This is a genomic window from Nitrosomonas sp. (assembly GCF_022842015.1).
Lineage (GTDB): Bacteria > Pseudomonadota > Gammaproteobacteria > Burkholderiales > Nitrosomonadaceae > Nitrosomonas.
Window position 1 is genome coordinate 1 of record NZ_JALHQJ010000002.1, and the last position, 85,557, is coordinate 85,557.

An 85,557-nucleotide genomic window follows, 5' to 3' on the forward strand; every position below is an offset into this window, starting at 1 on the left:
ATGACCGATGCTGAACAATTGCTCTGGTCAAAATTGCGCCGCAAGCAAATTCTAGGCGTGCAGTTTTACCGCCAGAAGCCCTTGGCCAACTACATCGTCGATTTCTATTGCGCAGCAGCCAATCTCGTCATCGAACTGGACGGCTCGCAACATTTTGAACCGGATCACCAGGCCAGCGACGCGGAACGAGACCGGATATTGGAATCATTGGGTTTACGAGTGTTGCGCTTTGACAACCGGCAGGTTATGCAAGAACTGGATGCGGTGATGAGGGTGGTTTTTGCAGCGGTGGAGAAGGGAATCCTCTTAATCCCCCCTAGCCCCCCTTTTTCAAAGGGGGGTGAAGTATGAGCGCTGAAACTCCGGGAATTGATTCTGACAAAAATCGGGACACTAAAACATCCACATCAAAAACACCCCCCGCAACACCCACAATCACCATCCCCCCCTTTGAAAAAGGGGGGCCAGGGGGGATTATTCCAAAGGAGCTAGGGTGGATTCACCACCTCGACATCTGGACTGCCGCCGAAACAGAAAAGAAATCAGGCCGTGGCCGTAGTAGTGGCAATGGCGTCAGCGTGTACGGCATCCAAAAACTGCGCGAACTGATTCTTGAACTGGCGGTGCGCGGAAAATTAGTGCCGCAAGATCCGAACGATGAACCGGCTGGTGAGTTAATCAAGCGGATGCAGATAGAAAAAGCAAAGCTGATAGCGGAAGGCAAGATTAAGAAAGACAAACCATTGCCGCCAATTTCGGATGAGGAAAAATCGTTTGAATTGCCGCAGGGGTGGGAGTGCGCTCGACTAACTGATCTTGTAAATATCTTAAATGGACGTGCTTACAAAAAAGAAGAACTACTCGATACAGGAACACCAGTTCTGCGTGTTGGCAATTTGTTTACCTCAGAACACTGGTATTACTCTGATCTTACTTTAGAAGATGAAAAATATTGTAATAAGGGAGATCTATTGTTTGCATGGTCAGCATCTTTTGGGCCATTTATTTGGGAAGGTCCTAAGGTGATATTTCATTATCACATATGGAGGCTTGATCTATATGGTTGTGATTTTATTTACAAGAATTATCTTTATACTTTTCTTCTCGAACAGGCACAAAAAATAAAAGCTTCCGGTCACGGTGTAATGATGGTGCACATGACTAAGGAGAAAATGAAAAAGTTAATTATTTTTCTGCCCCCCCTTGAAGAACAACATCGCATCGTAACCAAAGTCGATGAACTTATGGCGCTGTGCAATCAACTGGAGTCGCAGCACATCTACGCCGCTGAAGCACACGAAAAACTGGTAAGCCACCTGCTCGGCACACTCACCCAATCGCAAAACGCGCATGACTTCAGCGCCAATTGGCAGCGCATTGCTGCGCATTTTGATACCTTGTTCACCACCGAAGCCAGCATCGACGCACTCAAGCAAACTCTGCTGCAACTGGCGGTGATGGGCAAACTCGTGCCGCAAGACCCAACCGATGAACCGGCCAGTGAATTGTTGAAACGCATACAGGCGGAAAAAGCCAGGTTGGTGGCTGAGGGGAAGATCAAGAAAGGAAAATCCCCCCTAACCCCCCTTTTACCAAGGGGGGGAACAGGTTCAGCTGCAGCAACATCAATCAATCCCACTACGATCACCCTTTCTACACCCCCTCTTTCTAATTCCACCCCTAACCCTAACTCTACCCCCCCCTTTGAAAAATGGGGGTCGGGGGGGATTCAACGGGGAATTTCAGAGGAGGAAAAGCCGTTTGGATTACCACAAGGGTGGATGTGGGTAGCACTCGATGAAATCTCACTGGTTGGAACAGGAGCAACACCATTGCGAACCAAACCTGAGTATTTTAATCCAGGGGTTATTAGCTGGGTAACAAGTGGAGAGACTTCGAAACCATATATTTTTGAAACTGTACAATGTGTGTCACCATTAGCACTTAAAGAAACAAACCTGAGTGTGTATCCAGAAGGCACTCTTATCGTTGCAATGTATGGACAAGGGAAAACACGAGGTCAAATTACAGAGCTAATGATAGAAGCTGCTACTAATCAAGCGTGTGCGGCTATCAGACTTATTGATCCTGATGAATGTCATAGACAATATGTGAAGCTATTTTTTGAGAAAATATACGATGAAATTCGTGAATTGGCTGCTGGCGGGGCGCAACCAAATTTAAATCTAAGCAAAGTTAAAGAAACTGTAATCTATCTTCCCCCCCTCCCAGAACAACACCGCATCGTCGCCAAAGTCGACGAACTCATGGTTCTCTGTGACCAACTCAAATCCACGATCACGCAAGCCAGCCAATTACAGAAAAAACTGGCGGATGTGGTGGTTGAGCAGGCGATAGCTTCCTGAAAGAAGGTATGAGCAACACTCAGCTTGTCCTATTCACCCTCGCCAGCGGCCGTTCCGGCACGAGTTATCTCGCTGATTTCTTTGCCAAGAACATCACACACTGCTACAGCACACACGAGCCTTATTTCACGCCAGGCAATCCCACGCTGTTCGGCAAGCCGATCGCCTGGAATACGCAGCATAACGACAGCGCCTTATTACCGGAATTGGAGCGCAAGTGCCGTTTTATTGCCAGCCGCAAGGAGCCAGTTTATTTTGAATCCAACCATGCTTTCCTCAAGGCCTTCAATCGCCATGCCGGGGCGCTGTTAAACAACCCCGGTTTTATCCATCTGGTGCGCCATCCATTGCGGGTGGCCAAAAGCGAATATATGCGCGAGCAGATGATGCGCAAGTGGCATTTTCCATTTGCCGATTACACCAGCGATACCGGCGAGCGCTATTTCCGTTGGGCATTGACCGGGCGGGAAGACGTATTCCGGCACTATCCGCCATCACTCAGCCGCTTTCAGTTTTATCTGCTGCAGTGGCTGGAGATTGAGTACCGCGCGATGCAATTGATTCGGGATAATCGCTGGCAGGAACGCGTATTTTTTATCGATGTCGATGTGGATCTGAAACAGGAAGCGGTGCTGAAGAACATGGTCAGATTTTTTGATTTGCCGCATCAGCCGGTCTTTAAAATGGATCTGCGCCGCAACCAAACTCCGTTTATCGGCCCGACCCTCGTGACGCAACAGGACAAACAGGAATTCCAGGCGATTGCGCACCATTTACCCGAACGTTATAAAGAGCTGCTACAAAATAGACTTTATCGTGATTGCAGCTGGTTCACCGAAGTGAACCAGCTAATGATTGATGGCAACTAAGTATGAATTTGCTTGGGTTCGTCTTATCCACGCCGCAGCGGTATCTCCTTCACTAAAGCATACACCGCCGGGAAAATGATCAATGTCAGGATCGTTGCGGAAACCATGCCGCCGACCATGGGAGCGGCGATGCGGCGCATCACTTCGGAGCCGGTGCCGGTGCTGAGCATGACTGGCAGCAGGCCGACCACGCTGCCGGCGATGGTCATCATCACCGGGCGGATACGGTAAACCGCGCCCTGCACCACGGCGTCATACAAATCGGTCAGGGTTACTTGCTCACCCATCGCTTTGCGTTGCCGGGCGATGGTGGCGAGTGATTGATCAATGAAGGTCAGCATCACCATACCGGATTCCGCGGCGATGCCGATCAGACCGATGAATCCGACCACCGCGGCAATGCTCAGGTTGTAGTCAAGCCAGTACATCAGCCAGATGCCGCCGACCACAGAAAACGGTATCGATAGCATGACAATCAGCGTTTCGGTCAGGCGGCCGAAATTCAGGTACACCAGCAGGAATACCAGCGATAGGGTCAGCGGTATCACCAGTTTCAATTTCTCGGTGGCGCGCTGCATGTATTCAAATTGCCCGCTCCAGGTGGCATAGTATCCTGGCGGAAATTGCACCTGTTCTTGCACGGCTTGCTGCGCGTCGGCAATGTAACCGCCGATATCGCGGTCGCGAATATCGATGAAAATATAGGCGGACAGCAGCGCGTTTTCGGTGCGGATACTCGGCGGCCCTTGCATCAGCTTGACCTGCGCTAATTGACCCAGTGGAATCATAGTGCCGCCCATCGCAGGCACCAGGACTTGCGTGGCGATGGCCTGCGGGTCGCTGCGTAGTTCGCGCGGATAGCGGATCGCGACATCAAAGCGCTCCCGCCCCTCCACCGTGGTAGTAATCACTTCTCCGCCCAATGCCACGGAAATGACTTCGAGCAAATCACCCACTGCCAGGCCGTAGCGTGCCAACGCCAGCCGATCCGGCTCTATATCCAGATAATAGCCGCCGGTGATGCGCTCGGCATAGGCGCTGGTGGTGCCGGGTACGGTTTTCACCACGGCTTCGATTTGCCGGGCGATGGTTTCGATTTCAGTCAAATCATTGCCGAACACCTTGATGCCAACCGGCGTGCGGATGCCGGTGGCAAGCATATCGATGCGATTCTTGATCGGCATGGTCCAGGCGTTGGCGACACCGGGGATTTGCAGTGCCTGATCGAGTTCGGCGATCAGCTGGTCGATGTCCATGCCGGGGCGCCATTCATGTTCCGGTTTCAGATTGATGATGGTCTCAGTCATTTCCAGCGGCGCCGGATCGGTCGCGGTATCGGCACGTCCCGCCTTGCCGAACACCGAAGCCACTTCCGGAAAACTCATGATGATTTTGTTTTGTGTCTGCATCGTTTCTGCCGCCTTGGTCACCGAAATGCCCGGCAACGTGACGGGCATGTACAGCAATGTGCCCTCGTTTAAGGTCGGCATGAATTCTGTGCCCAGCCGCATGGCCGGATAAACTGTCACAGCCAGTACGCCCAATGCAATCACCAGAATGGACTTTTTCCAGTGCATCACACCCGCGACTATAGGTTGATACCCGCGAATCATCAGGCGGCCCAGCAGATTGTCTTCTTCACGCGGAATGCGGCCGCGAATCAGCAGCAGTATCAGCACCGGCACCAGCGTAATCGACAGAACGGCAGCGCCGGCCATGGCAAAGGTTTTGGTATACGCGAGTGGCTGGAACATACGCCCTTCCTGCGCTTCCAGCGCGAACACCGGCAGAAACGATACCGTGATGATCAGCAGGCTGAAGAACAGCGACGGCCCGACTTCCTTACACGCGGCGATTACCGCGTCGGTGCGCGATTCCCCCGGTTTAAGCCGCGCCAGATGCTTGTGCGCATTTTCCACCATGACAATGGCGGCATCGGTCATTTCCGCAATCGCCAGTGCAATACCGGCCAGGCTCATGATGTTGGAGTTAATGCCAAGCTGCGCCATGGCAATAAACGCGATCAGTACGCCGATGGGCAGCATGATGATCGCCACCAGCGCACTGCGCACGTGCATCAGAAACACTGCGCAAACCAATGCCACGATGATGATTTGCTCGATGAACACGGTTCTCAGTGTCGCAATGGCGCGATGAATCAGTTCGGAACGGTTGTACACCGATTCGACCGATACATCCTGCGGCAGGCCGGATTTAATCTGGTCAATTTTTGCTTCGAGATTGTGAATGACCTCCAATGCATTCTCGCCATAGCGCGCCACCGCGATACCGGAAACCGCTTCCCCTTCGCCATTCAGCTCGGTGATGCCGCGGCGTTCACTGGGCACCAGTTCCACGCGGGCAATATCCCGCAACAGTACAGGCATGCCAATATGCGCCCGCACCACCAGGTTCTCCAGATCGCTGATGCTGCGCAGATAACCTCGGCCACGCACCATGTATTCAGTTTCTGCCAGCTCGATTACGCGCCCGCCGACATCGCGGTTGCTGGCGGCGATCACTTCCGTAATGCGTTTCAACGGAATGTCATAGGCTTGTAGACGGCGCGGGTCGACCGTGATCTGATAAGTTTTGACAAATCCGCCGACACTGGCAACTTCGGATATGCCGTGCGTGGTGGTTAATTGATAGCGTAGAAACCAATCCTGAATGGTGCGTAATTCGTCCAGCGAGCGGTCTTTCGCGGTTACGACATACTGATAAATCCAACCGACGCCGGTTGCATCCGGACCCAGCGCAGGCCGCACATCCTGAGGCAGTTGGTTCGCCGCAAAACTCAAATATTCCAGCACGCGCGACCGCGCCCAGTAAATATCGGTGCCGTCTTCAAAAATGACATAAATGAACGAAACTCCAAAAGCCGACTGACCACGCACGACCTTTGCGCGCGGCACCGCTAGCATGGCGGTGGTGAGCGGATAGGTGACCTGGTCCTCGACAACCTGCGGCGCCTGGCCGGGATATTCGGTATAAATGATGACTTGCACATCGGACAAATCGGGAATCGCGTCAATCGGCATTTTCCATAACGAGTAAACACCCCAACCGACGATCAATGCAGTGCCCAGCAATACCAGAAAAACATTGCGAATCGACCATTCAATCACGTATTTGAGCATGTCGATGCCCTCCTAGTGATCGTGAAAAGTATCGGCGGGTTGAATGCGCACAATGACGAATTCACCCGCCGATTCTTCGGCGATTTCAAAAATGACTTTCTGCCCCGGCTTGAAGGATTGCAATAACGCTGGTTCCAGGGTACGAAAATCCATCGTCATTGCGGGCCACTTGAGGCTTGCAATCGGACCGTGCGCAAGTGTAACCGTCGCATGCGCGAAATCGATCGCCTCAATGCTGCCTTCACCGCGATATTGCACTTGTGAAGCAGACAAAACTGCTGCGCTGGATGCGATTTCCTGCTCGCCGGACACCGGATAGTATGCAGTGTGGCCAAAACTGTTGAGCGCGCTTTTAAAGTTACTTTCCGCGTCTATCAGAAAATTCGCCTTGACCACCACGGCCTCGCCGACCCTAAGTCCACCCAGCACTTCGGCAAAGCCGTCGGCATGCATGCCCAGCTTTACCGTGCGCGGTTCATAGCGGCCAGTCCCCAAACTCACCAAGACCACGCGGCGGGTTCCAGTATCCAGCACAGCCGAATCCGGCACGGTCAGCACTTTATTTTTGCTATGAAACGATGCAAATTCGGCGCGTGCATACATGGCGGGCTTCAGTAGCCCATCAGGATTGGACAGCACGATGCGCACAATCGCGGTGCGCGTCTCCGGCGTCACTGCCGGATAAATAAACGCCACTTCACCGTTAAAAACCTTGTCGGGATACGCATCCACGCGAATGGTCACCAGTTGGCCGGGATGAATCATGCCCAAATCCTGCTCGAACACATCAGCCAGCATCCACACGCTCGACAAATCGGCGATTTGGTACAGCGTTTCTCCCGGCATGAAGCGTTGCCCTTCAATGGCTTTCTTTTCCAGCACCACGCCATCGGCTTGTGCGCGCAATGCCAAGTACTGGCGGACTTCGCTAGTCTGCTGCAGACGCCGTAATTCAGTTTCCGCGACATCCCAGTTGCGCAGTTTTTGTAATGCGCTGGTAACCAGTCGTTGCATCGCGGCGCGCACATCCGGATCGCCATCGGCGACGGATTGCAGGCCGCGTACGGCGATTAAATATTCCTGCTGCGCGGCAATCAGATCAGGACTGTAAACATCCATCAGTACATCACCCTTTCTGACCGCTTGCCCCGTGGTATTAACATACAGCCGTTGTATCCACCCTTCAAACTTGGTCACTACGGTGTATAGCTTGCGTTCATCGGTCTGCACTGTCGCCACCGCGTGCACAGTGCGTATCAGTTCACGCAACTCCGCCGTTTCGGTGCGCACACCGAGTTTTTGCACCTTTTCGGTGCTGAGAGTCACAATGTTTTGATCCGATGGCGCTTCTTCGCCGTCGAAAACCGGCAGATAATCCATACCCATCGGATCTTTTTTGGGCACTGGAGAAGTATCTGGCAAACCCATTGGGTTACGGTAATACAGAATCTTGCGTTCCCCGTTGGTCGTTATCGTTGCGGTCGTTGCCACGGCTGTTTGTGATTGTGTATAACCCCACCAATAGCCTACGCCCAGTAGGGCTAACAGCGCGATTGCGGATAAGACCTGTTTAATCATGAATGACATGGGAAGCTCCTGGATTGTTATCAGTGCGCATGTTTTTTACCCACCAGCCAATCAATCTCAGCCAGCGCTTTGTTGTAATTGGCCATCGCAGTGATGCGATTGGCCTCAAAATCAAATACTGTCATCTGATTATCCAGTAGTGTCAGAAAATCAACCCGGCCTACCTGATACGCAGTTAATGCGGATTCAACAGTCAACTGCGCCTGCGGCAGAATGGTGGTTTGATAGAGTTTGACTGATTTAAGGCTTTGTTCGGCCATCGCAATCTGCTGCCGCAATCTTGCTGCCACCTCGTTACTTTGAGCCTGATACAGACTAGCTATTTGGTCACGTAGCGCTTGCGCTTCCAGGATGCGTGGTTCGATTTTATTGCCGCGCCATACCGGCAGATTGATAGCCACCGTCATGCTGACCATATCGTCGCGTCGGCTGCCATCGAGCATGCTGTCGCGCTGGCCATAAGAGAACCGCACATCGAGATCCGGATAATATGCCCGGCGCGCCAAATCAACGGATTTTTCATTGCGTGCAATCAGGCTTTGCAATGCCAACAGTTGCGGACGTTGTGCCATGGCTTCCTGCTGTAGCGCCTCCAGAATCAGGGGCGTTTCCTGAACGTGCAGCAGCACTGGAACCAGAGTCCCGGTCTTGGTGTTGTGTCCCAGTGCGCGAATCAGTTCCGCCTCAAACACGGGCTGCTCACGCGACAGCTCCAGCAATCTGTCCAGCATTCTTGAGACTTGTGTCTGCGCCTTCAGCACATCCGCCTGGCTGCCTTGCCCTACCTGATAACGCTCTTCCGTGATGCGCAAAAAATGTTCCAGCGTCTGCCGGTTTTTTTCAACCAATTGAATCATCTCGAGCGTAAGGCCCAAATCAAAGTAAGCCGTCTTCAAATCGTGAATCACGCGATTAACTGTTTCCTGATAGCCATATTCAATGGCTTGCGCATCCTTGCTGGCAACTTCCTTGCGCAGACCACGTTTCCCCGGAAAGGGGAGACGCTGGGACAGGCCGATCATTTTCATCGTCATATCTTCACGGTTAAATGGCGACGACGCCAACGGCGCATTGATCACACCCGCTTCGAGCATGGGATCATCCAGCGCCTCAGCCGGTGCGATTCTTTGCTGCGCTGCTGTGCGTTCTTGATGTGCCGCTCGGATTTCTGGATTGTTTTCTAGTGCTTCCCTGATCAGACCGGGTAATAACGTGGTATTGCCCACAGGCGATACGGTTGCGAGTTTCTGTGGAATTGAGTGGGTGAACACCGTTGATCCGCTTTTGTTTACATCCCCATCTGCATATACAAAAGATGTCATCACAATCGCAGCCAGAGTAATGACAACCATGTAAGCGCGCTTCATCGCAGCCTCCGGATGAAATTTTGTTGCTGTTGATGCGTTTTAATAACGAATAAAATTAACATGCTAGCCTCCTGATAGGTAATCTCGCCTGTTCGATTAAGAATGAGCAGACACCGCGGATAGTTTGCGACATTGCACTTCATACGCAACACGTATTGAAGCGCAGCGTTTCTGCAAAAAATTCGCTTTTTTGCCTAAGCAACCGGCAAATTTATAGGAAGGCGGGTAATGGAGGGCGTTGCGGCTGTTCCGGAACAAATGAGGTGAATCCGGAATTTAATGATGGTACTACTGAAGTGATCTTGATTAGCATCGGTGCAGTGTAGCCGGAGAGAACGGGCGTGCTGCTATAAGCATTACAAGAAGCATCGTCGCAGGGCAGGCTGGTCAACAGATGATTGATTGTGCCATCAGGTGCTTGCTTATGACAGTCGTCATGATGATGGCTGTCGATGGTTGTCATTGATTTGTCAGCATGATTGCTGAGATTATTTTCTTGCGCACACACGGACAAAACGGCTGCTGCAGCGCCTTGCAGAGGCAGCCACAGCATAAAAAAAACCAATAACCATTTGTAATTGTATGCTTTCATGTTTTTTATTATAAACAATTTCCAGATTTGACAAAGAAAATCTTCAAATAATTTCTGCTTCTGATCAACGCAACTGATTGGACGTCATCAATTGCTGATACTGTTGCTCATAGTGGTCGGCCTTCAATTGATCTCCGGCAAGCTTGGCTGCCTCTGCTGCACGATAAAGGGCATTACGACGATTGGGAGTGCGCTTTAGTGAAGCTTCGAGTTCCTGCAGCGCTTCACTCGGCCGTTTCAGTTCAAGCTGCAGTTCTCCCAGCAATTCCCTGGCGGGAATGATTGCACCTGGCGTGACATTGTCCTTTTCGGTTGAATCTTCCAGCTCAGCCGAAGCACGCATAAGTTTCAACGCATCCTCTGTTTCGCTTTTCGCGTGCGCTACCCAGGCTGCAACTGCCAAACGCTGGATTTCGATTTGATCAGCGGTATAGTCTTTATTGGCAGCCCGGTCGGCATCACGCAACGTTTCCAGTCGTTGCAGGCTATTTTGGGCCACAGTTAATTTTCCAGCTCTTGCCGCTCCCAAACCACGGGCAAAGTGTGTGATGGCTTCGCACCAGCCGAATTGTTGCCACGGAAAATCGCTTGGATTGACGTTGAGTTCAGCGGCCTCGTGCCATTGGGCACGTTCTATCGCATAGCGTGCTGGAATTGCCGCGTACGAATAAGCGGTCGTGGTGTTTTCCGGCTGCACTTTTTTAATCGATTGCAGCTCTTGTAAGATTTTCCGAGCTTTTTCTGTCTCTCCGATCTGCAGATAAGCGTAGATCGTGTAATCCATGAAGTGAAATTGCTGATCCCAGGTTGCGGTCAATGCGTTTTCTCGTGCATATTCTTTTGCTGCATGATGGGCCGTCAGATTGGATTGTATCGCATCTTGCCAATGGCCTAATCGAATGAAGATGTGCGATGGCATGTGCAACGCATGCGGCACTGCCGGTGCAATGCGTGTATATGCCCGCGCTGCATCCAGTCCCAGCCCGGCTAGTTCGGGATAATCGCTACTGTGGATGATGTAATGGGTCACACCCGGGTGATCCGGTTCATGTTCCAGTACCTTTTGCAGAATACCCAATGCTTTTTTCTGGCTGGCAAAAGTCTTGTCGCTTGGAGAAGCCGTAGAAATCAAAGCCAGCGCATAAAACACGGCAGCTTCGTGATCATCAGGATTTTGCGTCATGATCCGCTCCATCGCGCTCTGGTACGCCAGCTTTCTTGCGCCGTAATCTGCTTTTTCGTCGACTTGATACAAGGATTCAATAGCTTCAAGATAGGCTGCTTCTCTTTTCGTTTTGATCGCTTGTTTGCTTACTTGTTGTAATGCCTCTCGCCCTTTTTGCAATTCTGTTGCAACCGGAGGCGTCGCCCATAACTGGTGATAAAGGCTCATCGCGACGCCCCAGTATCCCATACCGCAATCCGGATCAATCACAGTAACTTGGCGAAATGTCTTTTCCGCCTCTTCATACCAAAACGAATGCAGCATCGCCACTGCCTGATTAAATTGCGCTTGCGCCATCGGTGTGCAGGAAACTGGAAAGTTTACCTTACCTAATTTCTCCTGGTCGAAAGCGCCTGAATGATGATGACCCTCGTCCGCTTGTAATGTACCAGCAAACAAAGTGACTGTGATGGTAATCATGGTTATGAATGTTTTCATGTAACACCTCAAAATAAAATATTGTGATATCTCGATACGATTAGGTAGGCCTTATTTCTTCACGGGAGGTTTTGAGCGAATGCGCGGATGGCTGGCGCCATGAAGCTCGAGAAATTTTTTTGCGTCATCATCTTCCCCAGCCAAAGTATCCAGAATCGGACAATCCTGACGCTCATCACCATGACACTGCGCAATTAATTGCGATAAGGCCTGAGCAATCAATTCCAACTCGGATATACGCGCTTTTAACTCGGTTAAATGCCCAGCTGCCAGTTGTTTCACTTCGCGGGCAGGCCGCTGCCGATCCTGCCATAATGAGAGCAGTTTTTTAATTTGCGCCGTGCTAAAACCGGCCACACGCGCCCGGCGAATGAAACGCAATGTGTGTATATCGCGTTCAAGAAAATGACGGTAACCTGAATAAGCGCGTGCCGCCTTGGGAATAAGACCCGTTGCCTCATAATGACGAATCATTTTTGCGGAAACACCAGAAGCTTGCGCTGCCTGTCCAATATTCATTTCAACACCTCAATGATGCGCGTGGACTAATGCATGACCGCGGCCTCGCGCAATAAGCCAGCGGTTAACTGGAAAAGCAGCCATGCCTGCAATGATCAATGCAACTGCAAGACTGCCCCAAAACAACATCGAATCGAGCGCTGCATCCATCGCTCCCGGAATTATCAACATCACCAGATTATCAGCGATTTCCATGATCGTAATCGAAACCGTATCGGCCGCGAAGGCAATACGCATCGCAGCTTTATAGTTGTACCCCGCACGCAGAAAGGGTAGCATGGTCAACAGATAACCGGAAAGGAATGCGAGTCCTATTGCAAGCGCAATTGTGGCCACATTGCTCCATCCCATTGTTGTTCCAATCACCATTCCGGCAATCTCGCCGATCGCGCAGCCCGATAAGCAATGCACGGTGGCCCTCAATGTAACACTGTGCAACGACTGTTCTGTCAATGAAGAATGATTGTGATGCAAATGATCTTTCATGTTCAACTCCTGTAAATTTGTATAAGGAGTATTAATGCTGAAGCTTCCCATCGTTGGAAAGTCAAGCGTCAGTTTGAGTGTATTGCAATAATTTAATCAAATATTGGGGAACATCATTAATTCTGTGTCTGACCAGCCTGTGATTTTTGCTATAGTTTTTAAGTAATAGAACACAATTCGCAACACAGGAAATAAGAAAAATAATTCAAAAGCTGACAGAGTTCGGTCTGGAATTAGGTAATCAGTTTAATGAAGCTAACTTGGCTAGCCAACATCAGGCGGCAAATCACGATGAATTGTTGCGCTCTATACTTGAATCCGCAGTACAAAAAACAACATCCTCAGAGTTTTGCTGTAATCTATAGTCTTGGAATTCAGCTCGATATAGGATTTTCGTTTGAAAACTTTCCAGTGTCATTGTGGAAATAATCTGCATTTTGAGAATAGTCAGTGTTTCTCCTGCAGTCGGATGGTGGGTTATTTACCGGATGAAAGCCAGCTAAGCGCTTTGGAGCCATCTGCTGATGGTAATTGGTTGGCTTTACTTAATAAACAAACCTACCGCTTGTGTAAGAATAATGTGGATTATAATGTTTGTAATTGGATGGTGTCAGTTGATGATCAACATCGTCTATGCGTTTCATGTCGTCTTAACCATATTATTCCAAATCTCAGTACGGCGCAAAATCTGACCTTATGGTATCGCGTTGAACTTGCGAAACGGCGCTTACTGTATACCTTGTATAGCCTGAGATTGCCGGTAGTCAGTCGAGAGCAAGATCCGTCTAAAGGAATGGGTTTTGAATTCTTGCAGGATGAAGCTGTAGGAGGAGAATTCAGTAATGAATTGACTGTCGGTCATAGTATTGCAACAGGCCATAATTTGGGCATGATCACTATTAACCTGCTTGAAGCAGAACACGGCTCTCGCATAGAGATGCGGGACAAAATGAATGAGCGCTATCGTACTTTGCTGGGCCATTTCAGGCATGAATCCGGGCACTACTATTGGGATTTCTTGATAAAAGGAACAGACAGGATTGACAGTTTTCGTGAATTGTTTGGTGATGAACGCTTAGATTATCAACAATCGCTAAAATCCTACTATGATCAAGGCCCGCCAACATTTTGGCGGGATATTTGGATTAGTGCCTATGCCAGCACGCATGCTTGGGAAGACTGGGCGGAGACATGGGCGCATTATTTGCATATGGTGGATACGGTCGAAACCGCACATGATTTTGGATTTAGAATCCATGGACATGATGTTTCTCCACCTGTAATAATCGATAACACTCAAATGAGCAGCGGTTATTGTACCCCTGCTTCGTTTGATGAGTTGTTCGATGATTGGTGTCGTTTATCGGTTGCATTGAATGCACTTAACCGCAGTATGGGTATGGACGATGCCTATCCCTTCGTGATTTCCAATACTTCGTTGAATAAACTTCGATACATTCACCAAATCGTAACCGAAATCAGTCATTAATCACTCTTTACTTGTGCGTTTTCCCACTCAAAGCGGGGCAGGCGGGCGCAAGCTCTGCGCATTCCCTCATTCCATTGTTTCTGCATTGACTTGTACATTGGGGAGTTGAGTGTTAGCTTTAAATGATAGGGTTCTTGAATAGTATCACTGGTGTGCATTGCCAGTTCGATGGGTGGACCTACAGAGATATTGCTGCGGATAGTGGATTCCACAGATACCAACGCACAACGTGCAGCGTCTTCGATTGAAGTGGTGGTCGTAATGATGCGATCCAGAATCGGTTTGCCATATTTATTCTCACCGATTTGCAGATAAGGTGTTTCCGGTGAGGCACTGATATAATTCCCCTGCGGATAAATCAAGAAAATCTCTGAGGGTTGCCCGGCAATTTGCCCACCTAAAATAAAACTGGCTTCAGCACCGCCATTAGCGCTTTTTTTCATTGCATCAGCATGCTGGCGTTGCTCTTCTTGGCTGAGCTGGCCAATATAGTGCGCCACCTCATATAAATGAAGGCCCTTACGTAAATTCATTTTGGCATTTGGTTTTTCCAAATCAGTTCGAATGTTGTTGAGAACTGCTTGTGAGGTAGCTAGATTGCCAGCCGTCAACACAACACAGATGCGCTCATCAGGCCAGACAAACGTACTCATTTTGCTATAAGTCGTTACATAATCAACGCCAGCGTTGGTTCTTGAGTCAGAGGCAAACACCAGTCCTTTGTTAACACTGATGGCGAGGCAATAAGTCATATGTTTTATATAAAAATAAATCAGAGTGGTTATGTCACAATTTTTTTATCTGAAACCGGACACTATTCATGTAATGCGTTTGTTACGGGTGCAGTAGGGAAAACAATTTAATTCCTTAGAGTTCTATTATTTTTACTTCCGTTTCCAATCTTGAACTTACACCGCCCCGATAGGAACCATACACGGGTAAAGTTTTCTTTGGATCTTTACTAGCGGCAACTGGTATATACGCTTCATTGGTAAAAATACCAGCGCTTGGATCTACGCCGACCCATCCTGCTCCTGGTGCTATGAATTCCACCCAGGCATGTAGTTCATGCCCTTCTCCTAATTCCGGATTGAAGGCGTATCCGCTAACAAAGCGCGCGGGTATCCCCAGAGATCTAAGCATGGTGATCATCATCCATGATAAGTCACGACACGATCCATTTTTTCTCTGAAAGCAATCGGAGGGTTCGTGTATGTCTTCAGCATATCTTACCGTATGATCCCAATGTTGATTGATTAATTGCAAAATTTCATTTACCGGTGTCAGTAATTCGTTAGGTGGCAGCGACCTATAGGGCAACAATAGGGCTTGCATTTCAGGTGAAATAGACTGATTGATGCTCAAATATCCAAAGTGTTCTTGACGGTTCATTTCCAGGGCATTCATATCTATGAAGAAACCAAAAGGGTTAAATTGAGTAGAGTGCACCTTAATGGATGCATTAATCTCAAGATGCTTCACAGTTTTATTAAACCAACATTGATATTGTAATGAATTCTCAATATTCAATAAGGGGAAGAGCCCGTCTGAGATGGGATCTACTTTGAGATCGAAGGCTTCAACTTGCAAGTAAGATCGATGTTGAGGGTAAAAATTAAGATAATGAGGTTCAAGAAAAACCGAATCATCATAGTAGTATCGAGTGATATGGTGTATATGTAACCGCATAAAGTAACCTTTAACCCAGAGTTATGGAAATTGCGAAAGCTTTGTTCAAGACTTCGTGGGTATAACATTTGATCTGTTGGTGTTGGAAGCTGCCGATTAATCCATGACCTTTAGTCATTGACTAAAATCTTTCGTCTTGTTGTTACATGTTTTTGCAACAAATGATGCATTGCCTAAAAATCTATTTTTTTCAGCATCCTAAATTAATTAGTGTATTTCCGTATTGACGTGTGTGCCTGATAGTTTACATCGTTAGCAAGAATCGTGTGGCACCAAAAGGAGAGCTGGTCATATGAACAAACTTAAATGAAGGTGGGCTTAATAGTCAACCGCAGCCATTGATAGTGGTTAAGGTGTTGGAGAAAACCGAAAGGTTATACAGGTAATTGAATGTTGAAGAAGTAAGAAACTATAATTTTCACTAAAATAGATGCTCTGAATGAATCGGGTTTGATAAACCGTTAGCCTTGTCGAACGTCGGAAAATGTATAATTATTAAAGAGTTGCAATCTATTCTGAATGCCAAGATATATGGAAGAATGAAAAATAGATAACACGCACATTTGTATTTTGCTTTAGATGCATGTTACTTTGAAATTATCTATACGATACATGATGAGAACATAATGACCATTCGTTGGGGAAGTTACAAGGTAAAAAATCTGTATGACGAAATGCTGCGGGCTAGTGGGAGACCGCGCCCTGCTGCGCAGACTTTATGTAGTTATTTGCGTGCCTTGAAAGACGAAGATATTGAAGAGTATAAGTTGGCAGCAGAATCCGCTATCCATGTCATGGGCGTCACATTCACGGTTTATACGGAAGAAGAAGGTTCTATAGATCGTGCTTGGCCGTTTGATATCATTCCACGCATTATTGATAAAAAAGAATGGCAACAAGTGGAAGCTGGCCTTAAACAACGTGTGCAGGCTTTGAATCTTTTTATTGATGATTTGTACCATAAGCAACACATTGTTAAGGATAATATTTTTCCTGCTGAATTGCTTAAAGACTCTAAAAACTTTCGCCCGGAATGTGTGGGCGTAAATCCACCATTGAATATCTGGGCGCATATTTGTGGTTCAGATTTGGTGCGTGACAAAGATGGCACATTTTATGTGCTGGAGGATAATCTGCGTGTTCCATCAGGCGTTTCGTACATGTTGGAAAATCGCCTGGTAATGAAGCGATTGTTTCCTGAAATGTTTGACCAATGCAATATCCTGCCCGTCGACGATTATCCCTCGCAGTTATATGACACATTAGCCGCTTTATCACCACGGCCCGGAGATCAGCCTGAAATTGCTGTGCTGACACCAGGTATTTTCAACTCTGCTTATTTTGAACATGCCTATTTAGCGCAGCAAATGGGGGCAGAATTGGTTGAGGGCAGTGATCTGATTGTGGACAAGAATGACGTTGTGTACATGCGTACCATCGAAGGACTTACGCGGGTCGATGTGATCTATCGTCGCATTGATGACTTGTTCCTTGATCCGGAAGCGTTTCAATCCGATTCCTTGCTGGGCGTGCCCGGAATCATGCGCGCTTGGAAAGCGGGTAAAGTTGCATTAGCCAATGCACCCGGAGCCGGGGTGGCTGACGATAAGGTGGTATACGCTTTTGTGCCGGATATGATTAAATATTATCTGGATCAAGACGCTATTTTGCCGAATGTGCCAACCTATAAATGTATCGATAAACAGGAGCGCGAACATGTTGTTGAGCATATTCATGAAATGGTTGTTAAGCCAGCCAATGAATCAGGTGGTTATGGCATGCTCATCGGGCCACAAGCGAGCAAGGAAGAGCGTGAAAAATTTGTAAATCTGATCCGTCGAGACCCGCGCAATTATGTTGCACAACCGATGCTAACACTTTCTACCGCACCCACCTTGATAGGCAATCGCGTGGAGCCACGCCACTTGGATTTGCGTCCTTTTGTTTTGAGTGGAAAGCAAACCATAGTTACAACCGGCGGCCTGACACGTGTGGCACTACGCAAAGGTTCAACAGTTGTTAATTCCTCGCAAGGGGGCGGTAGTAAGGATACCTGGGTCGTTGATATGGAGACAGTTTAACCATGCTTTCACGTGTTGCCAACAAAATCTACTGGATGGCACGATACTTGGAGCGTGCCGAAAACACTGCGCGGTTGATCAATGTCAATACACACCTATTGCTTGATTTTCCAAAACGGGTGAAATTGGGATGGGAGCCCATCATCGATATCACAAGCCGTAAAGACAATTTTTATAGCTTATATGAAGAGGCGGATGAGCGCAGCGTGATACGATTTATGGTCACCGATCTTCGTAATCCTGGCTCAATCCTCTGTGCGCTTAACATGGCGCGCGAGAATACTCGTAACATTCGTGACATTATTCCACGAGAGGTTTGGGAACAAGTGAATGCGCTTCATTTGACCGCAAAAACAAATGCGAGGAGCGTGCAAACACAGCGGCACCGCTATGATTACTTGCGTTCTATCATACTGGGTGTACAAACCATTAGCGGAATGCTAGCCGGTACTATGACGCACGATGCAGGGTATGATTTTTTGCGCATGGGGCGTAACCTGGAACGTGCTGATATGACAACACGTATTGTTGATGTTCGCTCCGCTACACTACTGCCGGACATGTCGGAAGCCTTATCTCCATTTGAGAATTTGCAATGGGTCAGTGTGCTCAAATCACTCAGCGCTTATCAGATGTACCGCCGTGAAATGCGTTTGCGCATAAGCCGTTCGGATGTTCTGAAATTCTTATTGCAGGAGGAGCGCTTTCCACGTGCTTTTTATCATGCCATATGTCAAGTGCATAATTGTTTGGAGAGTTTGCCGAGCAACGAGAAAACGCTACTGTTAATCACCAAGTTGCAACAAAAAGTGCAGAATTCCAAACTGGGAGCATTTGATCAGGAAAAACTACATGAATTTATTGATGAGCTCCAACTTGGAGTGATTAAGATACATGATAGTATTAATAAAACCTATTTCTGATAGATTAGAAGTATCGTCCAATTGATGATAGGCCCAAAGTAAGTATCCGCTTAACTTAGTTATTTCGGCAAATACGCATCCAGAAAATACTGCCATGCTGTTCGATTGCCCCTGGAGGCCAATTTGACCAAAGGGGCTTGAGAATGTCTGATAACTCAGGATCCACAGAAGCAAAAACGCTTGGTAGAATGACCTCCAGCCAAGAACAATCTCCCAGCAGATAACAAGCAAGCAAATATTGCTCTGACCAAAACCAGTCCACAGTACTTTCCGGGTAGTCAAAAGGCAAGCAGATATCATGAATGCCTACCCACACGTCGTGTGGCAGCTGCGGTAATATGTCGAGAAAAAATACAGTCGTGTCGGTATGCATAAAACAACGATGTGAGCCATCCATAAAGATGATGTCACCCGCTTTGATCTGATCAAATAGGGATAGATCCACTTCCTCCAATGGTTTGCGGTGTATTTCATTACATAGGTTGTCGCACATGGCTCGTGGAGCTGGATCGATTGAAATCAATCTTGTTGCTGGGCTATGTTCCCGCATGGCTTTCGCGATGAAGCGCGTAGAATTGCCTGATCCAATTTCCAGAAATGTCTTTGGTTTAAGGTTCGCAGTCATGCTATAAAGGGTTGCCCCGTCCATACCTGGGATGAAGCCGTTGACCCAATAAGGGTTTATCCCTTCAGGGTCATCATTGCATGCGATCGTTTTTAAATCATCGACATATTCCAGACATATCTGGAGTGTGGCTTTGTAGGTATGGCGATTTTTATTTAGCTTGGTTGCCAATAAGGGGTGAGGCTTGTCCAGCAGCGGATATCTTGGAGGCCTTCCTACCGGATAATCAATTGTCAATTTGTTGGTAAGCATAGCTCATCTGATTCAACGATATAAGCACTGATGGAGTCAGCACTAGTGTGGAACGGCATTTTACCGTTTACAAAACCAAACAACAAGGCAAATCATAACATCCTTACGGCCACCCCAAAACTCAACCCAAGGCACGGCTTGATCCAGTACAGTAATTATTCATCTAATACATTTGGACTATTTGTTGTGTTATACCTTAAACCAGTCGGCAGCATGACATTGGATCTGGTTCGAGGGTCGGAGATGTGTACAATAGCGCAAAAAAGCTAACCAAGAACCATCGTGCCTTCGTGTTTACCGATCAATAATCGATATACTTTCCGTAGACTGATGCACTTAGTCATTGAATTCAGACTACAGATCTCCAGAAAATTTTAGAAAAGCGTTTTGCGCGCCGCTTATTGTTAATATAACAGATGCAATTATGTGACAAGATATGGAAACTCAAGGAAACCATCTATGAGCGATAGCAACCATAACAGCAATAACAGTAGCGGACGCTCCACATCTGAATTGCTGGAAAACGTGGTCGTTGTGTATCGCAGCGACACTCTGAAAGTGGGGGAGATCAAGAACACCTTGCATGAACGCGGTTTTGGCGTTCTGCTGGCTATTGCCGCACTACCACTTTGTCTTCCCGTACCCGTGCCACCTGGGTACACAACATTCTTTTCCATTCCGCTATTCATATTTTCGGTACAAATGATACTTGGTATGCGGGCGCCTTGGCTGCCGGTCTGGATCGAAAATAAAGAAATCAAACGCTCCAGTATAGAAAAATTGATCGTCAAGGCTAACCCTTGGCTCAAGAAAATTGAAAAACGCTTGCAACCTCGGTTGACGTATATCAGCGTACACACTTGGGAAAGAATTATTGGCATTTTTACATTCGTTTTTGCTTTATCCATAGCGCTCCCTATTCCTCTGACCAATTTCCCGCCTGGCTGGGGAATTCTGATTATGTCATTGGGTTTGCTTAGTAAGGATGGCATCACCATACTCATTGGCATGATCGTCGGTACGATAGGGGTTGGTATTACCATGATTATCCTCGCGCTGCTCTGGATGGGTATGGCTCTGCCAACATTTTATTAAGTAAGACTGAATGGATGAGCATGTTTCTTGCAGTGTACAAATCCAGACAAGCAGCAAAGCAACGTATGTATCACCCCATTGCTTTTTCCAGGATTCGAACTTAAAATGCCATCTGTTACGTGCTTTTTGTATGCCAATCAAACAATGCAGCAATTGTTGGCATAGCCGCTAAGAAAGCTGTACATCAATGGGAAACTAGGGTTCCGGCCAATGTAAGTGAGGTGACTGGTCCAAGAGTTTCCGGTCTCATGATAATGAGGCTCCACGGAGGGATAAAAGCCCGGGAGATCTGGTCGTGTATCGCTGATACACGGATCTTTCGGTATTATTTCTCAATCAAGGAGACTTGTTATGTTCAAAACTTCGAAACCAGCTGGTGAGTTAGCGACGTCGGCGGTACATTCGATGCGTCCCAGCATGAACATCTGGCACAGCTTTACGCTGGGCTTTGCGGTGGTGTCCCCAATCGTGGGGCTCTATGCCATCATCGGTGTGCAGACTACTGTGACGGGTGGTGGGTGGTTTGCTGCACTGGTGATTTGTTTGTTGATGCAATTGCTGGTTGCAACCGTTTATGCGGAATTGTCGTCGCAATATCCGATTGCCGGTGGTGCGTACAAATGGGCAAGGCAGCTTTATGGCACCACTGCCGGTCATTATGCCGGGGTCATTTATGTCAGTTCCACCATTGCTATGCTGACCACGACAGCATATGCAGGCGGCATTTGGTTTGCCGGTTTTTTTGGATCGGAGGGCGAAAGTGGTGGTGAGAAAGTTTTATGGGCAATAATTTTTCTGGCTTTGTGCACTCTGTTGAATCTGGTGCATGTCAATGTTTTCAAGCTCATTATCAAGCTCGGAGTGTATGCTGAAGTAGTCGGATCACTGGGTATTGCGGTGCTGTTATTCTTGTTTTTCCGCCAGCACTCTTTCATGGAATTGTTTCAGCATTTAGGTACCGGTACTGCACCCAGTAGTATCGCTGCTTTTCTCGCGGCACTTGCTATCGCCGGTTGGGCATTCATTGGTTTTGATGCTTGCTCGACTACCGCAGAAGAAACGCATCAACCAGAGCGCGCGGTACCACGGGCGATATTTTTTTCGCTATGCGCAGTCGGTACGGTGGTGATTTTCAATTCAGCCTCACTGGTATTAGCTTTTGATCATGATATTTTGATTAACAGCAGCGTGACTGCCGATCCGATTACGCCGTTAATTGCCAGCCATTTCGGAACATGGATTGAAAAACCGTTTCTGGCGATTGTCATGATTGCATTTCTTGCTTGCGGGGCATCGGTAGTCAAATACACTTCACGCATTGTTTTCTCAATGGCACGTGAAGGCAATTTACCCAGCATGCTCAATCGAGTCACACCCGCCGATACACCGCGTAATGCCATTCTCTTCACTGTCCTGATGGCAAGTTGCGGGTTAATTTTTGGACTTAACGACGATGCGGTAGCTACCATTATCGCATTTGGTACCGGCGGTCTTTACGCCATGTTCGCATTCACCACCGGAATCGCGTTGTTTGCCAGATTAACCGGCCGCTGGAATCCGGATTTGGGGCAACTAAAGCTGGGAAAATGGGGATTAGTCATTAATAGTCTGGCATTTTCCTGGGCATTGTTCGAGCTCATCAATATTGCCTGGCCACGCCCTTATGCCATAGCAGCCGATGCGCCATGGTGGCAGCTATGGGCTACGCCACTGGTGCTGGGCAGCATTCTGAGCGTTACGACAATTTATCTGTTTTTTAGTAAATTATTGAGGAGTCGACCATGAATCAGCCAATAATCATCTGGAAACCAACCATCCCGGGCGGGTGCCACTGGTCGGGTATTATCCGTCGCGGAACTACACTGCGTTTAATCGATGTCGATGGAGGCGCGAATGCAGCGGTATTGTTTTTTAATCAGGAAGAAAAGCTTGAGCGCTACAACATGGCAGACACCCTGAAATCGCAGCACACTTTTCACTTAACCAAGGGCCATGCCTGTCACTCAGACATGGGACGCATTTTCTGTTGCATCACGGCGGACACCTGCGGCTGGCACGATACTGTGTGCGGCTTAAGTGATACCAGTCTGATCCAACAAAAATATGGTACCGCGCGTTTTCAGGAACATCGCAATCAAATGTTTCGCAGTGGTCTGGATGGTCTATTGATCGAACTGGGCAAGTGGGATTTGGGTATGCGCGACATCGTAGCCAACATCAATTTTTTCAGTAAAGTCACAGCCGATACTTCGGGTGAATTGGCTTATCAGTTTGATCATAGTAAGGCGGGTGATTATGTCGATTTGAGTTTTGTAATGAATACGCTTGTTGTACTATCCACGGCACCGCACCCGCTGGATCCCAAGAAGCCGTATCAACCAGGCGCAGTCAATTTGGAGCTGTTTAATACACCGCCGCAGGTCATCAAAGAATGCCTGCATATCAGTGAAAATATCCGTGCGTTACAGAACGTGCAAAACTTTTATTGTGAAGGTGCGAAATGAATACTTCTTATCTGCATACCAGCCTACTCGATCCCAAACATGCCGTGATCGATGAAATTTGTGCCGCCGGAGAATCTTGGGTAAAACAGGTCAAACAGGGGCAAACCTTTCGCATTGTCGATCTGGAAGGCAACCAAGCGGTCGATACTCTGTTCTATAACGCTCATAACGCACAAGAACGTTATAGCGCAACCGACACCATTAGCCGGCAAAATAAAGTGTATTTGTCGACTGGCAGCAAACTTTATTCCAATCTTGGTCATGTCATGCTCAGCGTCATCGCGGATACTTGTGGGCAGCATGATACGTTGGGCGGTGCCTGCTCGGCGGAGAGTAATACCGTGCGTTATGGGTTGGAGAAACTTCCTATGCACAGTTGCCGCGACAATTTTCTGCACGCATTGGCGCACGATCCGTTGTGCCAGCAACTGGGCATGAGCAAGCGAGATTTGCCCAGCAACATCAATTTCTTCATGAACGTCCCTGTCACGGAAGCCGGTGGCTTGGAATTTGCCGATGGCGTATCTGCACCAGGCAAATATGTCGAAATGCGTGCGGAAATGGATGTCGTCGTACTGATTTCCAACTGCCCTCAGCTCAACAATCCGTGTAACGCGTATAACCCGACGCCGATCCAGTTGTTGATTTGGGATTGATTGCATGTTTAGCAAAGTACTCATCGCCAACCGTGGTGCCATTGCGTGCCGTATTATCCGCACCCTACGCCGCATGCAAATAACCAGCGTAGCTGTTTATACCGAAGCCGATGCGTTATCGCGTCATGTTAGCGAAGCAGATGAAGCGTACTGTATTGGAGAAGGAGTTGCAGCGGAAAGCTACTTGCGCCAGGATAAAATTCTTACAGTTGCGAAACAATCCGGCGCTCAGGCAATTCATCCAGGCTACGGATTCTTAAGCGAAAATTCTGATTTTGCGGCGCAATGTGCAGCGCAGGACATTTGTTTTATTGGCCCCACGCCACAGCAAATGCGTGCTTTTGGTCTGAAGCACACGGCACGGGCTTTGGCGATGGAAAATCAGGTACCGTTGCTACCCGGAACCGGCTTGCTGGAAAATCTGGAAGTCGCTTGCCATCAGGCCAAGCATATTGGTTATCCCGTTATGCTGAAAAGTACTGCCGGAGGTGGCGGTATCGGCATGCGCTTGTGTTGGAATCAGGATGAATTGATTGGCGCCTACGAATCCGTTAAATCCCTTGCACAAAACAATTTCAAGGATGCCGGTTTATTTTTGGAAAAATATGTCGACCAAGCACGCCATATTGAAGTGCAAATTTTTGGTGATGGTAAGGGTCAGGTTGTCGCATTGGGTGAGCGCGATTGTTCGATGCAACGGCGCAACCAAAAAGTCATCGAGGAAACGCCCGCTCCCAACCTTGCACCCAATCTGCGGCAGGCATTGCTGGATACGGCAGTACGTCTCGGAAAAGCCGTTAATTATCAATCTGCCGGCACAGTTGAATATATTTTTGATGCTGCCAATAGTCAGTTTTATTTTCTCGAAGTCAATACGCGCCTGCAAGTTGAGCATGGCATCACTGAAGAAGCTACCGGCTTTGATCTGGTGGAATGGATGGTGCGGCAGGCAGCTGGAGACTTGCCTTCACTCGATTCTTTCACGATCAGTCCTAGCGGTGCTTCCATTCAGGTACGGGTGTATGCCGAAAATCCGTCAAAAGACTTCCAACCTTCCAGCGGCACACTGACTGGAGTGGAATTTTCTGCTGCTGCGCGTGTTGAAACCTGGATCGAACGCGGCATTGAAGTATCGGCGTTTTATGACCCGATGCTGGCGAAAATTATCGTCCATGCGCCGGAGCGGCAAGCCGCCATTGCCAAGCTGCTGACTGCATTGGAGAACACATCGTTGCAAGGGATTGAAACCAATCTCGCTTATCTCGAGCAAATACTGCATAGCACGGTGTTCCGTAACGGACAATCAAACACACAGTTTCTCAACGGATTCCATTTTCAGCCACACAGCATCGACGTTCTGAATCCCGGTGTGCAGACTATGATTCAAGATTATCCGGGACGTATCGGTTACTGGAATGTTGGTGTTCCGCCTTCCGGGCCGATGGATAGTCTGGCTTTTCGTATTGCCAACCGGCTGGTTAATAATTCCGATGATAGCGCCGGGCTGGAAATTACAATTGCGGGTCCGATACTGCGCTTTAATTGCGATAGCATCATCGCAATTTGCGGCGCACCGATTGATGTGCTGCTGGATAGCGAGCCGCTGTCGCAATGGCAATCGCATTTTGTCAAAGCAGGTTCACTGTTGCAATTTGGCAAAATCAAACAGGGCGGCAGCCGGGCTTATCTCGCCGTGCATGGCGGCTTTCAGGTGCCGGATTACCTGGGCAGTAAATCCACTTTCACGCTTGGACAGTTTGGCGGACACGCCGGACGTGTATTGCGTGCCGGCGATGTGTTGCATATTCCTCTGCTTCCATCTCCTCACCCTTCCGTTTCACAGCGCTTGCCACACGAATTGATTCCACAATATTCCAACCGCTGGGAAATTGCAGTGTTGTATGGTCCGCATGGCACGCCTGATTTTTTCACTCCAGCAGATATCGATCATTTTTTTGCTGCGGAATGGAAGGTACACCACAACTCCAGCCGCACCGGCGTACGTCTGATCGGCCCTAAACCACAATGGGCGCGTAGCGACGGCGGGGAGGCTGGTCTGCATCCTTCCAATATTCACGATAATGCTTACGCTATTGGCGCCGTGGATTTTACCGGAGATATGCCGATCATATTGGGTCCTGATGGCCCCAGCCTAGGCGGCTTCGTTTGCCCAGTCACCATTATTCAAGCAGAACTATGGAAAACCGGGCAACTCAAACCCGGCGACAGTATCCGCTTCTACCCCGTATCAATAGAACAGGCGATTGCACTGGAACAACAGCAAAATCGATTAATTCAGGATTTTCAGGTAGATAACCAACAACCGGTTCATTCCATTGCCGGGAAACTGGAAAGCCCGATTTTACATTGTATCCCCGAAAGTAAAGAACAGATACAAGTGGTTTATCGCCAATCCGGTGACAAATATCTGTTGATCGAATACGGTCCGCCAGTACTTGATCTGAATTTGCGCTTTCGTGCTCATGCCTTAATGACTTGGTTACAGCAGCGTATCGACGACGGGCTTCGCGGCATACTGGATTTGACCCCTGGTATCCGCTCCTTGCAAATCCATTTTGAATCCCGGCAGTTGCCGCGCGAGGCATTATTGGAATTGCTGATTAAGGCCGAAAAGCAACTACCTGCGATTGATGACATGGAAGTGCCGTCCCGCATCGTTCATCTTCCTTTATCCTGGGATGATGCCGCGACACAACTGGCTATTGAGAAATACATGCAGTCGGTACGCAGTGACGCACCTTGGTGTCCGAGCAACATTGAATTTATCCGCCGTATTAACGGATTGGACAGCATTGAGGATGTTCAACATATCGTTTTCTCAGCCTGTTATTTGGTAATGGGATTGGGAGATGTTTATTTGGGCGCGCCTGTGGCTACCCCACTAGATCCTCGCCATCGTTTAGTAACTACCAAATACAATCCGGCCCGTACTTGGACGCCTGAAAATGCGGTTGGTATAGGCGGCGCTTATTTGTGCGTGTATGGCATGGAAGGTCCCGGTGGCTATCAATTCGTCGGACGTACGATACCGATGTGGAATCGCTACCGTCAAACAGAGGATTTCACAGATGGCAAACCCTGGCTACTACGTTTTTTTGATCAGATCCAATTCTATCCGGTCAGTGCAAATGAATTGCTCAAGTTACGTAAGGATTTTATTAGTGGACAGCTGAAACTACGCACTGAAGCAACAGTTTTGAACCTGAAACAATACAATACCTTCCTGCGCCAGCAGGCTGCCAGCATTAATACCTTTAAGACTATGCAACAAGCGGCATTTGAAGCCGAGCGGCGAGACTGGGAAGCGAGCAATCTGTCCCACTACGCCAACGAAGATATGTTGGATGAAGCGGACGCACAAGGTGAACTGGATTTGCCGGAGGATGCGCAAGCGATCAGTGCGCAAGTAACGGGCACAATATGGAAACTATTGGTTAAAGAGGGTGAGCGTATTGAGGCAGGCAAGCCCGCAATCATAATTGAGTCGATGAAAATGGAATTTGCAGTAGATTCACCGGTTACCGGCACGATACGGCAGTTGTTTTGCAAACAAGGAGGATACGTATCAGCCGGACAGGTGCTGTTCGTCATTCAGGAAGAAAAGTGATGACAAAAAAACTTCTCCCGCTTGGCGACATCGCATCTTTGCTGCAGTGTTATGCGAACGGCAGACTATCACCGACTCAGTTGGTAGAAGCAATTCACATCGAGATTCAGAGTGATCCCGATCACGCTTGGATTTCCACGCTCTCACTGGAATCATTGCGAGGCTATGCCCGCACAGTGGAGACTAAAGGTATGGCGGCGCTCCCACTATATGGCATACCTTTCGCCATCAAAGATAATATAGATTTGGCGGAGTTATCAACCACGGCAGCTTGTCCGGCCTTTGCCTACACACCTTCGCATAGCGCAACTGTGGTGCAAAGATTGATAAATGCAGGTGCAATTCCCATCGGCAAAACCAATCTCGACCAATTCGCTACTGGACTCAATGGTACACGATCTCCCTATGGCGCTTGCCGCAATGCATTCAATCCCACTTATATTTCTGGCGGCTCAAGTTCAGGTTCAGCTGTCGCCGTAGCCAAGGGGCAGGTATGTTTCAGCCTCGGCACCGATACTGCAGGCTCAGGCAGAGTTCCTGCCGCTTTTAATAACCTGGTCGGATATAAACCCACTCGAGGCTGGATTTCGACACATGGCGTAGTCCCCGCCTGCCGTTCTCTTGATACAGTGTCCATCTTCGCCTTCACTGCTGCTGATGTAGCGCGCATCCTGGCAATATCAGCCGGCTATGACGCAGCAGATATCTATTCTAGAGAAAGAAAAAAGCATGGTTTCAATTTTGGTGCTGCTCCCCATTTTCGCTTTGGCTTTCCGCGCAAACAACAATTGAAATTTTTCGATAATCATCATAACGAACAGTTGTTTAATAAAATAATCACTCGCATGCAAGCGCTAGGTGGAGAAGCTGCCGAGATTGATTTTGAACCCTTTCTTGAGGCCGCTAAGCTTCTTTACGAAGGTCCTTGGGTAGCTGAACGTTATGCAGCGATTCAGTCATTCTTCGAGTCGCATGGGGATCAAATTATTGCACCGGTGCGTGAAATCATCGCAAGCGCTAAACAACGCTCGGCTGCCGATGCCTTCAATGGGATTTATCAATTACGCCACTTTAAACAACATGCAGATCAGATTTGGGCCAGCGTTGATTGTCTGTTAACCCCCACTGCTGGAACGATCTACCCCATTCAAGCCATACTGCAAGATCCAATCCGTCTTAATGCCAATCTGGGTTATTATACCAATTTCATGAATTTGCTCGACTATGCAGCAGTCGCTGTTCCTGCTGGCTTTCAAACTAATGGACTGCCCTTTGGCATCACGCTGGCAGCTCCGGCCCACCAAGATGAGCCATTGCTGCATCTTGCCAACCGATTGCAGCAAGTTCAATCACTACCTCTGGGCGCAACCGGTATTACATTACTTCAGGACACGTATTTTCCTGCTACATCTCAATCGGGACAAGTGCGGATAGTTGTTTGTGGCGCACATTTATCCGGCTTGCCTTTGAATGAGCAATTAACCAGCCGTCGAGGCCGGTTAGTGACAAGCACCACTACTTCATCCGACTACAGACTCTACGCATTACCAGGCAATCCTCCACAACGTCCTGGCTTGGTTCGGGTTAACAAAAATGAACAGGGCGTTGCGATTGAAGTGGAAGTTTGGGAGCTACCAGTACGTGAATTAGGAGATTTTGTAGCCAATATTCCAGCGCCGCTAGGAATCGGCACAATTATGTTGGCAAATGGTGAGGCGCTGCTAGGCTTTATTTGCGAGCGTTACGCCGTCGAGAATACAATAGATATCAGTCAATTTGGGGGATGGCGTAACTACCTGCAACAACTAAATATCACCATAATAAAACCCTAAATTAACTTGATCGATTTAAGAATTGCGCAGATTTTAGAGCGCATTGGATCACTTTTTCCCTGCTGAATCCAGCTTTTCTCAATCAAGTGGTAGGTAACAGATGCGAGTATCACGGTACATGCTAAGGTTGCGAGAAGAAAGACCAAGCCGGCATTGATATTTAAATTCTTTAGACTCAAGATGATGGGCAGGTGCCATAGATAAATGCCATAACTAATTTTTCCCAAATAATCGATAATTCCGGAAAACCACCCAAGCGCCGTATTCGGCAGTGCAATCAGGAAGATTATTATCGCTGCGGCGCTTAAGCCAGTCAGAACTCTGAAAAAGCCCACATAATACACAGAGCCCCAGTAGTTAGGCGTCACCCACAAAAGCTTGATCATGATAAAGCCTGCGCTGATAGCAATCAGCGCTTTGATTCCTAAGTGAGCCAAATCATTGCGATTGCCTTTAACCAGAACCCATTTGCATGCGGCAATGCCAAATCCGAATACATCCAGTGAGCCGGGTAATTGAGCAGTTGCAAACCATAGCTTATGCGCACCTGCTGAGTGCAGCACGTAAAATGCCGCTATCTTCCACATGCAGGCGATTGCGCTAAACACCAACAGAATTTTCAGTGGCGAAGCACGTTTGATCCATTCCCAGAAAATAAGAATGAGGAGATAAAACTGCATTTCCACAGCGATGGTCCAATTTACGCCATTGATTGCGCCTTGAGTACTAGGAAAAAAATTATGAAAGAATAAAAGGTGTGAAATGAATTGAAAGAAAATGTTAGATAGAGGCGTAAATAGGATTTGTGGCTGAATGAGGAAAACAAAAATAATGCAGGTAAAGAAATATAGGGGGGCGATTCTAAAAAAGCGATGGGAGGCATAGACCGATTTCCATGCAGATCCATAAGATTTCTCCAGTGAGAATGCACTAAAATAAATGACAAATCCACTGATCACAAAAAATAAATCAACACCTAACCACCCGGTTCGCCACCATAAGTTGAGTCCTGTCACGGGAAAAGACGACCAGCTCGTATGTTCAATTACGTGATAAACGACAACACTGATCGCTGCAAATGCGCGCAACTTATCCAGATTTGAAAAACGAATATTAGAGTCCACACGCAAGTTGCTCATAAAATCATCTTTTTATGTGCTCGGGAATTCTCGGTTTATGTTTGCCGGTTGACTAACATACCGGAAACAAGTCTAAAATCAGAAACAATGATCAATTTTTTCCACTTTATATAAGCGCTGGGATAGTGACGCATTTTGATGTGGAGTATATGCAGTCGGTGGATAATCACTCAGTAGATCTTGATTGCTATGGATTTCGATTTCGGATTGGGTGTGCTGCGGATTGCTGACATCTTTGATGGTCATGATCCAGTTTCCATTGCCATGGGTAATCGTTTCGTTGATTCTCCCAGAATACCTTGGGTCGTGAATTTCTGTGATGTAATATGTTTTCGCAGCTTCGTCGTGCATTTGCGGGTATCCGTGGACTTGCAGCGATTCATGATAGATGAAATATGTCGTGATATCACGCCAGGTATGACGATGCCATTTCGGCAAATGAAAGCCATCATCGCTTTTTAAGCATTCCGCAATTTCTATATAATTTTTACCGCTGCTGTGGCTATAAATAACCTTCTGGCTTAGTAATGCTTCTCGTGCAGGTGCTGTCATGCAAGCGGGCAACAGGAGCCCGCATAGCCCGCATAGCAGAAATGTGATCAGTCTATTCTGGGAGGAGTGCATATCAAATTGAAAGTATTTTTATCCGGTTCCGCAGTTGTCGAGTTGCTGAGGATTCGCACTTGATGGAAAAGTCGAATGGTATCAGATACTCTTTTCTTTTGTATTGTACACTTGGGCGAGGGCCGAAATTTATCAAAGGCCGGTTAGGCAATGCAGGAAGAGACTCGATATGCTCTGCAGGTAATAACACAATTTTTCAGATTGTTATGAAAAATTCTTGGGCTGTCCATACGGATAATTTTTTGAGCATACCTTGGTTTATAGTAAACTCTCGTTTTACTAGTTACAATTAATATTTTTCAGAAATTAATCAGACTCTATTATTTACTTAGGATTGTTCATGAATACCGAAGATTTTCGTCCCGAAAAAGAAATTAAAGTTTTTTATCCACCGCAACGGGTTTTGATGGGGCCCGGACCATCGGATACGCATCCGCGTGTATTGAATGCTATGGCTCGCCCAACCCTGGGGCACTTGGATCCCGTTTTTACCGAGATGATGGAAGAAATCAAAGGCCTGATGCGCTATGCCTTCCAAACCAAAAATCGCATGACTTTCCCGGTTTCTGGGCCTGGGTCGGTGGGTATGGAGATGTGTTTTGTCAATATGATCGAGCCGGGTGACAAGGTGATTGTTTGCAGTAATGGGGTGTTTGGCGGTCGTATGATCGAGAACGTCGAACGACATGGTGGTGTTGCGGTCGCGGTGATGGATAAGTGGGGAGAGCCGGTCGATCCACAGAAAGTTGAAGATGCGCTGAAAAAAAATCCCGATACCAAGATTATCGCGTTTGTGCATGCTGAAACCTCAACCGGCGCTTCATCAGATGCCAAAACGCTGTGCGAGCTTGCACATAAGTATGATTGCATGACCATTGTTGACACGGTTACATCGCTTGGCGGGACACCCATCAAGGTTGACGAATGGGGAATTGATGCGATCTATTCCGGCAGTCAGAAATGTTTGTCCTGCCCTCCAGGCCTATCGCCGGTGAGTTTCTCCGATCGTGTGACGGAACTGGTTAAAAATCGCAAAACCAAAGTGCATAGCTGGTTCATGGATATCAGTCTGTTGTTGAATTACTGGGGATCGGCTGCGCGTACTTATCACCATACTGCGCCGACCAATGCGCTGTATGCATTGCATGAATCTTTGCTGATGCTGGCGGAAGAAGGTTTGGAGCATTCCTGGGCGCGTCATCGCAATAATTACGAGGCACTCAAAGACGGTTTTGCGGCATTAGGAATGGATTATGTGGTTGCTGAGCAATATCGTCTGCCGCAATTGAACTCCGTTTTTGTGCCGGCTGGTGTTGATGAAAAAGAGGTACGCCGCCGTCTGTTAGCTGAATATAGCCTTGAAATAGGTGCTGGATTAGGTGATTTCGCCGGGAAAGTATGGCGTTTCGGATTGATGGGCACATCTAGCAGGATAGATAAGGTGATTTTCTGCCTGAATGCGCTGGAAACGATCTTGTCCGATATGGGAGTGAAAGTAGAGCGCGGTGCTGCTGCGGCTGCGGCGCATAAGTGCTATGCTGCAAATCCTATGCTCTAAGACCATATTCAGTTAGTTGCAATAGGACAATTTGAACCACTTTCTTATCGGATGCGATGGGGAAGTGGTTAATTTTTTGTAATCCAGCATGGATAATCCGGTCATTATGGTTTTGGGTTTTCCTGTATCGATAGCTGTGGCAGCACCACTGTTGTCATTTTTGTTATCATTCTTCTTCATTTTATGGTTGATTAAAGTAAGAACGGACTGGGTTCTGGATCGACCCAATGAACGTTCGCTTCATTCTGTGCCCGTTTCGCGTATCGGTGGTTTAGGCCTGCTTCTTGGAGTAGTTGCAGTTTGGTTGTGTTTCTCGATTACGATTCCTAATACAGTATTAATTGGTGCCGGGTTGTTGATGGTAATATCATTGGCTGATGATGTTTGGCGAATTCCGGTTTGGTGTCGGCTGATGGTTCACACGGTAGTTGCCATTGGATTTTCCATCGTATTTTTATTGGATGCCTATGGCTGGGGGCTTGTGATTTTCACGGTTGTAGTAGTTATCTGGATGTCGAATCTTTACAATTTCATGGATGGTTCTGATGGTCTGGCGGGTGGAATGACGGTGATTGGATTCGGAGTCTACGGATGGCTTGCCTACGTGGCAGGCAATAACAATTTTGCTGTGATAAATTTTTCGATAGCTGCGGCGGCAACGGCTTTTTTAATTCATAATTTTTATCCGGCACGTATTTTTATGGGTGATGTGGGATCGATCCCTCTGGGATATCTGGCGGCTGTCATAGGCTTGCTGGGGTGGCTTGATCGACTTTGGTCAATATGGGTACCCGTACTTATTTTCTCACCTTTTATCGCAGATGCAACGGTAACACTGATAAAACGATTATTTCAAGGAAAAAGAATCTGGCAAGCGCATTGTGAACACTATTACCAACGCATGGTTCAAAGCAGTTTAGGTCATCGGAATACAGCGTTAGTGGCTTATGGGTTGATGCTGACAACCGGAGCAAGTGCGGTATGGGCTAATGCGCAAGATGTGGCGTTACAAATCCGGATGGCGATGATTTGGGGGAGTGTGTATTTGGTATTAATGGTTGTTTCTGATTGGCATCACAAAACTCACTCCGATCAAGGATAAGATAAATGTTTTCCAACCGATACGGAATCCGTACTTTTATTGCTTTTACCCATGACTTTATCGCAGTTGCTGCGGCTTGGTGGGTGGCTTATTTGTGCCGTTTTAATTTTGAAATACCACCTTCATCAGTAATATTTTTACTGCAAACCATGCCTTGGATTGTATTGATCCAAGGCAGTTTCTTTTTGTGGTTGGGGCTTTATCGAGGGTTATGGCGTTATGCCAGTTTGCCTGATTTAAAAAGAATTGTTGTGGCTGTGGCTGTCGGCTCAGTAGCGGTCACGTTAATGTTGTGGTTATTTAACTTGTTGGGCAATGTTCCCGGTGCAGTAATGATGCTGGCTCCATTGTTATTGCTGCTAATTATGGGCGGTAGCCGCTTGATATACCGGGCGTGGAAAGAACGTCGTCTGTACAGCCTGGAAAGTTATGAAGCGAAGCTGGTATTGATTTTGGGTGCTGGCAGAACGGCCGTAAATCTGATGAAAGCTTTAACAGGAAGTCGTGAGTGGCATGTGGTGGGTATACTGGATGATGACCCCAGAAAATTAGGTACGCGCTTACAGGGCGTGCGTGTGCGTGGGACGATCAGCGAATTGCCGCAATGGGTGCAGAAACTGAATGTTGGGCATGTGATTATCGCTATACCATCCGTTTCTCGCCGGATACACCGACAAGCTTTGGAGATGTGTTCGGAAATCGGCGTGAAAGCGATGACAGTGCCTTCCTATGCGGATTTGATCAACGGTAAGACGACGGTGTCACAGATTCGTGAAATCCAACTGGATGATTTGTTAGGTAGAGCCCCCGTGGTTTTGGATGACGAGGGCTTACATGATTTGTTGACAGGAAAGGTGATTCTGGTGACAGGAGCTGGCGGTTCGATTGGCGCGGAGTTGTGTCGCCAACTTGTTGCATTTGAACCAAAATATATTGTTTTTGTTGAGCTAAGCGAGTTCTCGCTCTACACTGTTCAAGAAGAATTCTTGACTCGTTATCCGGCAATGAATATGTCATTTGTAATTGGTGACATCAAAGATCATGCGCGGATGACACAATTATTCACGCAATTTCATCCTACAGTAGTTTTTCATGCTGCTGCGTATAAGCATGTACCACTGATGGAGCAAGAGAATGCGTGTCAGGCTATTTTGAATAATGTGCTGGGTACTCATGTGCTGGCCCAGGTGGCGATTGATTTTGCGGTGGAAAAATTTGTGTTGATTTCCACCGACAAGGCGGTCAACCCTGTGAGCGTCATGGGCGCCAGCAAGCGCCTGGCAGAAATGGTATGCCAAGCTTTGCAGCAATCTATCTCAAAGCATGTAAATTTTGATCAGGATCATCCATCGCACCAGACCTGTTTTGTTATGGTGCGGTTCGGCAATGTACTGGGTAGTGCCGGCAGTGTCATTCCAAAATTCCGTGAGCAGATTGCAAAAGGCGGTCCGATTACCATCACCCATCCAGAAATGACACGTTATTTCATGTCTATTCCGGAAGCTGCGCAACTGGTATTGCAAGCCGGGTTGATGGGCGGTACGCAAAGTGGTGGTGAAATATTTGTGCTGGATATGGGGGATCCGGTGAAAATTGTTGATCTGGCCAATGATTTGATCCATTTGTCCGGTTTGGCGGAAGGTGATATTCGTGTTGAATTTACGGGATTGCGTCCAGGTGAGAAGCTACATGAGGAGTTATTGTCGACAAGCGAAAGCACACTCCCGACACCGCATCAAAAATTACGTATTGCGCAGGCATGCCAGATGGATGAACAGTGGCTGTCGGAGTTAACGACTTGGCTGGATAAAGTGACCGTATTAAGCGATCAGGAAGTTCGTGAGCAGCTGACTAAATGGGTGCCCGAGTATACCCCTAAAGGAGTGGAGCATTGAGCTGTCAAAAATATTCTGTTTTCTATTCACGGTGAGATTTCTGAAAATTGGATGCTAATGCTTGGTAAGCCGGCTATCTTGCATTAATTGAGAATGTCCGGAGGTTTTCAAGTTTTCTGTGATACATCCATTTTCCAGAACTACAATTCGATCAATCTTTTTTAATTGTGGAACCTGCTGATTGAAAATCAACGTGGTGCGTTTTTGCATTAGTGTTTCTAAAACAAAGAGCAGGTTTGCGGAATCAGGTTCTTGTGTTGTAAATACTTCATCCAGAATCAATATGGGGGCACTTTTTAGAAATGCTCGTGCGATTGCCAGTTGAATTAATTGTTTACTGCTGATTTCATTGTCATTCTTGTTGATTTGAGTTTGTAAGCCTTCAGGCATGTTCCGGATAAATTCCATAGCATGGGAAGCATGTGCGGCAGAGGTGATTTTTGCTTCATTGGCGCATCGCATTGCGCCGTAGGCGATGTTGCCGGCAATTCTGTCATCAAGCAGGAAAGGGTCGGCGGATACCAGAGCAATATTGGTATGTATATGATTTATCTTGATTTCGTTAAGTGGATATTCATCCAGCAATATTTTTCCGCTAGAGGGTTGTCGCAGACGGAGTATTAAATCAATGAGTGCAGTTTTTTCTGCTTCAGTATATCCAGTAAAAACAATGACATCAGATGGTCTGATTGTTAAGTTTATATGATTCAGAATGGATTTTATTGGAATTTGGCCATTGAGGCGTACTTGTTCAAATTTCAGTTTGCCGCGGAGCTGTTGGATACTGAAAGTGCCTGTATCCTGTTCGGGAGCCAGATCAAGAAACGAAAAAACGGTTTCTATCATTTCCTGGTCATGTTCAAGTTGCCTGGGAATGCCAGCGATACGGCGAAGCGGAAAAATAAGCAGTAATGCAACGGTTATCAATGCGCCTGCTTCGGATAGGCTTAGTGCATCATTCGTAGCCTGTAATGCCATAAGGTAAGTAACAGCGATTAGCATTAATGCAGTCATAAACTGACTTGAGGGAATAGCCATGGCCCTGATCTTTGCGGGTTGCATTTCGGTATGAAACAGCCTCTCGGAAATGCTTCCAAGGCGTTGGCTTTCGTCAGCTTGCCCGCCATCCAGTCTGATTTTTCGGTAATGTTTGACAGACTGTGTCAGGTGTTTGGTCAGCTCTTCTAAAGTCAATGAGTTATTTTGATTATTTCTGTTGAAATGGCTGCGGATCATCTCGTGCATTAATACGATGAATGTTGTTACCAACAGCAGCAGTAGCGAGAATTCCTGATTGAGATATAGCGTGCAAATTAATAATCCAATGATAGAAAGACAATCTTGGACCAGCAGGGCAATGTAACGAACTGTGGTCTGAGTGATTCGATTGATGTGAGATATCAATGTGTCGATTTGATTATTCTGATTAAGATAAGCGTAGTAATCCACCGGTAGCGACAAAAGCTTATCAAAAAAATCCATGCGCAGATCAGCACCCAGCTTCCCACTGACTCTGCTGACAAAATAGAGACTTATGTAACCAAAAATCCAACGTACGGCAAATAATGCAATGATGGCCATTGATGTCGTTTGTATCAACAATAAATCTTTCAGAAGGAACATGCTTGCAAGCATTTGTTCAATCAGTATGGGTAGGTAAGCCATGCTTGTTGCCAGGATTAACATGGCAATTAATACGCATACGAGTAATTTCCCATAAGGCGCAAGTTTTTTGAGCAAGCGGAGGTGGAATTGCGGAAAGATCATAATGTGTAATTCTACATCAACATACTGTAATTATTGCATCGTGTAATTTGCTGGAATATGAACCAGATATAGTACAATCGCCGTTCTTTCTAGTAAACGAGTCCGGATGGAAACGAGCTTTAACCAGTTTGTGAACATCACGATGTAATGAATGCCAATATTATATACTTCTGATAAAACACGAGATTTTCCAGGAGCAGTTGCTCCTCGACGTAAGGGCATTGTTCTTGCGGGCGGTTCCGGGACACGGCTTTATCCAGTCACACAAACAGTATCTAAGCAATTGTTGCCAGTATTCGATAAGCCAATGATTTATTATCCGCTTAGTACGCTGATGTTAGCGGGTATTCGAGAGATTCTAGTTATTTCGACTCCGCGTGACGTAGCCAATTATCAACAATTATTGCGAGATGGAAATCAATGGGGATTGAGTATTACCTACGCTGAACAATCTTCGCCCGACGGCCTGGCGCAAGCCTTCCTGATTGGCAAGTCGTTCATCGGCAATGATTGTTCAGCACTGGTATTGGGCGATAACATTTTTTATGGGCATGATTTTCATCATTTGTTGTTAAACGCAATGCAGCGTATCAATGGAGCCAGTGTTTTTGCCTATCACGTGCACGATCCGGAACGATATGGCGTGGTCGAGTTTGATGCTACGGGCAAGGTGGTGAATCTGGAAGAAAAGCCCCAACATCCCAAGTCCAATTATGCGGTAACGGGACTCTATTTTTATGATCAGCACGTAGTTGATTATGCCGAAAGCTTGAAGCCTTCTCATCGCAACGAGCTGGAAATTACTGATTTGAACCGCATTTATCTTGAAAATTCCGCGCTCAGTGTTGAAATCATGCGGCGTGGTTATGCCTGGCTGGATACGGGTACTCATGAGTCCTTGCTCGATGCAAGTCAATTTGTTGCGACGATCGAACGTCGGCAGGGATTGAAAATTGCTTGTCCGGAAGAAATCGCATTCCTGCGTGGCTGGATTAGTGCCTCTCAGCTGGAGGCGCTGGCGATGCCATTGGCGAAGAATGGCTATGGTCAGTACCTGTTGCATGTATTAAAACGTGAATTTTGACTAAGGTACATACGGATGAAGTCGACACCACTTGCAGTTCCAGATGTTCTGCTGATCGAACCTAGAGTTTTCGGCGATGAACGTGGATTTTTCTATGAGAGCTTCAATCAACGCAGTTTTGAGTCGGTTATTGGAGAGTCAGTGCAGTTTGTGCAAAGTAACCATTCGCGCTCTGCGCGCAATGTTTTGCGTGGTTTGCATTATCAAATCAAACAAGCGCAGGGGAAACTCGCGCGCGTGGTAGTGGGAGAAGTATTCGACGTGGCTGTGGATATTCGCCGATCTTCACCAACTTTTGGAAAATGGGTGGGTGGAGTATTGAGCGCCGAGAACAAGAATCAATTATGGATTCCACCCGGTTTCGCGCATGGCTTTGTTGTATTGTCCGATTACGCCGAGTTTTTGTATAACACCACTGATTACTGGGCGCCCGAGCACGAACGCTGTATTGTTTGGGATGATCCGGTTTTGGCCATTAACTGGCCGATTACCGGGGCACCAGTATTGTCCGACAAAGATGCATGTGGCGTAACGTTCGATAATGCTGAGGTATATGATTAATTGATAATTTTAGTGCAGAAATTGCAAGCCTAATCGAATTTATTTGAATAATGGCCAAACAAAAAACCATTTATTCTTGCACCGAGTGTGGTGGGCAAACTCTGAAATGGCAAGGTCAATGTCCGCATTGCCAGGAATGGAATACTCTGGTGGAAACACTCGCAGAGAAGAATGTATCGCGTTTTAGTCCAGTGTCGGAAATTGGTCAGGTGCAGAACTTAAGCGCTATTGAGACACGAGAAGAGTCGCGTTACCCGACCGGTATCGAAGAGCTGGATCGTGTTCTGGGCGGTGGATTAGTGCGTGGCGGTGTGCTGCTGCTGGGCGGAGATCCAGGAATCGGTAAATCAACTTTGTTGTTACAAGCGCTATCTTTTATGTCAGTGCAGCATTCAGTATTGTATGTCAGCGGTGAGGAATCTGCGCAACAGGTGGCGCTGCGTGCTAAACGACTGGCATTGAATGTACAGTCAGTCGATTTGTATGCAGAAATTCAATTGGAGAAAATTCAGGCTGTGCTGGCTGAACGTAAACCGTCGGTGGCGGTGATCGATTCGATTCAAACTATCTATTCCGAGATGTTGCAATCCGCGCCGGGTTCGGTTGCACAAGTACGTGAATGCGCAGCGCAACTGACGCGCTTGGCCAAATCGAGCGGCACCTGTATTATTTTGGTTGGCCATGTCACCAAAGAAGGGGCGCTGGCGGGGCCGCGCGTGTTGGAACATATGGTCGACACCGTGTTGTATTTCGAAGGTGATATGCATTCTAGTTTTCGCATGATTCGCACATTCAAAAATCGTTTTGGTGCGGTTAACGAATTAGGTGTTTTTGCGATGAGCGAGAAGGGATTGCGCGAAGTGAGGAATCCATCGGCATTGTTTCTTTCACATCATGATAAGCAAGTGCCGGGATCATGCATTATGGTAACGCAAGAAGGTACGCGCCCGCTATTGGTAGAAATTCAAGCTTTAGTCGATGAAGCACGCTCACCAAATCCGCGACGACTTTGTGTTGGATTAGAGCAAAACAGGCTGGCTATGTTATTGGCGGTATTACATCGCCATGCAGGTATTCCCTGCTTTGATCAGGATGTTTTTGTCAATGCCGTAGGGGGTGTAAAAATTACTGAACCAGGTGCGGATCTTGCAGTTATGCTGGCAGTGGTTTCGTCTCTAAAAAATAGACCCATGGCGGAAAAAATGATCGTGATCGGCGAGATTGGTTTGGCTGGAGAAATACGTCCCGTGCAACGTGGACAGGAGCGACTCAAGGAAGCCGCAAAACTTGGCTTTAAGCAGGCCATTATTCCATTAGCCAATAAACCTAAGCAGGTCATTCCAGGCATCGACATCATCGCCGTTGGTCGCATCGGAGAAGCTGTTGCGCAGATGTATTGAAATAATACTCAACTGATGATCAGGGGGTAACATTGAGATGTGCAATTATTATAGAATCCAGCATGCATAAAAATCGTGTGATGCAGCCAATATTCTAGGGAGATACTCATGCGTATTTGGAAAATCGAGCTTATTAGTTAATAATTGCATTATCTCATGTGATTATCCGTCTTTTCTTCATGAAAAGATTGGTAATGGTCAGTGGACATCCACACACGATAGCTGTGATTAATAAATTGATGGATAGCATGGATCCGGTGCGGATAATTTCATTCTGGTTTAATGGGTAATTTAAAGTGTTATCGGATGAGTTTGCAGCGACAACTTTGGACAATGGGTGGACTGTCAGTTGCGGTCATTATAGCAGCTATGTTGCTGCCGCCCACTCCACAATCCGGCGAATATCACTACTTCGCCGATCAGCGTAGTTTCATTGGCATTCCCAATTTCAACGATGTAATATCCAATTTGGCTTTTTTGCTTAGTGGTGGCGTGGGTTTGGTGTTCTTGTGGCGAGTTCAGGGAATGACAACGCAAACCACATTTCATAACCGTAAAGAAAGCTTGCCATACTGGGTGTTGTTTTTCAGCGTAGTTGCTGTCGCATTTGGTTCTATCTATTATCACTGGACGCCAAACATTGATCGTTTGTTGTGGGATCGAATACCTATTGTCATGGCTATAGCCGCGTTGCTGTCGGCGACGCTGATCGAACGCGTAAGTTTAACTATAGGTTTAAGAGCGCTACCTTTATTGGTAATTTTTGCGGTGCTGAGCGTGTTATATTGGTATTGGGCCGAACAGCAAGGCGCGGGGAACCTGAATTTTTATATCGTAATGCAGTTTTATTTGATTCTGTTGATTGTCTGGATCAGCTTTTGCTTTCCATCGCGCTACAGTCATGGTAACGATGTTTATCAGATTATTGCGTTGTACGCATTTGCGAAGTTTGTGGAACTATTGGATGGATCAATTTTTGTTTGGACGGATGGTTGGATTAGCGGACATACGTTAAAACACCTGATTGCTGCGTATGCTGCCTATCGAATTGTGCTGATATTACGGAAAAGGGTATTGTTGGTAGGGTAATGTGCCAAACAAATAGTTTATATATCAGTCGCTGACTCAGATGAAGTAAAAGTAAAAGAATATTAATACTAATATTTATAGTCAATTCTGAAAAACATCTGAGCTTAGCTTTTTGTGCAGCTTCGAAATTCTACTTTGGTATGCATCGAATAAAGGAAGGCTTGATTCAAGTAAAAGGAAGGAGAAATAGAATTATCGATCAAAGGGAGCAGATGCAGAATGTGATTTGCCCAGAACTCTCATGGCGCAATTTGCGCAAATGTTGTTTTGATACAACACCGATCTAATATTGCCTTGACAGGAAAAAGCACCTTATATAAGCTGCTGAGTGGTCAAATATGACACACTTATATTTGTTAAGCAATGTCAGCGGTAAGCGTTTGAATGAAAATTTTCCAGCCAGCAAAAATGCATTATTTAAAATTGAATATAAAAATTGGCACGCTCAACCAGAATTTCTTGCAAAGAATGAGCAAGATGACAAGTACAATTACTTCGAGGGGAAGATCTTGAGTTCGACAATAATCAAGTTGAACGCTCCGCTAACGCAAGCGTTTGATTTTCAGCCTTCAAGCGAATTGCATCTAACACCGACACCGACACTCAATACGCTAGTTCAGCAGTTAGCTGGTTTTGACACACTAACAAGTGCTTTAGAATATGCAGCAAAGGGTGTAACGGGGTATAACTTTTATGACGCGAAAGGAAATATTCGTTCTGTTCTGCCATACAAAACACTTAGGCAGAATGCTCGTACTTTAGCTCAGCGTTTGTCTGGCTTTGATTTGCCCCGTGGTAGCCGGGTGGCGATCATCGCTGATACCTCCCCGGAATTTGTTGAGTTGTTTTTTGCGTGCCGCTATGCTGGGTTAGTTCCATTTGCAATGCCGGTTCCAGTTAATCTTGGAAGCCATGCGATATATGTTCAGCAATTGAGGGGGATGCTCGAAAGTAGTCAGGCTAGTATTGCACTAGCTAATATTGATTATATTAATTTTCTTGAAGAAGCTGTAATAGGTGTTGCCAGCATACGCTGGGCAGGGACACCAGGAAAATTAAATGAGTTTCCTGTCAATGACGCAGAATTGCAGTTTAATCATCCCGATGAAACTGCGTATTTGCAATTCACGTCGGGTAGTACACGTACTCCGCGAGGTGTAGTTATAACCGAACGGGCCCTGATGTGTAATTTGCAAGGTATCGTACGTAACGGTTTGGAAATAAAACCTGATGATCGTTCCGCATCGTGGTTGCCTTTTTACCATGATATGGGATTGGTTGGACTCGTTCTGGCTCCAATGGTTACGCAGATTTCAGTCGATTATTTAGCAACTAGGGATTTTGCAATTCGTCCGATGCAGTGGTTGCGCCTAATTAGCCGAAATCGCTGTACGGTTGCATTCAGCCAACCATTTGGCCTTAAACTATGCACTCTTCGTGTGCGGGAATCTGATCTTAAAGAATTGGATTTAAGTTGCTGGAGAGCAGCTGGTATAGGTGCAGAAATGATTCGCCCCGATACTTTAAGAAACTTCGCTGAAAAATTTTCATCAGCTGGTTTCGATGCGAATGCTTTTTTGCCATGCTATGGTCTTGCAGAATCAACACTTGCTGTTACATTTTCAAAAATTAATACAGGATGCAATAGTCTGCAAGTAGATAGTAAGACGCTGATTGATAAAAAAATGGCTGCGAGACTGCAGGCTGATGGCCGAAAACAAAATGAATTTGTAAACTGTGGACGTCCATTGCCCGGACATATCGTTAAGATAGTTGATGAAGATGGACATCAATTATCTGAGATGATGGTTGGTAGTGTGCTGGTGCAAGGTGATAGCGTAATGACTGGCTATTATAATAACCCAGAAGAGACGAGCAAGGCACTTAAGCCTGGAAACTGGTTGGATACTGGCGATATTGGTTTTCTGTTTGAAGGTGATTTGTTTATAACGGGACGTCGCACCGATGTGATTATCGTTAATGGCCGCAATATTCGAGCGCAAGATATCGAAGAGTTGGCTGAGCAGCAACCAGAAGTTAGATCACGAGAGGCGTCTGCATTTGGAATTAATGGTGAAGATGGTACAACGACTATTGTGCTGGTAATTGAATGCCGGCTAACCTCTCCAACAGAGCGTCAATCGCTGACAACTAGATTGCAGCAACTTGTTTATATGGCATTTGGAGTCAATTGTGTTGTTGAACTTGTTCCACCACATACTTTGCCTAGGACTTCATCTGGTAAGCTTTCACGTTTTGCGGCCAGGCAAGGATATATTCAAAGAACCAAATTAGTTGATCAATTATCTTTTGTAGAGTCAGGCGACAGATAAAAGGTATGCAAAAATTAGTAGCTGTAACAGGTGCTACTGGTTTTATTGGCAGCGTACTAATTCAAAGACTAGTTCAAGATGGATGGATAGTTCGTGCACTTGCTCGGGCTATCCGCTTCTCAGATACTGAATCGGTACAGTGGATCCAAGGTAACTTAGAGGATTTTAATGCGTTGCATCGTCTGGTAGATGGTGTGGCGTGTGTGATTCATTGTGCTGCAACGGTAAGAGGAAGTTCTTTTCAAGAATTTGAACGCACCAATATTACCGGCACAGAAAATGTCTTGCGTGCCCTCGCTAAACAAAAACAATTTCCCCGTTTTTTACTTATTTCTTCTTTAGCTGCACGTCAACCAGAGTTATCCTGGTATGCTCAAAGCAAGTATTTATCAGAGCAAAAGCTTATTGAATACTCAAACCAACTGCAATGGATAATCTTTCGCCCTACAGCTGTTTATGGTCCGGGCGATAAAGAAATGAAACCGCTTTTTCAATCTATGCATCGTGGTTTTTTCCCCGTTGTTGGAAAAATGCAAAATCGATTTGGACTAATACATGTATATGATTTGGTTGCAGCTATATGTGTCTGGCTTAATTCTGAAAAACCAATCACTGGAATTTTTGAACTCGACGATGGCACACCTGATGGATATAGTTATCAAAGCCTTAAAGTCATAGCTCAGCAAATATGGAAGCGCCCGGTACATTGTATTGCGATTCCAGATCTGCTTATCCGATGTATTGCATTAACCAATCTTTGGTTTTCCCGCTTGTTTCAGTACTCCCCCATGCTGACTCCAGGAAAGGTCAATGAATTACAGCATGAAGACTGGGTATGCAATAATACTCCCTTGATTAACGTACTGCCTGGTTGGCATCCGAGAATTCGTTTACAAGATGTATTATCTGAAGTAATCTAACTTCAAAATTAACTACACTGAAATAACCTATGACTGAAAGTAATTATGATGAGATCATGAAGCTGCTTTGTGATCGTCTAAGCGACTTGGCCAATGCTGATGTCTTGATTACCCCTGAAACGAACTTGATCAACCAATTGTCCATTGATTCCATCAAACTGCTCAATCTGATTATGGAAGTTGAAGATGCTTTTGATATTTCTATTCCTATCAATGTATTAACAGATGTTCAAACAGTTCGTGAGTTAGCTGATTTGGTACATAAAATTAAAATAACATCATCATAATGAATTTACTTGAAAAGCTAGATGCTGCCGCTGCAGCAAGAAAGGCACTATTACCTAATGGAGTGGGAGCTTTTGGTATACCAATCGAAGAGATTTTTTCGGCTACTGAGGCCCGAATTGGGGACCGTCGAGTACTTTTAATGGGTACAAATAATTACCTGGGCTTAACTTTCGCTCCTGAATGCATTCGTGCGGCACATGAGGCGATTGATAAAGAAGGAACAGGCACCACCGGCTCACGGATGGCAAATGGCAGCTATTTTGGCCATCGAGCATTAGAGAGAGAATTTGCCGATTTTTATCAATGTAGCTCAAGTATTGTTTTTACAACCGGTTATCAAGCGAACTTAGGTACCATCTCTGGTCTGGTTGGTCCAGGCGATACGGTTCTGATTGATGGCGATTCTCATGCAAGTATTTTTGATGGTTGTATTCTTAGTGGTGCGAATATTATTCGCTTCAAACATAATGATATGGCCGACATGGAAAAACGATTGCGTCGCTTGGGGGATAATATTGAAACCACGCTCATTATCGCTGAAGGTATATATAGTATGCTTGGAGATCAGGCGCCTTTAGCCGATATTGTGCAATTGAAAAATAAATATGGTGGTATATTGCTCCTTGATGAAGCTCATTCACTCGGCGTTTTAGGTAAATCAGGTCAAGGTCTTGTTGAAACAACAGGTTTGTTAAATGAAGTTGATTTTATAACAGGAACTTTTAGCAAAAGCTTATGCAGTATTGGCGGGTTTTGCGTGAGTAATCACCCTCAACTGGAACAATTGCGGTATGTCAGTCATCCCTATATTTTTACTGCATCGCCATCACCGGCAACAATTGCCTCAACACGTGCAGCCTTAGAGTTGCTTCGGAAAGGCAGTCATTTGCGTGACAAATTATGGAGCAACTGTCGACAACTCTATGCGCAGCTTAAAGAAGTAGGCTATCAGCTAGGCCCGGATCCTGGTCCAGTCATTGCTGCTGTTGTTGCAACGCCACAACAAGCACTGCTACTCTGGCAACAATTACTCGAACATAATATTTATGTAAATCTAATTTTGCCGCCAGCAGCACCCGAAGGTAAATCACTCGTTCGGTGCAGCGTAAATGCTGCTCACACAACGGAAGAAATTAGATATGTAGGTGATACTTTTGCAAAACTGTACGGTGCGATAAATATGCAGACATAAAGTACTTTCTGGTTTGATGTATTATATTTAGCACGTTTGCCAATCTTCAATTGTTAAAGAAGAAGCGGGGAGCAGAACTTGGTTCTTGAATCGCGTACATTGGGTTAGACATACTTAATTCATACTTGAGGTACTACGATGCAAATAATGCGGGGATTGGTTTTAATATTATTTTCTTTTCTATTGCAAAGTCATGCCCTGGGATTAAGTATTGTGTACGATGGGTTTAGCTGTCTGAGTGCAGTTGATTCCAATGATCCGACCCCCACTATCACACCGATACAAAGTAAGTTTGAGGTCATTGAAGATGCCGGAGAAGGCATATATCGTTTAAGCCTAACAGGTGGTATCCCGCGTTTTGTCAATAATAATCAGAATGTGTGTATTGATAGTACAACGGCAATTGGATACTCGGGAATTCCTGCGATTGACGGTTTGCCACGCCAACTGGAATTCATTGATGCCACAGCCTATTTTAACGGTAAAGAATTAATGATTGTTATCAGTTCAATGTATACTGACTTGAGCGCGAGAAGCAATCCATTTTTGCCTTTTACTACGAGTTCTGTGTTTGCACTTACAAACACGCTCATCATGGAATTTAATCCTAATTTGTCTTCGTTTAGTTTAAAGAAAGTATTGCGCAATCGAGGATTTACGCAGACTAATGAATCCACAAATTTAATAGCGCCATTCCAAGAAACTGTTTTGCCATCATTTAATGAGACAGCACGAGACAGACCCAAGATACTTACTCCAGTATCCAATATAGACTTTTTTTTGCAGTAAATGGCCGTGCAATTTTTCGATCGCAAAGGTGCTGCATCCTGTCCCAGCTAACGTTGAATTGATAATAAAGTCTCATTATCGAGTGCGGATCAGCGCCCATGCTTTTACAGGTTACGATATCAATAACTTTTAGTCTTACAGCAGCTGATTAGCCAAATTCGCAAGGTTTGATCGTTCGCCTTTTTCCAGTCGCACATGCGCATAAATTTCGTGATGCCTGATTTTGTCGATTAGATAGGACAATCCGTTACTCTGGGAATCTAGATAAGGAGTATCGATTTGATAAATATCGCCGGTAAAGACAATTTTTGTATTTTCACCTGCGCGCGTGATGATGGTTTTTACCTCATGCGGCGTGAGATTTTGTGCTTCATCCACAATAAAAAACACATTTGAAATACTGCGCCCGCGGATATAAGCGAGCGGAGTAATTTTCAGTTTCTCTTGATCAACGGCATCTGTAATCTGTTTATATTCTTTATCTTTCTCGGTAAACAAACTCTTAATGAATTTTAGATTATCCCACAGCGGTTCCATATAGGGATTAAGTTTTGAGATAATATCGCCTGGCAAGAAGCCAATATCTTTATTGCTTAAGGGCACAATTGGGCGTGCTAAATATATTTGTTTGAAATGCCTTTTCTGGTCGAGTGCACCGGCGAGTGCAAGCAATGTTTTTCCTGTCCCTGCAACACCTTGCAAGGTAACGAGTTTGATATTTGGGTTTGTAATCGCATGCAAAGCGAATACTTGTTCGGCATTTCTGGGGGTAATCCGGAAGGCGGATTCTTTTTCAATACGTTCAATTCGGTGTGTTACAGGATTATAAAACACCAGAACAGAAGCCCGGTTGTTTTTTAGAATAAAATAATGGTTAGGTATGGGGTTTTGTATGCCTATGTCGGCGGACATACAAAAATTCTGGGTATAAACGCTATCGATAATCTCTTTCGATAACCCCTCGATCACGGTTTTACCCGTATACAAAGATTCGAGATCTTTGATTTTTCCGGTTTCAAAATCTTCCGCGGGAATATTCAGGGATTTTGCTTTGAGTCTTAGGTTGATATCCTTGGATACCAAGACTACTTTTCTTTCCGGATATTCCTGGCCCAGCGAAATTACTACATTTAGAATGCGGTGATCGGCGGTGTTTTCTCTGAATATCTCGGTAGCGTCCAGCCCGATGGTCTTTTCCTGCATGCATACCTTGAACTGGCCATGATTCGGATAATCAATGGGAATCCAGTTTTGCAGCGAATGGCTTGCCGACAATTTGTCCATAATCCGTATGAATTCTCTTGCCCCAAAGTTCTTGATGTCATTGCCCTTTTTGAAATGATCAAGTTCTTCCAGCACGGTAATCGGAATGGCTACATCATTATCTTCAAAGCTGTAAATTGCGTTGTGGTTATATAAGATAACTGAAGTATCGAGAACAAATATTTTCTTTTTTTGCTTTCTTGGCATAGGAAATCAAATTAGTAAAAACTATATTGGCAAATATTAGATACTGCTACAAGACGAATTTTGAGACTCGCAAAAGTAATGTACCCTGTTTTCTAGAAAGGTGCTACTTTGGTGTAATAGGGAGAGAATAGATATGAACTACTAGAAGTATTCAAGAAAATTTCAGTAGGCTCTTGAATAGTATCTGCTTTTTTTATTCGTTTCAGGCGGATGCAGCTCTAATATCATTCTTTGATGTTGAAATACTACGAATTCAGAATGATTTTGAGCATGTGCAAGTTATTAGTTCATTTGGAAAGGGATCTCATATGATTTCATTGACTCGGCTATGGTAATTGCACAGTGGATCCGAGACACGGGGTCGATCCATATTTGATTTTGATTTACACTCATAGCCCTATATTTTCTATTTAATGTGACTACAAGTTTCTCTATGGGGCTTGGGCTTGTGTATGTGGAAGTCAGCCTGTTCCTGAACCAGAAACTTACGCCATGCTGCTGGTCGGGCCTAATCTGATCTGATCTGATTTGGCGAGGACGTTCATGTAGGTCTGTTAAACGTTGGGTATCTAGGAACTGATAAGTGAAGTAAAATCCGATATGCTCGGATTCGGAAAAGAATTCACCGTCTTTTATTTATTTAATGAGAACTTTGCGCGGCTAGAGTAGTTTTTAGGTGTGGGCGACGATACAATAATTTTTTGAATCATATCGTTGAGTTAATTGATATGAGTTTTTCAGAGTTTGATGTCATCCGTAGTACTCGCAAAGGAAACTTTCTCAATCAAATCGATTACCTGATTGATTGGACACCAATAGAAAAAGCAATCGCTGAACATTATGCCCTCACAACTCATGCCGCCCTGCCTATCCCGGTCTGCTGCTGTTCAAAATGTTGCTGGTAGGAATCTGGCACGGTGGACTCAGTGATGAATCAGTTGAAGGCATGGCTAATGCGAATCTGAACGTGATGCGGTTTTGGGGCCTGAGTTTGGAAGGCGATGTTCCGGATCATTCGGTACTGTCTCGTTTCAGGACACGATTAGCACAAGCACATGCCTGGCATACAACCTGAAAAGGTTGTAGTTAATAGGCAGGTACAATTGCTATCATAGGACAAATGCGCTTTCTGTGCCGATAATGATCAATGAAAGTGATTGTTCGCGTGATTTCAGCAAGGAAATGACTAAAAATATCGCGATTCTCACAAAAAAATCAGAAATTGTAACGAATTTGATAATTTGTTGAATTTTGCAAAAGCCTCCTAATATAATTTATTGTGATTGGCAACATTCTGCGAAGCAAAAAGAAAACCGATGAAAACAAAATTATTTACTTTAGAACCAAAAAATTTCTTCTTTCGAGAGAACGGCCTGAAACTAAATTCGCGTGTTCACCTTCCCATTATTTTTCCGATGCACATCATATTAATATCAATCGCATTCTTAGTAAGTTTCGATAATTAGAGAAACAGCGATATGCATTATCAGAACCTGCTTTGTATTGGCGATAGCCAAACTTTTGGCGCGCGGACTTATGGTTGTTATCCGTTATATCTGGCCCAAACGCTCACTCAACAAACACCTTATCAATGGCGTACGATTAATCGAAGCGTTAATGGCTATACAGCTCGGGAATTATGGTTTCTGCTCAATAATGAGATCGAAGTCATCAGCGATACTTATCAAGTATGTGTGCTCATAGGTACAAACGACGTGGGAAATGAAACGCCCCTAGATCTTTTTGAAGAATATTACCGGCAGATTGTTCGAGCATTTCTGATCAAAAAATACAAGGCTATATTTTGTGCTGAAATTCCCCCTATTTTTCCCGATGGCCATATTTTCTTCCGCAAAGAAACAGTAGATCGTCGAAATCAATATAATGACGCGATCAGGAAAATTTCAGCCGAAAATAAAAAAATTCATTACGTGCCGATTAACGGATTAAGTCGTGATTGCTATGTGGATTCTGTTCACTTCAACGAGCAAGGAAATCGAGTTGTCGCTGAGACATTTGCTAAGGCTATTCTAGAACGGTGAAAGTCGGGATTGTAATTGGCACTCGTCCCGAGGTCATGAAAAATTACGCCATTGTTAAGGCTCTGCGCGAAGCGAATTTGGATTTTGTCGTTCTGCATACTAATCAGCACCAGGATCCATTGCTCCGAGAGGTGGTATTTGCCGAAATGGGCTATGTGCCAAATTTTATTTATCCTCGATCTTATAGTATTGGCGCGGCGATTGATTGGGTATGCGACATCATTCGCACGCAGCAGATTGATCTGATCTTGGTGAATGGCGACACTGCGGCGTCAATTGTAGGCGCCGTTGCTGCTGTCTATTCTGATGTTGGATTAGCTCATGTCGAGGCAGGTCTGCGTGCTTATGATAATCGCATGTATGAGGAACGCAACCGTATCATGGTCGATAGTGCGGCGCATTATTTGTTTACGTATACGCAGTATCATGCGGAATATTTGAAAAATATTCCGGATTTGCGTGGCCGAATTTTCAATGTTGGCAATACTACTGTAGATTTAATTCATGACTTCTCTGCTGAATTGGTTAAACCGCGTTTGGATACTTACGCATATATTACCCTGCATCGAAAGGAATTTACCGATAGTCGCACAAGAATGATTGACGTTTTTACAACGCTCAATTCGCTGGCAGATGAATTTGATGCTATGATTTTCCCCATACATCCGCGGACGCGGGATGCTATGCAAAATTATAGCCTTAGCTTTGATCTCTTGTCACAGATAACGGTTATTGATCCGGTCGATCCATTTACATCGCTTTCTTACGAGAAATTTGCGGCGCTAATCATTACCGACAGTGGCTGCATTCAGGAAGAGGCTTATATTTTTGGTGTCCCATGCGTGACCGTGCGAAATAACACCGAGCGACCGGAGACCATAAAAGTGGGAGCCAATGTGCTAACTGGTTTCTCCCCTGGAGTGATCCAGGATAAAATATGTTCGCAGAAAAGCCTTGGCCATCAGCAGTTCCCGCCCGTCTATGGTGACATCGGAGTGGGTGAGCGTATTGTCCAAGCTTTACGAAAGCATTTTATAAATTGGCGTAATTATTAATTGTGTACGTCGATTTCTTTGATCTATACACAGGGCATCATTACAATCTGAGCTGAGCTTTTTATTAAGTTTTTTGACCTGATTGAGTTTCTACACATTTGTCTCGTAGCATGTTGACTAAGTTGTCATCGATGGAAAATTCAGTTTGATTTTCTTCGCTTGGGGTAATAAGAGTCAGAAATTCATGGGGCAAGCAAGTACGGGTTTCTGTCCTTAGGGTGTTAAGGGGTTCCTTTGCACCATATTTTCTGGAAATCCAGCCCAATGGCAACTGCTCATTCCCACGATATAAGCAGGATTTGCCACCTTGTATGCTAACAAACCATGACTTACCTGCGCAATCTATGACAATTTCATCACTCATCATTTCGGCATGTGCATCAACATGCCAGTGCATTGCCAGGGCGTGTTCGCCCGTGCCATCCACGCGATCCCAAATCATCCACCTTCCGAACCGATGGTCATAGACAAGCGCTCGCCAGTGCATTACTCCACTATCAGCATAGCCATTATGATTGGCCAGGATTACAGTCTTGCCATTAAGATTTTCACTGTGCCATATTAGTTTTGCAGTGTATGCGCGTGACCAGCCAAATGCGGATTCCTTATTCTGCAATGCTTGATCAGTATCATCCACCACAATTGTGTTATGGGCCGATGTGCCGCGAAAGTAATGCCTGAAATGCGGATTCCCGTCATAAAGATATGTGCCTGGGTCGACTAATAATGGTTTTCCGTCAAGATCCCAACAAATAGATAAAGCATCGGCGTGCCCATGCCCGAACGCACTTGCTAATCCAAGTTTGCCATGACTGAATCGCATATCGCCATGATTTGCCGCTCCTAGAATTCTCGAGTACCCGGATGCTGCAAAAATTTGCAGCGACTGTACTGGTAATTCGGATTCACAAAGGCTATTTTTCCATGATAATTGGAGATATGGCGACAATGCATAGCCATCGTCGCTATCCCCTACCGCAGGTAAGTTATCAGGCGATGAAGCAAATGCTTGTAAAAAATTTCTACCACGAAGCCAGGCTTGTTCGATATCGCTGGGAGCGGATCTACCATGATGTTTGAGCAGGCAGGTGACCAGTCCGCACAGATCAACCATCATCGCTAGATATCGGAACGATTGTTCGCGATTTCCTCCATCCGGAAGAATTTGAGCATTTGCTTCCTGCGCCATGATTTTTAAGCCAACAGCCAGCCATTCTTCCGAGTCGGGTAGTTCGGGAAAGAGTATGCCGGCGTAAATAAGCCCAGCACATTCTCCGAGGGTATGATTCCCGGCGTAAGCAAAAAGACAAAGTCTTCGCCGGATGAAGTAGGCGTGGTTGTGTACAAGATACACAAGTGCCTGCCAAGTTTGCTGACTAATATTCTCATTTCTTACACTATCAAATGCATGGCAGATACTTATCAGCCTGAGCGCACATTCCATAGTAGAAATATAATTTACGCCCTTCAGCCACGGATTCGCACTGATCCACGACAGCATTAGTTTTTCCATTCGCCGAATAACTTGGCGTTTGATGCAAGGATCATCTGTTAGATTGCCAACCAAACTGATGGTGACCAAATTTTGTAACCGGGAACGAGCCCAAACAAATTGAATATCTCCAATCGGATTGCCCGGTGCAAAAGGGATTTGCGCAAAGAATTTTAGGGGCCAATAGTGTCCGGTGTCTGGCGCTTTGTGCCAACACAGATCGTTTGCGGAGGTTGCATGATTTGCTGAATTGGGAATGGCGCAAACTTGCTGGTCACTTTTAGTGACGAGATTCTGTAGCTCTAAGTCCTCAAAATCCCAATGAAGCTGAGGAAGGCAAGACAGTTCACTGCGGCAGAACGTATGGTTCTCCGGATTGATAGTCTTGTTGAAAGGCAAGCCATAACCTGCGCGCAACTTGATCCACATGCCGACAAGCGATACCCGTCTCCGGATGCGATATAGAGATTCGCCCAGACTCATATGCGACTCAGTTCATCTTTTTAGGCAACTCACCCGGTTTGCGTATTTTTGCTGCATTCATGATCCACGCCGGGTTAGACACTTTTTTCCCAGGTATGGGGATTACGTCCGCTTCCCCATAGATGTCGTGATAATGCCGATAAAGATAGTCACATACATTCTCATAAGCACATTTTTTGCAATTTTTGGTTTTAATTCTATCTTTGAATACATAGAAGCGGCTGAGTCCTGCTGTACATACTGCTCTGAAGCCATATTTGGCAACAAAAGTAAGATACGGTGTTTTAAGAATGCCGAGTATCAGGCAGAGCCAGGTAACGAAACTACCTTTTCTGATCAGGAAACTTGTGAAATTGTCCCATTCGTCCGGATCAAAGGTCATTTGATCCATGTTTGTCACATATTGCTCGTAACCGGGAAGGAAGCAAAAGGGCATGTATCTTACATTGAAATGAGGGAGTTCAGCTTCGCACGACTTGATTGCTTTAATAATCTCTCGGCCTGCATCTGCGTAATTGACATACACTTCTTTAACGATATCAATATTCTTTGCTTGTAGCACCGGATTGAACATCACGAAATTGATGTTATCGACCTTCTTTTTAATGAGCAACTGCATAATTTCAGTCAGGTACATGAAATTTGTTTTGCAGACAACTGTGTTGGTTCGCACCCTTAAACCAAATTCACTTGCGTGGTCAATAGCTTCCAGAATGTGATCAAAACTGCGCGGAACTTTTGTCAGATCATCATGAGTTGGCGCATCATGGCCATGGATACTGAACAATATATCATCGACACCTGCAGCGACGAGACTGGCGACGTAATCCCGCTTAGATAACCTGATGCCGTTTGTAATCAAACAGACAATGGAAAAGCCAAGTTCTTTTTTAGCATACGTGATCAATTCGGGTAGATCTTTACGTAGCGTCACTTCTCCTCCGGTAAACTCGATTTCTTGTATCCCAAGCATTTTGGCTTGCTTGAGCTGTTTTCTCGCTTGCTCTGTAGTCAGCGTGTTTTCATTGGATTTCGTGATGACGGAATCATAGTAATAGCAAAAAGGGCATTTAGCATTGCACGCATAGCCTAAATTAATCTCTACTTTTTTGGTATGGTAAAGCACAGCTAAAGATTCCTTTGTTTTAGAATTGAAAGTAGTGGGTCGAAGTGAACTGTGCAGCAACGCAATCTAAATCTCAGAGGCCCTTTATGCTAGATATTAAGTTATGTATCAAGGCTCAGGTTTATGCTGTAACAGGATAGTATTTGTTTGAATGTTGAGATTATATTCAATTCTCAGCAATGAAAACCATTTAAGTTGAGAATTCATGCTAATTAAGAAGATCCTACTTTATCTGAATGATATTGCGATAAAATTATCAGCAGAGATGGATGAAGAAGCATCCGAGATTCACTCGTTGGATGAGTTTGATATGCTTGAATGATTCTATGAACTGATAAAAATACAAACAATTTAAGCTCATTAGCTAAAGGAGTTTTTTCTATGGTTGCATTGGTCCGGTGGGGTATATTAAGCGCGGGACTAATGGCCGATCGCTTTGTTTCTGATCTTAGAAAGACCCCCGGCGCTGAAGTTGTCGCCGTGGCAGCACAATCAATCCAGCGAGCGGAGGCATTCGCAGCAAAGCATCGCATTTCTCGCGCGTATGACTCATATGAGGTACTAGCCAAAGATCCGGGTATTGACGTTATCTATGTAGCTACAACCCATAATTTCCACAAGAGTCATACGCTTCTGTGTCTGGAAAATGGAAAGCATGTGTTATGTGAGAAACCATTTGCGCTGAATGCGATAGAAGCATGCCAAATGATTGCTTGTGCAGGTGAAAAGCGGCTTTTTCTTATGGAAGCCATGTGGTCGAGGTTTAATCCTGTGTATAAGCGTGCGATGCAGTGGGTTAAGGACGGGTTGATCGGGGAAGTTCGGATGCTCAAAGCCGATCTCGGATTCAGGGCATCGTGGGAACCTCAACATAGATTGCTTAATCCTGCTCTTGCCGGTGGGTCAATTCTGGATGTCGGTATTTATCCTCTTGCTTTGGCATCTCATCTCTTTGGCCCGAAACCTTCAGAAATTCAAGCGCTGGCATTTCTGGGTGCAACCGGTGTCGACGAGCAAGCTGGTATCATGCTGCAATATCCACAGGGGCAGCTTGCTTTACTATCAAGCTCCATTCGAACGCGCACTCCGCATAATGCTTTTATTATGGGTACCAAAGGAATGATTTGGATTCCCATGTTTTGGCGTGCCCGCTTGGCTGTTCTTTGGCGTTCAAGAAAATTGCCTCGAATCACATGGGGGAGCGCGGGATACGAGCATGAAGCTGCAGAAGTTAATCAATGCATTCGAGAAGGAAAATTAGAAAGTGCAAGCGTTACTCTTGCTGAATCCTTAGCTTTGATGGAAACGATGGATCAGATTAGGAAAAAAATCGGCTTGAAATATCCTGGGGATGTGTCGGCTTAATCGCTGGATGACAACAGTCAATTATTTGGATGGTCACTCTAGATTTTAGTGGCAATGCTCATTATAAAACATTTAGATGACTGTGATGTTACATCCTGGTTTCCTCGATTTAACTCGCAATTCCCAGAGGTCTTGCCACGGGGATAGGTGCAGGGCGTGCGGAGCAAATTTATTGCTGATTAGAATTGTTACTATTTCAAAAAGATTTGATCGAATGTTCCGCCATCGGAGAAGTGAGTGTTGTGTGTGGTTTTCCAGTCGCCAAAGGCGTCATTAATATTGAATAATTCTATTTTGGGAAACTGCGCTGTGTATTTTTCAGCGACTTTAGCACTGGTGGGTCTGAAAAAATGCTTGGCTGCGATTTCTTGCCCTTCTTCTGAATAGAGATATTGGAGATAGGCTTCGGCAGCTTTCCGCGTACCTTTCTTATCGACAATTTTGTCAATTAATGCGACGGCTGGTTCAGCCAGGATGCTTAGAGAAGGAATGACGATTTCAAATTTCCTTGTGCCATATTCTTTAAGTATCTGGAACGCCTCGTTTTCCCATGATATTAAAACATCTCCGGTTTCACGCTCTACGAACGAGGCAGTGGAGCCACGTGCGCTGGAATCTAGTACCGGAACATTCTGATAAATCTTGCGGACGAAATCTTTCGCTTTATCTTCGCCATAGTGCCGTTTGCCATATTCCCAAGCTGCCAGGTAGTTCCATTGCGCTCCACCGGATGTTTTTGGGTTTGGTGTAATGACCGATACATCAGGATGTGCCAGGTCTACCCAATCCTTAATTCCCTTGGGATTTCCTTTGCGTACCAGAAAAATGATGGTCGATGTATAGGGTGTGCTGTTATGACTTAGGCGTTTTTGCCAATCTTCCGGTAGTAATTGGGTTTTTTCTGCGATTGCATTGATATCATTGGCTAAAGCCAATGATACGATATCGGCCTCCAATCCTTCAATAACGGAACGTGCTTGCTTGCCGGAACCGCCGTGAGATTGCTTAATTGTGATTGTTTCATCAGTTTTTGCTAGCCAGTGTCGTGCGAATGCCTGATTAAATTCTTGATATAACTCCCGTGTTGGATCGTAAGAAACGTTGAGTAAGGTTTTCTCCGCCAATACGATATTGCTGATCAAGAAACCTACTGCCAAGAAGCTTATGGTTAGCCATGTTTTAATGCTCATAATGGTTCCTCACATACAAATTACAAACAATTTATAAGAGATTGATTCGAGATGATTGGATGATAGTGCTGCTGATATCGGTTTAAAGTTGACTAGACGGAATGAATGCATAGCATACATAGCCATAATACTACGCAGCTGTGGATAAGTCGATCAGACTGGCATGGGTTTCCTCTCTATGGGGTGCTTTAAACGGCGTCATGTCATTGATAGTAGATAGTAGTGTGAGGTTAGAAATAGCGAGCTTGCAAGGCAGATAATATGCTGTTGTCGAGAAATAAAGGGAGGTTTTTGCATGCTATATTCCCCAGCATATTTTGCTTATGAGAGTGTTTGCTGCCCAATTTTATTGGCGCAAATTCTCGCTTTTTGGTTCATTGACTACTTTATAGATGGTTGGTCAGGATGCGTCAATTTATGGTGTCTGTGCCACGATAGTTTATTTCCTGGTTTCATGCACAGTTCTTGCCAGCTCTGTTATTGATCGGGTGGTGTTAAATGCGTCTTTTTGCGTGTACTCAGCCGATCTCCTTTAACTTGACGAAAACGACGCTAGAGAAATCACAACATTCATCTTTGGATAGGGGGCCTGGTGAAATTCCAGGACCCCATAGTTTTCAAGATATCGTTCTTTAACGATTTTCTAGTCAGAAAATAAAACTTAACAGATTGTTATCACGCTAGTTCTCCTGCTATTACATCAATTTTTACGAGATTTTTCGTAAATCTCTAAAAGTCTATAGTAGCGATTTACTGAGAATCTCCTTGTTTATTGCCATCATAGAGGCTTGGTGGATATTGGCCTGGTTTTGGATCACTACAGCCAACTAAAAAGAATGCGAAAATAGCTGCAATTAATAGAGAATATTTCATGTCCGTTATCTCCTATAAAATTATAGTTCTATGATATATGAGTTAAGTGAAACAGCTCTTCGGCCATTCAAAAAAGCGAGAAAGACCGACTTCTTAATACCAGAATATGGCAGCCCTGTCCAGAGAAATTCGGAAAATTTTATAAAGATGAACGCATATTTCTGGAGATTATTCAATTAATCTCCAGAAATAAATTACAAGAGCCTGATACAGAATCGCGCTTGAGATAATAGCTTGCTTTCCAACAGTTAGTTCCCAACTAAATGAGAGTTAGCCGCTCCAACTTAGTCACAGAAGTATTTCGTTCAGCAGAACCATAAAGATCCCAATTGACCTCTACTTTATTTTGATCATTCTTTTGTACATTAACCAATGCAAAATTATTGGTTCTACAAGGCTCCATGAGTAATCGGAATGCTACATTGGGTTCGTTACCATCCTGATCTCTCTGCAAAAAACCGTGATCCTTGATCGCCCAAGCTAGCGCAGATGCTTGCGCCCAAGGTAGATCATACGTGATAGCGCTCGATGTCAGCTGATAAACATGGGTACCCGGATATTTTTTGTGGCTCATGCGAAACGCTGCCCCAATGTGCACATCGCCACTCAGTAAATAGAGTGATTTTCCATTCGTATTGGCTGCTTTGAAAATTGCGCCCAATAGTTCATCGCGCTCTACCCAGTTTGTTTCATGCTCCCACTGGTCACGCATATCATCCTTTAAAGCGAGAATATCAAGATAGTTGACTACAAAGCTCTTTACGTGCACGACGGGCACGGGTGAAACTACAAAAACGGAAGTAGCACGCTTAAATGTGTCAGATTCAAGCCAATCCTTAAAGCGTTGCATTTGAGCTTGACCAAGAATGCGGTCATCGGTCGTGCGTGTATAATCACGTTGTCCGCGCATGTCGAGCACATAGAAAGCTGCTTCGCCCCAACTAAATGCATAATCAAATTGATTGTCAGGAGTGGTAGGATTATGAACATGCTCGTATTCGTAATAAGTCAGCTTTGCAGCCTCATACATTTGATAAAAAAGAGAAAGCTTCTCTTCATCGCTATCCCAATCCCACCATGAGTCCAGCAAATTCTGTCTTTCCTTGGCATCATAAGAGCCCCACCCATCGAGGATTTCATGATCATCCCATATCATATAAGTGGGGAAACGCGACAATACACACCGCAGTTGGCGATGGCCCCAATAGCCCCGATAGATATCGCGATACCATGAACGCATGACTTCTACACGATCCTCTTGCTTTACTTCCTGCACAAATTCCTTACGGTTCTTTCTCAGCCACTCCCAAATGCTGACTTTGGAATTGCCATCGACGTAGACCTGATCCCCAACACCTAGAATAAAGTCACCATTACGTTGATCAAGTTCGTCACCAAAACGATCCCACATATGAATATTTACAAGATCAAACGAATTTTTCTTATACGGCATGTGGCAACTGAAAAGACCGAATGTCATGGATTCTTGTACTTCATTCAGAGTTTTGAAACGATTGAATTGATTATTGGGAATAATCTCCCATGGCGTTTTTCTTATTGTCCGATTAAGTGCGAAAGCTGCATAAAAATAGCGTTGACCTGGCTTTAGCCCGGTGACTTCCCACACCTCCGTAATATCATGGGCATATTTTAGATCTGAGGATGCAGTAAGGAGTGCATTCGGTATTTCGCGAATGCTGTCCTGATTCGAGACACTCCTCAGAAAAAAAACTTCCTTACCATTTACCGTCCTCGTTTCAGGCGTCCAATCGGTAGCCGCCTCATTGTCAGCTAATATCGGCTCAGGACAAATAACCATACGGTATGTATTTTCCTGATACGCTCGCATCCACAACTTAGTGCTAGTAGCTGTTGTATGCCCAACGATGACAGCATTAGTGAGCAGTGGATTAATCCAGGGGCGATTGGAGCCACGGTCATAGAAGTCGAATGTTTTCATGATTGGTTACCAAGAATTTTGAATGAAAGCTATTGTAACTGCATATTAAAACTATCAGGAAATTGTGAATAAGCCAGATTTTCTTATACAAGCAAATCCGCCCTTAAATACCGGCCCGATCACTCACATTAGCATACTGAGCGGGTTGTAGCTGTAAGATTTCAGTTACTCACGCGGCAACTGGTCACGCTGCAACAAAAAAACAAATTCATCTCCAGCGCTGGTTTCCAGCCAGGTAAACGGCAATCCCGGATAGGCTAGTTCCAATGCTGCGCGATTATGCCCGATTTCAACGACCAGGATTCCGTCGCCAGTTAAATGCTTGGCGGCCTGTTGTAGAATTTGGCGCGTTGCATCCAGTCCATCCGCACCGCTTGCCAGCGCATTTTCTGGCTCATGCCGGTACTCCTGAGGTAATTGCGCCATCGATTCGGCGTTGACATAGGGCGGATTACTGATAATTAGATCGTAGCGCTTCTTCTGTAACGCTGAGAATAGATTGGATTCCATCAGACCAACTCGTACTTCCAGTCCGTAATTCTGTATATTTTTGTGTGCTACAGCAAGCGCCTGAGCGGAAATGTCGGCGGCATCAATCGTGGCGTTGGGGAAGCTATGCGCCATCAAAATGGCGAGACAACCGGAGCCGGTGCAGAGATCGAGTGCGGTGGTTATGACATCCGGATCAATGATCCATGGGGATAGCTGTGTTTGCAGTAATTCGGCAATGAAAGAGCGTGGAATGATTACGCGCTCATCGACATAAAAGCTGTATTCACCGAGCCAAGCTTCATGCGTCAGATAAGCCGCAGGAATTCTGTCTTTAATGCGGCGCTCAATTATTTTTAGTACGTGATTGCTTTCGTCCGTTGTGATACGCGCGTCCAGAAACGATTCTAGTTGATCCAGTGGTAAATATAAGCTTTTCAGAATAAGATACGCCGCTTCATCATATGCATTCGCCGATCCATGGCCAAAATACAAACCGGCTTTGTTGAATTGGCTGACCGCGAAACGTAGCAAATCGCGGATGGTATGCAGTTGCGATTGAACTTGAGTGATCATGGGCATTAAATTAACCGAGAAGCTGAAATGTTCATGTAGAAGCAGTGGAAATAACTGGCTATATTGATGAAACTGCAATGTAGCATAAAAACTGAGATGTGAAAGAAGCTCACATGCTAATTATTCTGGATACATCATATTGAATATCGATACAGATAATTATTTCATGCAGGTTGCTTTGGAATTGGCGCAGCAAGCACAAGCGTGCGGTGAAGTTCCAGTCGGCGCTGTAGTAGTGCGGCATGGCGTCATAGTCGGGCGTGGTTTTAATCGTCCGATTTCTGTTGCCGACCCAACTGCACATGCTGAAATCATTGCAATGCGCGATGCCGCCAATCATATGGCTAATTACCGTTTGCCGGACTGTATGCTATATGTCACATTGGAGCCGTGCGTAATGTGCATCGGCGCGATTTTTCACGCTCGTATCCAACGCCTGGTCTATGCTGCAACGGATCCCAAAACCGGTGCCTGCGGCAGCGTTATGGATTTACCTGCGGAAACGCGATTGAATCATCACTTATTAGTTGATGCAGGAATCATGGCACCTGAGGCTGGCGCATTGTTAAAGCAGTTTTTTGCACAAAGGCGCAATGCAACGAAACGGAGTAAACATGAAAATTGATATCTATATCGCTACCCAGCAAATGGATGTAATGGATGAACAGGGGCAAATCGTCCGGCAATATCTCATTTCTTCGGCAAAGAACGGTACAGGGCAGGAAAATGGTAGCTTCTGTACACCGCTGGGGAAACACATCATTCGCGTTAAAATTGGCACTGGCCAACCTGTCAATACGGTTTTTATTAAGCGACGTCCTACCGGTGAGATTTATTCACCGAGACTGGCTGCACAATTTCCTAAACGTGATTGGATTCTGACGCGTATTTTATGGCTATCCGGCTGTGAACGGGGTTTTAATCGACTGGGTTTGGTGGACACCATGCGTCGCTATATCTACATACATGGCACGCCGGATAGTGTGACGATGGGCAAGCCCGGATCTATCGGATGCATTCGCATGCGCAATAGCGATTTGGTGGAATTGTTTGATCTGGTGGGCATAGGAACACAGGTAGAGATAATTGCATAGAAAATAAATTGATTTTCCCTTAACATTCAGAATAAGCTATTGCAATTGGGAGGGAAAATGGAATCTCTATTAATCCTTAAAAGATTCAGATTTGCTCGCTGCATGTTTTTATTAGTCAGTTTGCTTTTATTTTCCACTCGGGTGGTCGCGGATGAATGGATTTATACCGTGAACGCAGGAGATAATCTCTGGAATATTTCCGAGCAGCACTTGATCAGTACGCAGTATGCAGCTCGTTTGCAGCAACTCAATAAAATATCTGATGCCTATACAATTCCTCTCGGCACCAAAATCAGAATGCCCGTTGCGTGGTCAAAAATACAAACTAGCGGAATTTATGCCCAAGTGATTCATGTGCATGGTAGCGTTCATGTAAAACGCAAGAATGCGACGGAAGTTCCCGCCGAAACAGGAATGAAGTTAAATACAGGCGATGAAGTGCGCAGCGAAAATGACTCCTTTGTCACCCTCAAGTTCTTCGATAACTCGCAACTCCGATTACAAGAAAATAGCCAGATTCGTATCAGCGAAATGAATGTGCTGGGTGACAACGGGTCGGTGGATACGCTCATCGAATTGCAGCAGGGTCGGACCGAGAGTGACGTGCCACAAAAACCAGGGATCGGTACCCGCTTTAGAATTAGAACACCATCTGCCGTCAGTTCCGTGAGAGGTACTGATTTTCGGGTTGGAACAGCAACCAAGGATGAGCATACGAGCAGTGAGGTGTTATCCGGTTTAGTGCAAGTCGAGGGTGAGAAAAAGGAAATTGCAGTTTCGGCGGGTTTTGGAACGATCACAGTACCCGGTGCGCCACCCGGTTCACCGGTTAAATTGTTGTCTGCGCCGGATTTGAGCAATACCCCTGTGCTCTATGAACGCTTACCTTTGGTGATTTCATTGAATCCGCTTGCGGGTGCTGTGACATATCGTGCCCAAATTGCTAATGATCAAAATTTCCAGAATTTATGGACTGAGTTTACTACAGACAAATTACCTTTCCGTGATGGTGATATTCCAGATGGCGACTACTGGCTGCGAGTTCGAGGCATTGATGCTGCCGGTATTGAAGGGCATGACGCCACGATAACTTTCACACTGAATGCTCGTCCGGAACCTCCTTTTATTATTGCGCCATTACCTGAAGGCATGGTTGACCCGGTCAAGCGCGAATTCCAATGGTCGATTCAGCCGGAAGCGGCGCATTACCGCGTTATGATTAGTCAGGACCCCGGATTCGCAACAACTGCGATGGATAACGTCGAAGTTACGAACAATACCTTCCGGTTGGCCGATCCTTTGCCGCCGGGCCATTATTTTTGGCGTATTGCATCGGTTTCCACGACTGAAGGTGTAGGGCCGTTTACAGATGCCATGTCATTCCGGATGCCCTTCCCAGGGCCAACTATGGAAGCAACAAAGTTCGATAAAACACAAATGACATTTGCATGGCGAGCCGGTGGCGAAGATCAAAGTTTTCATTTCCAGTTAGCACGCGACGAGACATTTAATCAAATTTTATACGATGAGAAAACCCCAGCAACCCAATTGACAGTTGCACGACCTGACGGAGGTCAATATTTCTTGCGTACGAAAACGATCGAAGCCGATGGTTATGAAGGGCCTTGGGGACCATCACAAAAAATCGATATCCCTTACGCTAATCCCTATTGGTTGTTGTTGCCATTCGCACCGCTGATTGATCTACTTTTATGATCCGGTGGGTAGATCGCGCATTTCGCAACACATTTGTTTTGCGTGCGATCCTGCTGATAACAAGTGTGGGATTGTTGTCCTTTTTTGCAGTATTAGAACGTATTGACGCAGTTATTTACGATCAAGTTTCCACTATACAATATTATCCACCGGATGATGATATTGTTATCGTTGCAATTGATGAGGAAAGCATAAAGACGCTAGGGCGTTGGCCTTGGTCAAGAAGTGTACATGCCGAATTAATCAAGCGATTAGAGAGTATTGGTAACCACTCAGTTGCGTTTGATCTGATATTCTCAGAACCACAAACCAACGACCCTGAGGCGGATCATTCCCTGGCAGCGGCTATCGCGTCTCATGGCATGATCATTCTCCCCGTTGCTCCAGTTGCTGATAAAAATAGAGAGTATGTTTATCTTGTTGAACCACTTCCTATCTATCGTCAGCATGCAAAGCTAGGTCACGTTGATATTGAACTGGATAGCGATGGTATAGCCCGACGGGTTTTTCTAACGGCCGGCATCGAAGAACCCAAGTGGCCAGCATTTGCGCTAACACTAGCTGCATCAGCTAACCAAAACATAGCAAACTGGATTAAAAGTTTTCCTGATGAAAATATTAACCCCTGGGGGCGCTGGGTGCGTTCACACGAAGTATTGATACCCTATGCCGGAAAATCCCGAAGTTTTCTACAAGTATCATATGCTCAGGTATTGTCGGATGATCAGATTTTAGCTAGCCTAAGAAACAAGATTATCATTGTTGGAATGACCGCGACCGGAATCGGAACCCGATTTGCCACACCTGTTTCTCCGATTAACCGTCGACCGATGAGTGGAGTAGAGTGGCATGCCAATGTTCTTTCCATGTTAATCCATGACCGCATGATTCTTCCGCTAGCTAACTATTCAGTTAGCTTAATTTCTGTAGCCTGGGTATTCGCCATATTATTCACACTCGGTACTTTTCAGCGAAACATCACGATACCATTGCTCCTTGCGCTAATTGGCTTTGGTTTGTGTGTTGTTTGGGGCGTTTTGCGATTTCTCCATATCTGGTTTCCTCCTGGTGCTGCATTGGTTGGAACGATAGCGATTTACCCTCTATTGAGTTGGCAACGCATTAACGAATTCATGCAATCACTCTTTTTTGCCAAAGCAGGTTCAAGCGCAGCTTTGGAATCTGTGGGGGATGGCGTTATAACGACCGATACGCGCAATCATATTATTTATATGAACAAAGGCGCTGAGCGGATCCTTGGCGTAACGCTCAATCAAACTCAAGGAGCATCGTTACTCAAACTGATGCATCTTAGTAAAATTCAGGATAGGACTGCTTTTACTGGGTTAATAGATTCAGAAATACCGATACCTGCATCCAGTATCGGTACTATCCAGTGCTATCTAAAAACTTCTGGTGGCGAGAAGCGCGCTGTGCGGATTACGCGCCATATGCTGCGTGATGAACATAAAGCGTTGATGGGGTTTTTATTTGCGCTTGCTGACATCACCGATACCATTGAATTGACAAGGCAAGTTGAATATCAAGCAAGTTACGATACATTGACCAACTTACCAAACCGGGCATTGCTGCTAAAGCGATTTGAAGCAATGACATCATCACCGCAAAAATACGGAAAAATTATTGCTGTATTTTTTGTTAGTTTAGACAATTTTAAAAAAATTAACGATGCATTAGGTCACCGCGCAGGCGACGAGCTGCTGAAAATGGTATCACAGCGACTCAGTAACATCATTTCAAATGCTGATTTTTTAGCACGCTGGGGAGGTGATGAATTTGTTCTTCTATTTAATGATGTGCATGAAAAAGATATTGCTGCGCAAAGAGCTCAAGAAGCTTTAGATTTAATCGAGCATCAATTTTTTCTGCATGACCAGGAAGTTTTTGTGACAGTCAGCATTGGTATTAGTTTTTTCTCTGAAGACGGGAAAGGCAATGAGATTGTTTTAGAACAAGCAAGTACTGCTATGCGTCGCATAAAAAATGAAGGTGGCAATAGTTTCGGATTTTATTCAACTGAGTCCTCTGTCGCTTGGACGCGCGATAGGCTTAAATTTGAGAAAGAATTACGCATTGCTTTAAATGAGGGTCATTTACAAGTGCTATACCAACCTATTGTTGATGTTCATCAACAAAGCATCGTGCGCATGGAAGCGTTGGTTCGTTGGCCTCATCCGACACGAGGATACCTATCACCGAGCGAATTTATTCCATTAGCAGAAAGCGTTGGATTAATGGAACAACTAGGGAGAGAAGTGTTAAAAACCGCATGCGTTGCAGCGTATAGACTTATTCAGAGCAGTAAGCCTATTCATGTATCAGTCAATGTGCATCCGCGTCAATTGCTGAATGAAAATTTCTTACCCACACTTTCTCGGGTTTTAACTGAAACCAAGCTACCAGCGACCTCACTAACACTCGAAATTACCGAGAGTGCTGTCGTTAGCGATATGGCACGTGCCGCGGTGATATTGCAGCAAATTAAAGGACTTGGTGTCCTCATTGCGCTTGATGATTTTGGTACCGGCTACTCTTCACTTACATTATTGCGTGAATTACCGATCGATATTCTGAAGATCGATAAGTCTTTTATCCGCGCACTAGATCAAAATATCAATGATTTAACTATTACGCAAGCGATTATCGGATTGGGAGCTAATTTAGGACTTACGATCATCGCCGAAGGCGTTGAGTCCGAGCGGCAAGCTCGGACTCTTCTGGAAAATCACTGTCACTTACAGCAGGGGTACTTTTTCAGCCGTCCAATACCTTATGAATCAATTCTACAGTTAGTAAATGAAGCAGATTTCTCAAGCTTGGTCTCGATTAAGCAATTATGTGCTATTGTGGGTTTGAAGTAATATTATTCACAGCACTGAAAGAATAATTTCCAAGGGTTGCCTCATAAATGTGTAGGATTTATTCGAATGTATTAATCGATTCATCGGCAACTGAGAACAATCCGCTAGTGCAAACCGATCAGAAATATTCTTAAGCAATGATGGCGATATTGCTTGCGAAGTTCCTCAGTGCAAGTGCAGTAACTTCGTTTTTAATACTACGCCACCAATCAACAAAATTTACGTCATCCGCGATCGTGCTAAAATCTCCTTCTAGCTCCGGATTACAATAGCGCTCGAATTTATCCACTTCTCGTTATGAAAAACAATTACCTTGAAAGAATACTGACCGCGCAGGTTTATGATGTGGCGATTGAGAGTCCGTTGGAGCTTGTCGCCAATTTATCTGCGCGGATCCATAATCAGGTGTTGTTGAAACGGGAGGATTTACAGCAGGTTTTCTCTTTTAAGTTGCGCGGCGCCTATAACAAGATGATCAAGCTGCCGCCTGCAGTGCGCAATCGCGGTGTGATTGCCGCTTCCGCGGGTAATCATGCGCAAGGGGTAGCATTGGCTGCCAAGAAACTCAATTGTTCCGCAACCATCGTGATGCCAGAAACGTCGCCACAGATCAAGGTGCATGCGGTCATGGCGCTGGGTGCCACGGTGACATTGAAAGGCGATTCATATAACGATGCATATGAGCACGCGGTACAACTAGCGAAGGAAGAACAAGCTACATTTGTGCATCCTTATGATGACCCGGATGTCATTGCCGGACAGGGAACGATCGGCATGGAAATTCTACGCCAGCATACCGGTACGATTCATGCTATTTTTGTGCCGATTGGTGGTGGCGGTTTGATCGCTGGGATTGCCGCGTATGTGAAACGGTTGTATCCGAAAATCAAGATTATCGGCGTTGAACCGGTGGATGCCGATGCCATGTACCGCTCGTTGCAGAGTGGCCGTCGTGTCAAACTGGCACAAGTGGGATTGTTTGCGGATGGTGTGGCGGTGCGGCATGTGGGCAAGGAAACCTTTCGTTTATGCCGCGAATTGGTCGACGAAGTGATTCTGGTTGATACTGATTCCATCTGCGCGGCGATCAAAGATGTATTTGAAGATACGCGCACGATTATGGAGCCATCCGGCGCGCTTTCAATTGCCGGTATCAAGGCGTATGTTGCACGTGAGAAAATCATGCATAAAACGCTGGTTGCAATCGCGTCCGGTGCCAATATGAATTTTGACCGTCTGCGGCATATTTCCGAACGAGCGGAAATTGGTGAGCAACGTGAAGCCGTGATATCAGTGACGATTCCGGAACAACCTGGCAGTTTCAAAAAATTCTGTAATTTGCTTGGCGCCAAAAGCATTACTGAATTTAATTACCGCTATGCTGATTCGAAAGTGGCGCATATTTTTGTTGGCGTATCGGTACGCAATCAGGAGGAAACTCAAAAGCTGATCAGCGAATTGAAGCAAAGCGGTCTGGCGACCGAAGACCTGAGCAGTAATGAAATGGCCAAATTGCATATCCGACATTTGGTTGGCGGGCGGGCTCGCGAAGTCAAAAACGAGATTTTGTATCGTTTTGAATTTCCCGATCGTCCTGGCGCATTGATGAATTTCCTGAACAGCATGAGCCATAACTGGAACATCAGTTTATTCCACTATCGTAATCATGGCGCCGACTATGGCCGCGTGTTGATCGGCATCCAAGTGCCTCCCGCAGAAAAATCTGACTTCAACGCTTTCCTGGATCAATTGGGCTATCGCTATTGGGACGAAACCAAGAATCCGGCGTATAGATTATTCCTCGCATAATCGATCCACAATCCCACATCTAAAAGACCTTGTTTTCCAGGTCTTATTCTGTTTTTGATCACATACTCCTGCGGTTAAGCTAGCAGCTGACATCGGTTATGCCGGATGATTTTGCCGTCAATGCGCTTGAATATTCAGGCAAGCTGAACTTAAAGCAGGAGAAAACAATGGAAAATAATTTTTCTAAATTTGGATTAACAACCAGTCTGGTTGCGATAGGAAAGAAGCTGCCGGTTATCGTGCTGCCAGCGAAAAAAAATGTTTCGAAAAAAAACACCTTGCTCAACCATAGCTGGATACTGGGCGGCATCGTGATGTTTTTCACAGCGCTGCTACTGAGTACACTGATTTTCAGTGTACAGCAAGCCAGAAACAATATGCTACAACCAGAACTTGTTTCACAGTTACAGTTGCAGCATTTACGTGTATCCAATGCCGCCCAGCAAATAATCACCGGCAATGTATCAGCTTTTACACCATTGCAAGATGGCCAGAATCAACTGAATCGATATATTATGCTGTTATTGCAAGGTGGTTTGTATCATGGCAAGACCATCTCTGCCGTTGCAGACGCATCGTCGCAGAGTTTGGATGCCTATCTTAAAAACTGGCAAATTGAGGAAGGAAATATCCATCTGATTTTGAGTCAGCAAGAATCGCTGTTGCAACTCATTAGCAGTATCAAAGCGATCCATATTGCGCATAGTCAACTGAACAGGCGTAGTGAAGAATTGATCAGCCGTATGGTGCAAATTGGCAATCTGTCGAATGAAGTACGTACGGTGGAAGTCATAAGAATGCATGCACGCAACGTCGCGAGAAATGTGAAAACGTTACTGCCAATCGAATTTCCACTGGCAGAAGTTACTGCGCAATTGACACAGGATCATGCACATATTTCGGCGATTACGCACGCGTTAAGCCAAGGCGAGAACGGTTTGGGCGTAGCTTCAAGTCGGGATGAAATGATTCAGGACCTGATTTCGCATGTTTATGCATTGGTGAGAAGGCTCGATGATCACCTGCATGTGATACAGAAAGAGATTTCTACAGCAGCAACGGTACAGTTGGCTATTGATGAGATGGTAAGCAAGAGTGATGTAATGCTGGATATCTCGCGCGAATTGGGCGATCAGATTCAGGAGCAAATCTCGCACAAGATATCGCGTCTAAATAGACTGATGGTGATGCTCGGTACTTGTGTGTTGCTTGCGTTGATCTTTTTTATCCGGACAGTGCGTCAGAATGCGCGCTATCAAGATTTAGCCAGCCGCAACGAAGTGGCCAAAACACAAAAAGCCATTGTGAATTTGCTGGATAACATGAAAAGAATTGCTGACGGCGATTTAACGGTTCGCACCGATATCACTAACCGCACAACCGGTGCCATTGCCGATGCCATCAATTGTACGATTGAGGAGTTGCATACCCTGGTGGAGCAGGTTAATCAAGCCAGTGCATTAGTGGTGAGAGCATCCAATCAGGCACAACAAGTTTCATCCGGGTTATTAGCTGCTGCACAACATCAAACGGAAAAAATCGAACAGACAACGATTGCGGTTTTAGGCATGACCGAATCGATCAGCGAAATATCGGATATGGCGATGGAATCCGCAAGAGTGGCGAAACAATCGTTGGCAACGGCGGAAAAAGGCACATCGGCAGTGCGTGAATCGATTGCCGGAATGAATGAGATTCGTACCTATATTCAGGATACCTCAAAGCGGATTAAGCGCCTGGGTGAAAGTTCACAGGAAATTGGCGAGATTGTCGCATTGATTACTGATATCACCGACCAAACCAATGTGCTGGCTTTGAATGCGGCGCTGCAAGCTACTGCCGCCGGTGAGGCGGGACATGGTTTTACTGTGATCGCGCAGGAGGTTCAACGCCTTGCTGAACGGTCAACGGAAGCCAGCAAGCAAATCAGCGAATTGATCGTTACGATTCAAGGTGACACCCAGGACGCTATCGCTGCGATGGAGCGCAGTACACTGGGTGTGGCAAAAGGCGCAAAGCGCTCCGATGCGGCCGGAAGGTCCTTGGAGGAGATCGAACAAGTATCCAAGCAGCTCGCTCATTTAGTATCGAATATTTTTGATGTGACTAATGCGCAAACACGAGCAGCACACAAGGTGGTTGCCAATATGGAAGAAATTCTTCATATTACCCGACAGAATACCCAAGGAACCCTGAAAACTACCGGATCGATTAAACAGATTACTGGATTTGCATCAGAGCTGAAAGCATCGGTGTCTAATTTCAAGGTATGAGGGTATTTTCGGTCTCACTATGAATTGATGGGTACGGAAAAATGAGCGCTCAACCTAAACTTAACATTTCGGCAATTATTGGCATTAAGGATGGAATTTATCAGGTATTTGCATTGATAGATCAGAATCTGGAGATGTATAGCCAGCATCCCGATAATGACAAGCTGATCAAAGACTGCCGAAATTATATCCATCAGCTGGATGGCTTGTTGGAGATGCTAGATCTGACAAGCGTCACCATCGTCACGGAAAAAATGGAGCAAGTAGTTGATGCGCTGATTTATAAGAAAATTGAACTGATCCCGTCGGTTATTGTTGCGCTGAAACAATCCACCAAAGCTTTATTGTTCTATCTCAACGAACTCATCGATGGTGCCGAAGAAAATGCGTTGCGATTGTTCCCAGTTTATCGCTCGTTAATGCAAGTGTATGGTTTCGAGAATGCACCCGAAAGTGATTTGTTTTTCCCGCGATTAATCGTGGATCCAGTGCTAAAAGACCCAGCTGCGCATATTGATGTCATATCCGCCAAAACCTTGGGCAAGCAGTTGGGCGCCGAATATCAGGCAGGTTTGCTGAAGTGGTTGCGTGATCCTTCGAATCAACAGGGTTTGCAACAAATGGCAGCAGCCGTGAATCAGATCGAGGCATTTGCTGGAACGGCAGAGCAACGTATTTTTTGGTGGGTGACGGCTGGTTTCTTGGAAGATTTGCTGTTTTTGGATGGCAGTCAAATTGACCTCATGACCCGGAGGTTGTGCGGGAAGATTGAGCAAGCGATTCGTCACTTGGCTGCTGGAACATTGGGTAACACGGCGGTGTTAATGCGGGAATTGTTGTATCACCTTATTCATAGCGAATCGACCGGACAGCGTATTGATGATATCAAGCGCAGCTTTGCTTGGCCAAGCCTCTCAGCCACCGATGCGCTGACATTTGAGCAGTCGGAGTTTCTAAATCCATTATTGGAAAGATTGCGCGGTACATTGATGCAAGCCAATGATATTTGGCGAGAGTTTTGTGCGGGGCATCAAGAGAGCTTGGTTGCTCTGTCAGAGTATCTTGATTGGCTCTTGCACCAAGCGCGGCAAACGGAGTGTGCACCGTTAATCAAGCTGATCGAAGCAATGAGTGATACCGCCGCGTATTTGCATGCACAGCCGCAAGATATGGACGAGGAATTGGCCATGGAAATGGCTACTGCTTTATTGATGATTGAGAGCATCCTCGATGATTTTTACAAATTGTCGCCAGGACTGCCACGCCAGATTGATATTCTGGTTTCTCGTTTGCATAGTGTTACTGCCGGTGATGTCAACATTAACGAATTGCCAGTGGTTCCTTTCTTTGACGCGTTAGAAAGTAGCACGCAGGACAAAGAGTTACTGGCGCAAGTTGCCCAAGAAATGCTGACCAATCTTGCGCAAATCGAGAGTATTCTGGATAAATTCTTTTTTGAGCCAAGCGAACGATCCGGACTAGCTTTGCTTTCAGGCTTATTCAAGCAAGTTTCAGGTGCTTTGGTTATGCTGGAATTGGATCGTGCCCAAACGTTATTGAAGCTTTGTCAGAATCTGATTGAGAAACTGTTGCAGCCAGATTATGTAATCATTGAATCAGAACAGATTTTGCTTGTGGATGGATTAAGTAGCCTAGGTTTCTTTATTGAAGCACTGAGAAGTGGGCAGCCCGATAGTATCCAGATTGTCGAGGAAGCGCTTGCATTATTCCAAATGGCGGCAATGCGCCGCACTAGAGCATCGCAATCGACACCAGCAATACAAATTCCGCCTGTCAACGAAGCACAATTGGAAACAGTGTGCAGTGAAGTGGCAAGCGAAGATGTTGACTCGGAGTTGCTCGAAATTTTCCTTGAAGAAGCGGATCAGGTGTTGGCGGAACTCAGTAATGATCTGCAGAGGTGTCGCATTGGTGCCTATGATCATGACGCGCTCACCAGTTTGCAACGTGGATTTCATACACTTAAAGGCAGTGGCCGCATGGTCAAGCTGGAGGAAATGAGTGATGTCGCGTGGAATCTGGAGCAAGTGCTGAATCATTGGTTGAATGAGCAAATACCGGTTAGCGATCAATTAGTAGACTTGATTACCCGTGCACGCCAAGCATATACCGGATGGTGCGGAGATTTGCGCGAACAGGGCACTACCCATGTTGATGCCAAAGAATTGTTACTGACAGTAAAAGAATTGCTGGCTCAACAAGCTGAAGCTGAGGTCATTGGCTTTGCTGTCAATGCCGATGGACCTGCAGTGAAATTCGAAGAAGTGGTGGCATTGCCGGAGTCATCATTGCTCTCCACGTCAGTCGAATCTGTGCCGCTTTTCGATGTCGTCGATCAGATCAACCCGGAACTGCTGCAAGCATTCCTTGAGGAAACTTATGACATCATTCCGCAAGTTGGCAGCAAATTACGGGCTTGGCGCATGTTGCCGGGGGATGACGATATTCACCGTGCGATGTTACGGTTATTGCATACCCTGAAGGGCAGTGCCCGCATGACGGGAGCTGTAGTGCTGGGCGACTTGATTCATGCTATGGAAAGCCATGTCGAAACGGCTTTCCATGAGCATAATATGTCGGATTCTGCGCTGGATCAGCTAGAAAATGAATTTGACATCATCAGTAGCCAGATTGAACAGCTGCAAAATATGGGAACTCCAGTGGTCTTGGAGCAAGTTGATATCAATAGTGCAGCGGATACATCAGCACAAAATCAGGTCCCGCCTGAGAAAACTGAGCTACTTCAATCCAAGGCTATTTTACGCATCAATTCTGAGCTTATTGATCGACTGATGAATGATTCCGGTGAAGCCAGTATTCTGCGATCTAAAGTTGAGGCGCAATTAAACAATTTCAAACAGTCTTTGCAGGATCTTGCCGAGAGCACACATCGTTTACATGATCAGTTGCGCGAAGTGGAAATTCAGGCGGAAACTCAAATGCAATCGCACCTCGCGCAACAACTTGAAAACGAACACACGTTTGATCCGCTCGAATTCGATCGCTTCTCCCGCTTGCAGGAATTGACGCGACTGATGGCGGAGAGTGTTGATGACATAATCACCGTACAAAAAAGCTTACGTACGACACATCATGCCGCTGAAGAATCCGTTGCGCAGCAATCTGTTATCAACCACCAGTTGCAACAATCCTTGCTGCAGATTCGTACCATACCGTTTAGCAATTATGCCGAGCGTTATTACCGCATCGCCAGGCAAGTGGCCGAGGATATGGGGAAAGTAGTTCTTCTGGAAATTCTCGGCGCGGAAGTTGAGGTTGACCGCAATGTGCTAGAGAAAATTAACCCCCCGCTCGAACACCTGCTACGTAATGCCATTGCGCATGGCATCGAAGAATCGGAGCAGAGACAGCAAGCAGGCAAGCCAGATAGCGGGAAAATAACCCTGCAATTGCGTCAGGAAGGCAATGAAGTGATCATTACACTCAGTGACGATGGCCGTGGCCTGAACCTTCCACGCATCCGGGAGGAAGCGCAGCGGCTTGGATTGGTTCAGGAAAAGGAAGCTCTTGACGACGATACCACCATGTCATTGATTTTCGCGCAAGGTTTGTCAACCATCGATTCCATCACCGAAATTGCCGGCCGCGGCATTGGGCTGGATATCGTCCAGAATGAAATTTTGATGCTGAACGGCCGTATCAGCGTCGATTCCGTTCTTCATCAAGGCACAAGCTTCACGATCTATCTACCACTTACGCTGTCTGTGGCACAGACATTCATGATCCGTTCCGGAAAACAAACCTATGCGATTCCGGCTTTCATTGTGGAGCATCATCGGGAATTTGATCACGATGCATTAAAGAAAATCTATCAGGAACGCTGCGTTGAATTTAACGGAAAGAAATATCCATTTTCCCATCTATCGCAGCTATTGGGCGAATCCGATCATGGCCCGGAGATTGCGCAACACAATCCAGTGTTATTTCTGCATAGCGGTACCCAATATTTGGCAATTCAAGCTGACGAATTTCTAGGCGATACCGAAGTAGTCATCAAAACTACCGGTTCGCAGCTTGCTCAAGCGCCAGGTATCGAAGGCGCCACCATTACCGGCGATGGTGAAATTATTCTGATCCTGAATCCCGTCAAATTGATGCAACGCAGCGATGTGCAAAAGGCACTCAGCACACCGGCACCCGAATTGACTCCCGCCACACACAAAAAATCAGTTAAATCACCTACTATCATGGTAGTGGACGATTCACTGACCGTGCGCAAAGTAACCTGTCGTCTTTTGGAACGTGAAGGCTGCGACGTGGTAATTGCGAAGAATGGTATCGAAGCGATCGAAAGTCTTCAGGAAATCATCCCTGACGTCATGCTGCTTGATTTGGAAATGCCTAAAATGAATGGTTTTGAATTGATCGAAAAGGTGCGTGCGAATCCGGAAACAGCCCATATTCCGATGATCATCATCTCCTCACGAACCGCTGAGAAACATCGTAAGATTGCCAAGGATTTAGGCGTACATATATTTCTTGGCAAGCCTTACAAAGAAGAAGAATTGTTAAATCATTTATCGGAATTTCTAAAAAAATAACCTAAGATTTATTCGTGGAGCCGCCGATTAATCTGGCGGCACTTGGTTGACTCTATTGTTTAGGTGTCACAGGCTCTGTTTTCGGCGTTGATTGCACTTCTGTCACAAAAATTTCAACGCGACGATTTTCCGCTCTGTTTTCTGGTGTGTTATTTTCAACCATGGGTTCGCGAGAGCCGTGACCATCAATTTGAATGCGGTTGATGGATACGCCTCGGCTTACCAGGTAATCGCGCGTGCTGGCGGCCCGGTTAACCGATAACGGATTATTGATTGTATCGCTGCCGGTGTTGTCAGTGTGCCCAATGATCTTGACAGTCGTATCTTTATTACTGATGAGGGTTGTTGCGAAATTATCGAGAATGGGTCTGAAACCTGGTTTGATGTCAGCCCGACCGGTATCAAATGATATATCGCTGGGAATATTCAGCTTGAGACGATTGTCTTCGGTTTGCGTGACTTGTACGCCAGTGCCTGCGGTGGCTGTCTCCATTTCCCTTTTTTGCTCTTCCATGCGTTGTGACCACATATAACCGGCACCCGCGCCAAGCAGAGCTCCTGAGCTTGCTCCAATGGCAGCGCCTTTTCCACCACCAATAAGCGCCCCAATCGCAGCCCCTGTACCTGCACCAATCACGGTTCCCTGTGCTGTGCCACGTTGCGTATCCGTCATGGTTGCGCAACCGGTCAACGCCAGGATTATGGTTGTAACGATAAGAGTTGTAAGAGTTTTCATTTGTATCTCCTTTTTATGTTATTTCGCTGTGCTATAGCAAAAGCAAATTTCAGATGACTATGACTACAGGATCTGGCGGATAAAACCATCTATCCTGATATTGCCATAGGCAAAGTGAATAGCGTATTAGTAAATACGATGAGATTGTACATGGAAATCCAAATAAGCTCTTAAATCGGACCATTGCTGCCACATTTCTGACTGAGTCGCATCCGCTTTTATGCTAAATGCTGTGCTTGCGGAATTTTGATTTCTTCTAAACAGGAATTTGTTCCGAGCGAGGTTGCGGCAAATGTGATATTGATTTTATCAGGCTCTGATATGCGCGATAGTTGATGAATAAAAGCGATATATTCCGCATGGGATTGGAAATTCTTGCTGGCATCAGTAGTAGCAAATTGAATACGCCAGCATAGTTGATATTGATCCGATACCGATAATGCCCAGCCTGCGAAAACTTGACGTACGCCGGGAATTGAACTTAATGTTTCTCGGCCCTGTTCGATTAAGGCATAAATTTGTTGCAAGTAGCGCTTCTGGACATTGTAAACAATAGTTTGTTCTACAGGTTGCCAAGCGCGACATTGGATTAGTACTTCTGCGGCACGGCCAGCCGAACCCCAGCGATGCATGTATAGGCTGATTTGTTCAAGGAGGTTATTCTTAACATCTTGCATCGCTTCGATATAACCTTTTTTAGTGCGTGATTGAACGTTGGAGCGAATGGTGGCAGCAGCAATATCGGAAAGCTCTGTGTAGCAGTTGATTTTAGCAATACCATTTAAAATTACCTTATGGTATTGATCCTCGATTAATCCGCTACCGCCATGCAACACCAACGGAATCCCAAGTTCATCATTAATCCGTTTTAAGCGTTTGAAGTCCAGTTTGGTTCGACTGTTCTGACGACCATGGACAGTGCCAATGGAAACAGCTAAAGAATCAACGTGAGTACGATCAATATACACTTTGGCTTCTTCAGCCGAAGTATAAATAACCTCACCTAAGTGGTTGATGGCATTTTCACCTTCCGTGCCGCCGACAAAACCAAGCATTCCTTCAATCGCGGCGCCACATGCGTGAGCCGTTTCTGCCGCATGGCTGGTTTGGGCTATATTCACAGTAAATGCTTGCGAAGATACATCCAGCATGACGCTATTGCAGCCCAAATTAATTGCCTCTACGATGGATTCGTGCTGTTTTGCGTGATCAAAGTGGATTGCAACCGGAACTTTAGCCTGATGTGCTGCGCGTTCAATTGCCGGTAGGATTAATCTGAAGTCATGCTGGCCGAAAAGCGGCTCGGAAAGATTGAGGATGACAGGTGAACGGCAGAATTCCGCCGCTGTGATAATCGCTTCCAGAAAATCCAGACTTACCAATCCAAAACCACCAATTGCGTAGTTATTCTGATAAGCATGATGCAACATATCGCGCATATCTACGAGTGGCATTTATATCCTCTGTTTAAGGGGTGTACATTTATCTTAAATCAATCGTGAGTGTTTCGAGCGCTGCGTTCAAATCATCCAGAGCAGATCCCATTATAAGACCGGCACAACTATGATATAGCCATAACTCACAGGCAATGGGCCGGTGTAGATTATTACGTCCATGAATCTTGAAATCACGCCATGCCAGAACAGGCTGATCCTCTGCATTACTGTCGACACATAACCACTCGGTACTATCCAAAATGACTTCTAATCCACGATGCTGCTGCAATGTGACGCGCAGCGGATGTCCTAACCGAAGTAGCGCAAGACGCCCGCGGTTATAACAAGCCGCATCTATTTTTTTTGGAAAAATGCGCCAGGGTCGAGTTAGCGTTTCCATCTTTGTCAAGATTTTGTTCCAAATTTTTATCAGTCTGTTTTCTTGGTCTTGGGCTTATTATCAGGCGACCCTTCAAGAAAAACGCGACTGGCAAGTATATCTTCCGCTTCAAGTGTAATAAGATCATTTTTGGACAATGATTTCTTGGTTCCTGAAAATAAACGGTTTGCCTGACGCAATCGAGCACGATCAAGAGCATTACGAACCGAGCGAGCATTGGCAAAATGCCCCGATTTCATCCGCAAGCGAATATATTTTCCAAAAGCCTCTTCACCGGCTTTGCTGAAACAGTAATTCTGGCTTTCTAACATCAATTTCGCGATCGAAACCAGTTCATCTGCACCGTAATCAGGAAAGTCAATGTGGTGCGCGACACGCGAGCGCATGCCGGGGTTGCTATGGAAGAATTTATCCATGCGATCCTTATAACCTGCCAAGATGACGACCAAGTCGTCGCGGTTATTTTCCATCGTTTGCAGCAGAATTTCTATGGATTCTGCGCCGTAATCGCGTTCGTTCTCTGGTTTATAAAGATAATAAGCCTCATCGATGAAAAGTACACCCCCCATCGCTTTTTTTATCACTTCTTTTGTTTTGGGGGCGGTATGCCCGATATATTGACCGACTAGATCATCTCGAGTCACTGAGACTAAGTGTCCCTCACGCACATAGCCCAAGCGGTGCAAGATTTCCGCCATGCGAAGAGCTACTGTCGTTTTCCCAGTACCAGGATTTCCAGTAAAACACATATGTAAACTAGGGGCGCCCGCAGATAATCCCAGTTGTTTGCGAACACGATCGACCAGCAGCAATGATGCAGTCTCACGAATACGAGTCTTCACAGGGATTAAGCCAATCAACTCACGATCCAGTTTGTCCAGCACTTCCTGGATATTCGTATTGCGGAACTCTGCATCCAAATCAATTGATGGGTCTTTAGATGAAGTTAAGTTTTTAGATTGCTTAGGCATGTTTGATCACTCATTGAGGTCTCATGGGATTAATACTGTGATATATACATCAATATTAATTAATTCTTTAAGATGACTTCGATTTAATGCTATCACATTTGCTTTGTTAACTAATTTCTCTCTCTCCTGACGAAGAGAGAGAAATTTTATTTTTACTGCTAGTAGCGCTCGGCTTCCGGTTTATCGGTCGCATAGGAATGAATGGTATAACTAACACTCCGTCCAGCACCTTCTTGACGTACTAAACTAAACCCTGGCTCTTTCTTGGGTCTGTTGACAATATAAGACATGGTTGGGCTCTCTACTCCGCGTGTCGAGTTAAATGCAGTCACGCGAATATAGTGGTTTGGAAAAGTTTTACGGCAACTATTAATTTCCAGCAAAATTCCTGCTGGATCCTTCAAATCAAACATTGGATTGCCAAACATTTCCCAATAAGTATTGCGTGGATGAGGATCGTCAGTATATTCAATCCCGATGGCCCAGCCATTTTTCAGTGCGTACTTGAGCTGTGCCGAGATTTGCTTGTCGGTCAGCGGGGGCAGGAAAGAGAATTGCCCCTGTGTAACTATATTACCTTGATTGGTCATCATAATTGCTTCTCCTGAAAAGATTAAACGTTTGCAGTTGTGGAAGGCACAAAGTCAGCGGTATCTGTGGAGTCGTAGTTAAAGGTGATATCTTTCCACGTATCCAATGCTTGTTTGAGCGGCGTGCACCATTTCGCAGCATCTGCAAGAATTTGTGGGCCTTCTTTTACGTAGTCCCGACCTTCATTGCGTGCCATAACCATAGCTTCGAGTGCTACACGGTTTGCTACTGCACCAGCCTGAATGCCTTGAGGGTGTCCAATCGTACCGCCACCGAACTGCAGTATCACATCTTCGCCGAGATAATCGAGCAACTGATGCATCTGGCCTGCATGGATACCACCTGAAGCAACTGGCATACATTTATTCAATGATGCCCAGTCTTGATCAAAGAATAATCCATGTTCCAGACTTTTTTCAGTATTTGTTTCACGTAAGGTATCGTAGAAACCCTTGATCATAAGTGGATCGCCCTCAAGCTTACCAACAACTGTGCCTGCGTGGATATGATCGACACCTGCCATACGCATCCACTTACAGATTACACGGAAATTCATGCCATGATTTTTTTGACGTGAATAAGTTGAATTACCCGCGCGATGCAAATGCAATATCATGTCGTTTCTGCGTGCCCATTTTGCCATTGATTGAATCGCGGTATAACCGATCACCAAATCGATCATGATAATGACTGAGCCTAGAGATTTTGCAAATTCAGCTCTTTCATACATGTCTTCCATGGTGCCGGCGGTAACATTCAAATAATGTCCTTTGACTTCTCCGGTGGCAGCAGATGCTTTATTCACTGCTTCCATGCAATACAGAAAACGATCGCGCCAATGCATAAAAGGTTGTGAATTAATATTCTCATCATCTTTCATGAAATCCAGGCCGCCTTTGAGTCCTTCGTAAACCACGCGGCCATAGTTCCTGCCTGAGAGACCTAGCTTCGGTTTAGTGGTGGCGCCAAGTAATGGACGACCGAATTTATCCAAGCGTTCACGCTCAACCACAATGCCTGTTGCAGGACCTTGGAAAGTTTTCAGGTAAGCCACAGGAATGCGCATATCTTCAAGACGCAGTGCTTTGACTGCTTTGAAACCAAATACGTTACCAATAATGGAGGCGGTTAAGTTTGCGATCGAACCTTCTTCGAATAAATCAATATCATAGGCGATATAAGCAAAGTATTGTGCTTCGTTATCAGTACCCGGACCTGTATTTGGAACCAGCTCAGACTTATATGCTTTAGCACGATAAAGCTCACAAGCGGTTAGTCGGTCTGTCCATACTACGGTCCAGGTCGCGGTGGAAGATTCGCCAGCAACTGCAGCTGCAGCTTCTTCATGATCCACACCGGGTTGTGGTGTAATACGAAACATGGCGATAATATCCGTGTCTTTGGGTACATAAGCAGGTTCCCAATAACCCATTTTTTTATACGGAATAACCCCTGATTGGTAACGCTCTTTACCTTCTTTCATCGTTTGTGAAGCCATAATATTCTCCAAGTAATTTATAAAAAACCGCGCTATATACTTCTAGTTAGGAGGTGTGCTAACAGCGGGTCAGATATAGTGTAGAATCGCTAAATGATAAATAACAATCAATTGTTTCGATAGTTATAATAGACTTTTATCTATACATTACATAGAAATACGGGAGGCTTCATGCGTCATAGCACGTTACGACAACTTGAGGTTTTTGAGGCAATTGCTCGATTGAAGAGTTTTACCCGAGCGGCTGAGGAATTATTTCTGACACAACCGACAGTATCGATGCAAATCAAGAAATTGACCGAAGATATTGGTTTGCCTTTGTTTGAGCAAGTCGGCAAAAAAATCTATCTGACCGATGCGGGAGAAGAGTTATATCAAACCTGTCTGGGTATTTTTGACCATCTCTCCCGTTTCGAGATGATTGCTTCCGACATGAAAGGGCTGAAATCAGGGAAACTTCGGCTCGCGGTTGTGACCACTGCAAAATACTTCGTGCCGCGATTATTGGGCATGTTTTGCCAGAAATACCCTGGCATTGACGTTGCACTGAAAGTGACGAATCGCGAGCATATCCTAGAGCGATTAACAGGTAATCAAGATGATCTCTATATCCTGGGCCAAATTCCAGATGCCGTTGATGCGGTGGCGGAAATTTTTTTGGATAATCCATTGGTCGTTTTGGCGTCTGCAGACCATCCATTGGCAACTAAAAAAAAGATCCCTATCAAGCGCATTTGTGATGAACCCTTTATTATGCGAGAGCCAGGTTCCGGAACAAGAATTGCGACCGAGCTTTTTTTCTCCAAGTATAATAAAAAACTGAAGGTGCGCATGGAGTTAGGTAGCAACGAAGCGATTAAGCAAACCGTCGCAGGCCGACTGGGTATTGCCGTATTGTCGCAACATACGCTGGCGCTTGATGCGCAGATAGGGCAACTAGCAATATTGGATGTTGAAGGGTTTCCGATTGAACGTCATTGGTACTTTGCTTATTCCTCCGGCAAGCAGTTGTCGATTGTGGCACAGACATTCTTGAGCTATTTACGGCAGGCTGACAATTTGCTCGATAATTTGACATGTCGCCACGTGACTTCTGGACATTGCCCGTTACTAAAAAATGAGACAAACGTAGGGTCCGGTGGATCGCGTCAGCGTAATTGAAAGATTACTCATTCATATTCATATATTTGTTGATAGGAGCTTCACAATGACACAATATATTGCCTGGTTTGATCAATTGACGATAAAAGATGTAGGCTTGGTGGGCGGTAAGAATGCCTCTCTGGGAGAAATGATCAGTCATCTTGCACAAGCAGGTGTTAATGTGCCGACAGGCTTTGCTACTACGACCGAAGCGTACCGTGAATTTTTGGCCACTAATGGATTGGCTGACCGTATCAATCATTTGCTGAACGAACTGGATGTTGATGACATTAGTGCGTTGACTGCCGCAGGCGGAGCTATTCGCGGCTGGTTGCTGGATGCCACGTTGCCAGCTTCTGTTTCACAGGCAGTGGCGCAAGCTTACGAAAAACTGGTTACGGGTGACGCAAATCGCGATGAGGTTTCATTTGCTGTGCGTTCTTCAGCGACCGCCGAGGACTTGGCCGATGCCTCTTTTGCCGGCCAGCAGGAGACATTGCTAAATGTTCGCGGACTGGACCAAATCATGGTAGCAATCAAGATTGTGTTTGCTTCACTATATAACGATCGAGCGATTGCGTATCGTGTGCATCAGAATTTTGCTCACGACAAGGTGTATTTATCTGCCGGAATTCAGAAAATGGTGCGTAGCGACCTGGGTGCGAGCGGCGTGATGTTTACCTTAGATACTGAATCCGGTTTTCGCGATACAGTTTTCATCACGTCAGCGTATGGGCTGGGTGAAACCATCGTGCAGGGCACTGTCAATCCGGATGAGTTCTATGTCTACAAGCGTGGACTCGCAGCCGGTAAGCCAGCTATTCTATCGCGACGTCTAGGCACCAAAGCGATAGAAATGATTTATGGCGATAATAAAGGTGCGGCAGACTCATTCACGTTGACGCGCAATGTCGAAAATAAGCGCCAAACGCGTTTTTCTCTATCGGACGCACAAGTGGAAGCATTGGCGCGTCAAGCCGTGATCATCGAGCAACATTATGGTCGTCCGATGGATATCGAATGGGCATTAGACGGACTGGATGAGCAGTTGTACATTGTGCAGGCCCGTCCGGAAACCGTAGAAAGCCGATCCACAACGGTTCTTGATCGATACCAACTCAATGGCAAAGGAACGGTATTAGCCGAAGGCCGGTCGATTGGGAGCAAGATCGGTCAGGGAACAGCGCGTCTGATCGTAGGGATCGATCAGATGCATGTCATACAGCCGGGCGATGTCCTCGTGACGGATATGACCGATCCTGATTGGGAGCCAATCATGAAACGCGCATCGGCAATTGTGACCAACCGTGGCGGGCGCACCTGCCATGCGGCGATTATCGCCAGGGAAATGGGTATTCCGGCGGTGGTCGGTTGTGGCGATGCAACCGAGTCGATCAAAGACGGAGTGAATGTAACGGTTTCCTGCGCGGAAGGCGATGCCGGATTTGTCTATGAAGGTTTACTGCCATTCGAACATACCACATCCGATACCGGCCAGTTGCCGGATTTGCCGGTCAAAATGATGCTGAATGTAGGCAATCCTTCTCACGCTTTCTCTTTCTCGCGCATGCCAAATCAAGGCGTTGGATTGGCCCGATTGGAATTTGTCATCAATAACATGATCGGTATACACCCCAAGGCGTTGTTGGAATTCGATCGATTACCCAATGATTTGAAACTGAAAATCAGCAACCGTATTGCGGGTTATCAAAGCCCCATTGGCTTTTATGTCGGAAAATTGGTCGAGGGCATTGCTACGCTAGCAGCGGCATTTTATCCACATACGGTGATTGTTCGTACGTCCGACTTCAAATCAAATGAGTATGCGAATCTGGTCGCAGGAGATCTTTACGAGCCCCACGAAGAAAACCCGATGATCGGTTTTCGCGGTGCCTCACGTTATGTGTCGGATGCTTTCCGTGATTGTTTTGAGCTCGAATGCCAGGCATTACGCAAAGTACGTGATGAAATGGGTTTGACCAATGTCGAGATCATGATTCCGTTTTGTCGCACGCTGGAAGAAGCCGAACAAGTAACTTCGTTGCTTGCTGAACAAGGATTGGTACGAGGCCAGAATGGTTTGCGGTTGATCATGATGTGCGAGATTCCTTCCAATGCAGTATTGGCGGAAGAGTTTTTGCAGTTCTTTGATGGTTTTTCCATCGGTTCCAATGATATGACGCAATTGACACTGGGAATTGATCGCGATTCAAGTCTAGTTTCTCATGTGTTTGACGAACGCAATCCGGCGGTCAAGAAACTGCTGAAAATGGCCATCGATGCTTGCCATAAGCAAGGGAAGTATATCGGCATCTGCGGCCAAGGTCCTTCTGATTTTCCGGATTTTGCCGCCTGGCTTTTTGAGCAGGGCATCAGCAGTTTATCGCTGAACCCCGATTCGGTCATGCAAACCTGGCTTGATTTGGCAAAACTGGACAAATAATGACGCAGCAAAAACGTACCGTTTTCTACTTATCCGACCGTACTGGCATCACGGCGGAAACGCTTGGACACAGCCTGCTCACGCAATTTGACGGCATCCAATGGAGCATTGTCAACATGCCGTTTCTGGACGATATCGAACAAGCCAGAACTGTATTAACGCAGATTAATCAGGCTGCTGAAAACGATGGTCATCGCCCTCTCGTGTTCAGTACCTTGCTGAAACCGGAAATTCTCGAGGTCATCAAACAGGCGAATTGCCGTATTTATGACTTTTTTGAGACCTTCATTCGTTCAATTGAAGAAGAACTGGACCAGCCGTTTGCGCGTATGGCCGGGCGTTCCCACGGCCAGGATCAATTGTCGTATTTCAAGCGCATTGCCGCGGTTAATTATGTATTGGCGCATGATGATGGTGTCAATCCCAAGCATTTTGACGAAGCCGATATTATCTTGATCGGCGTTTCACGTTCCGGTAAAACACCAACCTGTCTTTACTTAGGATTGCAGTATGGCATCGCTGCTGCGAATTATCCGCTAACCCCGGACGACATGACGGTACAGCAAGTTCCGAAGGCATTGGAGAATGTCAGGAAAAAATTGTTCGGCTTAACACTAACCCCGGCACAATTGCATTTCATTCGCCAGGAGCGTCGCCCAAACAGCGAATATGCATCGCTCGCGCAATGTCAGCGAGAACTACAATGGCAGGAATCGCTGTTTCATCATTTCGATATTCCCTATTTGGAGACCACGCG

General features: G+C 45.8%; 63 protein-coding genes, 2 pseudogenes and 1 riboswitch. Of the genes and pseudogenes, 38 read left to right on the plus strand and 27 right to left on the minus strand.

The features are described from left to right. From Q0C11_RS00560 to Q0C11_RS00570, 3 genes are all read left to right on the plus strand, one after another. A partial coding sequence (locus tag Q0C11_RS00560; protein ID WP_293004803.1) for an endonuclease domain-containing protein occupies positions 1-351 on the plus strand: 351 nt, incomplete at its 5' end. Then, complete coding sequence (locus tag Q0C11_RS00565) at positions 348-2,366, plus strand: restriction endonuclease subunit S (protein WP_293004805.1); 2,019 nt, start codon at positions 348-350, stop codon at positions 2,364-2,366. The genes Q0C11_RS00560 and Q0C11_RS00565, both read left to right, overlap by 4 nt. A gap of 8 nt (positions 2,367-2,374) precedes the next feature. Further along, positions 2,375-3,235: a hypothetical protein gene (locus Q0C11_RS00570; protein WP_293004807.1), complete on the plus strand. Its 861-nt coding sequence runs from the start codon at positions 2,375-2,377 to the stop codon at positions 3,233-3,235. Positions 3,236-3,258: 23 nt separating this feature from the next. On the opposite strand, the gene Q0C11_RS00575 is transcribed toward Q0C11_RS00570, so the two are convergent. From Q0C11_RS00575 to Q0C11_RS00605, 7 genes are all read right to left on the minus strand, one after another. Beyond that, complete coding sequence (locus Q0C11_RS00575; RefSeq protein ID WP_293004809.1) at positions 3,259-6,375, minus strand: CusA/CzcA family heavy metal efflux RND transporter; 3,117 nt, start codon at positions 6,373-6,375, stop codon at positions 3,259-3,261. Between the two features lie 12 nt (positions 6,376-6,387). Next, a complete protein-coding gene (locus tag Q0C11_RS00580; protein WP_293004811.1) occupies positions 6,388-7,962 on the minus strand; it encodes an efflux RND transporter periplasmic adaptor subunit in 1,575 nt (524 codons plus the stop codon). A 20-nt stretch (positions 7,963-7,982) separates the two neighbouring features. After that, positions 7,983-9,329 (minus strand): TolC family protein, encoded by a 1,347-nt coding sequence (locus tag Q0C11_RS00585; protein WP_293004813.1) that lies wholly within the window; start codon positions 9,327-9,329, stop codon positions 7,983-7,985. 211 nt (positions 9,330-9,540) lie between these two features. Continuing rightward, positions 9,541-9,921, minus strand: a complete 381-nt coding sequence (locus Q0C11_RS00590; protein ID WP_293004814.1) for a hypothetical protein — start codon at positions 9,919-9,921, stop codon at positions 9,541-9,543. A 64-nt stretch (positions 9,922-9,985) separates the two neighbouring features. Further along, positions 9,986-11,584, minus strand: a complete 1,599-nt coding sequence (locus Q0C11_RS00595; RefSeq protein ID WP_293004816.1) for a hypothetical protein — start codon at positions 11,582-11,584, stop codon at positions 9,986-9,988. 51 nt (positions 11,585-11,635) lie between these two features. Further along, the gene (gene cueR, locus Q0C11_RS00600) at positions 11,636-12,103 is read right to left on the minus strand and encodes a Cu(I)-responsive transcriptional regulator (RefSeq protein ID WP_293004818.1); all 468 of its coding nucleotides are present in this window, start codon (positions 12,101-12,103) and stop codon (positions 11,636-11,638) included. Between the two features lie 9 nt (positions 12,104-12,112). Beyond that, positions 12,113-12,589, minus strand: coding sequence for a DUF4396 domain-containing protein (locus tag Q0C11_RS00605; protein ID WP_293004820.1), 477 nt, complete (start codon positions 12,587-12,589; stop codon positions 12,113-12,115). A gap of 397 nt (positions 12,590-12,986) precedes the next feature. On the opposite strand from Q0C11_RS00605, the gene Q0C11_RS00610 reads away from it, so the two are divergent. Continuing rightward, a complete protein-coding gene (locus Q0C11_RS00610; RefSeq protein WP_293004822.1) occupies positions 12,987-14,078 on the plus strand; it encodes a putative zinc-binding peptidase in 1,092 nt (363 codons plus the stop codon). On the opposite strand, the gene Q0C11_RS00615 is transcribed toward Q0C11_RS00610, so the two are convergent. From Q0C11_RS00615 to Q0C11_RS14650, 3 genes and pseudogenes are all read right to left on the minus strand, one after another. Beyond that, a complete protein-coding gene (locus tag Q0C11_RS00615; RefSeq protein WP_293004824.1) occupies positions 14,075-14,830 on the minus strand; it encodes a peptidase in 756 nt (251 codons plus the stop codon). The genes Q0C11_RS00610 and Q0C11_RS00615 overlap by 4 nt on opposite strands. A 115-nt stretch (positions 14,831-14,945) precedes the next feature. Further along, positions 14,946-15,470: a transglutaminase family protein gene (locus Q0C11_RS00620; protein WP_293004826.1), complete on the minus strand. Its 525-nt coding sequence runs from the start codon at positions 15,468-15,470 to the stop codon at positions 14,946-14,948. 66 nt (positions 15,471-15,536) lie between these two features. Next, positions 15,537-15,767 (minus strand): annotated as a pseudogene (locus Q0C11_RS14650) (transglutaminase N-terminal domain-containing protein); the annotation flags it as partial. A gap of 626 nt (positions 15,768-16,393) precedes the next feature. On the opposite strand from Q0C11_RS14650, the gene Q0C11_RS00625 reads away from it, so the two are divergent. After that, the gene (locus tag Q0C11_RS00625) at positions 16,394-17,848 is read left to right on the plus strand and encodes a circularly permuted type 2 ATP-grasp protein (protein ID WP_293004828.1); all 1,455 of its coding nucleotides are present in this window, start codon (positions 16,394-16,396) and stop codon (positions 17,846-17,848) included. 2 nt (positions 17,849-17,850) lie between these two features. Further along, positions 17,851-18,771, plus strand: a complete 921-nt coding sequence (locus tag Q0C11_RS00630; protein WP_293004830.1) for an alpha-E domain-containing protein — start codon at positions 17,851-17,853, stop codon at positions 18,769-18,771. Between the two features lie 55 nt (positions 18,772-18,826). Here Q0C11_RS00630 and Q0C11_RS00635 read toward each other — a convergent pair whose 3' ends face one another. Then, positions 18,827-19,648, minus strand: coding sequence for a class I SAM-dependent methyltransferase (locus Q0C11_RS00635; RefSeq protein WP_293004832.1), 822 nt, complete (start codon positions 19,646-19,648; stop codon positions 18,827-18,829). A gap of 459 nt (positions 19,649-20,107) precedes the next feature. On the opposite strand from Q0C11_RS00635, the gene Q0C11_RS00640 reads away from it, so the two are divergent. The 6 genes from Q0C11_RS00640 to atzF all read left to right on the plus strand — a co-directional run bounded on the left by Q0C11_RS00640 (position 20,108) and on the right by atzF (position 29,363). Continuing rightward, on the plus strand, positions 20,108-20,743 hold the full coding sequence (locus Q0C11_RS00640) for an exopolysaccharide biosynthesis protein (RefSeq protein ID WP_293004833.1): 636 nt from the start codon (positions 20,108-20,110) through the stop codon (positions 20,741-20,743). A 184-nt stretch (positions 20,744-20,927) separates the two neighbouring features. Then, positions 20,928-21,032: riboswitch (guanidine-I (ykkC/yxkD leader) on the plus strand. Positions 21,033-21,094: 62 nt separating this feature from the next. Beyond that, positions 21,095-22,528, plus strand: a complete 1,434-nt coding sequence (locus Q0C11_RS00645; RefSeq protein ID WP_293004834.1) for an APC family permease — start codon at positions 21,095-21,097, stop codon at positions 22,526-22,528. Next, positions 22,525-23,247 carry an urea amidolyase associated protein UAAP1 gene (locus Q0C11_RS00650; protein WP_293004835.1) on the plus strand — a complete coding sequence of 241 codons (723 nt, stop codon included), beginning with the start codon at positions 22,525-22,527 and terminating at the stop codon, positions 23,245-23,247. Before Q0C11_RS00645 ends, Q0C11_RS00650 begins: the two co-directional genes overlap by 4 nt. Further along, the gene (locus Q0C11_RS00655; RefSeq protein WP_293004837.1) at positions 23,244-23,903 is read left to right on the plus strand and encodes an urea amidolyase associated protein UAAP2; all 660 of its coding nucleotides are present in this window, start codon (positions 23,244-23,246) and stop codon (positions 23,901-23,903) included. Before Q0C11_RS00650 ends, Q0C11_RS00655 begins: the two co-directional genes overlap by 4 nt. 4 nt (positions 23,904-23,907) lie before the next feature. Continuing rightward, a complete protein-coding gene (uca, locus tag Q0C11_RS00660) occupies positions 23,908-27,531 on the plus strand; it encodes an urea carboxylase (protein WP_293004839.1) in 3,624 nt (1,207 codons plus the stop codon). Further along, positions 27,531-29,363, plus strand: a complete 1,833-nt coding sequence (gene atzF, locus Q0C11_RS00665; RefSeq protein WP_293004841.1) for an allophanate hydrolase — start codon at positions 27,531-27,533, stop codon at positions 29,361-29,363. Before uca ends, atzF begins: the two co-directional genes overlap by 1 nt. On the opposite strand, the gene Q0C11_RS00670 is transcribed toward atzF, so the two are convergent. Together Q0C11_RS00670 and Q0C11_RS00675 are read right to left on the minus strand one after the other, a co-directional pair. Further along, positions 29,360-30,502: an acyltransferase gene (locus tag Q0C11_RS00670; RefSeq protein ID WP_293004843.1), complete on the minus strand. Its 1,143-nt coding sequence runs from the start codon at positions 30,500-30,502 to the stop codon at positions 29,360-29,362. The genes atzF and Q0C11_RS00670 overlap by 4 nt on opposite strands. A gap of 78 nt (positions 30,503-30,580) precedes the next feature. Beyond that, positions 30,581-31,054 (minus strand): hypothetical protein, encoded by a 474-nt coding sequence (locus tag Q0C11_RS00675; RefSeq protein WP_293004845.1) that lies wholly within the window; start codon positions 31,052-31,054, stop codon positions 30,581-30,583. Positions 31,055-31,466: 412 nt separating this feature from the next. On the opposite strand from Q0C11_RS00675, the gene Q0C11_RS00680 reads away from it, so the two are divergent. The 3 genes from Q0C11_RS00680 to Q0C11_RS00690 all read left to right on the plus strand — a co-directional run bounded on the left by Q0C11_RS00680 (position 31,467) and on the right by Q0C11_RS00690 (position 35,681). Further along, on the plus strand, positions 31,467-32,684 hold the full coding sequence (locus tag Q0C11_RS00680; protein ID WP_293004847.1) for an alanine--glyoxylate aminotransferase family protein: 1,218 nt from the start codon (positions 31,467-31,469) through the stop codon (positions 32,682-32,684). 88 nt (positions 32,685-32,772) lie between these two features. Continuing rightward, positions 32,773-33,786, plus strand: coding sequence for a glycosyltransferase family 4 protein (locus Q0C11_RS00685; protein ID WP_293004849.1), 1,014 nt, complete (start codon positions 32,773-32,775; stop codon positions 33,784-33,786). 5 nt (positions 33,787-33,791) lie between these two features. Continuing rightward, positions 33,792-35,681, plus strand: a complete 1,890-nt coding sequence (locus tag Q0C11_RS00690; RefSeq protein WP_293004851.1) for a nucleoside-diphosphate sugar epimerase/dehydratase — start codon at positions 33,792-33,794, stop codon at positions 35,679-35,681. A 54-nt stretch (positions 35,682-35,735) separates the two neighbouring features. Here Q0C11_RS00690 and Q0C11_RS00695 read toward each other — a convergent pair whose 3' ends face one another. Next, positions 35,736-37,421, minus strand: coding sequence for an ABC transporter transmembrane domain-containing protein (locus Q0C11_RS00695; protein WP_293004853.1), 1,686 nt, complete (start codon positions 37,419-37,421; stop codon positions 35,736-35,738). Between the two features lie 178 nt (positions 37,422-37,599). Here Q0C11_RS00695 and rfbA point away from each other — a divergent pair, with 178 nt between their 5' ends. The 9 genes from rfbA to Q0C11_RS00740 all read left to right on the plus strand — a co-directional run bounded on the left by rfbA (position 37,600) and on the right by Q0C11_RS00740 (position 47,104). Beyond that, positions 37,600-38,532 carry a glucose-1-phosphate thymidylyltransferase RfbA gene (rfbA, locus tag Q0C11_RS00700; protein WP_293004854.1) on the plus strand — a complete coding sequence of 311 codons (933 nt, stop codon included), beginning with the start codon at positions 37,600-37,602 and terminating at the stop codon, positions 38,530-38,532. 15 nt (positions 38,533-38,547) lie between these two features. Next, on the plus strand, positions 38,548-39,093 hold the full coding sequence (gene rfbC, locus Q0C11_RS00705; RefSeq protein WP_293004856.1) for a dTDP-4-dehydrorhamnose 3,5-epimerase: 546 nt from the start codon (positions 38,548-38,550) through the stop codon (positions 39,091-39,093). A 50-nt stretch (positions 39,094-39,143) separates the two neighbouring features. Beyond that, the gene (radA, locus tag Q0C11_RS00710; RefSeq protein ID WP_293004858.1) at positions 39,144-40,493 is read left to right on the plus strand and encodes a DNA repair protein RadA; all 1,350 of its coding nucleotides are present in this window, start codon (positions 39,144-39,146) and stop codon (positions 40,491-40,493) included. A 306-nt stretch (positions 40,494-40,799) separates the two neighbouring features. Further along, positions 40,800-41,582, plus strand: a complete 783-nt coding sequence (locus tag Q0C11_RS00715) for an alkaline phytoceramidase (RefSeq protein WP_293004860.1) — start codon at positions 40,800-40,802, stop codon at positions 41,580-41,582. 338 nt (positions 41,583-41,920) lie between these two features. Then, positions 41,921-43,915 carry a fatty acyl-AMP ligase gene (locus Q0C11_RS00720; RefSeq protein WP_293004861.1) on the plus strand — a complete coding sequence of 665 codons (1,995 nt, stop codon included), beginning with the start codon at positions 41,921-41,923 and terminating at the stop codon, positions 43,913-43,915. Between the two features lie 5 nt (positions 43,916-43,920). Beyond that, positions 43,921-44,835, plus strand: coding sequence for an NAD(P)-dependent oxidoreductase (locus tag Q0C11_RS00725; protein WP_293004862.1), 915 nt, complete (start codon positions 43,921-43,923; stop codon positions 44,833-44,835). Positions 44,836-44,864: 29 nt separating this feature from the next. Continuing rightward, positions 44,865-45,122, plus strand: a complete 258-nt coding sequence (locus Q0C11_RS00730; protein WP_293004864.1) for an acyl carrier protein — start codon at positions 44,865-44,867, stop codon at positions 45,120-45,122. Then, the gene (locus tag Q0C11_RS00735; RefSeq protein ID WP_293004865.1) at positions 45,122-46,315 is read left to right on the plus strand and encodes an aminotransferase class I/II-fold pyridoxal phosphate-dependent enzyme; all 1,194 of its coding nucleotides are present in this window, start codon (positions 45,122-45,124) and stop codon (positions 46,313-46,315) included. Before Q0C11_RS00730 ends, Q0C11_RS00735 begins: the two co-directional genes overlap by 1 nt. A gap of 138 nt (positions 46,316-46,453) precedes the next feature. Continuing rightward, complete coding sequence (locus Q0C11_RS00740; protein WP_293004867.1) at positions 46,454-47,104, plus strand: hypothetical protein; 651 nt, start codon at positions 46,454-46,456, stop codon at positions 47,102-47,104. 135 nt (positions 47,105-47,239) lie between these two features. Here Q0C11_RS00740 and Q0C11_RS00745 read toward each other — a convergent pair whose 3' ends face one another. Then, a complete protein-coding gene (locus Q0C11_RS00745; RefSeq protein WP_293004869.1) occupies positions 47,240-48,574 on the minus strand; it encodes a PhoH family protein in 1,335 nt (444 codons plus the stop codon). A gap of 871 nt (positions 48,575-49,445) precedes the next feature. On the opposite strand from Q0C11_RS00745, the pseudogene Q0C11_RS00750 reads away from it, so the two are divergent. From Q0C11_RS00750 to Q0C11_RS00760, 3 genes and pseudogenes are all read left to right on the plus strand, one after another. Continuing rightward, positions 49,446-49,649, plus strand: a pseudogene (locus Q0C11_RS00750) (transposase); the annotation flags it as partial. 403 nt (positions 49,650-50,052) lie between these two features. Then, positions 50,053-50,616: an SGNH/GDSL hydrolase family protein gene (locus tag Q0C11_RS00755; RefSeq protein ID WP_293004871.1), complete on the plus strand. Its 564-nt coding sequence runs from the start codon at positions 50,053-50,055 to the stop codon at positions 50,614-50,616. A gap of 35 nt (positions 50,617-50,651) precedes the next feature. Continuing rightward, positions 50,652-51,671, plus strand: coding sequence for a UDP-N-acetylglucosamine 2-epimerase (locus Q0C11_RS00760; protein ID WP_293004872.1), 1,020 nt, complete (start codon positions 50,652-50,654; stop codon positions 51,669-51,671). Positions 51,672-51,735: 64 nt separating this feature from the next. Here the strand turns inward: Q0C11_RS00760 and Q0C11_RS00765 are convergent, their stop codons facing one another. Together Q0C11_RS00765 and Q0C11_RS00770 are read right to left on the minus strand one after the other, a co-directional pair. After that, entirely contained in the window at positions 51,736-53,646 is a 1,911-nt protein-coding gene (locus Q0C11_RS00765) for an alginate lyase family protein (RefSeq protein ID WP_293004873.1), read from the minus strand. A 7-nt stretch (positions 53,647-53,653) separates the two neighbouring features. Next, positions 53,654-54,772 carry a radical SAM protein gene (locus Q0C11_RS00770; protein ID WP_293004874.1) on the minus strand — a complete coding sequence of 373 codons (1,119 nt, stop codon included), beginning with the start codon at positions 54,770-54,772 and terminating at the stop codon, positions 53,654-53,656. A 381-nt stretch (positions 54,773-55,153) separates the two neighbouring features. Here Q0C11_RS00770 and Q0C11_RS00775 point away from each other — a divergent pair, with 381 nt between their 5' ends. Beyond that, on the plus strand, positions 55,154-56,137 hold the full coding sequence (locus Q0C11_RS00775; RefSeq protein ID WP_293004876.1) for a Gfo/Idh/MocA family oxidoreductase: 984 nt from the start codon (positions 55,154-55,156) through the stop codon (positions 56,135-56,137). Positions 56,138-56,328: 191 nt separating this feature from the next. On the opposite strand, the gene Q0C11_RS00780 is transcribed toward Q0C11_RS00775, so the two are convergent. From Q0C11_RS00780 to prmB, 4 genes are all read right to left on the minus strand, one after another. Further along, positions 56,329-57,327, minus strand: a complete 999-nt coding sequence (locus tag Q0C11_RS00780) for a sulfate ABC transporter substrate-binding protein (RefSeq protein WP_293004878.1) — start codon at positions 57,325-57,327, stop codon at positions 56,329-56,331. Positions 57,328-58,077: 750 nt separating this feature from the next. Then, entirely contained in the window at positions 58,078-58,200 is a 123-nt protein-coding gene (locus tag Q0C11_RS00785) for a hypothetical protein (protein WP_292918670.1), read from the minus strand. A 259-nt stretch (positions 58,201-58,459) separates the two neighbouring features. Beyond that, positions 58,460-60,160: an alkaline phosphatase D family protein gene (locus tag Q0C11_RS00790; RefSeq protein ID WP_293004880.1), complete on the minus strand. Its 1,701-nt coding sequence runs from the start codon at positions 60,158-60,160 to the stop codon at positions 58,460-58,462. Between the two features lie 165 nt (positions 60,161-60,325). Further along, complete coding sequence (gene prmB, locus Q0C11_RS00795; RefSeq protein WP_293004908.1) at positions 60,326-61,225, minus strand: 50S ribosomal protein L3 N(5)-glutamine methyltransferase; 900 nt, start codon at positions 61,223-61,225, stop codon at positions 60,326-60,328. A 133-nt stretch (positions 61,226-61,358) separates the two neighbouring features. Here prmB and tadA point away from each other — a divergent pair, with 133 nt between their 5' ends. The 7 genes from tadA (at position 61,359) to Q0C11_RS00830 (ending at position 75,582) form a co-directional block, all read left to right on the plus strand. After that, entirely contained in the window at positions 61,359-61,850 is a 492-nt protein-coding gene (gene tadA, locus Q0C11_RS00800; RefSeq protein ID WP_293004910.1) for a tRNA adenosine(34) deaminase TadA, read from the plus strand. Continuing rightward, positions 61,840-62,319: a L,D-transpeptidase gene (locus Q0C11_RS00805; RefSeq protein WP_293004882.1), complete on the plus strand. Its 480-nt coding sequence runs from the start codon at positions 61,840-61,842 to the stop codon at positions 62,317-62,319. The genes tadA and Q0C11_RS00805 overlap by 11 nt, the downstream gene beginning before the upstream one ends. A 57-nt stretch (positions 62,320-62,376) precedes the next feature. Next, the gene (locus Q0C11_RS00810) at positions 62,377-64,035 is read left to right on the plus strand and encodes a FecR domain-containing protein (RefSeq protein ID WP_293004884.1); all 1,659 of its coding nucleotides are present in this window, start codon (positions 62,377-62,379) and stop codon (positions 64,033-64,035) included. Further along, on the plus strand, positions 64,032-66,917 hold the full coding sequence (locus Q0C11_RS00815; protein ID WP_293004886.1) for an EAL domain-containing protein: 2,886 nt from the start codon (positions 64,032-64,034) through the stop codon (positions 66,915-66,917). Before Q0C11_RS00810 ends, Q0C11_RS00815 begins: the two co-directional genes overlap by 4 nt. A 297-nt stretch (positions 66,918-67,214) precedes the next feature. Next, positions 67,215-68,726: a threonine ammonia-lyase, biosynthetic gene (gene ilvA / locus Q0C11_RS00820; RefSeq protein WP_293004887.1), complete on the plus strand. Its 1,512-nt coding sequence runs from the start codon at positions 67,215-67,217 to the stop codon at positions 68,724-68,726. Between the two features lie 98 nt (positions 68,727-68,824). After that, entirely contained in the window at positions 68,825-70,999 is a 2,175-nt protein-coding gene (locus Q0C11_RS00825; RefSeq protein ID WP_293004888.1) for a methyl-accepting chemotaxis protein, read from the plus strand. Positions 71,000-71,040: 41 nt separating this feature from the next. Continuing rightward, positions 71,041-75,582 (plus strand): Hpt domain-containing protein, encoded by a 4,542-nt coding sequence (locus Q0C11_RS00830; protein WP_293004889.1) that lies wholly within the window; start codon positions 71,041-71,043, stop codon positions 75,580-75,582. Between the two features lie 52 nt (positions 75,583-75,634). On the opposite strand, the gene Q0C11_RS00835 is transcribed toward Q0C11_RS00830, so the two are convergent. The 6 genes from Q0C11_RS00835 to Q0C11_RS00860 all read right to left on the minus strand — a co-directional run bounded on the left by Q0C11_RS00835 (position 75,635) and on the right by Q0C11_RS00860 (position 81,199). Beyond that, positions 75,635-76,318, minus strand: a complete 684-nt coding sequence (locus tag Q0C11_RS00835) for an OmpA family protein (RefSeq protein WP_293004891.1) — start codon at positions 76,316-76,318, stop codon at positions 75,635-75,637. A 218-nt stretch (positions 76,319-76,536) separates the two neighbouring features. Continuing rightward, positions 76,537-77,772 carry a class II fructose-bisphosphate aldolase gene (locus Q0C11_RS00840; RefSeq protein ID WP_293004892.1) on the minus strand — a complete coding sequence of 412 codons (1,236 nt, stop codon included), beginning with the start codon at positions 77,770-77,772 and terminating at the stop codon, positions 76,537-76,539. 28 nt (positions 77,773-77,800) lie between these two features. Continuing rightward, complete coding sequence (locus tag Q0C11_RS00845) at positions 77,801-78,154, minus strand: hypothetical protein (protein WP_293004911.1); 354 nt, start codon at positions 78,152-78,154, stop codon at positions 77,801-77,803. 29 nt (positions 78,155-78,183) lie between these two features. After that, positions 78,184-79,125, minus strand: coding sequence for a CbbX protein (cbbX, locus tag Q0C11_RS00850; RefSeq protein ID WP_293004894.1), 942 nt, complete (start codon positions 79,123-79,125; stop codon positions 78,184-78,186). Between the two features lie 158 nt (positions 79,126-79,283). Then, positions 79,284-79,718 carry a ribulose bisphosphate carboxylase small subunit gene (locus tag Q0C11_RS00855; protein WP_062558470.1) on the minus strand — a complete coding sequence of 145 codons (435 nt, stop codon included), beginning with the start codon at positions 79,716-79,718 and terminating at the stop codon, positions 79,284-79,286. 20 nt (positions 79,719-79,738) lie between these two features. Beyond that, entirely contained in the window at positions 79,739-81,199 is a 1,461-nt protein-coding gene (locus Q0C11_RS00860) for a ribulose-bisphosphate carboxylase large subunit (RefSeq protein WP_367273716.1), read from the minus strand. Positions 81,200-81,385: 186 nt separating this feature from the next. Between Q0C11_RS00860 and Q0C11_RS00865 the strand changes: the two genes are divergently transcribed. From Q0C11_RS00865 to Q0C11_RS00875, 3 genes are all read left to right on the plus strand, one after another. Beyond that, positions 81,386-82,375 (plus strand): LysR family transcriptional regulator, encoded by a 990-nt coding sequence (locus tag Q0C11_RS00865; RefSeq protein WP_293004902.1) that lies wholly within the window; start codon positions 81,386-81,388, stop codon positions 82,373-82,375. Between the two features lie 46 nt (positions 82,376-82,421). Next, positions 82,422-84,800, plus strand: coding sequence for a phosphoenolpyruvate synthase (gene ppsA / locus Q0C11_RS00870; RefSeq protein WP_293004904.1), 2,379 nt, complete (start codon positions 82,422-82,424; stop codon positions 84,798-84,800). Then, a partial coding sequence (locus tag Q0C11_RS00875; RefSeq protein ID WP_293004906.1) for a pyruvate, water dikinase regulatory protein occupies positions 84,800-85,557 on the plus strand: 758 nt, incomplete at its 3' end. The genes ppsA and Q0C11_RS00875, both read left to right, overlap by 1 nt.

Bases quoted from the DNA above. Each gene is read 5' to 3' on its own strand.
- Q0C11_RS00565 (WP_293004805.1), top strand. From the start codon at position 348: ATGAGCGCTGAAACTCCGGGAATTGATTCTGACAAAAATCGGGACACT.
- Q0C11_RS00570 (WP_293004807.1), top strand. From the start codon at position 2,375: ATGAGCAACACTCAGCTTGTCCTATTCACCCTCGCCAGCGGCCGTTCC.
- Q0C11_RS00575 (WP_293004809.1), bottom strand. From the start codon at position 6,375: ATGCTCAAATACGTGATTGAATGGTCGATTCGCAATGTTTTTCTGGTA.
- Q0C11_RS00580 (WP_293004811.1), bottom strand. From the start codon at position 7,962: ATGTCATTCATGATTAAACAGGTCTTATCCGCAATCGCGCTGTTAGCC.
- Q0C11_RS00585 (WP_293004813.1), bottom strand. From the start codon at position 9,329: ATGAAGCGCGCTTACATGGTTGTCATTACTCTGGCTGCGATTGTGATG.
- Q0C11_RS00590 (WP_293004814.1), bottom strand. From the start codon at position 9,921: ATGAAAGCATACAATTACAAATGGTTATTGGTTTTTTTTATGCTGTGG.
- Q0C11_RS00595 (WP_293004816.1), bottom strand. From the start codon at position 11,584: ATGAAAACATTCATAACCATGATTACCATCACAGTCACTTTGTTTGCT.
- cueR (WP_293004818.1), bottom strand. From the start codon at position 12,103: ATGAATATTGGACAGGCAGCGCAAGCTTCTGGTGTTTCCGCAAAAATG.
- Q0C11_RS00605 (WP_293004820.1), bottom strand. From the start codon at position 12,589: ATGAAAGATCATTTGCATCACAATCATTCTTCATTGACAGAACAGTCG.
- Q0C11_RS00615 (WP_293004824.1), bottom strand. From the start codon at position 14,830: ATGACTTATTGCCTCGCCATCAGTGTTAACAAAGGACTGGTGTTTGCC.
- Q0C11_RS00620 (WP_293004826.1), bottom strand. From the start codon at position 15,470: ATGAACCGTCAAGAACACTTTGGATATTTGAGCATCAATCAGTCTATT.
- Q0C11_RS00625 (WP_293004828.1), top strand. From the start codon at position 16,394: ATGACCATTCGTTGGGGAAGTTACAAGGTAAAAAATCTGTATGACGAA.
- Q0C11_RS00630 (WP_293004830.1), top strand. From the start codon at position 17,851: ATGCTTTCACGTGTTGCCAACAAAATCTACTGGATGGCACGATACTTG.
- Q0C11_RS00635 (WP_293004832.1), bottom strand. From the start codon at position 19,648: ATGCTTACCAACAAATTGACAATTGATTATCCGGTAGGAAGGCCTCCA.
- Q0C11_RS00640 (WP_293004833.1), top strand. From the start codon at position 20,108: ATGAGCGATAGCAACCATAACAGCAATAACAGTAGCGGACGCTCCACA.
- Q0C11_RS00645 (WP_293004834.1), top strand. From the start codon at position 21,095: ATGTTCAAAACTTCGAAACCAGCTGGTGAGTTAGCGACGTCGGCGGTA.
- Q0C11_RS00650 (WP_293004835.1), top strand. From the start codon at position 22,525: ATGAATCAGCCAATAATCATCTGGAAACCAACCATCCCGGGCGGGTGC.
- Q0C11_RS00655 (WP_293004837.1), top strand. From the start codon at position 23,244: ATGAATACTTCTTATCTGCATACCAGCCTACTCGATCCCAAACATGCC.
- uca (WP_293004839.1), top strand. From the start codon at position 23,908: ATGTTTAGCAAAGTACTCATCGCCAACCGTGGTGCCATTGCGTGCCGT.
- atzF (WP_293004841.1), top strand. From the start codon at position 27,531: ATGACAAAAAAACTTCTCCCGCTTGGCGACATCGCATCTTTGCTGCAG.
- Q0C11_RS00670 (WP_293004843.1), bottom strand. From the start codon at position 30,502: ATGAGCAACTTGCGTGTGGACTCTAATATTCGTTTTTCAAATCTGGAT.
- Q0C11_RS00675 (WP_293004845.1), bottom strand. From the start codon at position 31,054: ATGACAGCACCTGCACGAGAAGCATTACTAAGCCAGAAGGTTATTTAT.
- Q0C11_RS00680 (WP_293004847.1), top strand. From the start codon at position 31,467: ATGAATACCGAAGATTTTCGTCCCGAAAAAGAAATTAAAGTTTTTTAT.
- Q0C11_RS00685 (WP_293004849.1), top strand. From the start codon at position 32,773: ATGGATAATCCGGTCATTATGGTTTTGGGTTTTCCTGTATCGATAGCT.
- Q0C11_RS00690 (WP_293004851.1), top strand. From the start codon at position 33,792: ATGTTTTCCAACCGATACGGAATCCGTACTTTTATTGCTTTTACCCAT.
- rfbA (WP_293004854.1), top strand. From the start codon at position 37,600: ATGCCAATATTATATACTTCTGATAAAACACGAGATTTTCCAGGAGCA.
- rfbC (WP_293004856.1), top strand. From the start codon at position 38,548: ATGAAGTCGACACCACTTGCAGTTCCAGATGTTCTGCTGATCGAACCT.
- radA (WP_293004858.1), top strand. From the start codon at position 39,144: ATGGCCAAACAAAAAACCATTTATTCTTGCACCGAGTGTGGTGGGCAA.
- Q0C11_RS00715 (WP_293004860.1), top strand. From the start codon at position 40,800: ATGAGTTTGCAGCGACAACTTTGGACAATGGGTGGACTGTCAGTTGCG.
- Q0C11_RS00720 (WP_293004861.1), top strand. From the start codon at position 41,921: ATGACACACTTATATTTGTTAAGCAATGTCAGCGGTAAGCGTTTGAAT.
- Q0C11_RS00725 (WP_293004862.1), top strand. From the start codon at position 43,921: ATGCAAAAATTAGTAGCTGTAACAGGTGCTACTGGTTTTATTGGCAGC.
- Q0C11_RS00730 (WP_293004864.1), top strand. From the start codon at position 44,865: ATGACTGAAAGTAATTATGATGAGATCATGAAGCTGCTTTGTGATCGT.
- Q0C11_RS00735 (WP_293004865.1), top strand. From the start codon at position 45,122: ATGAATTTACTTGAAAAGCTAGATGCTGCCGCTGCAGCAAGAAAGGCA.
- Q0C11_RS00740 (WP_293004867.1), top strand. From the start codon at position 46,454: ATGCAAATAATGCGGGGATTGGTTTTAATATTATTTTCTTTTCTATTG.
- Q0C11_RS00745 (WP_293004869.1), bottom strand. From the start codon at position 48,574: ATGCCAAGAAAGCAAAAAAAGAAAATATTTGTTCTCGATACTTCAGTT.
- Q0C11_RS00755 (WP_293004871.1), top strand. From the start codon at position 50,053: ATGCATTATCAGAACCTGCTTTGTATTGGCGATAGCCAAACTTTTGGC.
- Q0C11_RS00760 (WP_293004872.1), top strand. From the start codon at position 50,652: ATGAAAAATTACGCCATTGTTAAGGCTCTGCGCGAAGCGAATTTGGAT.
- Q0C11_RS00765 (WP_293004873.1), bottom strand. From the start codon at position 53,646: ATGAGTCTGGGCGAATCTCTATATCGCATCCGGAGACGGGTATCGCTT.
- Q0C11_RS00775 (WP_293004876.1), top strand. From the start codon at position 55,154: ATGGTTGCATTGGTCCGGTGGGGTATATTAAGCGCGGGACTAATGGCC.
- Q0C11_RS00780 (WP_293004878.1), bottom strand. From the start codon at position 57,327: ATGAGCATTAAAACATGGCTAACCATAAGCTTCTTGGCAGTAGGTTTC.
- Q0C11_RS00785 (WP_292918670.1), bottom strand. From the start codon at position 58,200: ATGAAATATTCTCTATTAATTGCAGCTATTTTCGCATTCTTTTTAGTT.
- Q0C11_RS00790 (WP_293004880.1), bottom strand. From the start codon at position 60,160: ATGAAAACATTCGACTTCTATGACCGTGGCTCCAATCGCCCCTGGATT.
- prmB (WP_293004908.1), bottom strand. From the start codon at position 61,225: ATGATCACTCAAGTTCAATCGCAACTGCATACCATCCGCGATTTGCTA.
- Q0C11_RS00805 (WP_293004882.1), top strand. From the start codon at position 61,840: ATGAAAATTGATATCTATATCGCTACCCAGCAAATGGATGTAATGGAT.
- Q0C11_RS00810 (WP_293004884.1), top strand. From the start codon at position 62,377: ATGGAATCTCTATTAATCCTTAAAAGATTCAGATTTGCTCGCTGCATG.
- Q0C11_RS00815 (WP_293004886.1), top strand. From the start codon at position 64,032: ATGATCCGGTGGGTAGATCGCGCATTTCGCAACACATTTGTTTTGCGT.
- ilvA (WP_293004887.1), top strand. From the start codon at position 67,215: ATGAAAAACAATTACCTTGAAAGAATACTGACCGCGCAGGTTTATGAT.
- Q0C11_RS00825 (WP_293004888.1), top strand. From the start codon at position 68,825: ATGCCGGATGATTTTGCCGTCAATGCGCTTGAATATTCAGGCAAGCTG.
- Q0C11_RS00830 (WP_293004889.1), top strand. From the start codon at position 71,041: ATGAGCGCTCAACCTAAACTTAACATTTCGGCAATTATTGGCATTAAG.
- Q0C11_RS00835 (WP_293004891.1), bottom strand. From the start codon at position 76,318: ATGAAAACTCTTACAACTCTTATCGTTACAACCATAATCCTGGCGTTG.
- Q0C11_RS00840 (WP_293004892.1), bottom strand. From the start codon at position 77,772: ATGCCACTCGTAGATATGCGCGATATGTTGCATCATGCTTATCAGAAT.
- Q0C11_RS00845 (WP_293004911.1), bottom strand. From the start codon at position 78,154: ATGGAAACGCTAACTCGACCCTGGCGCATTTTTCCAAAAAAAATAGAT.
- cbbX (WP_293004894.1), bottom strand. From the start codon at position 79,125: ATGCCTAAGCAATCTAAAAACTTAACTTCATCTAAAGACCCATCAATT.
- Q0C11_RS00855 (WP_062558470.1), bottom strand. From the start codon at position 79,718: ATGATGACCAATCAAGGTAATATAGTTACACAGGGGCAATTCTCTTTC.
- Q0C11_RS00860 (WP_367273716.1), bottom strand. From the start codon at position 81,199: ATGAAAGAAGGTAAAGAGCGTTACCAATCAGGGGTTATTCCGTATAAA.
- Q0C11_RS00865 (WP_293004902.1), top strand. From the start codon at position 81,386: ATGCGTCATAGCACGTTACGACAACTTGAGGTTTTTGAGGCAATTGCT.
- ppsA (WP_293004904.1), top strand. From the start codon at position 82,422: ATGACACAATATATTGCCTGGTTTGATCAATTGACGATAAAAGATGTA.